This is a genomic window from Paraburkholderia fynbosensis (assembly GCF_902859935.1).
In the GTDB taxonomy this organism is placed as follows: Bacteria; Pseudomonadota; Gammaproteobacteria; order Burkholderiales; family Burkholderiaceae; genus Paraburkholderia; species Paraburkholderia fynbosensis.
Genome location: NZ_CADIKI010000012.1, coordinates 57,672 through 173,014 on the forward strand (window position 1 = coordinate 57,672; position 115,343 = coordinate 173,014).

General features: G+C 63.9%; 95 protein-coding genes and 6 tRNA genes (1 of these 101 only partly in view). 45 read left to right on the top strand and 56 right to left on the bottom strand.

The features are described from left to right. The 3 genes in view from HV770_RS20400 to HV770_RS20410 are tightly spaced (at most 13 nt apart) and all read left to right on the top strand, a layout consistent with a single transcriptional unit that may run on beyond the window. Positions 1 to 135, top strand: partial view of an FUSC family protein gene (locus HV770_RS20400; RefSeq protein WP_175162477.1) — the final stretch only. It extends 2,076 nt beyond the left edge of the window; the window shows 135 of its 2,211 coding nt (coding positions 2,077-2,211); its start codon lies beyond the left edge, outside the window; its stop codon occupies positions 133 to 135. Next, positions 125 to 325 (top strand): DUF1656 domain-containing protein, encoded by a 201-nt coding sequence (locus HV770_RS20405; RefSeq protein WP_121315222.1) that lies wholly within the window; start codon positions 125 to 127, stop codon positions 323 to 325. Before HV770_RS20400 ends, HV770_RS20405 begins: the two co-directional genes overlap by 11 nt. 13 nt (positions 326 to 338) lie before the next feature. Then, entirely contained in the window at positions 339 to 1,214 is an 876-nt protein-coding gene (locus HV770_RS20410) for an efflux RND transporter periplasmic adaptor subunit (RefSeq protein ID WP_175162479.1), read from the top strand. 116 nt (positions 1,215 to 1,330) lie between these two features. On the opposite strand, the gene HV770_RS20415 is transcribed toward HV770_RS20410, so the two are convergent. Next, complete coding sequence (locus tag HV770_RS20415; RefSeq protein WP_175162481.1) at positions 1,331 to 3,007, bottom strand: methyl-accepting chemotaxis protein; 1,677 nt, start codon at positions 3,005 to 3,007, stop codon at positions 1,331 to 1,333. 460 nt (positions 3,008 to 3,467) lie between these two features. Here HV770_RS20415 and HV770_RS20420 point away from each other — a divergent pair, with 460 nt between their 5' ends. After that, positions 3,468 to 4,727: an MFS transporter gene (locus tag HV770_RS20420; protein WP_175162483.1), complete on the top strand. Its 1,260-nt coding sequence runs from the start codon at positions 3,468 to 3,470 to the stop codon at positions 4,725 to 4,727. Between the two features lie 253 nt (positions 4,728 to 4,980). Further along, on the top strand, positions 4,981 to 6,879 hold the full coding sequence (locus HV770_RS20425) for a propionate--CoA ligase (protein ID WP_175162485.1): 1,899 nt from the start codon (positions 4,981 to 4,983) through the stop codon (positions 6,877 to 6,879). 45 nt (positions 6,880 to 6,924) lie between these two features. Here the strand turns inward: HV770_RS20425 and HV770_RS20430 are convergent, their stop codons facing one another. Together HV770_RS20430 and HV770_RS20435 are read right to left on the bottom strand one after the other, a co-directional pair. Further along, entirely contained in the window at positions 6,925 to 7,731 is an 807-nt protein-coding gene (locus HV770_RS20430; protein WP_175162487.1) for a 5'-methylthioadenosine/adenosylhomocysteine nucleosidase, read from the bottom strand. Continuing rightward, a complete protein-coding gene (locus tag HV770_RS20435) occupies positions 7,728 to 10,079 on the bottom strand; it encodes a UvrD-helicase domain-containing protein (RefSeq protein WP_121315228.1) in 2,352 nt (783 codons plus the stop codon). Before HV770_RS20435 ends, HV770_RS20430 begins: the two co-directional genes overlap by 4 nt. Before the next feature lie 823 nt (positions 10,080 to 10,902). Here HV770_RS20435 and HV770_RS20440 point away from each other — a divergent pair. Then, positions 10,903 to 13,782 (top strand): valine--tRNA ligase, encoded by a 2,880-nt coding sequence (locus tag HV770_RS20440; protein WP_175162489.1) that lies wholly within the window; start codon positions 10,903 to 10,905, stop codon positions 13,780 to 13,782. Positions 13,783 to 13,854: 72 nt separating this feature from the next. Beyond that, entirely contained in the window at positions 13,855 to 14,736 is an 882-nt protein-coding gene (galU, locus tag HV770_RS20445) for a UTP--glucose-1-phosphate uridylyltransferase GalU (protein ID WP_121315232.1), read from the top strand. Positions 14,737 to 14,871: 135 nt separating this feature from the next. On the opposite strand, the gene HV770_RS20450 is transcribed toward galU, so the two are convergent. The 4 genes from HV770_RS20450 to HV770_RS20465 all read right to left on the bottom strand — a co-directional run bounded on the left by HV770_RS20450 (position 14,872) and on the right by HV770_RS20465 (position 18,147). Next, the gene (locus tag HV770_RS20450; RefSeq protein WP_041746333.1) at positions 14,872 to 15,099 is read right to left on the bottom strand and encodes a sulfurtransferase TusA family protein; all 228 of its coding nucleotides are present in this window, start codon (positions 15,097 to 15,099) and stop codon (positions 14,872 to 14,874) included. A gap of 117 nt (positions 15,100 to 15,216) precedes the next feature. Beyond that, positions 15,217 to 16,257 (bottom strand): Gfo/Idh/MocA family oxidoreductase, encoded by a 1,041-nt coding sequence (locus HV770_RS20455; RefSeq protein ID WP_175162711.1) that lies wholly within the window; start codon positions 16,255 to 16,257, stop codon positions 15,217 to 15,219. Next, the gene (gene iolG / locus HV770_RS20460; RefSeq protein WP_175162490.1) at positions 16,257 to 17,273 is read right to left on the bottom strand and encodes an inositol 2-dehydrogenase; all 1,017 of its coding nucleotides are present in this window, start codon (positions 17,271 to 17,273) and stop codon (positions 16,257 to 16,259) included. Before iolG ends, HV770_RS20455 begins: the two co-directional genes overlap by 1 nt. Continuing rightward, complete coding sequence (locus HV770_RS20465; protein WP_175162491.1) at positions 17,266 to 18,147, bottom strand: MurR/RpiR family transcriptional regulator; 882 nt, start codon at positions 18,145 to 18,147, stop codon at positions 17,266 to 17,268. The genes iolG and HV770_RS20465 overlap by 8 nt, the downstream gene beginning before the upstream one ends. A gap of 274 nt (positions 18,148 to 18,421) precedes the next feature. Here HV770_RS20465 and HV770_RS20470 point away from each other — a divergent pair, with 274 nt between their 5' ends. The 7 genes from HV770_RS20470 (at position 18,422) to iolB (ending at position 27,462) form a co-directional block, all read left to right on the top strand. Next, a complete protein-coding gene (locus HV770_RS20470; protein ID WP_175162492.1) occupies positions 18,422 to 19,468 on the top strand; it encodes a sugar ABC transporter substrate-binding protein in 1,047 nt (348 codons plus the stop codon). A 145-nt stretch (positions 19,469 to 19,613) separates the two neighbouring features. Continuing rightward, a complete protein-coding gene (locus HV770_RS20475; RefSeq protein WP_175162493.1) occupies positions 19,614 to 20,783 on the top strand; it encodes an ABC transporter permease in 1,170 nt (389 codons plus the stop codon). Positions 20,784 to 20,796: 13 nt separating this feature from the next. Beyond that, the gene (locus HV770_RS20480; protein WP_175162494.1) at positions 20,797 to 21,633 is read left to right on the top strand and encodes an ATP-binding cassette domain-containing protein; all 837 of its coding nucleotides are present in this window, start codon (positions 20,797 to 20,799) and stop codon (positions 21,631 to 21,633) included. 67 nt (positions 21,634 to 21,700) lie between these two features. Continuing rightward, entirely contained in the window at positions 21,701 to 23,758 is a 2,058-nt protein-coding gene (locus HV770_RS20485) for a bifunctional 5-dehydro-2-deoxygluconokinase/5-dehydro-2-deoxyphosphogluconate aldolase (RefSeq protein WP_175162495.1), read from the top strand. Beyond that, a complete protein-coding gene (iolD, locus tag HV770_RS20490; RefSeq protein WP_175162497.1) occupies positions 23,755 to 25,728 on the top strand; it encodes a 3D-(3,5/4)-trihydroxycyclohexane-1,2-dione acylhydrolase (decyclizing) in 1,974 nt (657 codons plus the stop codon). Before HV770_RS20485 ends, iolD begins: the two co-directional genes overlap by 4 nt. Positions 25,729 to 25,738: 10 nt before the next feature. After that, on the top strand, positions 25,739 to 26,665 hold the full coding sequence (gene iolE, locus HV770_RS20495; protein WP_121315241.1) for a myo-inosose-2 dehydratase: 927 nt from the start codon (positions 25,739 to 25,741) through the stop codon (positions 26,663 to 26,665). Then, complete coding sequence (iolB, locus tag HV770_RS20500) at positions 26,662 to 27,462, top strand: 5-deoxy-glucuronate isomerase (protein WP_175162498.1); 801 nt, start codon at positions 26,662 to 26,664, stop codon at positions 27,460 to 27,462. The genes iolE and iolB overlap by 4 nt, the downstream gene beginning before the upstream one ends. Before the next feature lie 98 nt (positions 27,463 to 27,560). Here iolB and HV770_RS20505 read toward each other — a convergent pair whose 3' ends face one another. The 8 genes from HV770_RS20505 to HV770_RS20540 form a co-directional block, all read right to left on the bottom strand. After that, the gene (locus HV770_RS20505; RefSeq protein WP_175162499.1) at positions 27,561 to 28,274 is read right to left on the bottom strand and encodes an ABC transporter ATP-binding protein; all 714 of its coding nucleotides are present in this window, start codon (positions 28,272 to 28,274) and stop codon (positions 27,561 to 27,563) included. Beyond that, positions 28,271 to 29,131, bottom strand: coding sequence for an ABC transporter ATP-binding protein (locus tag HV770_RS20510; protein WP_246291051.1), 861 nt, complete (start codon positions 29,129 to 29,131; stop codon positions 28,271 to 28,273). The genes HV770_RS20505 and HV770_RS20510 overlap by 4 nt, the downstream gene beginning before the upstream one ends. 67 nt (positions 29,132 to 29,198) lie before the next feature. Next, entirely contained in the window at positions 29,199 to 30,515 is a 1,317-nt protein-coding gene (locus tag HV770_RS20515) for a branched-chain amino acid ABC transporter permease (RefSeq protein WP_175162501.1), read from the bottom strand. Then, positions 30,508 to 31,446: a branched-chain amino acid ABC transporter permease gene (locus HV770_RS20520; protein ID WP_175162503.1), complete on the bottom strand. Its 939-nt coding sequence runs from the start codon at positions 31,444 to 31,446 to the stop codon at positions 30,508 to 30,510. Before HV770_RS20520 ends, HV770_RS20515 begins: the two co-directional genes overlap by 8 nt. A 4-nt stretch (positions 31,447 to 31,450) precedes the next feature. After that, complete coding sequence (locus tag HV770_RS20525; RefSeq protein ID WP_175162505.1) at positions 31,451 to 31,909, bottom strand: acyl-CoA thioesterase; 459 nt, start codon at positions 31,907 to 31,909, stop codon at positions 31,451 to 31,453. Between the two features lie 176 nt (positions 31,910 to 32,085). Further along, entirely contained in the window at positions 32,086 to 32,616 is a 531-nt protein-coding gene (locus tag HV770_RS20530; RefSeq protein WP_175162507.1) for an NUDIX domain-containing protein, read from the bottom strand. Positions 32,617 to 32,725: 109 nt separating this feature from the next. Then, positions 32,726 to 33,757 carry a threonine aldolase family protein gene (locus HV770_RS20535; RefSeq protein ID WP_175162509.1) on the bottom strand — a complete coding sequence of 344 codons (1,032 nt, stop codon included), beginning with the start codon at positions 33,755 to 33,757 and terminating at the stop codon, positions 32,726 to 32,728. 112 nt (positions 33,758 to 33,869) lie between these two features. Beyond that, positions 33,870 to 35,417, bottom strand: a complete 1,548-nt coding sequence (locus HV770_RS20540; RefSeq protein ID WP_217468629.1) for a YbfB/YjiJ family MFS transporter — start codon at positions 35,415 to 35,417, stop codon at positions 33,870 to 33,872. Positions 35,418 to 35,546: 129 nt separating this feature from the next. Between HV770_RS20540 and HV770_RS20545 the strand changes: the two genes are divergently transcribed. Next, positions 35,547 to 36,521, top strand: a complete 975-nt coding sequence (locus HV770_RS20545) for a LysR family transcriptional regulator (RefSeq protein ID WP_246291052.1) — start codon at positions 35,547 to 35,549, stop codon at positions 36,519 to 36,521. A 194-nt stretch (positions 36,522 to 36,715) separates the two neighbouring features. Here HV770_RS20545 and alaS read toward each other — a convergent pair whose 3' ends face one another. After that, entirely contained in the window at positions 36,716 to 39,340 is a 2,625-nt protein-coding gene (gene alaS, locus HV770_RS20550) for an alanine--tRNA ligase (protein WP_175162715.1), read from the bottom strand. Positions 39,341 to 39,671: 331 nt separating this feature from the next. Here alaS and HV770_RS20555 point away from each other — a divergent pair, with 331 nt between their 5' ends. Then, on the top strand, positions 39,672 to 40,892 hold the full coding sequence (locus HV770_RS20555; protein WP_175162510.1) for a CaiB/BaiF CoA transferase family protein: 1,221 nt from the start codon (positions 39,672 to 39,674) through the stop codon (positions 40,890 to 40,892). Positions 40,893 to 41,057: 165 nt separating this feature from the next. On the opposite strand, the gene HV770_RS20560 is transcribed toward HV770_RS20555, so the two are convergent. Together HV770_RS20560 and ggt are read right to left on the bottom strand one after the other, a co-directional pair. Further along, a complete protein-coding gene (locus tag HV770_RS20560) occupies positions 41,058 to 41,618 on the bottom strand; it encodes an RBBP9/YdeN family alpha/beta hydrolase (protein WP_175162511.1) in 561 nt (186 codons plus the stop codon). A 300-nt stretch (positions 41,619 to 41,918) separates the two neighbouring features. Then, positions 41,919 to 43,688 carry a gamma-glutamyltransferase gene (ggt, locus tag HV770_RS20565; RefSeq protein ID WP_175162512.1) on the bottom strand — a complete coding sequence of 590 codons (1,770 nt, stop codon included), beginning with the start codon at positions 43,686 to 43,688 and terminating at the stop codon, positions 41,919 to 41,921. Between the two features lie 699 nt (positions 43,689 to 44,387). Between ggt and HV770_RS20570 the strand changes: the two genes are divergently transcribed. Together HV770_RS20570 and HV770_RS20575 are read left to right on the top strand one after the other, a co-directional pair. Beyond that, positions 44,388 to 46,097 carry a glutamine--tRNA ligase/YqeY domain fusion protein gene (locus HV770_RS20570; protein WP_175162513.1) on the top strand — a complete coding sequence of 570 codons (1,710 nt, stop codon included), beginning with the start codon at positions 44,388 to 44,390 and terminating at the stop codon, positions 46,095 to 46,097. A gap of 142 nt (positions 46,098 to 46,239) precedes the next feature. Then, positions 46,240 to 47,286: a transporter substrate-binding domain-containing protein gene (locus HV770_RS20575; protein WP_246291053.1), complete on the top strand. Its 1,047-nt coding sequence runs from the start codon at positions 46,240 to 46,242 to the stop codon at positions 47,284 to 47,286. 61 nt (positions 47,287 to 47,347) lie between these two features. Here the strand turns inward: HV770_RS20575 and HV770_RS20580 are convergent, their stop codons facing one another. The 3 genes from HV770_RS20580 to HV770_RS20590 all read right to left on the bottom strand — a co-directional run bounded on the left by HV770_RS20580 (position 47,348) and on the right by HV770_RS20590 (position 50,247). After that, positions 47,348 to 47,797 (bottom strand): NUDIX hydrolase, encoded by a 450-nt coding sequence (locus HV770_RS20580; protein WP_175162514.1) that lies wholly within the window; start codon positions 47,795 to 47,797, stop codon positions 47,348 to 47,350. Positions 47,798 to 47,879: 82 nt separating this feature from the next. After that, positions 47,880 to 48,266 (bottom strand): RT0821/Lpp0805 family surface protein, encoded by a 387-nt coding sequence (locus HV770_RS20585; protein ID WP_175162515.1) that lies wholly within the window; start codon positions 48,264 to 48,266, stop codon positions 47,880 to 47,882. Positions 48,267 to 48,756: 490 nt separating this feature from the next. Further along, positions 48,757 to 50,247 (bottom strand): cytochrome-c peroxidase, encoded by a 1,491-nt coding sequence (locus HV770_RS20590; RefSeq protein WP_425497459.1) that lies wholly within the window; start codon positions 50,245 to 50,247, stop codon positions 48,757 to 48,759. Between the two features lie 214 nt (positions 50,248 to 50,461). On the opposite strand from HV770_RS20590, the gene HV770_RS20595 reads away from it, so the two are divergent. Then, positions 50,462 to 52,039 (top strand): acid phosphatase, encoded by a 1,578-nt coding sequence (locus tag HV770_RS20595; protein WP_175162518.1) that lies wholly within the window; start codon positions 50,462 to 50,464, stop codon positions 52,037 to 52,039. 317 nt (positions 52,040 to 52,356) lie between these two features. Further along, positions 52,357 to 52,740 (top strand): DUF427 domain-containing protein, encoded by a 384-nt coding sequence (locus HV770_RS20600; protein WP_175162519.1) that lies wholly within the window; start codon positions 52,357 to 52,359, stop codon positions 52,738 to 52,740. A gap of 275 nt (positions 52,741 to 53,015) precedes the next feature. Here the strand turns inward: HV770_RS20600 and HV770_RS20605 are convergent. Further along, positions 53,016 to 53,089: transfer RNA gene (locus HV770_RS20605), tRNA-Arg, on the bottom strand. Positions 53,090 to 53,398: 309 nt separating this feature from the next. Beyond that, positions 53,399 to 54,229 (bottom strand): undecaprenyl-diphosphate phosphatase, encoded by an 831-nt coding sequence (locus HV770_RS20610; RefSeq protein WP_175162520.1) that lies wholly within the window; start codon positions 54,227 to 54,229, stop codon positions 53,399 to 53,401. Between the two features lie 627 nt (positions 54,230 to 54,856). On the opposite strand from HV770_RS20610, the gene HV770_RS20615 reads away from it, so the two are divergent. From HV770_RS20615 to HV770_RS20635, 4 genes are all read left to right on the top strand, one after another. Then, the gene (locus tag HV770_RS20615) at positions 54,857 to 55,765 is read left to right on the top strand and encodes an aldose epimerase family protein (protein WP_175162521.1); all 909 of its coding nucleotides are present in this window, start codon (positions 54,857 to 54,859) and stop codon (positions 55,763 to 55,765) included. A 281-nt stretch (positions 55,766 to 56,046) separates the two neighbouring features. Beyond that, positions 56,047 to 56,727, top strand: a complete 681-nt coding sequence (locus tag HV770_RS20620) for a peptidoglycan DD-metalloendopeptidase family protein (protein WP_425497460.1) — start codon at positions 56,047 to 56,049, stop codon at positions 56,725 to 56,727. 200 nt (positions 56,728 to 56,927) lie between these two features. Further along, entirely contained in the window at positions 56,928 to 57,254 is a 327-nt protein-coding gene (locus HV770_RS20625; RefSeq protein WP_175162523.1) for a hypothetical protein, read from the top strand. Between the two features lie 447 nt (positions 57,255 to 57,701). Further along, positions 57,702 to 57,947 (top strand): hypothetical protein, encoded by a 246-nt coding sequence (locus HV770_RS20635; protein ID WP_175162524.1) that lies wholly within the window; start codon positions 57,702 to 57,704, stop codon positions 57,945 to 57,947. A gap of 142 nt (positions 57,948 to 58,089) precedes the next feature. On the opposite strand, the gene HV770_RS20640 is transcribed toward HV770_RS20635, so the two are convergent. After that, positions 58,090 to 58,824: a pentapeptide repeat-containing protein gene (locus HV770_RS20640; protein WP_175162525.1), complete on the bottom strand. Its 735-nt coding sequence runs from the start codon at positions 58,822 to 58,824 to the stop codon at positions 58,090 to 58,092. A 109-nt stretch (positions 58,825 to 58,933) separates the two neighbouring features. Here HV770_RS20640 and HV770_RS20645 point away from each other — a divergent pair, with 109 nt between their 5' ends. Both HV770_RS20645 and HV770_RS20650 read left to right on the top strand, forming a co-directional pair. After that, on the top strand, positions 58,934 to 59,251 hold the full coding sequence (locus HV770_RS20645) for a DUF2288 domain-containing protein (RefSeq protein ID WP_168662328.1): 318 nt from the start codon (positions 58,934 to 58,936) through the stop codon (positions 59,249 to 59,251). Next, entirely contained in the window at positions 59,248 to 60,609 is a 1,362-nt protein-coding gene (locus tag HV770_RS20650) for an MATE family efflux transporter (protein WP_175162526.1), read from the top strand. Before HV770_RS20645 ends, HV770_RS20650 begins: the two co-directional genes overlap by 4 nt. A 233-nt stretch (positions 60,610 to 60,842) precedes the next feature. On the opposite strand, the gene HV770_RS20655 is transcribed toward HV770_RS20650, so the two are convergent. After that, positions 60,843 to 61,010, bottom strand: coding sequence for a hypothetical protein (locus tag HV770_RS20655; protein ID WP_175162528.1), 168 nt, complete (start codon positions 61,008 to 61,010; stop codon positions 60,843 to 60,845). Positions 61,011 to 61,181: 171 nt separating this feature from the next. Here HV770_RS20655 and HV770_RS20660 point away from each other — a divergent pair, with 171 nt between their 5' ends. From HV770_RS20660 to HV770_RS20680, 5 genes are all read left to right on the top strand, one after another. Beyond that, on the top strand, positions 61,182 to 61,361 hold the full coding sequence (locus HV770_RS20660; protein WP_121315268.1) for a hypothetical protein: 180 nt from the start codon (positions 61,182 to 61,184) through the stop codon (positions 61,359 to 61,361). 507 nt (positions 61,362 to 61,868) lie between these two features. Then, complete coding sequence (locus HV770_RS20665; RefSeq protein WP_175162530.1) at positions 61,869 to 62,027, top strand: DUF3309 family protein; 159 nt, start codon at positions 61,869 to 61,871, stop codon at positions 62,025 to 62,027. 94 nt (positions 62,028 to 62,121) lie between these two features. Beyond that, a tRNA-Pro gene (locus HV770_RS20670) sits at positions 62,122 to 62,198 on the top strand. A gap of 274 nt (positions 62,199 to 62,472) precedes the next feature. Beyond that, positions 62,473 to 62,931 (top strand): SixA phosphatase family protein, encoded by a 459-nt coding sequence (locus HV770_RS20675; protein WP_175162532.1) that lies wholly within the window; start codon positions 62,473 to 62,475, stop codon positions 62,929 to 62,931. Between the two features lie 200 nt (positions 62,932 to 63,131). Beyond that, positions 63,132 to 63,944, top strand: a complete 813-nt coding sequence (locus tag HV770_RS20680) for a GNAT family N-acetyltransferase (protein ID WP_121315271.1) — start codon at positions 63,132 to 63,134, stop codon at positions 63,942 to 63,944. 115 nt (positions 63,945 to 64,059) lie between these two features. On the opposite strand, the gene ppx is transcribed toward HV770_RS20680, so the two are convergent. Continuing rightward, positions 64,060 to 65,685: an exopolyphosphatase gene (gene ppx, locus HV770_RS20685; RefSeq protein WP_175162534.1), complete on the bottom strand. Its 1,626-nt coding sequence runs from the start codon at positions 65,683 to 65,685 to the stop codon at positions 64,060 to 64,062. Positions 65,686 to 65,886: 201 nt separating this feature from the next. Here ppx and ppk1 point away from each other — a divergent pair, with 201 nt between their 5' ends. Then, positions 65,887 to 67,950 (top strand): polyphosphate kinase 1, encoded by a 2,064-nt coding sequence (ppk1, locus tag HV770_RS20690; RefSeq protein ID WP_175162536.1) that lies wholly within the window; start codon positions 65,887 to 65,889, stop codon positions 67,948 to 67,950. A gap of 92 nt (positions 67,951 to 68,042) precedes the next feature. Here the strand turns inward: ppk1 and phoR are convergent, their stop codons facing one another. The 11 genes from phoR to HV770_RS20745 form a co-directional block, all read right to left on the bottom strand. After that, positions 68,043 to 69,356: a phosphate regulon sensor histidine kinase PhoR gene (gene phoR, locus HV770_RS20695; protein WP_175162538.1), complete on the bottom strand. Its 1,314-nt coding sequence runs from the start codon at positions 69,354 to 69,356 to the stop codon at positions 68,043 to 68,045. A gap of 108 nt (positions 69,357 to 69,464) precedes the next feature. Continuing rightward, positions 69,465 to 70,166 carry a phosphate regulon transcriptional regulator PhoB gene (gene phoB / locus HV770_RS20700; RefSeq protein WP_028199153.1) on the bottom strand — a complete coding sequence of 234 codons (702 nt, stop codon included), beginning with the start codon at positions 70,164 to 70,166 and terminating at the stop codon, positions 69,465 to 69,467. A gap of 26 nt (positions 70,167 to 70,192) precedes the next feature. Further along, positions 70,193 to 70,897, bottom strand: a complete 705-nt coding sequence (phoU, locus tag HV770_RS20705) for a phosphate signaling complex protein PhoU (RefSeq protein WP_074764835.1) — start codon at positions 70,895 to 70,897, stop codon at positions 70,193 to 70,195. Positions 70,898 to 70,925: 28 nt separating this feature from the next. Next, positions 70,926 to 71,774 carry a phosphate ABC transporter ATP-binding protein PstB gene (gene pstB, locus HV770_RS20710; protein WP_042322166.1) on the bottom strand — a complete coding sequence of 283 codons (849 nt, stop codon included), beginning with the start codon at positions 71,772 to 71,774 and terminating at the stop codon, positions 70,926 to 70,928. 17 nt (positions 71,775 to 71,791) lie between these two features. Continuing rightward, the gene (pstA, locus tag HV770_RS20715) at positions 71,792 to 72,688 is read right to left on the bottom strand and encodes a phosphate ABC transporter permease PstA (RefSeq protein ID WP_175162540.1); all 897 of its coding nucleotides are present in this window, start codon (positions 72,686 to 72,688) and stop codon (positions 71,792 to 71,794) included. Beyond that, complete coding sequence (gene pstC, locus HV770_RS20720; RefSeq protein WP_175162542.1) at positions 72,685 to 73,683, bottom strand: phosphate ABC transporter permease PstC; 999 nt, start codon at positions 73,681 to 73,683, stop codon at positions 72,685 to 72,687. Before pstC ends, pstA begins: the two co-directional genes overlap by 4 nt. A gap of 159 nt (positions 73,684 to 73,842) precedes the next feature. Beyond that, the gene (gene pstS / locus HV770_RS20725; RefSeq protein WP_175162544.1) at positions 73,843 to 74,874 is read right to left on the bottom strand and encodes a phosphate ABC transporter substrate-binding protein PstS; all 1,032 of its coding nucleotides are present in this window, start codon (positions 74,872 to 74,874) and stop codon (positions 73,843 to 73,845) included. A 358-nt stretch (positions 74,875 to 75,232) separates the two neighbouring features. Beyond that, positions 75,233 to 76,591 (bottom strand): phosphoglucosamine mutase, encoded by a 1,359-nt coding sequence (glmM, locus tag HV770_RS20730; protein WP_175162546.1) that lies wholly within the window; start codon positions 76,589 to 76,591, stop codon positions 75,233 to 75,235. A gap of 28 nt (positions 76,592 to 76,619) precedes the next feature. After that, positions 76,620 to 77,519, bottom strand: a complete 900-nt coding sequence (gene folP / locus HV770_RS20735; RefSeq protein WP_175162548.1) for a dihydropteroate synthase — start codon at positions 77,517 to 77,519, stop codon at positions 76,620 to 76,622. An 83-nt stretch (positions 77,520 to 77,602) separates the two neighbouring features. Then, a complete protein-coding gene (ftsH, locus tag HV770_RS20740) occupies positions 77,603 to 79,492 on the bottom strand; it encodes an ATP-dependent zinc metalloprotease FtsH (protein WP_168662533.1) in 1,890 nt (629 codons plus the stop codon). A 187-nt stretch (positions 79,493 to 79,679) separates the two neighbouring features. Further along, positions 79,680 to 80,342 carry an RlmE family RNA methyltransferase gene (locus HV770_RS20745; protein ID WP_121315280.1) on the bottom strand — a complete coding sequence of 221 codons (663 nt, stop codon included), beginning with the start codon at positions 80,340 to 80,342 and terminating at the stop codon, positions 79,680 to 79,682. A gap of 189 nt (positions 80,343 to 80,531) precedes the next feature. Between HV770_RS20745 and HV770_RS20750 the strand changes: the two genes are divergently transcribed. Beyond that, positions 80,532 to 81,059 (top strand): YhbY family RNA-binding protein, encoded by a 528-nt coding sequence (locus HV770_RS20750; protein WP_175162550.1) that lies wholly within the window; start codon positions 80,532 to 80,534, stop codon positions 81,057 to 81,059. 145 nt (positions 81,060 to 81,204) lie between these two features. Here HV770_RS20750 and HV770_RS20755 read toward each other — a convergent pair whose 3' ends face one another. The 7 genes from HV770_RS20755 to gloB form a co-directional block, all read right to left on the bottom strand. Next, positions 81,205 to 81,714 carry a DUF4149 domain-containing protein gene (locus HV770_RS20755; RefSeq protein WP_175162552.1) on the bottom strand — a complete coding sequence of 170 codons (510 nt, stop codon included), beginning with the start codon at positions 81,712 to 81,714 and terminating at the stop codon, positions 81,205 to 81,207. 20 nt (positions 81,715 to 81,734) lie between these two features. Continuing rightward, positions 81,735 to 82,211, bottom strand: coding sequence for a transcription elongation factor GreA (greA, locus tag HV770_RS20760; protein WP_121315283.1), 477 nt, complete (start codon positions 82,209 to 82,211; stop codon positions 81,735 to 81,737). A 155-nt stretch (positions 82,212 to 82,366) separates the two neighbouring features. Beyond that, complete coding sequence (gene carB / locus HV770_RS20765) at positions 82,367 to 85,621, bottom strand: carbamoyl-phosphate synthase large subunit (protein WP_175162554.1); 3,255 nt, start codon at positions 85,619 to 85,621, stop codon at positions 82,367 to 82,369. A gap of 183 nt (positions 85,622 to 85,804) precedes the next feature. Then, complete coding sequence (carA, locus tag HV770_RS20770) at positions 85,805 to 86,959, bottom strand: glutamine-hydrolyzing carbamoyl-phosphate synthase small subunit (protein ID WP_175162556.1); 1,155 nt, start codon at positions 86,957 to 86,959, stop codon at positions 85,805 to 85,807. A 454-nt stretch (positions 86,960 to 87,413) separates the two neighbouring features. Next, positions 87,414 to 88,655, bottom strand: a complete 1,242-nt coding sequence (locus HV770_RS20775) for an MFS transporter (RefSeq protein ID WP_175162558.1) — start codon at positions 88,653 to 88,655, stop codon at positions 87,414 to 87,416. A gap of 201 nt (positions 88,656 to 88,856) precedes the next feature. Next, positions 88,857 to 90,545, bottom strand: coding sequence for a transglycosylase SLT domain-containing protein (locus HV770_RS20780; protein WP_175162560.1), 1,689 nt, complete (start codon positions 90,543 to 90,545; stop codon positions 88,857 to 88,859). Positions 90,546 to 90,701: 156 nt separating this feature from the next. Continuing rightward, positions 90,702 to 91,493, bottom strand: coding sequence for a hydroxyacylglutathione hydrolase (gloB, locus tag HV770_RS20785; RefSeq protein ID WP_175162562.1), 792 nt, complete (start codon positions 91,491 to 91,493; stop codon positions 90,702 to 90,704). A gap of 19 nt (positions 91,494 to 91,512) precedes the next feature. Here gloB and HV770_RS20790 point away from each other — a divergent pair, with 19 nt between their 5' ends. From HV770_RS20790 to HV770_RS20810, 5 genes are all read left to right on the top strand, one after another. After that, complete coding sequence (locus HV770_RS20790; protein WP_175162564.1) at positions 91,513 to 92,370, top strand: class I SAM-dependent methyltransferase; 858 nt, start codon at positions 91,513 to 91,515, stop codon at positions 92,368 to 92,370. After that, entirely contained in the window at positions 92,367 to 92,816 is a 450-nt protein-coding gene (rnhA, locus tag HV770_RS20795; protein WP_175162566.1) for a ribonuclease HI, read from the top strand. Before HV770_RS20790 ends, rnhA begins: the two co-directional genes overlap by 4 nt. Before the next feature lie 89 nt (positions 92,817 to 92,905). Continuing rightward, positions 92,906 to 93,640, top strand: a complete 735-nt coding sequence (dnaQ, locus tag HV770_RS20800) for a DNA polymerase III subunit epsilon (RefSeq protein ID WP_175162568.1) — start codon at positions 92,906 to 92,908, stop codon at positions 93,638 to 93,640. 48 nt (positions 93,641 to 93,688) lie between these two features. Beyond that, positions 93,689 to 93,763: transfer RNA gene (locus HV770_RS20805), tRNA-Val, on the top strand. 521 nt (positions 93,764 to 94,284) lie between these two features. Further along, positions 94,285 to 96,162, top strand: a complete 1,878-nt coding sequence (locus tag HV770_RS20810) for an ABC transporter ATP-binding protein (protein ID WP_175162570.1) — start codon at positions 94,285 to 94,287, stop codon at positions 96,160 to 96,162. Between the two features lie 157 nt (positions 96,163 to 96,319). Here HV770_RS20810 and HV770_RS20815 read toward each other — a convergent pair whose 3' ends face one another. The 3 genes from HV770_RS20815 to HV770_RS20825 all read right to left on the bottom strand — a co-directional run bounded on the left by HV770_RS20815 (position 96,320) and on the right by HV770_RS20825 (position 99,086). Continuing rightward, entirely contained in the window at positions 96,320 to 96,784 is a 465-nt protein-coding gene (locus tag HV770_RS20815) for a DUF2214 family protein (protein WP_121315293.1), read from the bottom strand. A gap of 151 nt (positions 96,785 to 96,935) precedes the next feature. Then, the gene (locus HV770_RS20820) at positions 96,936 to 97,790 is read right to left on the bottom strand and encodes a hypothetical protein (RefSeq protein ID WP_175162572.1); all 855 of its coding nucleotides are present in this window, start codon (positions 97,788 to 97,790) and stop codon (positions 96,936 to 96,938) included. Positions 97,791 to 98,021: 231 nt separating this feature from the next. Next, positions 98,022 to 99,086 carry a glycosyltransferase family 4 protein gene (locus HV770_RS20825; RefSeq protein WP_175162574.1) on the bottom strand — a complete coding sequence of 355 codons (1,065 nt, stop codon included), beginning with the start codon at positions 99,084 to 99,086 and terminating at the stop codon, positions 98,022 to 98,024. Positions 99,087 to 99,788: 702 nt separating this feature from the next. Between HV770_RS20825 and HV770_RS20830 the strand changes: the two genes are divergently transcribed. Then, positions 99,789 to 101,624 carry an ABC transporter ATP-binding protein gene (locus tag HV770_RS20830; RefSeq protein ID WP_175162576.1) on the top strand — a complete coding sequence of 612 codons (1,836 nt, stop codon included), beginning with the start codon at positions 99,789 to 99,791 and terminating at the stop codon, positions 101,622 to 101,624. A 106-nt stretch (positions 101,625 to 101,730) separates the two neighbouring features. Here the strand turns inward: HV770_RS20830 and otsA are convergent, their stop codons facing one another. Both otsA and otsB read right to left on the bottom strand, forming a co-directional pair. After that, complete coding sequence (gene otsA / locus HV770_RS20835) at positions 101,731 to 103,188, bottom strand: alpha,alpha-trehalose-phosphate synthase (UDP-forming) (RefSeq protein WP_175162578.1); 1,458 nt, start codon at positions 103,186 to 103,188, stop codon at positions 101,731 to 101,733. Between the two features lie 55 nt (positions 103,189 to 103,243). After that, positions 103,244 to 103,993, bottom strand: coding sequence for a trehalose-phosphatase (gene otsB, locus HV770_RS20840; RefSeq protein ID WP_175162580.1), 750 nt, complete (start codon positions 103,991 to 103,993; stop codon positions 103,244 to 103,246). A gap of 491 nt (positions 103,994 to 104,484) precedes the next feature. On the opposite strand from otsB, the gene HV770_RS20845 reads away from it, so the two are divergent. The 3 genes from HV770_RS20845 to HV770_RS20855 are packed head-to-tail and all read left to right on the top strand — an operon-like array spanning position 104,485 to position 106,458. After that, positions 104,485 to 105,072 (top strand): SCO family protein, encoded by a 588-nt coding sequence (locus tag HV770_RS20845; protein WP_175162582.1) that lies wholly within the window; start codon positions 104,485 to 104,487, stop codon positions 105,070 to 105,072. Positions 105,073 to 105,091: 19 nt separating this feature from the next. Then, positions 105,092 to 105,553 (top strand): copper chaperone PCu(A)C, encoded by a 462-nt coding sequence (locus HV770_RS20850; RefSeq protein ID WP_175162584.1) that lies wholly within the window; start codon positions 105,092 to 105,094, stop codon positions 105,551 to 105,553. 17 nt (positions 105,554 to 105,570) lie between these two features. Beyond that, positions 105,571 to 106,458, top strand: a complete 888-nt coding sequence (locus HV770_RS20855; protein WP_175162586.1) for a cytochrome c oxidase assembly protein — start codon at positions 105,571 to 105,573, stop codon at positions 106,456 to 106,458. Positions 106,459 to 106,568: 110 nt separating this feature from the next. On the opposite strand, the gene HV770_RS20860 is transcribed toward HV770_RS20855, so the two are convergent. The 7 genes from HV770_RS20860 to uvrC form a co-directional block, all read right to left on the bottom strand. Continuing rightward, a complete protein-coding gene (locus HV770_RS20860; protein WP_175162589.1) occupies positions 106,569 to 107,069 on the bottom strand; it encodes a GNAT family N-acetyltransferase in 501 nt (166 codons plus the stop codon). Positions 107,070 to 107,501: 432 nt separating this feature from the next. Further along, a complete protein-coding gene (locus tag HV770_RS20865) occupies positions 107,502 to 108,254 on the bottom strand; it encodes a TraB/GumN family protein (RefSeq protein ID WP_175162591.1) in 753 nt (250 codons plus the stop codon). Positions 108,255 to 108,587: 333 nt separating this feature from the next. Further along, a tRNA-Cys gene (locus tag HV770_RS20870) sits at positions 108,588 to 108,661 on the bottom strand. Positions 108,662 to 108,774: 113 nt separating this feature from the next. After that, positions 108,775 to 108,850, bottom strand: a tRNA-Gly gene (locus HV770_RS20875). Between the two features lie 64 nt (positions 108,851 to 108,914). Then, positions 108,915 to 108,990 (bottom strand) — tRNA-Gly (locus HV770_RS20880). Between the two features lie 243 nt (positions 108,991 to 109,233). Beyond that, complete coding sequence (gene pgsA, locus HV770_RS20885) at positions 109,234 to 109,827, bottom strand: CDP-diacylglycerol--glycerol-3-phosphate 3-phosphatidyltransferase (protein WP_175162593.1); 594 nt, start codon at positions 109,825 to 109,827, stop codon at positions 109,234 to 109,236. Positions 109,828 to 110,114: 287 nt separating this feature from the next. After that, a complete protein-coding gene (gene uvrC, locus HV770_RS20890; protein ID WP_175162595.1) occupies positions 110,115 to 112,304 on the bottom strand; it encodes an excinuclease ABC subunit UvrC in 2,190 nt (729 codons plus the stop codon). A gap of 269 nt (positions 112,305 to 112,573) precedes the next feature. On the opposite strand from uvrC, the gene earP reads away from it, so the two are divergent. The 3 genes from earP to HV770_RS20905 all read left to right on the top strand — a co-directional run bounded on the left by earP (position 112,574) and on the right by HV770_RS20905 (position 115,210). Beyond that, on the top strand, positions 112,574 to 113,779 hold the full coding sequence (gene earP, locus HV770_RS20895) for an elongation factor P maturation arginine rhamnosyltransferase EarP (protein ID WP_175162597.1): 1,206 nt from the start codon (positions 112,574 to 112,576) through the stop codon (positions 113,777 to 113,779). Between the two features lie 382 nt (positions 113,780 to 114,161). Then, positions 114,162 to 114,719 (top strand): elongation factor P, encoded by a 558-nt coding sequence (efp, locus tag HV770_RS20900; protein ID WP_042322091.1) that lies wholly within the window; start codon positions 114,162 to 114,164, stop codon positions 114,717 to 114,719. A 284-nt stretch (positions 114,720 to 115,003) separates the two neighbouring features. Next, entirely contained in the window at positions 115,004 to 115,210 is a 207-nt protein-coding gene (locus HV770_RS20905) for a CsbD family protein (protein WP_168665164.1), read from the top strand. The last annotated feature ends 133 nt before the right edge of the window (positions 115,211 to 115,343 follow it).

Here is a 115,343-nt window from a genome sequence, read left to right on the forward strand (position 1 = left end):
GAGCGGCATCGGCTGCAACGCATCCTGAGCCAACTGCATTTCATCCGTACCGCGCTGCTCGATCCGCAATCACCGCTCGAACCGTTGACGAGCGGACGCGCCGGCGCGCCAGAAGGAGTTCTTCATGCCTCGTGATATCGCCATCCTCGATGCCTACATGCCGGCCATCGTGCTGCTGTTCATCGCGGGCGCCGCGCTAACCTGGGTGCTGGATCGCGTGATCGCCTATACGGGCCTGTATCGCGTGGTGTGGCATCCGTCCTTGTTCCGGGCCAGCCTGCTCGTGTGTGTGTGCGGCGTGCTGGGTCTCGCCGTTTATCGTTGATCAGAGTCGAAACATGACCATCCGAAATATCTTTGGCTTCGTCGCGACAGCCATTATTTTTATCGTCGCGATCCTGATTGGACGCGTGTTGTGGGTGCATTACATGGATGAACCCTGGACCCGCGACGGGCGCGTGCGCGCCGAGATCGTCAACGTCGCGCCGGACGTTTCCGGCGCGGTCGTCGATCTGCCGGTGAAGGACAACCAGCTGGTGAAAAAGGGCGACCTGCTGATGCAGATCGATCCGTCGCACTATCAGATCGCGGTCGAACAGGCGCAAGCCGCGGTCGCCGCGCGCAAGGCCGAGCTGCAGATGAAGCGCGACGACGCGAAGCGCCGCGCCGACATGGACGCGCTGGTGGTGTCGAAGGAAAGCCGCGAAAACGCGACGCATACGGCGTCGGCCGCCGAGGCTTCGTATCAGCAAGCGCTTGCCGCGCTCGACGCCGCGAAGCTCAACCTGGAGCGCACGCGTGTGGTGTCGCCGGTCGATGGCTACGTGACCAACCTGAACGTGTTCCGCGGCGACTATGCGACCGCAGGCAACGCCAAGCTCGCGATCGTCGACAGCCACTCGTTCTGGGTCTATGGCTACTTCGAGGAAACCAAGCTGCCGCACGTGCGCATCGGCGACAAGGCCGAAGTCCGGCTGATGAGCGGCGGCACGCTGCAAGGCCACGTCGAAAGCATCTCGCGCGGCATCTACGATCGCGACAATCCGCAAAGCCGCGAACTGCTCGCGGACGTGAATCCGACTTTCAACTGGGTGCGCCTCGCGCAGCGCGTGCCGGTGCGTGTGAAGATCGATTCGGTGCCGAACGACGTGATGCTGGCCGCAGGCATCACTTGCACAATCGTCGTGAAGCCGGGCGACGCGAAGGCGAGTTGACGGCGGCGGGTGTCGCACGCTGCAGGCGCTGCGAATAACCGTGCCGTTGAGCCAGCGTCTGTCCCGCACTCACGCGGGTAGACGCATTGCAAACACCGCCGGCGCCCCCCATCCGCTTACAACCTGAATTTCCCCACCATCGCCTTCAGGCCGCGCGCCTGATCGTCCAGCGAGCGGGCCGCAGCCGTGGCCTGCTCCACCAGCGCGGCGTTCTGCTGCGTGCCCGAATCCATCTGCGTGACCGCGAGGTTGATCTCCTCGATGCCGGCGCTCTGCTCGGACGACGCCGCCGAGATCTCACCCATGATGTCGGTCACGCGCTTCACCGCCTTGACCACTTCGTCCATCGTCTGCCCGGCGTCCTGAGCGAGCGTCGAACCGTTGCTCACGCGTTCGACCGACGCGTTGATCAAGCCTTTGATCTCCTTCGCGGCGGCGGCGCTGCGCTGCGCGAGGTTGCGCACCTCGGCGGCGACCACCGAAAACCCGCGGCCTTCTTCGCCCGCACGGGCCGCCTCGACCGCCGCGTTCAACGCGAGAATGTTGGTCTGAAACGCGATACCCTCGATCACGCCGATGATGTCGCCGATACTGCGCGCGCTCTCGTTGATGTCGTTCATCGTCGCGACCACCCGGCTCACCACCGCGCCGCCCTTCTCCGCGATCTCCGACGCGTTGTTCGCGAGCGTGCTCGCCTGCTTCGCGTTGTCCGCGTTCTGGCGCACCGTCGAGGTCAACTGCTCCATGCTGCTCGCGGTGCGCTCCAGCGCCATCGCCTGCTGCTCGGTGCGTTGCGACAGATCCAGATTGCCCATCGAGATTTCGCCCGACGCGGTCGCAATCGCATCCGCGCTCGACGCGATGTCGGAGACCGTCGTCGCGAGTCCGCTTTGCATGTCGTGCAGCGCGTACAGCATGCTGGATTTGTCCTTGCGGCCGAGCGCGATCCGGTTCGACAGATCGCCCGCCGCGATCCGGCTGGCGATTTCCTTCGCGTACGCCGGCTCGCCGCCGAGCTGGCCGGCCAGGCGCCGCACCACCCACTCGCTGATGCCGAACGCGAGCGCGATCAGCGCGAGCGTCATCACCGCGATCATCACGAACGACGAGTGGTAGATGAAACCCGACGCGTCGATGGTCGCCTTCGCGGCGGTGCCGCGCTGCGCGACGAGTTCGTCGACGAGTTTTTCGAGCTTGCCGGTTTCGACCAGCAGCGACACGTCCTGCGTGCCGACCTGCCAGTTCATCTGCGACAGATCGAGCGGCTGCGCCTTCACGAGCGTCACGAAGTCGCGCAGGTGGCCGCTCCATGTGGTGACGGCGGCGGCGAACGCCTTCTGCTGTCCGAGCGCCTTCGCGTCGGCGCTGTCGACGTACTGCTGGAGCGTGGCGAGTTGCGCGTTCAGACCGGCGAGACCCTTGTCGATGTCGGCGCCGAGTTCGTCACGCTCTTTCGCGGTGGTCGCGGTCAGCAGCATTTTTTGCGCGCGGCTCGCGCGCAGCATGTGGCCGCGCGCTTCTTCGGCCGCGCGGCTCGCGACGTGGCCCTGGTCGTAGATGGATTGCGCGGACGCATTCAGGCGGCCGATCTGCGCCAGCGAAAACACGCCGATCAGCAGCGTGCCGATTAGCAGCACCGCGAACGCGACGCGCAGCGTCGCTTTCACCGACAAGCCGTTGACCTTCACGGCGCGTGAGCGGCCGCCCTGTTCACGCGACGGCGCCGTGCCTGCCGCCTGTCCTTGCGCCAAGAACCCCGCACCCTGCTGCCCGCCTGGCGAAACTGCTTTCATATTCCCCGTCTCCACGTATCGTCCTGCCGGAAAGGTCGGTTCCGGCATTGCTGCCTATCTCTCCGGGTTGACGGCAGGAAGGTCTGCGATCTTTAAGCCGCTCGCGCCTGCCGACCGCCTGTCGCCCGGTCCTTGACGCGCCGCCTCGTAAGCTGCGCGCCCGCGACGGTTTTATACACGGCCAAAAATCGCCAAGCCGTTTTTATCAGACGAGCGAAGCGCCACAGGCGTATGAGCGACACGCTCGGCGAGAGACAGACGGGTAGCGCGCTCATATGGCCCCATGTCCGATTCGCGACAAAACTTGTCCTTACAATTCACTCAAGCCACACTAAACTTCAACAACGACTGAAAACACGGGAAATCGCGTCGAAATGCCGCAGCAGACGGCCTTGGAACACGCGATCCCTCGGACTCCCACTGACGCCTATTCGCCACTTTGTTCTCTCTCATCTAGCGTATGGAAACGAGCCTCGACAAAAGCGCCCTCGCCGGCGCGCCACCCGCAAGCGGCACCCCTGCCGCGTCCGCGCAACCGGCCGCCAGGGTCCAGCGCACGGTCTATTCCGTGCTTGGCGCGATCAGCTTTTCGCACCTGCTCAACGACATGATCCAGTCGTTGATCCTCGCGATCTATCCCATGCTGAAAGACAACTTTTCGTTGTCGTTCGGGCAGATCGGGCTGATTACGCTGACCTACCAGATCACGGCGTCGCTGCTGCAACCGCTCGTGGGCGCCTACACCGACAAGCATCCGAAGCCGTATTCGCTGCCCGTCGGCATGGGCTTCACGCTCGCGGGCCTGCTGCTGATGTCGGTCGCACCGAGCTTCGGCGTGCTGCTGGTGGCGGCGGCGCTGGTTGGCTGCGGGTCGTCGGTGTTCCATCCGGAATCGTCGCGGGTCGCGCGCATGGCCTCGGGCGGCCGCCACGGCCTCGCGCAGTCGCTGTTCCAGGTCGGCGGCAATGCGGGTTCGTCGCTCGGACCGCTGCTCGCCGCGCTGATCGTGATTCCGCATGGGCAGCGCAGCATCGCGTGGTTCTCGGCGGCGGCGCTCGTCGCGATCGTCGTGCTCACGCAGATCGGCCGCTGGTACAAACAGCATCCGTCGGTCAGGAAGGCGCGTAGCACGGTCGCGCACGCGACGCTGTCGCGCAACCAGGTGATGCTCGCGATGGGCGTGCTGATCCTGCTGGTGTTTTCGAAGTACTTCTACCTCGCCAGCATCAACAGCTATTTCACGTTCTATCTGATCGACAGGTTCCATCTGTCGGTGCAAGCCGCGCAGATTCATCTGTTCGTGTTCCTCGCGGCGGTCGCCGCGGGCACGGTGATCGGCGGTCCGATCGGCGACAGGATCGGCCGCAAGTACGTGATCTGGGTGTCGATCCTCGGCGTCGCGCCGTTCACGCTGCTGCTGCCGTATGCGAACCTGTTCTGGACCGGCGCGCTGACGGTGATCATCGGCGTGGTGCTGGCCTCGGCATTTTCGGCGATCCTCGTGTATGCGCAGGAGTTGATCCCCGGCAAGGTGGGGATGGTCGCGGGGATGTTCTTCGGTTTCGCGTTCGGCCTCGGCGGCATCGGCGCGGCGGTGCTCGGGCAACTGGCCGACGCCACCAGCATCGCGTTCGTCTACAAGGTCTGCTCGTTCCTGCCGCTGATCGGCGTGCTGACGGTGCTGTTGCCGGATGTCGAGGGCAAGCGCGCGAAAGCCTGACGGGTTTGATCGGGCGTTGCATCAGGGAAAAGGCGCTGCGGCGCCTTTTTCTTTTGCCTGGACGGGTGCGCCGCTCATGGTGAACCCGCGTTGTCCGCCGCACTGCGCGTACTCTATGCTTGTGCGATGCTGCTGCGGTGCCTGCGTGATGCTCGTTTGATGCCTGTGCCATTGCGCACCCTGCTGCCGCGCCGCGCAAGACGGCCGTACGGCCCGATCTCCGTTCACTGACACAGCAGAAGGATCGCCGCAGATGACCAGCTATCGCGACTTCCACCGCCGTTCGATCGAGAACCCCGAGGCTTTCTGGCGCGACGAGGCGCAGCGGATTCACTGGCATGCGCCGTTCGACACGGTGCTCGACCGCTCGAATCCGCCGTTCGCGCGCTGGTTCGTCGGCGGTCGCACGAATCTCTGTCACAACGCGGTGGACCGGCATCTCGCCGAGCGCGCGCAGCAGAATGCGCTCGTGTACGTGTCGACCGAAACCGGCATCGAGCGGCACTACACGTACGCCGAGCTGCACGCGGAGATCAACCGCATGGCCGCCGTGATGCGCTCGCTCGGCGTCAAACGCGGCGACGTCGTGCTGCTCTATCTGCCGATGATCCCCGAAGCGCTGTTCGCGATGCTCGCATGCGCACGGCTCGGCGCGATTCACTCGGTGGTGTTCGGCGGCTTCGCGGCGCCGAACCTCGCGGCCCGCATCGACGACGCGAAGCCCGTGCTGATCGTCACTGCCGACGCCGGCGCGCGCGGCGGCAAAGTGATCGACTACGCGCCGCTGATCGACGAGGCGCTCGCACGCGCGATGCACCAGACGCCGCGCGTGCTGCTGATCGACCGGCAACTCGCGCCCGAACGCCTGAACGCCCACTACCTGAGCGCGTACGAGCCACTGCGCGAACAGTTCTTCGACGCGCACGTGCAGTGCGAGTGGCTCGAATCGAACGAGCCTTCCTATGTGCTGTACACGTCGGGCACGACCGGCAAACCGAAGGGCGTGCAACGCGACGTGGGCGGCTATGCGGTGGCGCTGGCAGCGTCGATGGAACACATTTTCCAGGGCAAGCCCGGCGACACGATGTTCACCGCGTCGGACGTGGGGTGGGTGGTCGGCCATAGCTACATCGTCTACGCGCCGCTGATCGCGGGCCTGACCACCGTGATGTACGAAGGCACGCCGATTCGCCCCGACGGCGGCATCTGGTGGCGCCTCGTCGAACAGCACAAAATCAATCTGATGTTCACCGCGCCCACCGCGTTGCGTGTGCTCAAGCGCCAGGACCCGGCGCTGCTGAAGCAAGCCGATCTGTCGAGCCTGCGCACGCTGTTCCTCGCCGGCGAGCCGCTCGACGAGCCGACCGCCGCGTGGATCGCCGACGCGCTCGGCAAGCCGGTGATCGATAACTACTGGCAAACCGAGACCGGCTGGCCGATGCTGGCGATTCCGCGGGGCGTCGAAGCGCTGCCGACCAGGCTCGGCTCGCCGGGCGTGCCGTCAGCCGGGTTCGATCTCACGCTGCGCAACGAACTGACCGGCGAGCCCTGCGCGCCCGGCGAAAAAGGCGTGCTCACGCTCGGCTATCCGCTGCCGCCGGGCTGCATGTCGACGGTATGGGGCGACGACAGCCGCTTCATCGGCACATACTGGTCGAGCATTCCGAACCAGCAGGTCTATTCGACTTTCGACTGGGGCGTGCAGGACCAAGACGGCTACGTGACGATCCTCGGCCGCACCGACGACGTGATCAACGTCGCGGGACATCGGCTCGGCACGCGTGAGATCGAGGAAGCGCTGTCGAGTCACGCGGCTGTCGCGGAAGTCGCGGTGGTCGGCGTGACGGATGCACTGAAGGGTCAGGCGGCGATGGCTTTCGTGGTGCTGCGCGGCGCGCAGCCGTATGCGGATAGCAGCGAGCGCGCCCGCCTGGAAGCCGAGCTCACGGCGACGGTCGAACGCCAGCTCGGCGCGATTGCGCGGCCAGCGCGCGTGGTGGTGGTGTCGATGCTGCCGAAGACGCGCTCGGGCAAACTGCTGCGGCGCGCGATCGCGGCGCTCGCCGAAGGGCGCGAGCCCGGCGATCTGCCGACTATCGAAGATCCGGCGGCGTTGCAGCAGGTACGGGAGGCGTTGGATGGAAAAGCGTGACGGGAGCGGGCGAAGCGCGCCTGCCTGATCGCCCGCTTTCGAATCTCAGAGCGCCGCGCCCCGCGTGTCGAGAAAGCGCGTCAGGATCGCGTTCGAATACACCCCCGCGATCTCCGTCAGAAACGATACGAACGATGCCGGCGCATGATCGTCGGCGGTGTCGGAGATGGTGCGCACGACCGCACACGGCACGCCGTACTCATGGCAAACCTGCGCGATCGCCGCGCCTTCCATCTCGACGGCGAGCGCATCCGGCAACGCGGCGCGCAGCGCCTCGACGCCCGCCGCGCTGGCAACGAACTGATCGCCGCTGATGATCAGGCCGCGATGCACGCGCGGCTCGCGCGTGCCGAAGCGCGCCGCCGACGCCGCGCCCGCCTCCGCGACAAAGCGCTCGCACGCCGCCGCAAGCTGGTCGGCCAAGGCGACGTCGGCGGCAAAACGCGACACGCCCAGCAAGGGCACCTCGAAGCGCGGAAACAGCGGCGAGGCATCGAGGTCGTGCTGCAACAGCGCATCGGCCACGACGATGTCGCCGACCCGCACCTCGGCGCCGACTCCACCCGCGACACCGGTGAATACAACCGCGTCGACATCGAACGCATGAATCAGCGCGCTGACCGTAGCGGCCGCCGCGACCTTGCCCACGCGCGCCAGCGTCACGACGCACGGCGCGCCGTGGACGGTGCCGAGGTGATAGTCGCGCTGACCGTGCGTGATCGTGCGCACGCCGGACTCTGCGCGCATCGCTTCGATGAGATCGCCGAGTTCCTGCGGCAACGCCGCCAGAATCCCGAGCGGACGATGCGAATGCGGCGCGCCACCGTTGCCGTTACCCACGCCGGCGCTCATTCGACCGCCTGCAGTTTCGCGACCGCGAGCGCGAGCCACTTCTCGCCATGCCGCTTGAACTTGACTTGCGCCTTCGCGTCGGTGCCGCCGCCTTCGAGCGCGGTAATCGTGCCTTCGCCGAACTTGGTGTGGAATACCTGTTGCCCGACGCGAAAGCCCGTCTCGGCCGCGCGCTGCTCATTCGCGAAGGCCGGCAACGGCGCCGGCGTCGACGACGCGGGCCCCGTATAACCGGGCCGCGCAAACCAGTCGCGCCCATAACCCGCGTTATCCGAGCGGCCGCCCCAACGCGCGCCCGCCTCGACCTTCGGTGTGAGCCACTTGAGCGTTTCCTGCGGCAGTTCGTCGAAAAAGCGTGAGCGGATGTTGTAGCGCGTCTGGCCGTGCAGCATCCGGCTCTGCGCGAACGACAGATACAAACGCTCCTTCGCGCGCGTGATCGCCACGTACATCAGGCGCCGCTCTTCTTCCAGACCGTCCGATTCCATTGCGCTGTTCTCGTGCGGGAACAACCCCTCTTCGAGACCGGTGATGAACACCGCCGTGAATTCGAGCCCCTTGGCCGCGTGTACTGTCATCAGTTGCACCGCTTCCTGGCCGGCCTGCGCCTGGTTATCGCCCGCTTCGAGCGATGCGTGCGACAGGAACCCGGCGAGCGGCGTCATCGTGTCCGGGTTTTGCGCGGGGTCGGCGATGCCGGGTGCGTCGAGCACGACGGTATTCGGATCGTCGGTGGCGACCGCCAGTTCGGGCGCCGCGCTCGCGCCGGGGCGCAGCGGAATCGAGCGCGCCGGCGTGTCCATCCCGTAGCCCTCTTCGCTGACGAACGCGGCGGCCGCGTTGACCAGTTCCTGCAAGTTCTCCAGCCGGTCCTGACCTTCGCGCTCATTCTGGTAGAAGTCCGCGAGGCCGCTTGCGCGGACCACGTATTCGACCGTTTCGGGCAGGCTCATGCGTTCCGTTTCCGCGCGCATCTTGCCGACCAGATTCGCGAAGGCCGCGAGACTCGACCCCGCCTTGCCCGCGACGTAGGGAATCGCCGCCGCCATCGAGCAGTTGTACAGACGCGCCGCGTCGGCCAGTTGTTCGATCGAGCGCGCGCCGATGCCGCGCGTCGGGAAATTGACGACGCGTGCGAAGGCGGTGTCGTCGTTCGGATTGTCGATCAGACGCAGGTACGCGAGCGCATGCTTGACTTCCTGACGCTCGAAAAAGCGCAAGCCCCCATACACGCGGTACGCGATGCCCGCATTGACGAGCGTATGTTCGATCGTGCGCGACTGTGCGTTGCTGCGGTAAAGAATCGCGATTTCGCTGCGCGACGTGCCCGTGCTGATCAGCGCCTTGATTTCCTCGACGATCCAGCCGGCTTCCTGCGAATCGGTCGCGGATTCGTAGACGCGCACCGGTTCGCCGTGGCCGGCGTCCGTGCGCAGATTCTTGCCGAGGCGCCGCGAGTTGTTGGCGATCAACTGATTGGCGGCGTCGAGAATGTGGCCGTGCGAACGGTAATTCTGTTCGAGCTTGATCAGATGACGCACGCTGAACTCGTGTTCGAAGTCGCGCATATTGCCGACGTTCGCGCCGCGGAACGCATAGATCGACTGGTCGTCGTCGCCGACCGCGAAGATCGAGTTGGTCTGGCCCGCCAGCAGCTTGAGCCACGCGTACTGCAGCTTGTTGGTGTCCTGAAACTCGTCGACGAGGATGTGCCTGAAACGCGCCTGATAATGCGCGCGCAACGGCGGATTGTGCGCGAGCAGCTCGTAGCAGCGCAGCAGCAGCTCCGGAAAGTCGACCACGCCTTCGCGCTGGCATTGCTGATCGTAGGCTTCGTACAGCTCGACGAACTTGCGATTGAAATTGTCGGTGGCGTCGACGTCTTTCGGCCTCAGGCCTTGTTCCTTCGCATTGTTGATGAAGTACTGGAGGTTTTTCGCGGGGTACTTTTCGTCGTCGATGTTGAGGCCCTTCATCAGACGCTTGAGCGCGGACAACTGATCGGCGGTGTCGAGAATCTGGAAGGTGGCCGGCAGCCCCGCGTCGCGATGATGCGCGCGCAGCATGCGATTGCACAGGCCGTGGAAGGTGCCGATCCACATGCCGCGCGTGTCGATCGGCAGAAGCGCCGACAGACGCGACATCATTTCGCGGGCGGCCTTGTTGGTGAAGGTCACCGCGAGAATGGTGGCGGGCGACGCGAGACCGTGCTGGATGAGCCACGCGATACGCGTGATCAGAACGCGGGTTTTGCCACTGCCCGCACCGGCGAGAATCAGCGCGGGCTCGTTGGGGAGCGTGACGGCGGCGTGTTGTTCGGGGTTGAGATTGGCTAGCAGATCGGGCATTTTTTTGAAGGGCGGCAGTTCGTGCGTCATTATATGCCCCGGCGGGGGGTGGGCTTTTTTGGGTTTGGTGTGCTTCTTTTGGTTGTGGTTCTGGGTTTTTGGCCTTTCCTTGATGACGCGGTGGTCTATTAGCGTTGCCCCTGTGCGGGGCGGCACCTACTTTCTTTGCCGCCGCAAAGAAAGTAGGCAAAGAAAGCGGCTTCACACCGCTAATTCTTAAGCGGGTCCCCTGGCTTGGAGGGGGCAGTGGTGCATCTGGAATCAGTACCCCCGCACATTCAGCCTTAGTGACAAGGCAGTCATTCTTCCGGCGACGCTTCGCGCGCCGATGCGGTCGTTCTCAAAACCGCTGGCTCTTTTCTCGGCTGGCCACCCCACACCAAACAAGTCCCATTTTCGGCGCCTCGCCGAGGCGAAGCCGGCGGCCCCACCGCGCATGAACAAAAAGGGTGGTTCCCCTCGCAGACCCGTCCGCGACGCACGCAGTGCGCAGTGGGAGCGGATGACGGCTTTGTCACTAGCTCGGAATGTGCGGGCGCACCGATTCCAGATGTTCCACTACCTCCTCCAAGCCAAGGGACCCGCTTATGAGCTGGCGGTGTGAAGCCGCTTTCTTTGCCTACTTTCTTTGCGGCGGCAAAGAAAGTAGGTGCCGCCCCGCACAGGGGCAACGCTAATAGACCACCGCGACATCAAGGAAAGGCCAACCAAGAAAAGGCGAACACCCCAAAAGCCCACCCCCACCGCGCCGCGAGCAAAAATCCCCCACGGCCTTGCGCCGCTTATAATCGAGCATTCTTTGCATCCACCAGCCGATCGACACATGAGCGAGACCCCGAGCGACACCACCTCAACGCTTGCCAAAAGCTTCGAGCCCCACACCATCGAAGCCCACTGGGGCCCTGAATGGGAAAAGCGCGCCTACGCCGCGCCCTCCTTCGACGAAAACCGCAAGGATTTCTCGATCCAACTGCCGCCGCCGAACGTCACGGGCACCCTGCACATGGGCCATGCGTTCAACCAGACCATCATGGACGGCCTCACCCGCTATCACCGCATGCTCGGCGAAAACACGCTGTGGGTGCCGGGCACTGACCACGCGGGGATCGCCACGCAGATCGTCGTCGAGCGTCAACTGGACGCCACGGGCGTGTCGCGCCATGACCTCGGCCGCGAGAAGTTCGTCGAACGCGTGTGGGAGTGGAAGCAGCAGTCCGGCTCGACCATCACGAATCAGGTGCGCCGTCTGGGCGCGTCGATCGACTGGTCGCGCGAATACTTCACGATGGACGACAAGATGTCGGCCGCCGTGCGCGATGTGTTCGTGCGCCTCTATGAACAGGGCCTGATCTATCGCGGCAAGCGTCTCGTCAACTGGGACCCGGTGCTGCTCACCGCCGTGTCCGATCTCGAAGTGGTCAGCGAGGAAGAAAACGGCCACCTGTGGCACATCCAGTACCCGCTCACCGACGGCTCGGGCCATCTGACGGTCGCCACCACGCGTCCGGAAACCATGCTCGGCGACACCGCCGTGATGGTGCATCCGGAAGACGAACGCTACGCGCAGCTGATCGGCAAGACAGTCACGCTGCCGCTGTCGGGCCGCGAAGTGCCGATCATCGCCGACGACTACGTCGACCGCGAGTTCGGCACGGGCGTCGTGAAGGTCACGCCTGCGCACGACTTCAACGACTATCAGGTCGGCCTGCGCCACAAGCTGCCGATGATCGAGATCCTCACGCTCGACGCGAAGATCAACGACAACGCACCGGAAAAATACCGCGGCCTCGACCGATTCGAGGCCCGCAAGCAGGTGGTCGCCGACCTCGAAGCGCTCGGCGCGCTCGAATCGGTCAAGCCGCACAAGCTGATGGTGCCGCGCGGCGACCGCACCGGCGTCGTGATCGAGCCGATGCTGACGGACCAGTGGTTCGTCGCGATGAGCAAGCCGGCGCCGGAAGGCACTTTCAATCCGGGCAAATCGATCGCCGAGACGGCGCTCGACGTGGTCCGCAGCGGCGAGATCAGGTTCGTGCCGGAAAACTGGACCACCACGTACTACCAGTGGCTCGAAAACATCCAGGACTGGTGTATCTCGCGCCAGCTCTGGTGGGGTCATCAGATTCCGGCCTGGTACGGCGAAAACGGCGAAATCTTCGTCGCGAAGACCGAGGAAGGCGCCCGCGAAAAGGCCGCCGAGGCCGGCTACATGGGTCCGCTCAAGCGCGACGACGACGTGCTCGACACGTGGTTCTCGTCGGCGCTGGTGCCGTTCTCGTCGCTCGGCTGGCCGAACGAAACACCGGAACTGCAACACTTCATGCCGTCGTCGGTGCTGGTTACCGGCTTCGACATCATCTTCTTCTGGGTCGCGCGCATGGTCATGATGACCACGCACTTCACCGGCAAGGTGCCGTTCGACACGGTCTACGTGCACGGTCTCGTGCGCGACGCCGAAGGCCAGAAGATGTCGAAGAGCAAGGGCAATACGCTCGACCCGATCGATATCGTCGACGGTATCGACCTCGACGCGCTGGTCGCCAAGCGCACCACCGGCCTGATGAATCCGAAGCAGGCCGCGTCGATCGAAAAGAAAACCCGCAAGGAATTCCCCGACGGCATTCCGGCGTTCGGCACCGACGCGCTGCGCTTCACGATGGCGTCGATGGCCACGCTCGGGCGCAACGTCAACTTCGATCTGGCGCGCTGCGAAGGCTATCGCAACTTCTGCAACAAGCTGTGGAACGCCACGCGTTTCGTGCTGATGAACTGCGAAGGCCACGATTGCGGCTTCGGCAAGCCGGAACAATGCGGCGAATGCGGCCCTGAGGGCCATCTGAATTTCTCGTCGGCGGACCGCTGGATCGTCTCGCGCCTGCAACGTGTCGAAGCGGAAATTGCCAAGGGCTTTTCAGACTATCGTTTCGACAATGTGGCCAACGCCCTGTACAAGTTCGTGTGGGACGAATACTGTGACTGGTATCTCGAACTCGCGAAAGTGCAGATCCAGACGGGTCAGCCGAATCAGCAGCGCGCCACTCGCCGCACGCTGCTGCGCGTACTCGAGACGGTGCTGCGCCTCGCGCATCCGGTGATTCCTTTCATCACCGAAGCGTTGTGGCAGAAAGTGGCGCCGTTGGCCGGACGTTATCCCGAGGGTGCAGCCGAGGGCGACGCGTCCATCATGGTGCAGCCTTACCCCATCGCGGAGCCGTCGAAGATCGACGAGGATGCAGAGCAATGGGCAGCCGACCTGAAAGCGGTGATCGATGCGTGCCGGAATCTGCGCGGCGAAATGAATTTGTCGCCCGCGCTCAAGGTGCCGTTGCTCGCCACCGGCAACGCGGAGCGCCTGCGCACTTTTGCTCCGTATGCCCAGGCATTGGCGCGTTTGTCGGAAGTGCAGATCATCGCCGACGAGGCCGCGCTCGACGCTCAGGCGGATGGCGCGCCGATTGCTATCGTTGGCAATGATAAGCTCGTGCTGAAGGTCGAAATCGACGTTGCGGTCGAGCGCGAGCGTTTGTCGAAGGAGATTGCGCGGTTGAGCACCGAAGTCGGCAAATGCAATGCCAAATTGCAGAATGAAAGCTTCGTTGCGAAGGCGCCGCCGGCAGTCGTTGAGCAGGAGCAGAAAAGACTCACCGAATTCGAAGCCACCGTGGGCAAGCTGAAAGCCCAGCTGGCGCGCTTGCCGGTCTGATTAACGCTCCATGCCCGCCCCTGAGAGGGCGGGCATGGACTGATAGCTAACCAGAGGATGCAGGGTATTCACATGCTAAAAGTTACAAAAGCGGTCTTTCCGGTAGCAGGTCTCGGCACCCGCTTCCTGCCCGCCACGAAGGCGAGCCCGAAAGAAATGCTGCCGATCGTCGACAAGCCGCTGATTCAGTATGCGGTCGAAGAGGCAATGGCGGCAGGCATCACCGAAATGATCTTCGTCACGGGCCGCAGCAAGCGCGCAATCGAAGATCACTTCGACAAGTCCTACGAGATCGAAGCCGAACTGGAAGCGCGCGGCAAGGACAAACTGCTGGAGCTGGTGCGCAGCATCAAGCCGAGCCATGTCGACTGCTTCTACGTGCGTCAGGCGGAAGCGCTGGGCCTCGGCCATGCGGTGATGTGCGCGGAAAAGCTGGTGGGCGACAATCCGTTCGCCGTGATTCTCGCGGACGACCTGCTGTACGGCACGCCGCCCGTCATGACGCAGATGATCGAGGTGTTCGACCATTATCACAGCTCGGTGATCGGCGTCGAAGAAATCCCGCCGCAGGAAACCAAGTCGTACGGCATCGTCGACGGTAAGGAGTGGGAAGATTCGATCATCAAGATGTCGGGCATCGTCGAAAAGCCGGAGCCGGATGTGGCGCCGTCGAACCTCGGCGTGGTGGGGCGCTACGTGCTCAAGCCGCGTATCTTCGACCACCTTCGCTCGATCAAGCCGGGCGCGGGCGGTGAATTGCAGCTGACCGACGCGATCCAGTCGCTGCTCGCCGACGAACAGGTGCTCGCGTACAAGTACCACGGCACGCGTTTCGATTGCGGCAGCAAGCTCGGTTACCTGAAGGCGACGGTTGAGTTCGCGCTGCGTCACCCGGAAGTGGCCGCTGATTTCGCCGAATACCTGCGTACCCGTTCGCCGGTTCTGGAGGGTTGAACGGCGCTTGCGCGCGCGTCTTCCGGTTTCCTCGAACTGAAATGAAAAAGGCGCTGTGTCCCGCATTCGCGGGCACAGCGCCTTTTGCTTGAGGCGTGCGTGTTCGAGCGCCGTGAGCGCCGTGGCTTGCGCGGCCTAGCGCCGTTTCATCAGGAACGTGAACACCTTGTCTTGCGCCGAGCTTTCGACGATTTCATTGCCGGTTTGCTTGGCAAACGCGGCGAAATCGCGCTGCGAGCCCGGATCGGTGGCCAGCACCTTGAGAATCTGGCCGCTTTCCATGTCGGCGAGCGCCTTCTTGGCGCGCAAAATGGGCAGCGGGCACATCAGCCCGCGCGCATCGACTTCCTTGTGAATCTGAATTTGCATCGACGATGACCTTCGGGACGAGGCGTCGTGAACGACGCCGGACAGAGGGTCAAATTCTACAGCAGGCCGCGCGTCGCCGCCCGAGGCGACACCGGCGCGCTGATGGCCGTGCTATAGCGTCACCGCCTCGCCGCTTTCCAGCGACCGTCGTAACGCGATGCCGATGCGCGTCGCTTCCAGCGCGTCGGCCAGACTCGCTCCCGCCTGCGCGTGTGCCGCGGCCCCGCCCTGCGCCGCCGCGACGAACGCACGCGCCTCGTGCAAAAACGCTTCTTCGAAGCGATCGAAGAAGTTCGGCGTGCATTCGTTGCGAATCCCCGTCGCGTCGTATATCTCGACGCGATTCGCGCGCGGATTGTGACCGATCGCGAGCGCACCAGCCGTGCCGATTACTTCGCTGTGCGTGTCGTTGCCGTGCGCCTGCGTGCGCGACGCGTAGAACATCGCGAGCTTGCCGTCTTCGAACTCGCAGATCGCCACGCCGTTGTCGACGTCGCCGAATTGACGCAGGCCATCGTGCAGCGCGAGCGCGCCCGCCGCGAACACGCGTTTCGCGCGCGGCTTGCCGAGCAGCCAGCGGGCGACGTCGATATCGTGCACGGTGCAGTCGAGGAAGATCCCGCCCGAGCTTGCCGCGAAGCGCACGAAGAAGCCGTCGGTGTCGTTCCTGTCGGTGGTCTGCGAGCGCACGAGGAACGGTCGGCCGATCCGGCCCGCCGCGATTCTGTCGAACGCATTCTGGTAGCTCGGATCGAAACGGCGCATGAAGCCGATGGTCGCCTGCAGATGCGGATGCCGTGCGGCTTCGGCGAGCACGCGCTCGCATTCGGCGAGATCGAGCGACAACGGTTTTTCGCAGAACACATGCTTGCCGGCGCGCAACGCGTCGATGATCTGCTGCGCGTGCAACGACGACGGCGTCACGAGCCACACCGCGTCCACACCGGGATCGGCGAGCAGGTCCGCGTAATCGGCGTAAAGACGCGGCTCGGGCAGCGTCTCGCGCGCCCACGCCCGCTCGTCTTCCAGCGGACTGCACGCGGCGGCGAGCGTCGCGCCCGGCACACGATACGCGAGGTTCTCCGCATGCCGCTTGCCGAGCCGCCCCAGCCCGACTACGCCGACGCGAAGCCGCTGCGTGGCCGGCTTCATCACGAGGCCTCGCCGAGTGTGACCGCTCGGCCCTCGCGCCACGAGCGGGTCGCGGCGTCCGCGAGTTCGAGTGCTTTCAGGCCGTCGGCGACGGTCGTGCGCACCGGCTTGCCGTGCGTGACCGCGTCGACGAAATGCGCGATTTCGAGCGCGTAGGCCGCGCGATAACGTTCGAGAAAAAACGCCTCGGGCACGTCGCTCGACACTTCAGTCTTCGAGTACGCGGTGACTTCGGTCGGCCGCACGTTGCCCGCTTGCAGCATGCCGTTACTGCCGAGCACTTCGAAACGCTGGTCGTAGCCGTACGCGGCGCGGCGCGCGGTGTTGATCTGGCAAAGGCGCCCGCGCTTCGTGCGGATCGTCACCGCGGTCGAATCGATGTCGCCCGCGTCGGCGATCGCCGGGTCGCTCAGACAACTGCCGGTGGCGTGCAGCGTGTCGGCCTCATCGTCGAGAATCCAGCGGAAGATGTCAAAGTCGTGGATCAGCATGTCCTTGAAGATGCCGCCCGAGTGCCTGATGTAGTCGACGGGCGGCGCGCCCGGATCGCGGCTCGTCACGACAAGCATTTCCGGCGTGCCGATCTCGCCCGCGTCGACGCGCGCTTTCAACGCGGAGAAGGTCGGATCGAAGCGGCGCTGAAAACCGATCATGCACACGATGCCCGCGCGCTCCACTGCGTCCGCGCAAACCCGCGCGCGCTCCAGCGTCAGGTCGACCGGCTTCTCGCAAAACACATGCTTTTTCTGCGCGGCCGATTGGACGATCAGGTCCGCATGCGTGTCCGTGCTCGAACAGATCACGGTCGCACCCACCGCGGCGTCGCCCATCGCGCCGTCGATATCCGCGACCTGCGCGCCATGCTCGGCGGCGAGCGCCGCGGCGGCCTCGCGATTCACGTCGACCACGTACTTGAGGCGCACGCCCGGATGCCGCGCGAGATTGGCCGCATGAATCTTGCCGATGCGCCCCGCGCCGAATACCGCCACATCGATTCTGTTTGCCGCGTCAGTCATCGTATCCTCCAGTGTCTTTGGATTCTTCAACATTCAATTCGAGCTTGTACGCGAGCGCGATGAACAACGCCTGGCACAGGCAGATCGTGCTGGTCAGCGAGCGAAACGCGAACGCGCTGCCCTCTTTCACATACAGTTGGGTGCTCGCGTAGCGCGACAGCGGCGATAGTTGGCTGTCCGTAATAACCAGCGTCTTCGCCTGATGATGATGCGCGACGCGCAGGCAGTACTGCGTTTCCTTGCCATACGGCGCAAAGCTGATGGCGATTACTACGTCGCCCTTCTTCACGCTGCGAATCTGTTCGCGGTACATGCCGCCGAAGCCGGACACGAGATGCACGCGCTTGGGCGTGTGCTGCAACGCGTAGACGATGTAGCTCGCCACCGGAAACGAGCGCCGCACGCCGACCACATAGATGTTGTCGGCCTGCTGGAGCATCTTCACCGCGGCGTCGAACTGCCTGTCGTCGAGTCCTGCTTCGAGTTCTTCGAGCCCGCCGCGCGACGCCGCGATGAATTCGCGCGCCACCGCGCCGCCGGACAACGCGCCCGGCTTCTCGTCGATCAGCTTGCGAATGCGCTGCTGATAGCTCGGCGAGGACATGCCCTGCCCCGTGTACGCCTGACGAAATACCGCCTGCAGATCGGAGAAGCCGGAAAAGCCGAAGCGCTGCGCAAACCGCACCACCGCCGACGGATGCACGCCGCAACTCGCGGCGATGTCGCTCGTGCGGTCCACCATCACGCTCGAGCGGTTCTGTTCGATATAGCTCGCGACGTTCTTCAATTGCCGCGGCAACGCCTCGTAGTTTTCCGCGATGCGCTGCATCAATTCGTCGACGCTCGGCAATTCCTCGGTGCTCTCTTCCGCCATGACTCTCTCTCAAGTGCTTTATTGCAGTGCGGCAGCCGCTTGCGAAGGTCGCCGCACGGCCTCCGACGCTGCCGATTATAGGCAGGCTCCCCACCAAATGGAACGTATTTTCCATTTTTATTTGTCATGAAATTTTCATTGCAACGCCACGGCAGATGACCTACTCTTGGTCGTGAGCGATGGTGCTCGGTGGACCTGCCGCGGTCAGTATGCGGATGGAAAGCCGCCCGCCAGACGCTCCCTCAATAACGACAGACCGAGAAAGGTGGAGACAATGAGACTTTGCAAGGGCAAGGCTACGCTCAGGGTTCTGGTGACGGCGTTGACGTTGGCGACGGGATTCGGCGCGGCCTCGGCCGCCCGCGCGGCGGACGCTCACTTCGTGCTGATCAGCCACGCGCCGGATTCGGACTCGTGGTGGAACACCATCAAGAACGCGATTAAACAGGCCGACGAGGATTTCAACGTCGAGACCGACTATCGCAATCCGCCGAACGGCGACATCGCCGATATGGCGCGTCTGGTCGAGCAGGCTGCCGCGCGCAATTACGACGGCGTGATCGTCACCATCGCCGATTTCGACGTGCTGAAAAGCTCGATCGGCAAAGTGACCGCGAAAAAGATTCCGCTCGTCACGATCAACTCCGGCACCGAAGAGCAAAGCGCGCAGCTCGGCGCGATCATGCACGTGGGCCAACCCGAATACGTGGCCGGCAAAGCGGCCGGCGAAAAGGCCAAGGCCGCGGGCGTGAAGTCGTTCGTGTGCGTGAATCACCTCGCCACCAACACCGTGTCGTTCGACCGTTGCCGTGGTTTTGCCGAGGCGATCGGCGTCGACTACAAGACCTCGACGATCGACTCGGGCCAGGACCCGACCGAGATTCAATCGAAGGTCAGCGCATTTTTGCGCAACCATCCGAACACCGGCGCGATCCTGACGCTCGGACCGACCCCGGCGTCGGCCACATTGAAAGCGGTGCAGCAGATGGGTCTGGCCGGCAAGATCTACTTCGCCACTTTCGACTTCTCCGACGACATCGCGAAGGCCATCCAGAACGGCACGATCCAGTTCGCGATCGACCAGCAGCCGTACCTGCAGGGCTATATCCCGGTGGCCGTGCTGGCGATCGTGAAGAAGGAGCACACCACCGACCCCGTGAAGATCCGCCAGATTCTCGAAGCGAATCCGAAGTTCAAGGCGCGCCTCGCCATCTATGGCCTCGCGCCGTCGTATGGGCCGAAGAACATCCGCTCGGGGCCGGGCTTCATCACGAAGGAAAACCTCGACAAGGTCATCAAATACGCAGGGCAGTATCGCTGATTTTTTTCCCTAGCCAGTCACGCGCGAGGCGGGTCACGCTCGACGTCGGAGCGGGTCGCCCGCCGCCCGCGCGCATTTCACCGGCTGTCGTCCTCTCAGTGCATCCCCGCCTGCCAGAGACGCAACCGGGCACCAAGGAGACATCATGGGTGTAGCCGGCAAACACTTCCCACCGCACGTCAAGACCACTGCCGCCGCGCCGCGCGAGAACGCCGCGCCGTCGGTGCCGGATGCGGATGAACGCGTGCGCAAGGAATCGAAGTTCGGTCACTTGCTGAATCGCCCGGAATTCGCCGCGATTTCCGGCGCAGTGCTGGTGTTTCTCGTATTCGCGTTGAGCGCCGGCAACTCCGGCATGTTCAATCTCGACGGCGTGATGAACTGGTCGCAGGTGTCGGCGTATTTGGGCATCCTGTCGGTGGGCGCGTGCCTGCTGATGATCGCCGGTGAATTCGATCTGTCGATCGGCTCGATGATCGGCTTCGCCGGCATGATGGTCGCGATTCCGTCGGTCTATTTTCATTGGCCGATTTCGCTCGCGATCCTGTTCGCGTTCGCCGGCTCGATGCTGCTCGGCGCGCTGAACGGCTATCTGGTAATGCGCACGCGCCTGCCGTCGTTCATCGTCACGCTCGCGTTCCTGTTCATCCTGCGTGGCCTCACGCTCGCGCTGTCGATCATGTTCGCCGACCGCACCATCGTCTCGGGCGTCGGCGATCTCGCGCAACAGGACTGGCTCGCGAACACGCTGTTTCACGGCGTCGCCTTTCACGGCCTGTTCCTGATGCTCGCGCATCACGGCATCGGCACGCTGCTCGACAACGGCCATGCGCTCGTGCCGGGCATTCCAAAAGTGATTCTGTGGTGGCTCGCGCTCGCCGCGATCTGCGCGTTCGTGCTCGCCAAAACGCGTGCCGGCAACTGGATTCTCGCCGTGGGCGGCGACGCGAACGCGGCGAAGAACGTCGGCGTGCCGGTGCGCCGCGTGAAGATTTCGCTGTTCGTGCTGACTGCGTTCTGCTCGTGCCTGTTCGCGGTGCTGCAAGTGTGCGACATCGGCTCGGCCGCCGCCGATCGTGGCTTGCAGAAGGAGTTCGAAGCGATCATCGCCGCGGTGATCGGCGGCACGCTGCTGACGGGCGGCTACGGTTCGGTGATCGGCGCATGTTTCGGCGCGCTGATCTTCGGCGTGGTGCAAATCGGCATCACGTACACCAACGTCAGTTCGGACTGGTTCCGCGTGTTCCTCGGCGTGATGCTGCTGATCGCCGTGCTGTTCAATCACTACGTGCGCCGTCGCGTCGCGCAGTCGTAACGAGGAGACGATCATGTCCGACACGAATACCGTGACCCCGCCGCAGGATGCCAACGAAGCGCCCAGCGACGACGTGATCCTCGCGCTGGAAAACGTCAGCAAGTACTTCGGCAAGGTGATCGCGTTAAGCGGCGTAACCTTGCGTCTGAAACGCGGCGAAGTGCACTGCCTGCTCGGCGACAACGGCGCGGGCAAATCGACGCTGATCAAGACCCTGGCCGGTGTGCATCAGCCCTCCTCCGGTCAGTATTTGGTGGACGGCCAGCCGGTGCTGTTCGACTCGCCGAAAGACGCGCTCGATCTCGGCATTGCCACCGTCTATCAGGATCTCGCGCTGGTGCCGCTACTCTCGGTGGCACGCAATTTCTTCATGGGACGCGAGCCGCAGAAGAAATTGTTCGGCTTCCTGAAGGTGATGGACCTCGACACCAGCGCCGCGACCGCGCGCGACAAACTAGCGGAAATGGGCATCAACGTGCGCGACCCGCATCAGCCGATCGGCACGATGTCCGGCGGCGAGCGGCAGTGCCTCGCGATTGCGCGGGCGATTCATTTTGGCGCGCGCGTGCTGATTCTCGACGAGCCGACCGCCGCGCTCGGCGTGAAGCAGAGCTTCAACGTGCTGAAGCTGATTCACAAGGCGCGCGCCAAAGGCATCTCGGTGATTTTCATCACGCACAACGTGCACCACGCGTATCCGATCGGCGATTCGTTCACGCTGCTCAATCGCGGCAGATCGCTCGGCACGTTCACCAAGGACACGATCAGCAAGGACCAGGTGCTCGACATGATGGCCGGCGGCGCCGAAATGCAGAAGATGATCGGCGAACTGGAAGGCGCGACGATCTGACCGATTCGCGCGTGTCGTGCGGCGCCTCGCCCGCCGGTGACACGCGCCCAGCTATTCAGGGATACTCATGGATCACTCCAGCACATCCAGCGGGACCACGCCGGCTTCGGCGGACAGCGGACGGTTCGCGCCGGAGCGCAGCCGCGACATCGTGTGCCTCGGCCGCCTCGCTGTCGACCTCTATGCCCAGCAGGTCGGCGCGCGGCTCGAAGACGTGTCGAGCTTCGCAAAGTATCTCGGCGGGTCGTCGGCGAATATTGCGTTCGGCTGCGCGCGGCTCGGGCTCGCCTCGGCGATGCTCGCGCGCGTCGGCAACGATCACATGGGGCGTTTTCTCACCGAAACGCTCGCCAAGGAAGGTTGCGACGTCAGCCACGTGCGGATCGATCACGAGCGCCTGACCGCGCTAGTGCTGCTCGGCCTTAAAGATCGCGACACGTTCCCGCTGATTTTCTACCGCGAGAACTGCGCGGACATGGCCGTCGACGAAGCCGATTTCGACGAAGCATTCATCGCGTCGTCGAAGGCGCTGCTGATTACCGGCACGCACTTCTCGACCGAACAGGTGAACCGCACGAGCCGCCGCGCGCTCGACTACGCGCGCCGCAATCGGGTGCGCACGGTGCTCGATATCGACTATCGGCCGGTGTTGTGGGGGCTTACCGGCAAGGCGGACGGCGAGACCCGTTTCATCGCGAGCGAAGGCGTCTCCGCGCATTTGCAAAGCATGCTGCCGCTGTTCGATCTGGTGATCGGCACCGAGGAAGAGTTTCGCATCGCCGGCGGCAAAACCGAACTTGCCGACGCGCTCGCGGCGGTGCGCGCCGTCACGCCCGCGACGCTGGTGTTAAAGCGCGGGCCGCTCGGCTGCCAGATCATCGACGGCGCGGTGCCCGCTTCGCTCGACGCCGCACCGCTTCACGGTGGCGTCGAAGTCGAAGTGCTGAACGTTCTCGGCGCGGGTGACGCCTTCGCGTCCGGCTTTCTCTCCGGATGGCTGCGCGATGAGCCGCTCGAAGCCTGCGCGCGCGCGGCGAATGCGAGCGGTGCGCTGGTCGTGTCGCGACATGGATGCGCACCGGCCATGCCGACGCCGGCCGAACTCGACTACTTCCTGCGCGAAGCGAAAGCCGATCCGCAACGGATGCGCCGCCCCGATCTCGACGCGACGCTCGCGCGTCTGCATCGCGTGTCGCCCGCTCGCAAGCCGTGGCGCGAAGTGCTCGGATTCGCATTCGATCATCGCAACCAGTTCTTCGAACTCGCGCAGCAAACCGGCGCCGACGAAGCACGTATCGCGCGGCTGAAGGGGCTGTTCGTCGAAGCCGTCGCACAGACCGAAAGCGCGTTGAGCTTGCAGGATCGCATCGGCGTACTGATCGACGACCGCTACGGCCAGGACGCGCTGAACGCCGCCACTGGCCGTGGCTGGTGGATCGGCCGCCCGGTCGAATTGCCGGGTTCGGTGCCGCTGGTGTTCGATCATGGCCGCTCGATCGGCACGTCGCTGATCGCGTGGCCCCAGGAACACGTCGTCAAATGCCTCGTGCAGTTCCATCCCGACGAGCCCATCGAACAGCGGCTCGAACAGGAAGCGCAACTGCGCGCGCTCTACGACGCGGCGCAGGCGAGCGGCCATGAACTGCTGCTCGAAGTGATTCCGCCGAAGCACGCGCATCTGCCTCAGGCGCCGGATATCGTGTACCGCGCGTTGAAGCGGCTGTACAACATCGGCATCTATCCGGAGTGGTGGAAGCTCGAACCGATGGACGCCGCGCAATGGCAGGCCGTCGACGCGCTGATCGCCGAGCGTGATCCGTATTGCCGGGGCGTGGTGCTGCTGGGCTTGTCGGCGGGCGTCGAGCAATTGAACGAGGGCTTTCGCGCGGCCGCCCGATCGGCCACGTGCCGAGGCTTCACGGTGGGCCGCACTATCTTCCACGAACCGAGCCATGCATGGCTCGCCGGCGACATCGGCGATGACGAATTGATCGCGCGCGTGCGCCATACTTTCGAAACGCTGATCGCGTCATGGCGCGCGGCGCGTGACGCGAGCGCCGGCAACGGCGGCAACCCACCGGCGGCAGGCGCATCGAATCACGTTCATCAGGAGCAGGCGGCATGAACCAGCGCGCAATGCACAATGAGCATCACGACGCGGCGTCCGCAGGCGCCGCCACGCCAGCGCGCACGTCCTCGAGCGGCACCGTCCGTCTGACGACGGCCCAGGCGCTCGTGCGCTATCTCGCCGCGCAGCGCGTGACGACCGAAGACGGCAACGGCACCGAGCCGCTGTTCGGCGGCGTGTTCGCGATCTTCGGCCACGGCAATGTCGCGGGCATGGGCGAGGCGCTCTACCAGCATCGCGAGGAACTGCCCACGCTGCGCGCCCACAACGAACAGGCGATGGCGCACAGCGCGATTGCCTATGCGAAGGCGCATTTCCGCCGCCGCATGATGGCAGTCACCACGTCGATCGGACCCGGTGCAACCAATCTGCTGACGGCTGCGGCGCTCGCGCACGTGAACCGTCTGCCGGTACTGTTGCTGCCGGGCGATATCTTCGTCTCGCGCGCACCCGACCCTGTGTTGCAGCAGGTCGAGGATTTCAACGACGGCGGCGTCTCCGCGAACGACGCCTTCAAACCGGTATCGCGTTACTTCGACCGTATCGTGCATCCCGCGCAATTGCTCAGCGCGCTGCCGCGTGCGCTGCGCGTACTGACCGACGCGGCGTTGTGCGGCCCCGTCACGCTCGCGTTGCCGCAAGACGTGCAGGCGCAAGCGTGGGATTTCCCGGCGGATTTCTTTGCTGCGCGCGTCGTGCGCTTTCATGCGCCGGCGCCGCGCGTCGACGAACTCGACGCCGCGTGTGCGCGCCTGCGGCACGCGAAACGTCCGTTGATCGTCGCGGGCGGCGGTGTGCTCTACAGCGGCGCGGCCGATGCATTGCACCGCTTCGCGACCACGCACGGCATCCCGGTCGCGGAGACGCAGGCCGGTAAGAGTTCGCTCGCGTGGAACGATCCGCTGAACGCGGGCGCCTTGGGCGTGACCGGCTCGCCGGCCGCGAACGCACTCGCGCATGATGCGGACTGCGTGCTCGCGATCGGCACCCGCTTGCAGGACTTCACCACCGGCTCGAACACGCTGTTCACGCAGGCCGACGTAATCGCCATCAATGCGAACGCGTTCGACGGCCTCAAGCATCGCGCGCTGGTGGTCGAAGCGGACGCGCGGCTCGCGCTCGACGCCGTCGCCGAGGCGCTGCAAGGCTGGCATGCGGAGCGCACGTGGACCGCGCGCGCACACAAGCTCGCGTCCGGCTGGCGCGAGACGGTCGGCACGCTCACGCATGCGCCGCAGCGCGACACCGTGCTGCCTTACGAGGGCGATGTGATCGGCGCGGTGCAGCGTTCGAGTCCGCACTCCGCGACGCACGACATCGTGGTATGCGCGGCCGGCACCCTGCCCGCCGAATTGCACAAACTGTGGCGCGCCGGCAAGCCGGGCGCGTACCACGTCGAGTATGGCTATTCGTGCATGGGCTACGAGATCGCCGGCGGCCTCGGCGTGAAACTCGCGCGGCCGGAGCGCGACGTGATCGTCATACTCGGCGACGGCAGCTATCTGATGATGAACAGCGAGATCGCGACCTCGGTGATGCTCGGCGCGAAACTGATTATCGTGGTGCTCGACAATCGCGGCTTCGGCTGCATCAACCGCTTGCAACAGGCATGCGGCGGCGCACCGTTCAACAATCTGCTCGAGAACTGCGTGCAAGGGCCGCTCGGCGCGCCGCCCATCGACTTCGCCGCGCATGCGCGCTCGCTCGGCGCGCAGGCCGAACATGCCGCCAATATCGCCGAACTCGAAGCCGCGCTGCAACGCGCGCGCGCCGCGGATCGCACCTACGTGATCAGCATCGACACCGACCCGGCCCGCACCACCGACGACGGCGGCTGGTGGTGGGAAGTCGCCGTGCCCGAAGTGTCGTCGCGCGACACCGTGCGCGACGCACGCGCGCAATACGACGCACAGCTCGCCGCGCGCGCCGACCCGCCCGGCTCCGACGAACCCGCCGACCACGAATGAGGACACGCGCATGACTGCTTTCGAGGTACGCATCGGCATCAACCCGTTGTCGTGGATGAACGACGATCTGCCGTCGCTCGGCGGCGAGACGCCGCTCGACGTTGCGCTCACGGAAGGCCGCCGGATCGGCTATCAGGGTTTCGAACTCGGCAACAAGTTTCCGCGCGAGCCGCAGGCGCTGAAAACGCTGCTCGCGCAGTACGATCTCGCGCTGGTCTCCGGCTGGTACTCGGGACGCCTCGCGCGACGCAGCGTCGAAGAAGAAATCGCCGCGGTCGGCCCGCATCTCGAGCTGCTCGCGCAAAACGGCGCGACGGTGATGGTGTACGGCGAAGTCGCCGATTCGATACAGGGCGCGCCGCAGCCGCTCTATCAACGGCCGCGCTTTTTCAGCGACGCGCAGTGGGCCGCCTATGCAGCGCGCGTCGACGAATTCGCGCGTTATACGTTAAGCCGCGGCGTGCGGCTCGCTTACCATCATCATATGGGCGCGTATGTCGAGACACCCGCCGACGTCGATCAACTGATGGCGCGCACCGGCGATGCCGTGGGCCTGCTGTTCGACGCCGGGCATATCACGTTTGCCGGCGGTGATCCGCTCGCGGTGCTCGACAAACATATCGCACGGGTGTGCCACGTGCACTGCAAGGATGTGCGCCCTGCCGTGATGAAGCTCGCGCGCAATCGCAACTGGAGTTTTCTCGACGCGGTGATTGCCGGCGCGTTCACCGTGCCAGGCGACGGTGCGGTGAATTTCGCGGCGATCATCGAGCGTCTGAAGCGGCACGGTTATTGCGGCTGGCTGGTGGTCGAGGCAGAACAGGACCCGGTGGTGGCGCCGTCGTTCGACTACGCGCAAAAGGGCTACCTGAGCTTGCGTGCGTTGGTGGATGCGCCGCTCGACACCGCAAACACAACGACGAAGGAGGCAGCATGAGCTTATTGGTCAAAGCACAGAGCGAAGGCCAGACGATCGCGCGAGTGACGCCGCAGTCCGCATGCTGGCGCTACGTGGGCTTCGCTGCGTATCGCCTGGAGACGAACGAAGTCGTGCACGTGCTCGAAGCGTCGCGCGAAGTGTGCATCGTCGTGCTCACCGGTGCGGTGGATATCGAAACCGCCGACGCCACGTGGAGCTCGCTCGGCTCACGCGACAGCGTGTTCGAAGATGCCGCGCCATATGCGGTGTATCTGCCGCCCAACGTGCGCGCGACGGTACGCGCGTGCCGCGATGCGGAGATCGGCGTGGCGAGCGCGCCGGCCAAAGGCGAGTTTCCGGCTCGCCTGATCGAACCGGCCACCATGAAGCGCTCCACGCGCGGCAAAGGCCTGAATACGCGCTACGTCTGCGATATTCTTCCGCAGAGCGAGCCCGCCGAGTCGCTGCTCGTGGTGGAAGTCCGAACACCGGGCGGCCACGCGTCGAGCTATCCGCCGCATAAGCACGACACCGACAACGTCCCTCAGGAAAGCTCGCTCGAAGAGACTTACTATCACCGGCTAGATCCGCCGCAAGGGTTCGCGTTCCAGCGCGTGTACACCGACATGCGCGACATCGACGAATCGATGGCGGTGGAGAATCACGACGTCGTGATGGTGCCGCGCGGCTATCACCCGGTGGTCGTGCCGTATGGCTACGACTCGTACTATCTGAACGTGATGGCCGGCGCGCAACGGGTCTGGCATTTTCGCAACGACCCCGCCCACGAGTGGATCATTAATAAGGAGGCTTGATCGTTTCGTCCGCATTGCGCGGGAGAAACATGCCCCCTACTTTTGCGCTGCCAGATCGGCACTCGAGCCGCCGGAAGCCGCTGCAAAGCGTGCTCCGTTCAACCGACGCCAAGCCACTCCTGCATCACGTCGGCGCGCTTCAGAAACGACGTCATCTCGCCGTCGAACACGATCTCGCCGTGCCCCATCACGGCGACACGGCCAGCAATTTCCCGCGCGATCACGAGGCGCTGTTCGATCAGCAACATCGCGACGCCGCGTTCGCGCAGCATCCGCAGACAGTTTGCGACCTGCTCCACCACGAGACTCGCAAGACCCTCGCCGGGCTCGTCGATCACCAGCAAATCGGGATCGCCGAGCAGCGCCCGCGCGAGCGTCAACATCTGCTGCTCACCGCCCGATAGCGCACCGGCCCGCGTGCGTCTGCGTTCGGCGAGCACGGGGAACAGTGCGTAGGCATCGTCGAAAGTGAAGCGCGGTGTGCGGCCGCGAGCGCGCGGCGCGACGCCGAGTTGCAGATTCTCGTGGACGCTCAGCGCCGCAAACACGTCGCGATGCTCAGGCACATAGCCCAGCCCGAGGCGCGCTCGCTCGAAAGTGCGCAGACCGCCGAGCAAGCGGCCCGCGAAACGCAGTTCGCCCTCGCTGCGCACGAGGCCCATGATCGCGCGCGCCAGCGTCGAGCGGCCGGAGCCGTTGCGCCCGACCAGCGCGAGCACTTCGCCTTGCCCGATGCGCAGCGTGACGCCATGCAAGGCCTGGCTCGCGCCATACCATGCGTTCAGTGCGCGAATGTCGAGCAGTGTGCTCATGCGTCGCCTCGCGCGTCGCGACGATTGACGGGTTTGGCGGTGGCCTTCTCGCCGGACGCTGTGCCGGAGCCTTTGCCAATCGGTTCACGAGCCGGTTCGCTGGCCTTCCCACCGAACCCTTCACCCAGATACGCCGCGCGCACCGCCGCATCCGCGCGAATTGCCGCCGGCGTGCCGCTCGCGATGATGCGCCCTTGCACCAGCACGGAAATCCGGTCGGCGAGCGCGAAGACCGCGTCCATGTCGTGCTCGACCATCAGCAGCGTGCGGCCTGCGGTGGCCTCGCGAATCAGTTCGATCGTGCGCGCCGCTTCCGCGCGGTTCATGCCGGCAGTCGGCTCGTCGAGCAGCAACGTATGCGCGCCGCCCGCGAGCGCGATACCGAGATCGAGCGCGCGCTGCTCGGCGTAGCTGAGCGTGCCGGCCTGCACGTCGCGGCGCGCGCTCAGGCCGACCGCGTCGAGCACCTGGGCGGCGTGCGCATCGACCGTACGCGAACCGCTAAAACGCTGCCACCAGCGCAGGCGGCCGCGCTCGGCCAGCATTGCCGCGCAGCGCAGGTTGTCGAACACGGTGAGGCGCGCAAACACACTGGTGCTCTGGAAGCTGCGCGCGAGCCCGCGCCGCGCAATCGCGGCCGGCGCGAGACGCGTGATCTCCGCGCCGAACAGATCGATGCGCCCGGCGTTCGGCCGCACGCCGCCGGCGATCAGATTGAAGAGCGTCGACTTGCCCGCGCCGTTAGGGCCGATCAGCGCATGACGTTCGCCGGGTTCAATCGCGAGATCGACGCCGCGCAGAATCTGCGTGGACCCGAAGCGCTTCTGGATGCCGTAAAGGGCGAGTGCGGGGATCATCGCGAAGCTCCGCGCGGTGACGTCGGGCCTGGGTGAACGGCGAGATCTGCTTGCGTGGGAAATCGGGTCATCGCGGATCTCCAGCCGTCTGCGCCGAGTCCGGCCGACCCACGAGTCGCGCTCGCGCGCGACTCGCATAACGCGTGGCAAGCGCACCCGACACGGCAAGCATGAAGACAATGACGCCGTGCCAAAGCGGCGACGCGGCCAGCGGCCACGGGGCACCGGCATCGCCGAAAGCCGCGCCGTCATCCCCGCCAAATTGCACCGCATACGCCCATTGCACCGCGAGCACGAGAGCCGCACCCCACAACAACGCGCCAGCCGTGCCCCACAGATAAACCGCGCGGCATTGGCGCCAGCCATGCATCGCGAGCCGCGCCGCCTGCCGTTCGACGAAACCCGCCAGCCCATCCGGGGACGCCACCACGACGACGACAAAGAAAAGCCCGAGATAGAACAACCACGCGCGCGTCACGCTCGCCACCACGACGCTGAAAAACGTCAGCACGAGCGCACCCGCGACCGGCCCGAAAAACGCTGACGTACCGCCGATCACCGTCGCAATGAGCACCGCCCCCGAGCGCATCATGCCGACGCTTTCCGTCGACACCAGTTCGATATTGATCAGCCCCAGCGTCCCCGCGATGCCCGCGAAAAACGCCGCCACCACCACTACGCCGTAACGAACGCGCCGCGGATAGCAGCCGATCGCCGCGGCCCGCGCCGGGTTGTCGCGCACCGCGTTCGCCAGCCTCATGAACGGCGTGCGCGACAGCGCGAACATCGCCGCACTTGCCAGCATGCACCACAGTGCGATCAGCGCATAGGCTTCGCGCGCCGGGCCGAAACTCCACGCGCCCAGCGGTGTTCCGCTCGCACGATCGATCGCCACGCCCGCCTCGCCACCGAACCAGTCGGGCAGCGCCCACGCGGCCGCCACCACGAGTTCGCCGAGGCCGAGTGTGATCATTGCGAACGCGGTGCCTGAGCGCCGCGTCGCGATGAAGCCGAACAGCACGCCGCACAGCGCGCCGCCGAATCCGCCGATCAGCGGCAGCAGCGCGAGCGGCGCGCCGATCCGGTTGAACACCTGCGCGGCGGCGAGCGCCCCGAGCCCGGCATACGCGGCATGCCCGAACGACAGCAGCCCGGTTTCGCCGAGCAGCAGGTTGTACGAGAGCGCGAAGACGATCATCGCCGCGCTCTGCGCCAGATAGGCGAGCAGCCAGCTTTGCGGCCAGACGAACGGCGGCACCGCGAGGAACGCGACGAGCGCAAGCCACGGCGCGACGGTACGCCACAGCGCGCGGACGGGCGGCGCGGGCGCTGCCGGAAGCGCCGGCGCCCGGGACGGTTCTGCTGCCCCGCCGCGCTTACGCATGATCGCCGTGCCGTCCGAACAGCCCGCGCGGACGCAGCGCCAGCATCGCGACGAGCAGCAGATACGGAATCAGCGGCGCGAGTTGCGCGAGCGTCAGCGCGTCCCATTCGGCCGGGGCCGATGCACCGATGATCGACAGCACCTCGCCCAGCGACACAGTGCTCGCAACCGCCAGCGTCTGCACACAGCCGACCAGCAGCGACGCCACGAGCGCGCCGCTCAAGGAGCCGAGCCCGCCGATCACGACCACCACGAAGACGATCGAACCGAGCGACTCCGCCATCGCCGGTTCGATCACGAAGAGCGGCGCGCCGATCACGCCGGCTAGCGCGGCGAGCGCCGTGCCGGCGGCGAACACGCCGGTGAATACGCGCGGGACGTTGTGCCCGAGCGCTTCGACGGCGCTCGCGTGAGTGAGCGCCGCGCGCACGATCAGCCCCGCCTTCGAGACGCGCGATACCGCGTACAGCACCGCCAGCATCGCCAGCGAGACCGCCATCATGAATGCCCGGTAACGCGCGAAGGCCGCGCCATAGAGGATGAAGAGCGGGCCGTCGAGCGCGGGCGGCACCGTCGCGGAAAGCGGGTTGAGGCCCCAGCCGAGCTTGACCAGTTCGCCGAGCAGATACGCGGCGCCGAACGTCAGCAGCAGTTCGGGCAGATGGCCGTGCACGCGCACGCGTCGCAACAGCCAGCGCTCCAGCGCCGCGCCGACGAGGCCCACCACGAGCGGCGCGATCACGAGCGCGCTCCAGAACCCGGCGCGCGCCGCCACCGAGAAACCGATGTACGCACCGAGCATGTAAAAGCTCGCATGCGCGAAGTTCAGCACGCCGAGCATGCTGAAGATCAGCGTCAGGCCGGCCGACAGCATGAACAGCAGCAGGCCGTAGCTGACGCCGTTGAGCAGATTGATGACGAACGACTGCACGCGGCTATTCCGTCTGGTTCGTCCGCGCGGCGGCGCAAAGCGGTTCGAGCGCCGCGCGCAGATCGGCGGGCAGGTTCACGGGACGCCGCGTGACGCGGTCCACGTAGACGTGCACGAAATGGCCTTGCGCGGCGGGTTGCGCGTCGCCTTCCCTGAAGAGCCCCACTTCGTAGCGCACGCTCGATGTGCCAAGGCGCGTCACCCGCAAGCCCGCCTCGACGCGCTCGGGAAACACCAGCGGCGCGAAGTAGCTGCAATGCGTTTCGACCACGAGTCCGATCGTCGCGCCATGTTCGAAGTCGAGCACGCCCGCGCGGATCAGATACTCGTTCACTACGGTGTCGAAGTAACTGTAGTAGACGACGTTGTTCACGTGGCCGTAGACGTCGTTGTCCATCCAGCGGGTGGTGATCGGCAGGAAATGCGGGTACGCGGTGCGGGCGGCGGGAGCGGGTTTGTTCATTGGACGTGTGACGTGGCCGTGATGCGGTTGGGTGATGGCGCCGACGCGGCTCGGGCAGCATGCGGCGGTGGTCGTCGGCGGTGGCCTCGTGGATGACTGCGTCATGCGCGTGGTCGGTTGCCGGCGGGTTCGCTGCGTGCCCGCGTCGGCGTGGATGGCGCCGCTTATTGCATCGCCTATTGCCCCGGCCTCTCGACGAACTCGAACGGCAAGCCACGCCGTCGCATCCATTCGCCGAGCGCCTGCCCGGTGCCCGCGCGCCATGGCCGCAATTTCGCCGGCTCGACCAGCCGGTATTCGAGCAACTCGGGCGACAGCGCGATGGTTCCATACGCCGTCACGTGATACGCGATGATCAGTTCGTTCTTGCGGATGAACTCATAAACGCCGATCAGCTCGACAGTTTCCGTATGCAGCGACGTCTCTTCGAACACCTCGCGGGCGATGCCCTGTTCCGGCGTCTCGCCGTTTTCGAGGAAGCCGGTGATCAGCGCGAACACGCCCTCGGCCCACGCGGCATTGCGCGCGAGCAGAATCTTGCCTTCGTATTCGACGATCGCCGCCACCACCGGCAGCGGATTGTCCCAGTGGACGTAGCCGCACGTGGTATCGGGACAGCTCTGACGGATGCGGCCGCCTTCGTGCGAGGGATCGGCGCGCTCGGCCAACGGAGTTGCGCAGCGAGGACAAAATCGGTATTCGGTCATGGCGTGAGGTGTCTCTTCTGACTTGTGTCTGTTTTGTCTGGACGTGTCTGGCTGGGTCTTGTGCGCGGTGTCATGCACGGCCCTGGCCACTCACCGCGTCACCACCCGTTCACGCCGCGCACAGTTCGCGCATTTCGGCGGCGAAACGCTCGACCGTCTCCGGCTGCGTGTCCCACGCGCACATCAACCGGCAACCGCCCGCGCCGATGAACTCGTAGAACTTCCAGCCGCGCGCGCGCATCGCCTTGGCGGCCTGCGCGGGCAGTTGCGAGAAGACCGCGTTCGATTCACGCTCGAACATGATGCTCACGCCCGGAATTTCCCGCAACCGCGTCTGCAGCAATTCCGCCATCGCATTCGCGTGGCGCGCATTGCGCAACCAGACGTCGTTGTCGAGCAGGCCGAGCCACGGCGCGGAGATGAAGCGCATCTTCGACGCCAGTTGGCCCGCCTGCTTCAGGCGGTAGGCGAAATCGTCGGCGAGCGCGCGGTCGAAGAACACCACCGCCTCGCCGACCGGCAAACCGTTCTTGGTGCCGCCGAAACACAGCACGTCGACGCCCGCGCGCCACGTGATCTCCGACGGATGCACGTCGAGCGCCGCGACCGCGTTGGCGAAACGCGCGCCGTCCATATGCACTTTCAGATGACGCCGTTTGGCGATCGCCGCGATCGCCCGCACTTCCTCGACGCTGTAGACGGTGCCGACTTCCGTCGATTGCGTGAGCGTGACGACCTTCGGCTTCGGGTAATGGATATCGGCGCGGCGCGTCACGACCGTCTCGATCGCATCCGGCGTGAGCTTGCCGCCGATGCCCGGCGCGGTCAGCAGCTTCGAGCCGCCCGAGAAGAATTCCGGACCGCCGCATTCGTCGGTTTCGATATGCGCGAGTTCATGACAGATCACCGAATGATACGACTGACACAGCGACGCGAGCGCCAGCGAATTGGCCGCCGTGCCGTTGAACACGAAGAAAACTTCGCAATCGGTCTGAAACAGCTCACGCAGACGGTCGCAGACCTGGTTGGTCCAGGAGTCGTCGCCGTACGCCGGCTCGTGACCGCTGTTGTTGGCGGCGATCAGCGCGTCAAGCGCTTCGGGACAGATGCCGGCGTAGTTGTCCGACGCGAAATGTTGCATGGGAGGCGGGGCGCCTGGCGACGGGCGCGGCAATGACGGAAAGCGGTCATTTTAGTGCGGCGGCGCGTTATTTGTTTCCCATTGCGCGTTGGGCCGGGCAACTCCGCGACCGCTAATTGCAACCGCAGTCCGGCATACGCCCCCGGCGTCGGCCACGCGGCACGCGCGCCACCGCGACCAGACCCGCCGCGCCGAGCAGCAGCGCGCCCGCCGCCAGCCAGAGCGCCGGCGAGAACGATCCCGTGTGCCCGGCGATCGGCGCGGCAACAAGCGGGCCGACGATCTGACCGATACCGTAGGCCGCCGTCGCGTAGCCCATCAGCCCGGCTGCGTCGTCGCCGCGCAGACGCCGCGCCTCGCGCATGGCGAACAGCGTGATCGCGGTGAACGGCAGGCCGATCAGGATGCTGCCCAGAGAAAAGCCACCCGCCGTCGGCCAGACGATCCCGAGTGCGATGCCGAAGGCTTGCAGCACATAACTACCGGCGAGCAGCGTGCGGTTATCCCAGTGCGTCGGCAGACGCGCGGCCAACAGCGCGCCGACCATCAGCGCCACGCCGAACATCGGCCAGAACAGGTCGGGCCACGACGATCCTGGCAGCGCGTGGCGCGCGATCACAGGCAGGAAAGTCGCGGTGATGATGTAGCCGAAACCGGGGACGCCGTAGAGCAGGATCAGCCAGAGGGCGTCGGCGCGGTGCGTGGCGGGGGTTGGGTGGGCTTGGTCGAGGTTTGGCTGGCTAGCGGTATGTCCGCTGGAGAGCGCTGTGTGGGCGGGATGGTTGGGGGTTCCCTCTCTCTCGGTGGATTCGCGGCTCACGGCTCGTAGGTCCGCTGCGGGTTGCCCAAACGCGCGCTCGTCCGCTGTGGATTGCCCAGCGGCCCGTTCATTCGCTGCGGGCTGAGCCACGGCGTGCTCGCCGGAAGCAGGGCTCGCGGTGAATCGGCTCTCGGCGCGCGCTCTCACGACTGAATGTCCGGCCACACGCTGCGCCGCATTCCCGCTGTCCGCCGGAACACCCTTGCGAGCCGCCGCCGACTTCCCACTGACGCCGGACGCAGCGCCAAAGACCGGCCAAACCACAATCGATAGAACCGCGCCGATCAGCCCAAAGCCGATCCACCCCGCCGCCGCGCCATAGCCGCCTGCGGCGCTCACCAGCAACCCGGTCCCGGCGATCCCGATCCCCGGTCCGGTATAAATCACGCCACTCCACGCCTGCGCGCCCAGTTCGGCGAGCCGCCGCAGGCCCCACTGCGACGCGAAGACGAACGTCCACGCGCTGACCGCGCCGGCGATAAAGCGCACCGCTGCCCACACCCAGAACTGGCTTGTGACGCCCATCGCCAGCGTCAGCAGAACCGTCACGACCAGCCCTATGCGCACCATGCGCGCCGGTTCGACCCGCAACGCGGCGCAACTTAGCGCGCCGATGAAATAACCCGCGTAATTGAACGACGCCAGCCAGCCGCCCTGCTGGATGTCGAGCTGCGGCTGACCGAGCGCGCCGCCATGCAGCATCAACGGCAGCAGCGGCGTGAACGCGAATCGCCCGATGCCAAGCGTGACGGCCAGCGTCACCATGCAGGCGAGCGCCGCACGGCGCGCGGCATGGGGCTCGAAAAAGCGGTCGTAGGTGCGGGAAGCGAGGTCGGTCATGATCAGGAGGCAATGACGGTGAGGCGGGCCGGCGCAGCGGCCGGGTCGATGGGTCAAATGCATATTAGCTTGACCTTTCAATCACTAAAAATGAATAATTCGAATATGAACCATCGCCTGGAGAGAATCATGGATCTGGCCGCCTTGACCATTTTCCGCGCGGTCGTGCGGGAAAACGGCGTGACGCGCGCCGCTGCCAAGCTCAATCGCGTGCAATCGAACGTGACCACGCGCATCAAGCAGCTCGAGGAGCAGCTCGGCACCGACCTGTTCATCCGCGACGGCCGCCGGCTCGTCCTGACGCCGGCGGGCGAAACGCTGCTCCCCTATGCCGAGCGCCTGCTCGCACTCGCCGACGAGGCGCGCCACGCGGTGCGCGAGGATCGGCCGAGCGGACGCTTGCGGTTGGGCACGATGGAGAGCGTCGCGGCGACGCGCCTGCCCGCCCTGCTCGCGCAATATCACCAGCAATGGCCCGCCGTCGCGCTGGAACTGGAGACCGGCACCACCGGCAAGCTGATCGAACGGGTGCGCGAGTTCGAAGTGGATGCGGCGCTCGTGGCGACGCCGCTGGATCCGGCTTCGCTCGGCGACCTGTTCGAAACGGTGCCGGTGTTCAGGGAAGAGCTGGTGATGCTCACGCCGCGCGGACATCGGCCGATACACGAAGTGCGCGACGTCGCGCTATCGACGCTGATCGCGTTCGAGCGTGGCTGTGCGTACCGGGCTTATATCGAGAAGTGGTATCTGGAGCACGGCGTGAGGCCCGCGCGCGTGCTGGAACTCGGCTCGTATCACGCGATCGTCGCGTGCGTGGCAGCCGGTGCGGGCGTGGCGGTGGCGCCGCGCTCAGTACTGGATCTGCAAACCGACGCCAGCAATATCGCGGTTCACGAACTGCCCGATATCGGGATGATCGAGACGCTGCTCGTGTGGCGGCACGGGCATTTTTCGTCCGCGCTCAATGCGCTGCGGCGCACGCTCGTGACGGCTGAGGATGCAGATGTGGCCGCGCCGATGGACGCAGTGGGGGAAAACGGACACGACGCTTGCGACCGCGCAAGGCAACGGCCGCGAATGCGGGCGCCGCCCGAGGGTGGCTAGCGGCACCGCAAAAAACGCCAAAGCCGAATCCGCATAAACGTCGGGAACCGACTGCAGGCCCGCCGCGGGCGAAACCGTGAATCGCGCCGCGTCAGCACATGCCCGGAGCGACGACGGCAGTAAAAAATTTGGGCCACGCGGCACGCCCAATTTCTGGCGCCCCGCGTGGCCCGCACGGTTCAATCAGACTCGAATCAGAGCTGGCCTTCGACCCAGGCCTTCACGCCAGCCAGCGCAGCAGGCAGATTCGCCGGCTCGGTACCGCCAGCCTGCGCCATGTCCGGCCGGCCGCCGCCCTTGCCGCCAACTTGCTGCGCGACGAAGTTGACCAGCTCACCCGCCTTCACCTTCTTGCTTGCATCGGCGGTTACACCGGCGATCAGGCTTACCTTGCCGCCTTCGACCGCAGCCAGCACGATCGCCGCGCTCTTGAGCTTGTCCTTGAGCTTGTCGACCGTCTCGCGCAGCGTCTTGACGTCTGCTCCGTCGAGCGTGGCCGCCAGCACGTGCACGCCGGCGACTTCGATCGCCTGACCGGCCAGTTCATCGCCCTGGCTCGACGCGAGCTTCGACTTCAACGCGCTCAGTTCCTTCTCCAGCGACCTCACCTGATCCTGCACCTGGCTGATCCGCTGAGTCAGTTCGGACGGCTGCGCCTTCAACACCGCCGCGGCCGCATTGATGCGCGCGTCGAGATCCTGCACGTAGCGCACCGCGTTGTCGCCCGTAATCGCTTCCACGCGACGAATACCCGCCGCCACGCCGCCTTCCATCACGATCTTGAAGAGCCCGATGTCGCCGGTGCGATGCACGTGCGTGCCGCCGCACAACTCACGCGAGAAACCGAGGTCGAGCACGCGCACTTCGTCGCCGTACTTTTCGCCGAACAGCGCCATCGCGCCGCCCTTCACCGCTTCGTCGTAAGGCATCAGACGCACGATGCCCGGCGCGTTCGCGAGCACTTCGGCGTTGACGATCTCTTCGACGCGGCGAATCTGCTCGTCCGTCATCGGCGCGTTGTGCGCGAAGTCGAAACGGGTCTTGTCGGCGTCGACGAGCGAGCCCTTCTGCTGCACGTGCGAACCGAGCACTTCGCGCAGCGCCTTGTGCATCAGATGCGTGGCCGAGTGATTGCGCTCCGTGCGGGCGCGGCGCACCGCGTCGATTTCCGCCTTCACGACGTCGCCCACTTTCAGCGTGCCCTGTTCGAGCATGCCGTGATGGCCGACCACGTCAGCCTGCACCTTCAATGTGTCCGCGACGGCAAAGCGCACGCTGGCGTTCGCGAGCAAGCCCTGGTCGCCGACCTGACCGCCCGACTCCGCGTAGAACGGCGTGTGATCGAGCACGACGACAGCCTGCTGGCCGTGCGCCACTTGCTGCACCGATGCGCCGTCCACGTACAGCGCGATCACTTTGGCGTCGTCGAAGACGATTTCTTCGTAGCCGTGGAACGTGGTCTTCGCGCCCGAATATTCGAGGCCTTGCGCCATCTTGAACTTGCCCGCCGCGCGCGCCTGTTCGCGCTGGCGCGCCATCGCTTCGTCGAAGGCCGGTTCGTCGACCGTCACTGCGCGCTCGCGGCATACGTCCGCGGTCAGATCCAGCGGGAAACCGTAGGTGTCATGCAGTTTGAACGCGAGTTCGCCGTCGAGCGTCTTGCCGCCCTTCGCTTCGAGGTCGGCCAGCGCGGCGTCGAGAATCGACATGCCGTGCTCGATGGTTTCGAAGAAGCGTTCTTCTTCCTGACGCAGGACATCGGTAACGCGCTGCTCGGCTTCTTTCAGTTCCGGATAGGCGCCGCCCATCTGCGCGACGAGGTCCGCGACCATGCGATGGAAGAACGAACCCTTCTTGCCCAGCTTGTAGCCGTGGCGGATCGCGCGGCGCACGATCCGGCGCAGCACGTAGCCACGGCCTTCATTGCCTGGGATCACGCCGTCGACGATCAGGAACGAGCACGCGCGGATGTGATCGGCGATCACCTTCAGCGAGTTGTTGCTCAGGTCGCTCACGCCGGTTTCGCGCCCCGCCGCCTTGATGAGCGCCTGGAACAGATCGATCTCATAGTTGCTGTGCACGTGCTGCAGCACCGCGGCGATCCGCTCCAGACCCATGCCAGTGTCGACGCACTGCTTGGGCAGCGGCGTCATGTTGCCCTGTGCGTCGCGGTTGAACTGCATGAACACGAGATTCCAGATCTCGATGTAGCGGTCGCCGTCTTCTTCAGGCGAACCCGGGGGGCCGCCCCAGACGTCCGGGCCATGGTCGTAGAAAATTTCCGAGCACGGACCGCACGGGCCGGTGTCGGCCATCTGCCAGAAGTTGTCTGACGCGTAGCGCGCGCCCTTGTTGTCGCCGATGCGGATGATGCGCTCGACCGGCACGCCCACTTCCTTCGCCCAGATGTCGTGCGCTTCGTCGTCTTCGTGATAGACGGTGACCCAGAGCTTTTCCTTCGGCAACTGGTAGACGCCCGTCAGCAATTCCCACGCGTAGTGGATCGCGTCGCGCTTGAAGTAGTCGCCGAACGAGAAGTTGCCGAGCATTTCGAAGAACGTATGGTGACGCGCGGTGTAGCCGACGTTTTCCAGATCGTTGTGCTTGCCGCCCGCGCGCACGCTGCGCTGCGCGGTGGTGGCACGCGAATACGGACGCGATTCCGCGCCGAGGAACACATCTTTGAACTGCACCATTCCCGAATTGGTGAAGAGCAGTGTCGGGTCGTTGCCGGGCACAAGGCTCGACGAGCGAACGATCGTATGGCCCTTCGATTCGAAGAACTTGAGGAATTTCTCGCGGATTTCGGCGGCTTTCATAGCGTGCGGGGGACGGTCCTGGCTGTTACCGGGCGGCATCATGGGATGCGCCAACTGTTTGTTTCTTAAACGACTGATTATACGGGATCGGCGCGGCTGCGCGGCAGGCCGCCCGGCACGGTTGGCCGTTTGGCCAGGTTTGGCTGGGTAGCCGTGATATCGGGGAGATGCGCGGGATACGCGCCGGGCCAAGTGCGGGCTACGTGCGAGCTACGTGCGATTCGTCCTATGACGTTCGGCCGACTGCGCCGGCATGCGGGAATCGCTTAAGATTGCCCCCATCCGCGGCGCCTTGCGCGCCGCTTGGGCCACCTAGGAGACATTCGACAAGATGGGCGCTCTCAGTCATATCCGCGTGCTGGACCTCACTCGCGTGCTCGCCGGGCCCTGGTGCGCGCAGACGCTCGCCGATTTCGGCGCCGACGTCATCAAGATCGAACGTCCCGAAGTCGGCGACGACACTCGCCACTGGGGGCCTCCGTATCTCAAGACACCGGAAGGCGCGGATACGCGCGAGGCCGCGTACTACCTCGCGGCGAATCGCAACAAGCGCTCGGTTACGGTCGATATCGCATCGCCCGAAGGCCAGCGGATCATCCGCGAACTGGCTGCGCAAAGCGACGTAGTTCTCGAGAACTACAAGGTTGGCCAGTTGAAGAAGTACGGGCTCGACTACGCGTCGCTCAAGGAAGTGAAGCCCGACCTGATCTACTGCTCGGTGACAGGCTTCGGACAGACAGGCCCATATGCACAGCGCGCCGGCTACGACTTCATCGTGCAGGGAATCGGCGGCTTCATGAGCATTACGGGCGAGCGCGACGGCCAGCCTGGCGGCGGCCCGCAAAAGGCCGGCGTCGCGATTGCCGACCTGATGACCGGCATGTATTCGACCATCGCCGTGCTCACCGCGCTCACGCACCGCGACCGCACCGGCGAAGGGCAGTACATCGACATGGCGCTGCTCGACGTGCAGGTCGCGATGCTCGCCAACATGAATTCGAACTACCTGGCGAGCGGCCAGCCGCCAGTGCGCTGGGGCAACGCGCATCCGAACATCGTGCCCTACCAGACCTTCCAGACGAGCGACGGCTGGATCATCGTCGCGGTCGGCAACGATGGGCAATTTCGCAAGTTCGTCGAAGCGGGCGGCCGCCCCGAACTCGCCGACGACGAGCGTTTCGCGACCAATCCGGCGCGCGTGCGTCATCGCGACATCCTCGTGCCGATCCTCGCCGACATGGTTCGACTCCAGGGCAAGCAGCAATGGATCGCCGCGCTCGAGGCAGCCGGTGTGCCGTGTGGGCCGATCAACGATCTCGGCGAGGTGTTCGAGAACGAGCAGGTGGTGGCGCGCGGGATGCGAGTTGATCTGCCGCATCCCTCGGGCGGCACGGTCAAGCTGGTGCGCAATCCGATCAACATGAGCGGCACACCGCCCGAAGCGCTGGCGCACCCGCCTATGCTCGGCGAGCACACCGCGGACATTCTGCGCGACGTGCTCGGCTATGACGACGCGAAGGTTGCGCAGCTGCGGGCGAAGTCCGTGATCTGAGTTGAGCGGCGTGCCGTGGTGGCAGAGGTAGGAGCGGTGAGGGGTGGCGGTTTGATGGCTCGATCGCGAAGCGAGCGCGGCATCCTGCACCTTACAGCGATCACGCCCTCGCGCCGGCCCCGCTGTCGGCGCATGGCGGCGCACGCCGTCGCGCCAACACCCGGCTCAACCCCGCGCGACCACCGAGGCCAGCCAGCGCCGCCCCTCGTCCCAATCGCCGAGTCCGCTATCCGCGTTGATGTGGCCGCGCGCGCCGATATCGATCCAGCGGCTGCCCCACGCGTTCGCACACGTCTGCGAAAACGGCACGCCGCCATAGGGATCGTCGCTGCTCGCCACGACAATGGTCGCGAATGGCAAGCGCGTGAGCGGCATCGGCGCGAAGCCGCTGGCGTCCCGTGGAAAGTGAGGTTCAGAGGGATCGGGCACCGCGACCAGCAATGCGCCCGCCACCTTCGCAAGCTGCGCCGCGCTCGCGTAGTGCGACGCCCAGAAGGCTGCGGTCAGGCAGCCGAGGCTATGGGCGGCGAACGCCACCGGCGCATCGGCAGTGGCCACTGCGGCGTCGAGCGTGCGGCACCACGCGTCGCGCACGGGATGGTCCCAATCCGGCATCTGCACACGCGCGAACGCGGGGTCGAGTGCCTCCCAGAGGGTTTGCCAGTGGCCGACGCCAGAGTTCTGGTAACCCGGCAGCACGAGTATGTTCAGTTTCTGTTCGCTCATTGCGTTCCCCGTCTGTAGTTGTTTTTTGCCGTTTGCCGTTTGCCGTTTGCCGTTTGCCGTTTGCCGTTTGCCGTTTGCCGTTTGCCGTTTGCCGTTTGCCGTTTGCCGTTTGCCGTTTGCCTCGTGCCGCGCCTGCTTATGCCCCTGCTTATAACAACTACCCTAGCATCCGCTGCATTGCGGACCCGCCTCCTACAGCCCCAGCTACGCGCAGCCGCTTGTTTCGAGAACCCCGCCTCTAGGAACCCACCGCCATATCCCGCTCCCCAGCAAACTTCCCGCGCTCGCGCCGGCCCCACATCACCGCATCACCCGCCCTACCCCCACGCCTCGCGGATCGGCCGCCGGCTCAGGCGTCGTGCCCTCGACGCGAATCATCTGCACATCGCCATTGAACGACTGTTCCTCCAGCGTGTAGCCCATCGCCTTCAATTGCTCGGCCAACTCGCCGCTCACCGGATGGAACGGCTCGAAGTAGATCGTCTTCTGCGGCAGCAACTGATGATGAAAGCGCATCGCGGCCAGCGCGTCGGTCGGCGTCATGTTGAAGTCGTACAGGTTGGTCATCACCTGGAAAATCGACGTCAGAATCCGCGAGCCGCCAGGCGTGCCGATCACCAGCGCCACCCTGTCGTCCTTTAACAAGAGCGTCGGCGTCATCGAAGAAAGCGGCCGGCGTCCAGGCGCTATCGTGTTGAGCTCGACGCCGCTCGTGTCGGCCGCGCTCCCGCTGCCAGGCCTGGTCACGAAGTCATCCATCGCATCGTTGAGCAGGAAGCCGCCGCCGTCCACCACCACGCCCGCACCGAAATCGCCGTTCAGCGTATAGGTGTTCGATACCGCGTTGCCCCACTTGTCGACCACCGAGAAATGCGTGGTTTGCGCCTTCTCCGGCATCGTGTCGCCGAGGCCGGGCTTCACCGGCGCCGCGCCCGGCATTTCGTCGGGCTTGACTTCGTCGGCGCGCTGCGCAAGGTAGGCGTCGTCGATCAGCTTGTCGGTGGGCACCTTGTACGAGTCCGGATCGGCGAGGTATTGCTGCCGGTCGGCGAATACGCGGTCCTCGATCTGCGCGATCAGATGAATGTACGGCGCGCTGTTCAGCTCGAGACCGTCGAACGCCTGCTTCAGATCCGCTCTCATCTTTAGCATCTGGATCAGCCCGATGCCGCCCGAGCTCGGCGGCGGCGCGGTGATCACGCGGTAGCCGTTCCAGTCGGCCGACAGCGGCTGGCGCCACACCGCCTTGTACTGAACGAGGTCCTGCTTCGTGATCAGGCCGTGGCCGTACATCTGCTGGGCGATCAGGTCCGCGGTGCGGCCTTCGTAGAATTCACGGCCGCCGTCCCCGGCGATCCGCGACAAGGTCTGCGCGAGTTCGGGCTGGCGGAACGTCGCGCCCGCCTTCAGGCTGGAGAAATAGGCATCGAAATTGGTCTTGCCGGCGAAATTTTTCGCTGCCGCATCGCGACGCTGCTGCAGCGACGGATCGACCGTGAAACCGTCGGTCGCGTAGCGGATCGCGGGTGCGAGCACCTGCTTCCACTTCAGCTTGCCGAAACGCCGCTGCGCCTCCCACATGCCGTCGACGGTTCCCGGCACGCCCACCGCGCGATGACCGACCGCGCTCATGCCGGGCACCAGGTTGCCTTTGTCGTCGACGTACATGCCGCGGGTCGCCTGTTGCGGCGCGCGCTCACGGTAATCGAGGAAATACGGCTTGCCATCCATGAACACCGTCATGAACCCACCCCCGCCGATGTTGCCCGCGTCCGGCCGGGTCACGGCCAGCGTGAAGGCGATCGCCACGGCGGCATCCACCGCGTTGCCGCCCGCGGCGAAGATCTGCTGCGCCGCGTCGGCGCTATAGCGATCCGGTACGGCCACCGCCGACGCATCGAGCACCGCTTTGGGCGGCGGCGTTTTCGCCAGCGCGGGGGCCGGCGAAAACGCGCCGCCGGATAACACGGCCAACAGGGCCGAAGCCATTACGATCCGGGAGCGGAAAAAAGAGAAGCGGCAAGCAGAAGCGAAAGGCGCGCGAAGCGCGCCGTGCGTCGGGACAGACATCCGAGAACTCCGGCAACTAAGGGCGCCATGGTGCACGAACGGCGGCCATTCATGCAAGGCGACAACGGGCGGTGCGGCCCGTGCGGACGGCTGCGGCAGGTGCAGGCACTGCGCGCCGACGCGCGGGCCGCACGGCCTAGGGAATTGGGTCGGCGGGTAAGGCGGGCCGCGGAGAACGGGCTTCGCGCCGCGTGAGGCGGCTGGCCGACCGCCGGCGCGCTCACGCAATCATGGGCGGCACGCAGGCGACATGTATCCGGCCAATACGCGACCCGATGCGCTCCGATGCACATCGAGATGAATCAAAACAAATCCAGACCTTGCGTTCGCCGAACTCGACATGCGTTCAACGTGAACGCGACACGGATGCGATGGGAATACGGCCAACAGCTCGCCGGCAGGTCTCATCACGCCTCCATGGCTTCGAAAGCCCCAATAAAACCCAAAGGCAAGGAAGCCTGCAACACCCTCCGCCGCGCGCTGCGGACGAACCCGCGCCGCTGGCATCCTAAGTCGCTCGCGGGCACGCGACCAAAGCGTTTTACCTCCTGTTACAGCGTCCCGGCGCCCCAAATCCACGCCGGAAGCGCTTAAACGTTGGCTGCGCGCCGTATTCGCCTGCCGCCGCCGGACTGCTCAGGTAGAATTGTCGGATAAGTGGGCGCACCGCGCGTCCCCGACAGACTTTCACCTTCTCGCATGAATACCGAACGCAACGACGCGCCAGCGGCATCTAATTTCATCCGCAACATCATTGACGACGACAACCGTACCGGCAAGTGGGGCCAGCGCGTCGAAACACGCTTTCCGCCCGAACCGAACGGCTATCTGCACATCGGTCACGCAAAGAGCATCTGCCTGAACTTCGGCGTCGCGCGCAGCTACGGCGGCGTATGCCATCTGCGCTTTGACGACACCAATCCGGAAAAGGAAAGCGTCGAATACGTCGACTCGATCATCGATTCGGTGCGCTGGCTCGGCTTCGAGTGGGAAAAAGACGGCAAGGAGCAGCTCTACTACGCGAGCGACTACTACGACAAACTGTACGAATTCGCCGAGCTGCTGATCGAGCGCGGCAAGGCGTACGTGGACAGCCAGTCGGCCGACGAAATGCGCGCGAACCGCGGCTCGGCCACGGAAGTCGGCACGCCGTCGCGCTTTCGCGAGCGCTCGGTGCAGGAGAATCTCGCCCTGTTTCGCCGCATGAAGGCCGGCGAGTTCAAGGAAGGCGAGCACGTGCTGCGCGCGAAGATCGACATGTCGTCGCCGAACTTCAACATGCGCGACCCGGTGATCTACCGCATCCGCTTCGCGCATCACTACCGTACCGGCGATCAATGGTGCGTGTACCCGATGTACGACTACACGCACTGCATCTCGGACGCGCTGGAAAACATCACGCATTCGCTGTGCACGCTCGAGTTCGAAGACCATCGGCCGCTCTACGACTGGATTCTGAACGAGCTCGCCGACGCGGGCACCTTCACGCGCCCGCTGCCGCAACAAATCGAGTTCTCGCGCCTGAACCTGACCTACGCGATCACCAGCAAGCGCAAGCTGCTGCAACTCGTGACCGAAGGCCACGTGGACGGCTGGGACGACCCACGCTTGCCGACCATCGTCGGTGTGCGCCGGCGCGGCTTCACGCCTGAATCGATCCAGCTGTTCTGCGAGCGCATCGGCATCACCAAGGTCGATTCGTGGATCGACATGAGCGTGTTCGAAGGCGCACTGCGCGACGATCTCGACGAGAAGGCGCCGCGTATCGCCGCGGTGCTCGATCCGCTCAAGCTGATCATCGACAACTTTCCCGAAGGCGTCACCGAGCCGTGCAGCGCGCCGGTCCACCCGCATCATCCGGAACAGGGCGTGCGCGAGTTTCCGATTTCGCGCGAACTGTGGATCGAGCGCGAGGATTACAACGAAGCGCCGCCGAAGGGCTACTTCCGCCTGTTCCCGGGCAACAAGGTGCGGCTGCGCTACGGCTACGTGATCGAATGCACGGGCGCGGACAAGGACGAGAACGGCAACGTCGTCGCGGTGCATTGCAACTACTTCCCGGACAGCAAGTCGGGCACCGAAGGCGCGAACACCTACAAGGTCAAGGGCAACATCCACTGGGTCAGCGCGGACGCCGCGTGCCCGGCCGAAGTGCGCATCTATGACCGGCTGTTCAAGGAGCCGCAACCGGATGCCGGCGGCCGCGACTTCCTCGAAGCGCTGAATCCGGATTCGAAGCGCGTGGTCAACGCCTACCTTGAGCCAGGCGCGCGCGACGCGCTGCCGGAGCAGCGCTATCAGTTCGAGCGCCACGGCTATTTCGTCGCCGACCGCGTCGATTCGAAGCCGGGCAAACCCGTGTTCAATCGCATCGTCAGCCTGCGCGATAGCTGGGGCAAGCCGGCGTAAGCCGGAGTGCCCGCCGTGCTCCGCGCGTCTGAAGTTGCAGACGGCGTGCATCCCGCTTCACGGGTTGCACGCCGTTTTGTCGCATGATGGTCTATCGATAGTCACAGCGCGGCCTGGTGAGCGCGCCGGTCCGGGAGGCCCGATGAAAGTTGCAGCCCGCCGCCGCGGGGCGAGTGCCGGAGCAGACACCGGGACGATGACGACGCCGGGCGCGGCTCACGACGCATGCCACGCACATCGCACACGCGCCGTTCGTGCCGCGCGCACCGCCTTCCTGGCACGTTTGGCGTACCGCACGCGTTGCGCGTTCGTGGCGCTGGTCGCACTCGGCGCGGCCTCGCTCGCCGACCGCGCTCACGCGGACGAACTCACCGGCACGCTGAAAAAAATCCACGATGACGGCGTAATTGTGCTCGGCGTGCGTGAAGCGTCGATCCCGTTCTCGTATTTCGACGGCAAACAGACGGTCGGCTATTCGCAATCCATCGCGCTGCAGATCGTCGATGAAATCAGGAAAACGCTCCGCATGCCGCAGCTGAAGGTTCACGAGCTCACCGTGACCTCGTCCAACCGCACGCCGATGCTGCTGAACAACCAGATCGATCTGGAATGCGGTTCGACCACGCACACGCTGGAGCGCGAAAACGTGGCCGCGTTCTCGAACAGCTTCTTCCAGTACGCGGTGCGCATGATCACGCGCAAGAACAGCGGCATTACGGATTTTCCGGATCTGGCCGGCAAGACGGTCGTGACGACCGCGGGCACGTCCGACGAACGCCTGTTGCGCCGCCTGAATACCGACAAGCATCTGAACATGCGCATCACCAGCGCGCGCGATCATCCAGAAGCCTTTACCGCGGTCAAAGAGGACCGGGCCGTGGCCTTCGTGATGGACGAGCCGATCGTGTACGGCTTCAAGTCGACCGATCCACGCCCCGACGACTTCATCGTGACCGGCACGCCGCTCGGCTACGAAGTCTACGCGTGCATGTTCCGCAAGGGCGACGAACCTTTCCGCACGCTCGTGAACCGGGTGATTTCGCGCTCGCAGACGTCCGGCGACGCGGAACGTCTGTACAGGCAGTGGTTCACCCAGCCGATTCCACCGCATGGCATCAATCTGAATTTTCCGCTGTCGGAGGCGAACCGCGCGCTGTTCGCGCATCCGAACGACCGCGCGCTCGATTGAGCGTGGCGCATCGGCGCCAGCGCGTTGGAGGGCGAGCGGTAAATGGCCGCCGTCTATGCCTCTATAACGACCGATGCAACTCCGCCAGCGAGAGCGTCGTCTGAAAGAGCCGCGTGAGACTGCGGCTCGCGTACTTCGGGATTTCATCGATCGCGGCCCAGCGGTACGCGTCCATCTCGGGAATCAGCGTGCCATCGGAGCGCCGCGGGAACAGCGAGGTGCAGGTGCATGCGCTCAGATCGAGTTCGTCGGCGCTGGCGCGCGCGGCGAACAGATGCAGATCCTTGTCGCGCCGGTAGATGTACAGTCCCAGATCCTTCAGACGCCCGGGCGCGATCGCGATGCCGGTCTCCTCGACCATCTCGCGCAACGCCGTGACATGCGGCGCTTCAGCCTCTTCGCCGTGCCCTTTCGGAATGTCCCAGTGCGACGTTTCGGTGGCGTGTGCAAGCAGCAGCCGGCCATCCGGATCGAGCAGAACGATCCCGCAGGAAACGATCCGCGGGCTCATCGACGCTGCGCGCCGCCGCAGCGAGCGGCTTCGAGCGGCGCCGGCAGCAGGCCGGCGCGCGCCGTGATCACGGCCTGCATCGTCAGTTTTTCTTCTGCAATTGCCAGGCGCCGCCTTGCTTGCAGAACTGCGGGCGCAGATGCATCGATTGGCCCTTCGCGTTCAGTTCGACGGCGAGATTGCGGCAGGTACGCCCGTCATTGTGGGTGGTGTCCACGGCGGCGATCGTTGCGTCGATCTTCACGCTGTTGCCGGTGCCTTCGTTGACCCAGTGGGCGCTTTCGCCGTCCTTCGTGTCGTTGAGCGCGGCGATGACGGCCTTCTTCACCGACGCCACGTCGCGCTGCTTCATGTAGGACATCGGCGTGTCGTTCAGAAAGCCGAGATTCGCCGCCTGCGCGCCGATTGCACTGCCGAGCAGCAGGCTCGCGCCGGTCAGGTGAAGCAGCACACGGGTTCGCATCGACATGAAAGATTCTCCTCGAAAGTGTTCCGGGGCGGTCTCGAGCGCGCGGGCCGCGGCTCTTGATCTGGACCTCAAAAGCATAGCATGCCCCCTCGAAACGGCCGGCGACGTGGACGCTGTCAATTTTAGGATGCGTGCAAGAGCATCTTATGAAACGCCTTCATAAGATTAGCGTTTCCCTTCCCGCAATCGTCAGCTGCCGACAGCTCGTCATGAACTTCTTTCTTGCCCTGGAAATTTCGCCGGCACGCTCGCGCTGCCGTGCGTCGCGCTCGGGCCGGCGATCGGCCACGATCCCGGATTGAGGCAACGTATCGTACGGATGTGCCGGCCCGCTTTGCCCATGCGCGTCCGCGTCGCTTGGGTGCGGGTGGCTTTCGCGCTGCTGATTGGCGCGTGCCATTACATCCTCGCCGGCTCGCTCGACTGAGCGCAGCCGGGTCGTCAACCGGAAACAGGCCACGGAAAAGCCCAGGCCGGCCCGCTCCCACCGTCAGTTTGCGGCAGCGCCCGTGGTCGCCACATGGACCAGTGCGCCGGGTGCCTGGTACCCGTCGGTCAGCGTCTTCAGAAACGCCACCACGTCCTTGATTTCGGCTTCGTCGAATACCGGTTTGTCGCCCGGTTTGCGGTCGAACGGCGCGTCGGTATTCAGGTTGCTCCAGTAGCGCTGCGGCAGATCGTCGAACTTCTGCACCTTGCCCTTCGAGACCGGATAGAACCTTGCCGGGTTCGTGTCGCGTTCGGCGTAAAAGCGCACCGCCTGCTCGAGCGAATGATAGATGCCGTTGTGGAAGAAGCTCTTCTTCAACGCGACGTTGCGTAGCGTCGGCGTGCGGAAAAGGCCGCAGAATTCGTCGCGTCCCTTCAGGTCGGTACGCTCCGGGCCGCACGCGCCAAGGTCGTAGAAGCGCGGATCGCGGTTCACTGGCAGCGCGCGGTTGCGCGGCACGCCGATCGCGATCAGACCGAAGTCGCTGAACTGCGGCGGCGCGCCGTCCCGGGTGCGCTGGCTGATGTGGCAGCTTGCGCAATTGCCTTTCTGTTCGTCGTTGAAGAGTTGCAGGCCGTGCAGTTCGGCTGGCGTCAGCTGCGCCTTGCCCGCGAGATACGCGTCGTACTTGCTGGTGTACGGATAGAAGACCTCGGGCGTTTGCTCGAACGTTTCTAGCGCCTGCAGCACGGCCTTGAAGGTAGCGTCGTCGTTGTCGAAAATATGCTCGCCGAAGGCCGCGCGGAACGCGTCGGCGTATGACGCGGCTTTGACCGCCGCCGTGACCTTGGCCGGCGTGCTGCCCATCTCGAACGACGACAGCAGCGGAATGCGCGCCTGTTCGCCACCGCGGTCGACCCGCCCGTCCCATGTGAGGCCGCCGGTGGGTCCGGCATCCACGCTTTCGTCGCCTTCGTCGTCGGACTCGTGGTAGTGCTCGGCGAACGCCGGCACGGCTTGCAGATACTTCAGCGTCGGCGCGGCGCGCATGCCGGTGCGGTGCATGTCGCTGCCGCCCAGTTGCACCGACAACGCATTAGCCGGCGCAAAGCCGTGCTCCGGACTGTGGCACGACGCACAAGCGAGCTTGCCCGAACCGGAGAGCGACGCGTCGAAAAAGAGCTGCTTGCCGAGCGCCGTCATTTGCCGCACGGATTCGTAGACCTGCGCGCGCGACTGGCCGGCGTCATGGCCCGCGACCTTCACGGCGGAGGCCGCCTCGGGCGCGGCGGAGACGGACGCACTGATATGGTTCGCCGCGGAAGTTGCGCTTGCGCCAGCGGCGGCTTTCGCGCCGCCCTGCGCATTCGCTGCGGCGACCGCATCCGCGTTAGCACCGCCTGCATCGCAAGCTGCCAGCATCACGGTCACCGTCATAGCGCTGAGCGCGACGAGCACCGCCTGCCGCACGCCCGCTCTCGCCTGCCCGGCGCCCCGCCATTCTCCTCGCCACATCATTATTTCCCCCATCCCCGTGAGACCAAGCCGCATATGAACGATTTGAATGTGCGCTATCGAAGTCGGCGAGCATATTTCATTTTCATGTCTGTTAAATGACGTCAAGCCGACGAAAATTTATCTCAAAAAGCCTTTCGTAATTAATTACATCTCTCTGTCAAATTCCCTCGTCAAACTTTCCCCGGCGGTCGTTCGTGCAAGGAACGCGCGCGGCCCGTCCCCAACGCGAGAGAGAGAAATCATTCAAATGAACAAGAAACTGATCTGCGCGACGCCCATCGCGATCGCAGCGGCACTGAGTCTGTACGCGTGCGGCGGCAGCGAAATCACGCAGCCTGACATCACGTCGATCAAGACGGTCGTGGTGATCTACGCGGAAAACCGCAGCTTCGACAATCTGTACGGCAACTTCCCGGGCGCGAACGGTCTGCAGAACGTGAGTGCGGCGAACTCCACCCAGGTGGACCGCGACGGCACGCCGCTCGCGACGCTGCCGCAGGTATGGAACGGCCTCACGCAAACCGGCGTGACGCCGGTGGTCACGCAGGCAATGACGGCCAACCTGCCGAACACCCCGTTCGCGATCGACGACCCGAAGGGTTTCAACACGCCGATCACCGCGACGACGCGCGACCTGTATCACCGCTTCTACGAGAACCAGATGCAGATCAACGGCGGCAAGAACGACAAGTTCGCCGCCTGGGCGGATTCGGGCGGCCTCGTGATGGGCCACTACTCGCTCAACGCCGACAAGCTGCCGCTCTGGAAGATCGCGCAGCAATACACGCTCGCCGACAACTTCTTCATGGGCGCATTCGGCGGCTCGTTCCTGAATCACCAGTGGCTCGTCTGCGCGTGTACGCCGATCTATCCGAACGCGGACAAGAGCCCGGCAGCCGCCTCGATCTCGGCGGTGGAAAGCGACGGCGTGACGCTCAAGGTCGCGTCGAACTCGCCGGCCTCGGCGCAAAGCGGTCCGCCAAAGTACGTGCTGTCGGGCAACCTGACGCCGGACTTCTACGCGATCAACACGATGCAGCCGCCGTATCAGCCGAGCGGCAACAAGGCGGCCTCCGGCGGCGACGCGAAACTCGCCGATCCGAGCCTGGCGACCACGCTGCCGCCGCAGACGCAGAAGCACATCGGCGATCTGCTGAACGACGCAAAGGTGTCGTGGGCCTGGTACGGCGGCGCATGGGGCGCGGCAACCGCGGCGGCGCAGGACGGCACACCGAACGTGATCTACGGCGCGAACCTGACGGCACCGAACTTCCAGCCGCACCATCAGCCGTTCAACTACTTCGCCGACCTCGCACCGGGCACCGCAAACCGCGCACAGCATCTGCTCGACGGCGGCATGGGTGGCTCCGAGTTCATCAAGGCAATCGACGCCGGTACGCTGCCGCAGGTATCGTTCTACAAGCCGCAGGGCAACCTGAACGAGCACCCGGGCTACACCGACGTCGCGAGCGGCGACCAGCACATCGCCGACGTGATCTCGCATCTGCAGAAGAGCCCGCAGTGGAACAACATGCTGGTGGTCGTGACCTACGACGAAAACGGCGGTTTCTGGGATCACGTCGCGCCGCCGAAGGCCGACCGCTGGGGCCCGGGCACGCGCATTCCGGCGCTGATCATCTCGCCGTACGCGAAGAAGGGCTATGTCGATCACACGCAGTACGACACGACGTCGATCCTGCGCTTCATCACGCATCGTTACTCGCTGCCGACGCTGCCGGGTATCGCGGCGCGCGACGCGGCGCTGACCAGCAACGGCGGCAAGCCGCTGGGCGATCTGACCGCCGCGTTGAATATCAAGCATTAAGGACTGGCAGCCGGGCGCGGCGCGTTGGTTTCGGCCCGGCTATCCATGCCGGCCCTCGCGGGTCGGCAACACGCAATCGACAAGCAACAGTCCGCCTGACGGCGAGACTTCGACGGGCAGCTTCGGCTGCCCTTTTTTTCGTCCTGCGCATGGCCGGCGTGGCCTGTGCGCTTCTCCACCGTCGAGGCGCGCGTCGGCCGCACGCGTTTTCGTGAGCGGCGTATGCTTCGACCGAAGGCGCGAGCGTTCCCATCGATGCCGCTCGCCATCCTTCCTCACGCGCGGCAGCACTGCCCGCTCATCAGGAGTTCGACAAGATGACTGAAAGAACCATCAAGGTCCCCGGTCCCGCTCATCCCATCACGGTCGAGCCAGCGCGGGCGCGCGTGGTCGTGACCGTAGCCGGACGGGTGATCGCCGATACGCACAAGGCGCTGGTGCTGCGCGAAGCGGCGTATCCGCCGGTGTATTACGTGCCGCGCACCGATGCGGACATGACGTTGCTTGAGCGCACCGATCATTCGACTTACTGCCCGTATAAGGGCGACTGCGCGTACTACAGCGTACCGATCGGCGGCGAGCGGACGGTGAATGCGGTGTGGACGTATGAGGCGCCGTACGCGTCGGTGAAGGAGATCGCGCAGCATCTGGCGTTTTATCCCGACCGCGTTGATTCGATCGACGTGCAGGCGGACAACTAGAAACTGCCTGTGCACGTGAGGGCATGCGATCTCTTCACTGACGCTCACATCGACCACGAACCCGGCAGCCCATTGGATACCACGAGGAGCGGCGTAGTGAGTGGACTGAGAACGTGCGTGGAACGGTGCGCCGAACTGCTAGCTGCGATGAGCAACCGCGAAACGCAAACGAAGCGCGTTCAATCTGCCTGGATACGACAATCCCACATCGCGCAAGCGAAATGCGCTGCGCCGCGAACGGCGGCGCAGCGCATTGGAACCACACTGATCTGAAGTACGGCAGGAGGGACTCGAACCCCCCACCCTCGGCTTAGAAGGCCGATGCTCTATCCAGCTGAGCTACTGCCGTAATGGAGTGAGGCGATGCAACAACCGCGCACTACATGCATCGCCCGCAATGAAAACCCGCGTACGGGAATGTTGGAACCTGGGCTCGCAAGCCACCGGTTCGCGCATACCGAAATTGTAACTGACCGGGCCGGCGAGCGGACACCCGGCGCCACGCGCTATGGGCCGCTTCGATCCGGCGACCCTCGCCAAGGCACGTCAGGAAACTCATCCACACGCATAAACAAACGGGCCCGGCAACTTGAGCCGGGCCCGGATTATAACCGATCGCTCCCTGCGCGCGAGTACGCGAAGGCCATGCCGAACACCCTCAGGCCGGTTGCGGATGCAGCGCAAACCAGCCGAGGAACACGATCCCCGCGATCACGCAGTACACGCCGAACGAAGCCAGGCGTCCACGGCCTTCGAAATAGCGCATCAGAAAACGCACGCTGAGATACGCGGCGATCGCAGTCAGCACGCCACCCAGCAGCGCGTCCGCGAGTTGGCCCGGCGCATGGAACAGCTTCGGCAATTCCAGCACGCCGGCCGCGAAGATGATCGGCGTGCCGAGCAGGAACGAGAACTCCGCCGCCTTCTCCGCGGTCAGGCCGGCCCCATTGCCGGCGATCATCGTCAGGCCGCTGCGCGAGAAACCCGGAATCAGCGCGCCGATCTGCGCGAGGCCGACAAAGAACGCCTGGCGGAACGTCAGCTTTTCCGGCGACTGATGCGCGCGCGAACGTTGCAGGCGATCCCCGAACCACAGCAGCACGCCGTTCACGATCAGCGCGATCGCGACGATTCGCAGGTCGTGAAAAATCCGCTCGAGGCGCTTTTCGAGCAGCAACCCGACCAGTCCCGCCGGAATCGTGCCGATGATCAGCGCCCACATCATGTGCGCGTCGTCGTTACGACGTCCCCCGAACGAAGCGAAGAAGCCGCGCACCAGCGCGCACCAGCGCTTGCGGAAATACCACAGCAGGGCGAACGCGGTGCCGAGGTGCAGGGCGACGAGGAACGGCAGCAACTGCGGCGCATGTTTGTCGATATGCATGCCGAACAGGGCGGGCACGAGCAGCGTATGACCGAGGCTACTCACCGGGAACAATTCGGTGACGCCCTGCAGCACGCTCAGAAAAATCAGAAACGACAGATTCACGCGGCGGTCCTTGTAAGGAAAATGTGAGATAAATGCACGCCGCCAAACGGAAATCGGGCGAGCAAAAACGCACCGATTATGCCTGGCCGCAATGTCAGCGCCAAGCGTCGAAGTCACATTCGGGGAAATATTGATGCGCTGCGTCACAGCTGGAAACCGTTGTTACGCCGCGGCAAAGAAACGGGGCTGCCGGAAGCGGCCCTGGTTTGATTGCAGAGAGTGAGGCGGGTAAGACGAGGCTTGAACTAGATCCCGCGCGAGGTCCGCCCTGACCCAGCGGCTACGCGCAAAAAAAATGCCGCAATCAGCGTTCGAGCTTGTGAAAGAAGTAGAAGGTGCTTGCCGCGAACATGCCGAACAAAGCCAAACCCATTGCCATTGCGAGATCCATAACGCCTCCTGAGCCGGTCTCGCCCGGTAGCCGCAGTACCGGGCAGTCAGACGAATTATCGTTAGGGATCGCCTTTTTGCGACACCCCGCAATTTCCCCAGAAGGGTTTCCCCGTAGCGCAAAGCAGCGCAAAATCCTTTTCTCGCATAGCGCCGGACAGCCGCTGCGCGGGCCGCAGCAAAACACGCCCGCGCCGCCGTTGCCACTTTCAACCCTCACTGACCAGCTAATCGACCATGCCGCTTTCCCCGCAACAGGACATTCTCGAGATCGCCCAGGACGCCTCCGTGCTCCGCTTTTCGCCGCAAGCCGGCGGTCGTCTGCTGTCGTGGACGATCGACGGCGAAGAGGTGATCCATTGGCCCGAACACGCCGATTGGAGCCAGCCGGCGCGGATTCGCGGCGGCAATCCGCTGCTCTTTCCGTTTCTCGGCCGGCATCGCGTCGATGGCGAGATCGGCTTCTGGCGCGACGCCAGCGGCACCGTGCGCGAGCTGCCGATGCACGGCTTCGCCCGCGACCTGCCGTTCGAAGCGCACGCCGACGTTCACGGGGCCGGTCTGCGCATGGTCCTGAGCGACAGCGCAGCGACTCGCGCCGGCTATCCGTTCGGTTTCCGTTTCGAGGCGGCGTATAGCCTCGTCGATGCGCGAACGTTGGACGTCACGTTCACCACCACCAATACCGGCGACGCGCGCCTGCCCTACTACGCCGGCCATCACTTCTATTTCACGCTGCCGCACACACAGCGGGGTGAAACCACGATCGAACTGCCGCGCACCGAGCGGCGCTACCAGCAGGCCGATGGCTCGATCAGCGCCGCCGAGCCGGGCGAAGCTCGCTATACGCTCGACGAAGCGCGCATCCTCGACCGCTTCCATTGCCTTGCCGGTACGCCGGATCAGCCGGTGCGGCTCGTCGCGCCGGGCCTCGAACGGGTCGTCACGATCGATCTGCAACGGCCGGGCTCAGTGCCCTGGTACGCGGTCACGACATGGACCGAAGCCGCCGAGTCGGACTTCTACTGCGTCGAACCCTGGCTCGGTCTGCCGGACGCGATCCACAACGGCATGGGATTGCGCTGGCTCGAACCGGGACAAACCGAGACGGCGGCGCTGCGCATCGGCGTCGAAAAGACGGCTTGAGAGCTGGGGCGCTTGAGGCTTTGGCAGCCGCCTTTGCAGCGGCTTTCCGCCCCGGCCTTGACGACGTTGTCACGGACTTCAGTCGCCGGTTTTCACCGATCCGCACGGCCGCCCCGCATCACATGCCGCGCCGCGTCGCGCACCTCGCAGGTCCGCCCTGCCGCGCCCTTTTTGGATGCTGCAGTGCAAAACCGTTAGAATCGGACGCTTTGCATCTACCTGCCACGTGATCGGGATCGGCGCGCGGCAGCGCTTTGCGAGGTCCAATGCTGGGAACAACAATGATGAAACGACTCGCCTGCGCGTCGTTGCTGGCAGTGCTCGCCGCGTGCGGGTCGGCGCCGGTGGGGCCAGGCTTCTATCGGGTCGAACGGGGCGATACGCTGTCGAAGATCGCACGCAGTAACCGGCAATCGGTGCAAAGCATCGTTCGCTGGAACAACCTGACCAATCCGGACAGCATCGAGGTCGGCCAGGTGCTGCGCGTCGCGCCGCCGGGCGGCACGGCATCGACGAGCGGTGCGGTGCGCAGCCGCGGCAATGGCAGCGCGTCGGCGGCGCCGCGCCCCGCACCGGCGGAAAGCGCGCCGGCGTCGACGATCTCGCTGGTGTGGCCGGCCGACGGCACGGTGATACGGCGCTTTAACGGCGCCAATTCGAAGGGCATCGACATCTCGGCGGCAGCGGGTACGCCTGTGGTCGCCGCGGCGTCCGGTACGGTGGTGTATGCGGGCAACGGCTTGCGCGGTTACGGCAATCTGCTGATCCTCAAACACGATTCTGAGTATCTGACCGCCTACGCGCACAACCGCGTGCTGCTCGTGAAGGAAGGCGAATCGGTCAAGCGCGGTCAGAAAATCGCCGAGATGGGCGACACCGATACCGACCGCGTGATGCTGCATTTCGAGCTGCGCTATCAGGGCCGGTCGATCGACCCGTCCCAGGCGTTGCCCCCGCGCTGAACCCATGCGAAGCGCCACGCGTCGTCAGCGTATCCGCCGGGTGCTTCGACGTTTTTGTGGGCCGCCGTTCCGCACGCCTTGGCGCGCCGGGCATGCGCCCTGCAAGCGGAGCGCGGGAACCTGGCGTGCTATAAAGCGCTCAATTCAGAAAGACCCGGCCTCGCGCCGCGTCTTTCTCTGTTATCTGTAAGGAATCTGCAATGAAGAGCGCATTGGCGGCCGTCGCGACGGCCGCAGCGGTCGGTCTCGGCCTGTTGACGTTGGGCAGCCTCGGCGGCTGCTCCAGCACCACCACCATGACTTACCTGCCGAGCGGCGACACCGGCTTCGCGATCAACTGTAGCGGCAGCGACGCGAGCGCCAGCTGGGCGCAGTGCTACAAGCAGGCGGGCGAAGTCTGCGGCAACTACGGCTACGACGTCGTGTCGAAAGACGTCGACAACGGGGCGACCTCGGGCGGCTCGGTCGGCGGCATTTTCGGTGCGAATGTGAAAAACCGATCGATGGTGGTTCGCTGCAAGCAATAAAAGCGGCTGCGGCATACGTGCTCTCGCGCCGCGCGAGTTAGCGGCCGCGCCAGCGTCCGGAGCGCGGATCGATGCGCGCGGCAAAGCGGAACAGCACGCTGAGCGCGATCGGCCAGACGCCGAGAAAAATGGTTAACCAAGTCATGGCCGGCGCGATGAAAGATAGTCTTTCATGATCCATTGCACATATGAATCCCCGGTGACTCATGCGGCTAACGGATAAAAAAAAGCCCGGCACGAGGCCGGGCTAACGGGGGTTCGGCGCATATCGGCAAAGGACCGGTTCACCATGCGCCAGAACGAAATGTAACAACCCCTATTTACATGCGCAATCGATTAATTTCGCAGTCAATGTGACGCGGCGTACGGAATCGGCGCGCCGGGAACAAAAATTGTCGGGATTAAGCCGGTTAAAACCGCCGCGCGCTTCGACCGCCGACATAATCGATGTGCCAAGTCGAAAACCCGAATGCCGCGGCGAACCGCACGAAACAAGGCTCTGGAAAAACTCGCGCCAATGGCCTGACGAAAGGCCTCTGGCCGATTTTAACTAACCGGTACAGCCTTAAACCGACGCTTAACGCTTTGCGTATCTGCGTGCGCCAACGCACCAAACAAATGGATTTAACCGATAATCAAGCCCGGACTACCGACATTATTTGTTCACAAGAAAATTCGCTGACAGCGGAATAACAATAGTATCAAATCAACCGACCAATTTTGATCTCGAATCCAAACGACCTTCTGAGCCCGACATTCAAATGACAAATACCGGCGCAATCGTTTGGCTTGTCCGGATTAACGAATCCGGCTGGCCAGAAACTAAAAGCAGAATTCACATCACTCGCAAGCCGAGTTCGGTGACGAGCACCGCGGCCTGCTGATGCGAAATCGTCGCGCCTTTGAAAAGCGCGGCATCGACGAGCCGCACGCCACTCAGATCCGCCTCGCGCAGGTCCGCGCCGTCGAAACGTGCGCCCTTCAGATGCGCATCCTTAAGGCTGCCGCCATCGAAAACCGCCTCGCGGAAATCGACTCCGGCGAGGTCGGCGTCGGAGAAATCGAGCTGCTCCAGTGTGGCCTTGCGAAACGACAGGCCGCGCAGATGCGCGCCCACGAGCAGGGTTTCGGCAAAGCTCAATCCCAACGCCGCGCAAGCCTCGAAATTCGCGCCGGTCAGCTTGCAGCCGCGAAACGACGCCGACGCGAGCTTCGCGCGCCGCCAGCTGGTGTTGTTCAGATCGCTCGACTCAAACGTGGCGTCGACCAGATCGGCCGAGCCGAAATCCGCCTCACGCCCACGGCAACGGACCCAGCGGGTATGCGAGAGCGCCGCGCCGAAAAAGGAAGTCTCCGCGATCGTGCAGCGATGAAATTGCGCACCGCGCAGATCGAGTCGCGACAGATCGGTGCCCTCGAAATCGCAGTCGGTGAAATGAAGCGGCACGGGGTGGCCGGCATCGGCGTGGCGCGTAGCGAGCAGGCGCTCCACCTCGGCGCGTGTGAGCGTGGCTTCGCTCATGGCGCCGCTTGGCGTGCCCGCGGCGGGCGTCGTTGAATCCAGTGACATGAAGGTTCAGAATCGATTTTCGAAAGACCTCAAGCGTACCGGAACGCGCGCCGCCCTGGCGGCCCGCGCCGATGGTTTATAGTAACGGCCCCGTCAGAACCCGCTTACGATGACTTCCAACGACGCCACCCACAGCACCCACAGCCCGCTGTACGCCAAGCTGCTCGCCGAGACCGCGAAGATCGGCTGGACCGAACTCGAACGCTTTTTCGCGCGCGGCATGCTGCTGCGCGTCGCACGCGATCTCGATCTCGTGAGCGTCGCCGAAGCGATCGCCGGCGACGACACCACCCAGGTCACGCAATGGCTGTCCGCCGGCCTCGTCGAGCGCGTGCAGGCGGAGACCGCCGCCGATTTCGCGGCGCGCGACCCCGACCTGTGGGCGGTCGTGGTGTCGCCGTGGGTGTGCGTGCAGGAACGCACTTGAGCGAAGCCGCACGCGGCGCCGATGCGCCCGCGCCCGCTGTTCCAGTGCGCTGGCATCGCCGGGTGTTGGCGCTCGCGTTTCCGATCGTCCTCGCCAACCTGACGCAGCCGATTCTCGGCGCGGTGGACACCGCCGTCGCCGGTCATCTGGACGGCGCCTCGTATCTCGGCGGCGTCGCGCTCGGCGGGCTGTTCTTCAACTTCGTGTTCTGGGGCTTCGGCTTCCTGCGCATGGGCACCACCGGGCTCGTCGCGCAAGCGCACGGCGCGGGCGATGACGCCGAGTTGCGCAACACCGTCATTCGCGCGCTGCTGATGGCGCTCGCCATCGGCACGGCGGTGCTGGCGCTGCAACTCCCATTGATCGATTACGCCTTGCGCGCGCTTGGCGGCAGCGACGCGGTGCAGCGGCACGCGCGCATCTACTGCCACGCGCGAATCTGGGCCGCCCCGCTTGCGCTCGGCAACTACGTGGTGCTCGGCTGGCTGCTCGGCACGCAGCGGGTGCGGCTCGCGCTGCTCTCGCAGGTGTTCATCAACAGTGTGAACATCGTCGCGGTGCTGCTCTACGTGTACGGCTTCGACTGGGGCGTGGCCGGCATCGGCGCGGCCACCGCCACCGCCGACGCGCTCGGCTTCGTGCTCGGCGCGGCGCTGCTCTGGCACGGCCGACCGCGCGGCCTGCCCGCGCTGAGCCGCGCCGCGTTGTTCGACACGGCGGCGCTCAAGCGTCTGGTCGTGCTCAATCGCGACATCTTCGTGCGCACGCTGTGCCTGCTGTCGTCGTTCGGCTGGTTTGCACATCTCGGCGCGCGGCAAGGCGACGCGACGCTCGCCGCGAATGCTCTGCTGCTCAATTTCCAGACCTTCATGGCATATGGACTCGACGGCTTCGCGCATGCCGCCGAGGCGCTCGTCGGCGCGGCGATCGGCGCGCGCGACCGGCACGCGTTCGCGCAGGCGGTCAAGGTCACCGCACTGTGGTCCGCGCTCGGCGCGCTGTGTTTTGCACTGGTGTACTGGGGGGCGGGCGCGTGGATCGTCGAACGTCTGACCGATCAGGCCGCAGTGCGCGTTGCCGCCGAAACCTACCTGCCGTGGGCTGCGCTTTCGCCGCTGGTGTCGGTGTGGGGTTTTCTGCTCGACGGCGTGTTCATCGGCGCGACCCGCACGCGCGAACTGATGATCTCGATGCTCGTGTCGCTCGCCGTGTTCGTGGCGGTGTCGTCGGCATTGCTGGCGCTGCACGGCAATCACGGTCTATGGGCCGCGATGATGATCTTCATGGCCGCACGCGGCATCACGCTTGCGCGGTACTTGCCGGGTGTCTTGCGCGGCGCCGGGAGCGCTGCGGCGTGAACGTCGTCGCCCGGGCAAAACGGGATCGCGCACGCTTCACGTGGCGCATTATTCATTTCGCATTGCGGTAGCCCGTTACGGCTTGAAACAAGCGCATACATATCGCCGGCGACGCTCGTCCTAGAATCATCTCAGCCCGCGCTCTCCGCGCGAACAGTCTGCGCGGGTCAGAAGCACCGGCGTGCCCGCGCCGGTTGCTTCGCCTCCTTAGTCTCTCCTGCGCCCTCGCTTTCTCAAGGCGCAGCAGAGGCAGGCACCATCGACGGCGGACGTGTATCGGTGGGCACGCCGTGATAATCGGCGGGATCTTGCGGCGGGCCCTGATGGTGGCCGGACGGCTTGTCCGCGCAACCGGCAAGACCGGCGAGTAGCAGCAAGGCAATCATCGGAACGCGGAACATCGTAGTCGTTTCTCCCAACGTAGGCGGATATCGGCGGCCATGCGGCCACCGGAGCGCCATGAGTCTACCCGCAAAGCACGATACGCGACGCCGCGGCACGCTTAGCGCCCCTGTCATTTCGCGATGCGTGATCTACTATGAAATTGTGGCCGCTTGTGAGAGGAGACTGTCATGGACGCTGAATCGATCGCGGGTCTGGTCGGGCTTGCCATAGGCCTGAGCGTGCTGCTCGCCTTGTCGATTTTCGAATCGAGAACGTACAGGCGCGAACACGACGGCGAAGGGATGCTGCACCACTGGCTGACTCACCAGCACCTGCATATGCCGCATTGGAGACGCCCGCGGCACTGAGCGTGGCGTGGGGGCTCGCGCGGTGCGCGACTGAATGGTTGATGCGTCATGTTGGCGTGGGCGGATCGATGTCGCCCATGTCTGTCGTTTTAAGGTGACGCAGGCAGCCTGAAAAATCGGCTGATGCCGCGGGTTGCGCCGCAGGGAGCGCGCGTCGCATGTCAATCGCATGCTCGGTTCCTGCGCGCGTTAATTGACCTAACAGTGCATCACGCGCTTGCCGCTGCGCGCGCCCACACTCTCCTCACGCAGTCACGCTAGGAATACGCGCCACGTGCGTGGCTTTTCTGCGTCGTCACAAAACCTCCCGCTTCGTCGCGCCCAGCGTCGCCTTCGCACACACGCCTCGCCGATTGTCCGGTTCATTGCCACTTCTCAGGCACATGCCTTGCTGAGCATGAGCTTGCCAAGCACGCGCAGAATGCGCGTCAACGTCCCGGCGCGCACGCGCCGAACCAATCGACGATGGGGCCCAGTCATTCCAAGGGCCGCACAGGGAGAACTCAAATGACCATTGGAACCATCCTGCTGATCGTGCTCATCGTGCTGCTCATCGGCGCGTTGCCAAGCTGGCCGTACAGCAGCGGCTGGGGCTACCGCCCGACCGGCCTGATCGGTGTCGTGCTGATCATCGTGATCGTATTGCTGCTGATGGGACGCATATAACGCATGTAAAAGGCGCCCTTGAACGCCCCTTTTCAGTCCGACGCAATTCGTGGTTGACTCTGGCACCCAATGCCACGTAGAATCTCGGATTCGTCGGAGCGTAGCGCAGCCTGGTAGCGCATCTGATTTGGGATCAGAGGGTCGAAGGTTCGAATCCTTTCGCTCCGACCACGAAAAGCAATACGAAACCCGCGTAGCCTTCGGCTTCGCGGGTTTTTGCTTTTGGGCTCCCGCTTTGTGTTTTCACTTTTGGCTCTCGCCCGTCCGATATGCGTCGCGTGAGTGGAAGCATAAAAAACGCGACGCCCCTCGGCTTGCGAACCACCAGCTTCGCATGCGACAGTGGTTGACGATTGAATAAAAAGCCAACGCTGCTTATCGCCGCAACTATGGCCGCAACTACGGCCGCAAATAGCGCACCGCAACCAGCGTCAAGGAGACACGCATGGATCTGATTCTCTGGCGTCACGCCGAAGCCGAAGATTTCGCCGCCGGCGATCTTGCCCGCGCCCTCACCACGCGCGGCCGCAAGCAGGCGCAAATCGTCGCCAAATGGCTGCGTACCCGCCTGCCCGCCGACGCCGTCGTGCTCGCGAGCCCCGCAGTGCGCACCATTCAGACCGCCGAGACGCTCAGCGACCAGTATCGCGTGGTGCGCGAGCTCGCACCGAACGCCAGCGCGGCCGACGTGCTCAGCGCCGCCGGCTGGCCCAAGGGCATCGCGCAGACCGTAGTGATCGTCGGGCATCAGCCGACGCTCGGCCATGTTGCCGCACGGTTGCTCGGCGACAGCAGCGCAAGCTGGCCGTTGAAAAAAGCCGGCGTGTGGTGGATCGCGAGCCGCGAGCGCGACGGCGGCGAACAGGCCGTGTTGCGCGCCGCCATCACCCCTGACCTGGTGTGAGCCGGCAGGGATAAAGGGCCTTCGGCGGCACCCAGTTCGCAGGCATCCGTCATGCGCGCGAACGGCGCCCGACATTACAACCCGCGCGCACGCGGCTTACGGGCAGTCATCCAATCGTCATGGCTTTGCCATGCGAGCGTCACCGGGCGTTACTACATTGGCGAAAAAAGAAATCTTCCTTTTTTCGACCAGGACCCCCAATGCGAGAACTGCCGACGCCCACCCTGCCCCTCGCTTCGATCTTCGAAACGCGCCGTCTGCCGCGCGCCGAGGAAACGGTCACCGCGCAGCATCGGCTGCAAGTCACATGGGCGCGCACCGACGAAGAGTTGCGCGAAGCGCAGCGGCTGCGCTACCGCGTATTCGCCGACGAAATGGGCGCGCGTTTGACGGGCCCCGCGGGTCTCGACGTCGATGCGTTCGACGCTTACTGCGATCACCTGCTGGTGCGCGACCTCGACACGCTGAAAGTGGTCGGCACCTATCGCGCATTGCCGCCGCATCAAGCCGCGCGCATCGGCCGCCTGTATGCGGAGAGCGAATTCGACGTGTCGCGCCTCACGCACCTGCGCGCGAAGATGGTCGAAGTGGGCCGCTCGTGCGTGCATCCCGACTATCGCAGCGGCTCGGTGATCATGTCGCTGTGGGCCGGGCTCGCCGCGTACATGAAGCACAACGGCTACGAGACGATGCTCGGCTGCGCGAGCGTCGCGATGGTCGACGGCGGCCACTACGCGGCGAATCTGTATTGCTCGCTGCGCGAGAGCGCGCTGACGGCACCTGAATACCGCGCATTCGCGCATACGCCGCTGCCGGTCGATGAATTGCAGACGGGCGTCGATGTGGCGCCGCCGCCACTCGTGAAGGGTTATCTGCGTCTCGGCGCGAAGATTTGCGGTGCGCCCGCCTGGGACCCCGACTTCAATACCGCGGACTTTCTGACGCTGTTCCGTCTGTCCGACATCAATGCGCGCTATGCACGTCACTTCCTCGGCGATGCGTTACCGCGCTAGGTGCGCATGGCGTGATTGACGCAAAAAGAAAAAAGCCCGGCGGTGGTCGCCGGGCTTTTTCATTCTGTCATCCGTTCATCCGTTCACGCCGCGCATCGCGAACGGCAAACGCCTGTCACTCGTCCGTATAGACGACGCGATACGGAATCCCGACCTTCTCCCACTCCGCCGCTTCCTGGGTCAGGCTGTAGTCGGTCAGCGGATTGTTGGCCACCCATTCGTTCGGCAAGCGCACCTCGTAGCCGCCATTGGCTTGCGCGACCGTGATGCCCGGCAAACCGACATCCGCACGCCGGCGGCACAGCAAAGCCGCGAGCCGCAGACAGAACAGCAGCGGCCATTCCACCTCGCGCGTTTGCGACAGCTTGCCGAGTTTGCCCGCGTGACCGAGCACGAGCGCTGCGAGCCGCGCCTGGTCGGTGCGCGAGAAACCCGGCATGTCCGCATTGCTGGCGATGTAGGCCGAATGCTTGTGATAGGCGCTGTGCGAAATCGACAATCCGATTTCATGCAGCGCCGCCGCCCAGCCAATGAACATGCGGTTTTCCAGGCGACGCTCTTCGTCGGGCTCCGCGAACTGGTCGTAAAAGCTCGCCGACAGGTCGGCGATGCGCCCCGCCTGCGCACGATCCACGCCATAGCGGCGCATGAAGCCTTCCACCGTCACCGTGCGCATGTCTTCGTGCTGCGAGCGGCCCAGCAGGTCATACATCACGCCGAGGCGCAGCGCGCCGTCGGTGGTGTCGACGTAATCGACGCCCAGTTCGTCAAACACCGCAATCATGATCGACAGACCACCGGCCAGCACGGGAATGCGGTCGCTCTTCAACGCGACCAGCTTCAGCCGGTTGACGTTCTCGGCCTTGATCAGCGCACGCTTGAGCCGTTCGAGCCCGCCGCGCGAGATGCCGTGAGTGACGCCCGGATCGTTGAAATTATTCGCTTCGACCAGTTCCGCCAACGCGCGCGCGGTGCCCGACGAACCGATCGCCTGCTCCCAGCCAGTCTTCTTGTACTCGGCGGAGATGATCTGGATTTCGCGGCCGGCGGCGAGTTCGGCCTGGCGCATCGTGTATTCATCGACGTTACCGGCCGGGAAAAACGCGCGGCTATGGCTCACGCAACCGATATACAGACTCTCCATCTTGATCGGCGTGTAGTGCGAGCCGATGATGAATTCCGTCGATCCGCCGCCGATATCGACCACCAGCCGCTTACCCGGACTAGCGGGCACGGAGTGTGCGGCGCCCGCGTAGATCAGACGCGCTTCTTCGCGCCCCGCGATCACTTCGATCGGAAAGCCCAGTGCGGCCTGCGCCTCGCCGAGAAATTCGCCGGCGTTCTTGGCGATGCGCAATGTATTGGTGGCGACCGCGCGCACATGATCGGGATGAAAGTCGCGCAGCCGTTCGCCGAAACGCTTGAGCGCATCCCAGCCGCGCACCTGCGAGGCGCGATCGAGCATCTTGTCGCGCGACAGACCGGCGGCGAGGCGCACAGGCTCGCGCAACGCATCGACTTGATAAATCTGGCTGCCCGCGTCGGTTTCCTCGACCCGGCCGACGATCAACCGGAAGCTGTTCGAACCGAGATCGACTGCGGCGAGAAGTTGTGGCGTATTGACCATCGGGTATGCAGACTCCATGCGCGCGAGCGCGGCGGCAGTGAGCGCAGAGGACGTTGCGTGACCGTCCGCTGCTCTGGACGCCTTGTGTCCGGCCGCGCTGTTCAAAGACGCCATTCTAAGCGTACGGGGCCTCACGGTGTCACCTCACGGAGATGCGGGTATCCCATGGTCCCATACGGACTGCGTCATATTGACGACACGCAACGAATCGGGCGTAGAATAAAAAATCCGAGAATGTCATAACAAAGTCATCTTACTGTGAGAATTTCCGAGCGTCTTTTCGCCTCTCTCCCTGACATTCCATTCTCGCTGCCGATGTCCATCCGCTATCCCTTATTGAATCGCGAACTGGGCATTCTGGGTTTCAACGAGCGTGTGTTGGCACAAGCTGCCGACCCAGCCGTCCCTTTGCTCGAACGCCTGCGCTTCATCTGCATCACCAGCAGCAATCTCGACGAATTCTTCGAAGTCCGCATGGCCGGACTGCAGGAACAGATGCGCGACAACCCCGGCGCACTGTCGCCGGACGGCATGTCGTTGCAGCATGTCTACGACCTCGTGGTCGAGCGCGCGCAGAAGCTCGTGCATCGTCAGTACACGATGCTGCACGACACGGTGCTCACCGCGCTCGAAGCGGAAGGCATCTATTTCCACGGCACCGAAGCGTGGAATGAAGCGCAGACCGAATGGGCGCGCAACTACTTCTTCGACGAACTGCTGCCGGTGCTCACGCCGATTGGTCTCGATCCCGCGCATCCGTTTCCGCGCGTGCTCAACAAGAGCCTGAACTTCGTCGTCGAACTCGAGGGCAAGGACGCGTTCGGCCGCCAGGCGATGATGGGCATCGTGCAGGCGCCGCGCGCGCTGCCGCGGCTCGTGCGCATGCCGCAGGATCTGTCGGGCTATCCGCACGGCTTCGTGCTGTTGAGCTCGCTGCTGCAGCGCTTTGTCGGCGAGTTGTTTCCGAATCTGGTGGTGCGCAGTTGCAATCAGTTTCGCATCACGCGCAATAGCGAATTGTTCGTCGACGAAGACGAAATCACCAATCTGCGCGTCGCGTTGCAGGGCGAATTGCCGGCGCGCCATCTGGGCAATGCGGTGCGGCTCGAAGTGTCGGCGGAGACGCCCTCGCACGTCGTGCGGCGGCTGCTCGACGAAAGCGGCCTCTCCACCAAGGACTGCTACTTCGCGAACGGCCCTGTCAATCTCGTGCGGCTAATGCAGTTACCGGAAATGGTGGACCGGCCCGATCTGAAGTTCGTGCCGCATATCCCCGCGACGCCGTCGCAAGTCGCCAACAGCACCAACATGTTCGATGTGATCGACCAGGGCGACGTGCTGCTGCATCATCCGTACGAGAGCTTCCAGCCGGTGCTCGAACTGCTTTTGCAGGCGGCCAAAGATCCGAACGTGATGGCGATCAAGCAGACCATCTACCGCACCGGCACCGACTCGCCGCTGATGGACGCGTTGATGCAGGCCGCGCGCAACGGCAAGGAAGTCACGGTAGTGGTCGAGCTGCTCGCGCGCTTCGACGAGGAAACCAACATCAATTGGGCCTCGCAACTCGAAGCGGTCGGCGCGCACGTCGTGTACGGCGTGGTGGGTCACAAGTGCCACGCGAAGATGATGCTGATCGTGCGGCGCTCGTCGGTGGGCGGCAAGACGACGCTCAAGCGCTATGTGCACCTGGGCACCGGCAACTATCATCCGCGCACCGCTCGGCTCTATACCGACTTCGGCCTGCTGACCGCCGATCAGAGAATCTGCGAAGACGTGCACCACGTGTTCCAGCAATTGACCGGCATCGGCGGTGAACTGAAGCTGCACGAACTGTGGCAGTCGCCGTTCACGCTACATCCGAAACTGGTCGAGGCGATTCGCGCCGAAGCCGAGCATGCGCGCGCCGGCAACAAGGCGCGCATCGTTGCCAAGATGAACGCGCTGCTCGAACCCACGGTGATCGCCGAGTTGTACGAAGCATCGCAGGCGGGCGTGAAGATCGATCTGATCGTGCGCGGTGTGTGCTCGTTGCAGCCCGGCGTGCCGGGGCTATCGGAGAACATCACGGTGCGCTCGATCGTCGGGCGCTTTCTCGAACACCACCGGATCTTCTACTTCTACGACGGCGGCAAGGAACAGGTGTATCTGTCGAGTGCCGACTGGATGGATCGCAACTTCTTCCGGCGCGTGGAAGTCGCGTTCCCGGTCAACAACCGGCGCCTGAAGCGGCGGGTGATCGCCGAAGGGCTGTCGGCATTTCTCGGCGACAATCAGACCGCGTGGCTGATGCAAAGCGATGGTCACTATCGCCGGCGGCGGCCGGGCAAGTCGTCGCGCAATGCGCAGATGAGTCTGCTCGGGAAGTTCTGTCCGTAACGAAGGCTACGGTGCTCGCCGTCCTCGCGAGCCGCCGAAGCGAACAAAAAAACCGCCTTTTCAGGCGGTTTTTTTTATGCCGATGCCTTCCGTCAAACCGGTGCCGGCTGCCGGCGCGCGGTGCGATACACCGGAAAGCGCACGGTGAAGGTACTGCCGCGCCCCTCCTCGCTCTTGACGTCGAGCTGCGCATCGTGCCGCTGGAGCACGTGCTTGACGATCGCGAGGCCGAGTCCCGTGCCGCCCGTATCACGCGAGCGGCTGCGGTCGACGCGATAGAACCGCTCGGTCAAACGCGGAATGTCCGCAGCCGGAATGCCCAACCCGCTGTCTGTGACGGAGAACACCGCATGCCCGCCTTGCGCGTGCCAGTTCACTTTGATCGCGCCGCCGTCCGGCGTATAGCGAATCGCGTTCGTCACCAGATTGCCGAAAGCGCTGAGAATCTCGGTTTCAACGCCGGTCACGGTCAATCCTTCGTCTGCGTCGAACATGATCCGGTGATGATCGCTCGACAGGCTCTGCGCGTCGTCCCGCAGATGGCGCAGCACCGCGCGCATGTCGATCATCTGATCGCTCGGCGGCTTGTTGTCGCCCTCGAGTTTCGCGAGCACCAGCAAGTCGCTGACGATATGGCGCATGCGCGACGCCTGCTGTTCCATCAGTTCGAGATAGCGCGAGCGCTCGGGCTCGCTTAACGGCAACTCGCGCAACGTCTCCAGAAAACCGGAGAGCACGGTCAGCGGCGTCTTCAGTTCATGCGAGACATTCGCGACGAAGTCGCGCCGCATCGCGTCGGTGCGCTCTAATTCGGTAATGTCCTGCGACAACACCAGCTTGCGATTCTCGCCATACGGAAACACCTGCACCGACAGCACGTTCTGGCGCTTGTCGCCCATGCCGCGCATGATCAGCATTTCCTCGTACCGGTGCGAGTTCAGGTAGCGGACGAAATCGGGGTGACGCACCAGATGCGTGATGTGCTGGCGCAGATCGCGTTTCGCATCAAGGCCGAAGTGACTCTCGGAGATCGCGTTGCACCACTCGATCTGATCGTGATCGTCGAGCATCGCAACGCCGTTCGGCGAGGCCTGAATGGCCTGGATGAAACGCGAGTGCTGCTGCTCGACCTGGCGCACCTGGGCGTGCCAGCGCTTCGCGAGCTTGTGCAGGCGGTAGTAGATTTCGCCCCAGATGCCCGGCGCGCTCGGCACTTCGCCGTACACCGGTGCATCGAGCAGGCGCCACAGGCGCTGTTTGTGAAAGGTGCTGAAGGTGCTCTGCGCAAGCAGCATGACGATCGCGAGAACGAGTCCTGTCTTGACGTTCACGAGCGCGCCGACCACCACGCACAGAACAGCCAGCAGCACGACCGACACGATGGAGCGCGCCCAGATGATGTTCATGGTCTAGCGATCGAAGAGAAAAACACGCGCCCGGCAATGAAGGGGCGGCGCCTGGTGTTGCGAAAGTGATGTATGCGGCCTTCACGGCGCGAGCGCCGCCCGCCGATCTCAGGCGCTCTTCGCCAGCCGGTAGCCGCTCCCGCGTACCGTTTCAATCATAGCATCGCATCCGGCCGGCTTGAGCGCCGCGCGCAGGCGCTTGATGTGCACGTCCACCGTGCGCTCTTCGACGAACACGTGATCGCCCCACACCTGATCGAGCAGTTGCGTGCGGCTATGCACGCGCTCCGGGTGCGTCATGAAAAAGTGCAGCAGACGGAATTCCGTCGGGCCAAGATCGAGCTTGATCTCGCTGCCTTCGGCATGCGCGGCCACGCGATGCGTCGCCGGGTCGAGCTTGAGGCCATTGATCGCGACGAGGTCTTCGGTCAGCTGCGGCGCACGGCGGCGCAGTACCGCCTTGATGCGCGCCATCAGTTCCTTCGGCGAGAACGGCTTCGTGACGTAGTCGTCGGCGCCGATTTCGAGGCCGAGCACCTTGTCCTGCTCGTCGCCGCGGGCGGTCAGCATGATGATCGGGATGTGCTTCGTGCGCTCGTTGTTGCGCAGATCGCGGGCGAATGCAATACCCGATTTTCCCGGCAACATCCAGTCGAGCAGGACGAGGTCGGGCAGCACGTCGCTGATCAGGTTCTGCGCCTGCTCCGCGTTGTACGCGCGAATCGGGCAGTGTCCGGCGTGTTGAAGATTGACCGAAATCAGTTCGGAAATAGCGGGCTCATCTTCAATGACGAGAATGCTGCTGGGCATCGGCACCTCTGGTCCTTATCTCTGGATTAACTGAGTGCTTCGCGTTCGAGCGCGTCGCGCGATTTGTGCCGCACGTCGGTGCCCTTGACGATGTAGATGATGAATTCGGCGATGTTCTTCGCGTGGTCGCCGATGCGTTCGATCGCCTTCGCGATGAACAGAAAATCGAGGCCCACGGAAATGGAGCGCGGATCTTCGGTCATGTACGAAATCAGCTTGCGCACGAACGCACGGAATTCCTCGTCGATCGCTTTGTCGTCGCGCACGATTTGCGCGGCGGCGACCGTGTCGAGGCGCGCGAACGCGTCGAGCGCGCGGCGCAGGATCGACACCGCCATTTCGCCCGACAGCTTGATCTCGGCGATATTGATGGTGCGCGACGCGCCGTCTTCCATCAGACGCTTGGTGCGCTTGGCGATTTTTTCGGCTTCGTCGCCGGCGCGTTCGAGATTCGTGATGGTCTTCGAAATCGCGATTAACAGGCGCAGGTCACGCGCGGCCGGCTGACGGCGCGCGATGATGTTGCTGCACTCTTCGTCGATGTCGACTTCCATCTTGTTCAGGCGATCTTCGGCGGCGATCACCTGTTCCGCGATATCGAGGTCGAACTCGTTGAGCGCCTGCATCGCGTTGACGATCTGCGACTCGACGAGGCCGCCCATTTCGAGCACCTTCGAGGAAACCAGGTTCAGATCGGCATCGAACTGGCTGGACAGATGTTTATCGGACATGTCGTACTCCGTTGTTTTGTTCGGCGGATCAGCCGAAGCGGCCCGTGATGTAGTCTTCCGTTTCCTTGCGGACCGGCTTGATGAAGATCTTTTCCGTGTCGCCGAATTCGATCAGTTCACCGAGGTACATATAGGCAGTGTAGTCCGAACAGCGCGCCGCCTGTTGCATGTTGTGGGTGACGATGACCACCGTGTAATCGCTCTTCAGTTCAGCGATCAGTTCTTCGATGCGGCCCGTCGAAATCGGGTCCAGCGCCGAGCACGGCTCGTCGAGCAGCAGCACTTCCGGACGGATCGCGATGCCGCGCGCGATGCACAGACGCTGCTGCTGCCCGCCGGACAAACCGTAGCCGCTCTGGCCGAGCTTGTCCTTCACTTCGTTCCACAACGCGGCCTTGGTGAGCGCCCATTCGACGCGGTCGTCCATCTCCGAGCGCGGCAGCGTTTCGAACATCTTCACGCCGAACGCGATGTTGTCGTAGATCGACATGGGAAACGGCGTGGGCTTCTGGAACACCATGCCGATGCGCGCGCGCAAGAGCGAGATATCGCGCTTGGAGGTCAGCAGGTTTTCGCCGTCCATCAGGATTTCGCCTTCGGCGCGTTGTTCCGGATAGAGCGCGTACATCTTGTTGAAGGTGCGCAACAAGGTGGACTTGCCGCAGCCCGACGGGCCGATGAACGCGGTCACCTTGCCTTCGGGAATCTGCAGGTTGATGTTCTTCAGTGCGTGATACTTGCCGTAGAAGAAGTTCAGGTCGTTGACTTCGATCTTGGGGCGCGACGGCGACGACGCCTGGCCGCTCTGGGCGGGGTCGAAACCGGCGGGTGCAGTGGGACGCGCGATCGGATTGAGTTGGGTTTCTGCCATATTCATCGGATTACACTCCGCCCTTACTTATTCGAGAAGATCGTGCGCGCGAGGATGTTCAGTCCCAGCACCGCGAGCGTGATCAGGAAGACGCCGGCCCACGCGAGCGATTGCCATTGCGCGAACGGGCTCATCGCAAACTTGTAGATCGTGACCGGCAGATTCGCGACCGGCTGGCCCATGTCCAACGAGAAGAACTGATTCGACAGCGCCGTGAACAGCAGCGGCGCAGTTTCGCCCGCAATACGGGCAACCCCGAGCAGCACGCCCGTGACGATGCCCGCAATCGACGCTTTCAGCGTGATCGACAGCACCATCTTCCACTTCGGCGTACCGAGTGCGAAGGCCGCTTCACGCAGCGCGTTCGGCACCAGTTTCAGCATGTTTTCGGTCGTGCGGATCACGATCGGAATCTGCAGCAGCGCGAGCGCGAACACGCCCGCCCAGCCGCTGAAGTGGCCCAACTTCGCCACCACCAGCGCATACACGAACAGACCGATCACGATCGACGGCGCGGACAACAGAATGTCGTTGATGAAGCGCGTCACGTTGGCAAGCCAGCCCTTCTGACCGTATTCGGCGAGATACACGCCCGCCAGAATGCCGATCGGCGTACCGACGAAAGTGGCGAGACCGACCAGCAGCACGCTGCCGACGATCGCATTGGCGAGACCGCCGCCGTCGGTGTTCGGCGGCGGCGTCGATTGCGTGAACAACTCGATCGACAAGCCGCCGATGCCCAGGCGCAGCGTCGTATAGAGAATCCACACGAGCCACAACAGACCGAATGCCATCGCCGCGAGCGACATGGTCAGCGCGAGTGCGTTCTTCATGCGGCGGCGTCCTTGCAGACGCACGCGCATCGCTTCGAGCGCAGCCGCGTCGTTCGAACCCGGCATATTCAAGGTGGACTGGCTCATTTGGCGCCCTCCCCTTTTTCGAGGCGAAGCAGCATGATCTTCGAAATCGACAGCACGACGAACGTAATCACGAACAGGATCAGGCCGAGCTCCATGAGCGCCGACGTGTGCAGGCCGGGATCCGCTTCCGCGAATTCATTGGCGAGCGCCGACGTAATGCTGTTGCCCGGCGAAAACAGCGAGATATTGTCGAGCAGATTGGTATTGCCGATCACGAACGTGACCGCCATCGTCTCGCCGAGCGCGCGGCCGAGGCCCAGCATGACGCCGCCGATCACGCCGCTCTTGGTGAAGGGCAGCACGATCTTCCACATGACTTCCCAGGTCGTGCAGCCGATGCCGTATGCCGATTCCTTCAGCAGCACCGGCGTGACTTCGAACACGTCGCGCATCACCGATGCGATGTACGGGATGATCATGATCGCGAGAATCACGCCCGCGCACAGGATGCCGATGCCGATCGGCGGCCCGCGAAACAGCGCGCCGACGAACGGAATGCCGCCGAGCACCGCGCCGAGCGGCTTCTGGAACCACGTCGCGAAAATCGGCGCGAACACCAGCAGACCCCACATGCCGTACACGATCGACGGGATCGCGGCGAGCAGTTCAATGGCGATGCCGAGCGGGCGGCGCAGCCACGCGGGCGCGAGTTCGGTCAGGAAAAGCGCGATGCCGAAGCTCACCGGCACCGCGATGATGAGCGCAATGATCGACGTGGCGATCGTGCCGTAGATCGGCACCAACGCGCCGAACTGCTTGCTGGGTGGATCCCATTCGGCGGTCCACAGGAAGCTCAAGCCGAACTCCCTGATCGACGGCATGGAAGCGATGATCAGTGAAACGATGATGCCGCCGAGCAGCAGCAGTGTGATGATGGCGGCGAGGCGCGCCAGGCCGCCGAAGATCACGTCGCCGGCGCGGCTGGGCGCCTTCTGCGACGTGCTGCCGGGCGGGGTGGCCCTGCTTGCGCCAGACGCTAAATGGATATCGGACATGAGAGCCTGATGGACCTGTTTCCAGTTGCCGTATGACACGTGTCGTGCGGCCGGTAAAGCTCGGGTGAATGCCGGGATGAGGCCCCGGGGTAATGCCATTGGCCGTCCCCACATGGGGACGGCCAACGTGTTACGCGATGCTGTTGCCTACCGCAAAGCTTACTCGGCGATCGCCTTGCCTGCCGAATCCTTCACCTTCGCCTTCCACTGCGTGCGGATTTCCGACACGACCGAATCCGGCAGCGAGATGTAGTCCAGATCGTTCGCGGCTTGCGTGCCGTTCTTGAACGCCCAGTCGAAGAATTTCAGCGTTTCGGTGCCTTGCGCCGGCTTGTCCTGCGCCGTGTGCAGCAGTACAAACGTCGCGCCGACGATCGGCCATGCGTTCTTGCCCGGCTCGTTCGTCAGGATCTGGTAGAAAGACTTCGACCAGTCCGCGCCCGCTGCCGCTGCCTTGAAAGTATCCGTCTTCGGCTCGACCACCGTGCCCGACGAGTTCTTCAGCGCGACGTACGTCATGTGGTTCTGCTTCGCGTACGCCCATTCCACGTAGCCGATTGCGCCCGGCAAACGCTGCACGAAGGCTGCGACGCCGTCGTTGCCCTTGCCGCCCGTACCGGTCGGCCAGTTGACCGTCGAACCTTCACCGACCTTCGACTTCCAGTCCGCGTTGACCTTCGACAGATAGTTCGTCCAGATGAAGCTGGTGCCCGAACCGTCGGCGCGGCGGACCACGGCGATGTCGGTATCCGGCAGCTTGAGCTTCGGGTTCAGCGCAACGATCTCCGGATCGTTCCACTTCTTGATCTTGCCCAGGTAGATGTCGCCGAGCACTTCACCCGACAGCACCAGTTCCGACGGCTTCACGCCCGGCACATTGACGACCGGCACCACGCCGCCGACCACCGTCGGGAACTGGAACAGGCCATCCTTGGCCAGTTCGTCGTCCTTGAGCGGAGCGTCCGAACCGGCGAAGTCGACCGTCTTCGCGACGATCTGCTTCACGCCGCCCGACGAACCGATACCCTGGTAGTTCACTTTGCCGCCGCCCGACTTCTGATAGGCGTCGGCCCACTTCGTGTAGATCGGTGCTGCGAAGGTGCTGCCCGCGCCGGTGATGTCTGCGGCTTGCGCTGCGATCGCGAAAAGCGCGCCAGCGACGCCAGCGAACACGGTTTGCATCAATTTCATGAGACCTCCAAGGTGTGAGCGGTGTGAGCGAGTAACACGAACACCGCGAAGCTTAGAGTCTCAATATGACAAAAACGTGACTAATCGTGAAGAACGCGTGACAGTGAGATTACTCGAATGAAAGGCTTTGGACGGATGAACCGACGGCTTGGCGGCATTGCCGTGCGTCCTTAGGAAGAGTAGGTGAAAAAGATGGGGCGCGAACGTTTGCGCGGGGTGAGGCGGTAAATGAGATGGAGGGGGTTGGGGAATGAAGGGCTAAGGCTCTTCTCGGTTGGATGCTCGACTGGCCGCGGCTAGCGGCAAGCGACAAGCGACATCCTGTCGCCCCGCCGCTTGCTCGCCAAAAAAACGTCGCTTACGTGGTGGCCTGCTTGACCGCGTCGGCGATCGCTTCCGAATGAAGCACCGCGTCGTCGACATTCTCGGCCTCGACCATCACGCGCAACACCGGCTCGGTGCCAGACGCGCGGATCAGCACGCGGCCGCGGCCATTCAGCGCGCTCTCGGCGTGGCCAATCGCGCGACGGATCGCGTCACTGCCCTTCCAGTCCGCGTCCGGCTTCATGCGCACATTGATCAGCTTCTGCGGGAACAGCGTGACGCCATCGAGCAGATCTGCGAGCGATTTCCCGCTACGCTGCATCGCCGCGAGCACCAGCAACGCGGAAACGATGCCGTCGCCGGTCGAATGGCGGTCGAGGGAGAGGATATGGCCTGAGCCTTCCGCGCCGAGTTGCCAGCCGTGCTCGCGCAGTTGCTCGAGCACGTAGCGATCGCCCACCGCCGCGCGGACGAACTTTACACCCGCCTCCTGCAGCGCCACCTCGACGGCCATATTGGTCATCAGGGTGCCCACTGCGCCGTCCACGTTGCCGTCGGTCGCGATGCGGTCCTTGACCAGTACGTACAGCAGCTCGTCGCCGTTATAAAGGCGGCCGGCGGCGTCCACTACCTGCAGACGGTCCGCGTCGCCGTCGAGTGCAATGCCGAGGTCCGCGTGATTCGCGCGCACCGCGCGCACCAGCGCATCCGGCGCCGTCGCGCCGACGCCGTCGTTGATGTTGAAGCCGTTGGGCGAAACACCGATGGGAATCACCTCGGCACCGAGTTCATGGAAGACGTGCGGCGCGACGTCGTACGCGGCGCCGTGCGCGCAATCGACGACCAGCTTCATGCCGCGCAGGTCGAACGCGGCCGGAAACGTACTCTTGCAGAACTCGATGTAGCGGCCGGCCGCGTCGTCGAGGCGCCGCGCCTTGCCGAGCTGCTCGGAGGCCGCGCAGGCGAGCGGCAGATTGAGCTGCTCTTCGATCTGCGCCTCGACTTCGTCCGGCAGCTTGTTGCCGTCGGCCGAAAAGAATTTGATGCCGTTGTCGTAGTACGGATTGTGCGAAGCGCTGATAACCACGCCCGCGGCAAGCCGCAGCGCGCGCGTCAAATAGGCGATGCCGGGTGTCGGCATCGGGCCCGCCAGCATCACGTCGACGCCGGCCGCCGAAAAGCCCGACTCGAGCGCGGCTTCGAGCATGTAGCCCGAGACGCGCGTGTCTTTGCCGATCAGCACAGTTGGCCGAGTGCTCGATCTGGCCCGGCGATCCGCTCCCGCCAGCACCTTGCCGGCTGCATAGCCCAGCCGCAGCACAAATTCCGGCGTAATGGGCCCTTCGCCGACCTTGCCTCGAATCCCGTCCGTTCCGAAGTAACGACGCGCCATATTATTTCTCCCTCGTTTTGCTGTGGGTTCAACCACGCGCACGGCCGTGATTCGCCGCATCGCGCATGGCTGCCCATACTTTCAATGCGTCTGCTGTTTGCGCAACATCATGCACGCGCAGAATCGCAGCACCCCGTTCGGCCGCGCACACGGCAGCAGCAACACTACCAGCGATACGCTCGGTAGCCGCGCGCCCGACCACTGCGCCGATCATCGACTTGCGTGACATGCCCGCAAGAATCGGATAAGGCGGCACGGCCTGCGGCGCGGTGTCCGGCAAATGCGCGAGCAACGCGTAGTTATGTTCGATCACCGCCTTGCCGAAGCCGAAACCCGGGTCGACGCTGATGCGCGCACGCGCGACCCCCGCTTGCTGCAACGTCGCCACCCGCTCCTCGAGGAAACGCCGAACCTCGCTCACGACATCCTCGTAGGCGGGCTCGCCGAGCTGCATGGTCTGCGGCTCACCGAGCATATGCATCACACATAACCCACATGCACTATCGCGAACCGCGTCGATCGCACCGGCCATCCGGAAACCCCAGATGTCGTTGATCAGATCGGCGCCCGCGCTCAATGCCTCGCGCATCACTTCCGGTTTGTACGTATCGATCGACAACGGCACGTTGGCCCCCCGCAATTGCTCGATGAGCGGAATCACGCGCTCTAGCTCTTCATCGAGCGGCACTGGCGGCGCACCGGGGCGGGTCGATTCGCCACCGATGTCGATGATGTCCGCGCCCTCGAGCATCATGCGTTCGGCCTGACGCAACGCGTCGCCGCGCATCGCGTACTGGCCACCGTCGGAGAAGGAATCGGGCGTGACGTTCAGAATACCCATGACCAACGGGCGTTCAAAGGTCAGCTTGAAGCGGCCGCATTGCAGCGGCTCTGGAATGGGAGGAGAAGATAGATCGGCTTTCGACACGTAGCAATGCTTCACGTAAAACGGATAAATGCAAAACGGGCCGGTGTGAAACACACCGGCCCGCACTTTCGACTGATCGCCTATCAGGCCGGCGCGGTTGCGCTACCCGGCTTGACCTCGGTGCCCGGGCTACCGCCCGACGAGGCGTCGCTTGCCGACGGGGGCGAACTCTTCGGCGAACGCGGCGGACGTCCGGCCATGATGTCGTTAATCTGATCGGCGTCGATCGTCTCCCACTCCATCAGTGCGGCGGTCATCGCTTCTACCTTGTCGCGATTTTCATCCAGCAGGCGCTTCGCGAGGTTGTACTGCTCGTCCAACACGCGGCGGATTTCCGCATCGACCTTCTGCTGCGTCGCTTCCGAAATGGTCCGCGTGAAACCGCGGCCAAACGGCGTTGCATCGTTTTCGTCGTCGACGTAGACCATCGGTCCGAGCGCATCCGTCATGCCAAAGCGAGCCACCATGGCGCGAGCCGTCTGCGTCGCCTTGTTGAAGTCGTCCGAAGCACCGGTGCTGATGAGGTTCAGGAACAACTCTTCCGCCACCCGGCCACCGAACAGGATCGCAAGACGATCGAGCAGATAATCTTTTGAGTACGTTTCGTTGTCATGCTCCGGCAGCTGCCACGTCACACCCAGCGCACGGCCGCGCGGAATGATCGTGACCTTGTGCACCGGATCGGCCTTCGGCAACAGCTTGGCGATCACCGCATGACCCGACTCGTGGTAAGCCGTCGCGCGCTTCGACTCTTCGCGAATCACGGCAGACTTGCGCTCCGGACCCATGAAGATCTTGTCCTTGGCGTCTTCGAAGTCCGTCATTTCGACGATACGCTTGCCGCGACGAGCCGCGAACAGTGCCGCTTCGTTCACGAGGTTCGCCAGATCGGCGCCCGAGAAGCCCGGCGTGCCGCGCGCAATCACTGCCGCGTCGACGTCGTTCGAAATCGGCACCTTGCGCAGATGCACCTTCATGATGTGTTCGCGGCCGCGGATATCCGGCAGACCGACATACACCTGACGGTCGAAACGGCCCGGACGCAACAGCGCCTTGTCGAGCACGTCCGAGCGGTTCGTTGCAGCGATCACGATCACGCCCGAGTTCGCCTCGAAGCCGTCCATCTCGACGAGCATCTGATTCAAGGTCTGCTCGCGTTCGTCGTTACCGCCGCCCATGCCGGCGCCACGATGACGACCGACCGCGTCGATTTCGTCGATGAACACGATGCATGGTGCGTGCTTCTTGGCCTGCTCGAACATGTCGCGCACACGAGCCGCGCCGACACCGACGAACATTTCAACGAAGTCCGAACCCGAAATGCTGAAGAACGGCACCTTCGCCTCGCCAGCGATAGCACGTGCCAACAGCGTCTTACCCGTTCCCGGAGGGCCGACCAGCAGCACACCACGTGGAATGCGCCCGCCCAGCTTCTGAAATTTCTGCGGGTCGCGCAGGAAGTCGACCAGTTCGGAGACTTCTTCCTTCGCTTCGTCGCAACCGGCGACGTCGGTGAAATTAATTGCGTTGTTGTTCTCGTCGATCAGCCGCGCACGGGATTTGCCGAACGAGAATGCTCCGCCTTTCCCGCCCCCTTGCATCTGTCGCATCATATAGAACCAGAAACCGATGATCAGGATCGTCGGCCCGAGGTAATACAGCGCGGACACCAGCGCATTGGGTTCGTCGTCAGCCTTGCCGCTCACCTGAACGCCATACTTCATCAGATCGCCGACCATCCAGATGTCGCCGGGCGACACGATCTGGTACTTCTGGCCGTCTGCTGGAGTGACCGTGAGGTTCCGCCCCTGGACAATGACGTTCTTGACTTTGCCGGCCTTCGCGTCGTCCATGAACTGCGAATAGGAAACGCCTTCCTGGACACGGGGCTTGTCGAACTGCTTGAACACCGTAAACAGCACCAGTGCGATAACCAGCCACACTGCTGCCTTCGAAAACATATTGTTGTTCAAAGCACCACTCCTTCACTTAGACGGGCGCCTACATTTGCCTTGCGGCACCACGAAAGCATTCTAATCCAGTCCGCAGACCCCTGCCATAAGGTTTCGCTACCACAGAAATAGCGCAGCGTGCCAATCAAGCGCCAATTCGAGCGCTGGAGGCATTTTATCGGCAGATGCGGAACCGTCCTGCAGCGCCCTATGCGGGCCGCTTGAGATGCTTACCCAAAATAAACGTTTCTGACGATTTATCCCGCGACGCTTTCGGCTTGCGGGCCGCCACCACCTTGAACTGGCGCTTGAACTTTTCGACAATCTGGCTATAACCGCTGCCGTGGAAGCATTTGACTAAAAGGGCGCCATCCGGTTTCAGGTGATTTTGTGAGAATTCCAGCGCGAGATCGCATAAATGCTCGATTCGCGCAGCATCCGCCACTGCCACTCCCGACAGGTTGGGCGCCATATCCGAAATTACAAGGTCAACTTGGCGTTCGCCGACCAATTCTTCCAGTTGGCCCAGTACCGAGTCTTCACGGAAGTCGCCCTGGATGAAGTGAACGTCGGCCACAGGCTCCATCGGCAACAAATCGAGCGCGATGATCGTGCCGTCGATACCGCCTTCGCGCTCCGCATCGCGCTGCGAGCCTTTGGCGAGCTTGTTGCGCGCGTACTGGCTCCAGCTGCCGGGCGTGGAGCCGAGGTCGACGATTACCTGCCCCGGACGGATCAGCTTGTCCTGCTCGTCGATTTCCTTGAGCTTGTAGGCTGCGCGGGCGCGATAGCCCTCCCGCTGCGCCATTTTCACGTACGGATCGTTGATGTGGTCATGCAGCCACGCGGTATTGAACTTGTTTTTTGCCATTAAAGATTGAACTCTTGCTGCGTGGTGACGCGCTTTAGGGGATAATACGCGGTTAATTCGCGCGGCGACCGCCAAACCGGCGGCATCCGCGATTCTGTTGTTCTGACGCGCCGCCCTGTTGAATCGACCGATCGAGCAAGTCGATCGGGAACGCAGGTGCCGCCATTTTAGTCGAGTCTCCCACTTTCCATGCCCGCCCTCAAAGTCTCTTCCGACCAACGCGCCGAGTTGCGCTCCCAGGCACATGCGCTCAAACCGGTCGTGCTCGTCGGCGCCGAAGGCTTGACCGACGCTGTGCTCTCCGAGATCAAGGTGCACCTTGACGCTCATCAGCTCATCAAAATCCGCGTGTTCGGCGACGAGCGCGAGGAACGCATCGCGATCTATGAAGAAATTTGCGACAAGCTGAACGCTGCGCCGATCCAGCACATCGGCAAACTGTTGGTGATCTGGAAGCCGGAATCGGCTCAACCAGCGGTGAAGCCGAAGCGCGGTGCCCTGCCGAGCGCCCGCGAAGCGGCCGTCGAGGCCAAGCCTGGCAAGGGTCGCGCGCCACGCGTTGTCACGGTCGTCAAACCCAGTGAAATTCCGATGCGCAAGCCGAAGGCAAAAGCTGTCGTGGTGCGCGGCAATGAACGCGTCACGCAAGGCGGCAACATCAAGCGTGCCAAGAAGCGTCAGACCAGCGCGAAGCGCTCGCATCAATCCTCGAAGTAAGCAGGTGGCAAAGAGGTGCGGGAAGGTCCGCACCTTGAGCAACGCTGGTCCGAAACGCGGCGGGATGCCCGCGCACGAGGCTTCGGCAAAGTCCTAGATCGGAAAGAGCGACTAGCAAGCGTAAGCAGTACCTGCCTAACCAGCCTCAGCCCGCCACTTTCCCCGCAGCATCACGAGCGCCCTGCTCCGTCGTCGCCGCACCGGTGCTGGCCGGTAGCTTCCACACGAGCGCCACGCCAAGCAGGCTTTCGATCAGATAGAACACGCTCGACACGCCGTGCAGAATGCCGAAGCGCGCTGCATAAACCGAATGCCCGACGTCGGTGCCCGCTTCGAGCGCGGCCTCGCGCATCGCATTCATGAACGGCTGCAGCGCGAAGTAACCCAGCAGCACGCACACCAGCATGCCGGCGATCAGCCAGCGCAACCGCCGATAAGCCTCGCTGCCGCGGCGAACGAGCACATTCGCGAGACCCAGCAGCAAAATACCGCACACCACACCCACGAAGCCCTGAATACGGAATAGTTGTGCCGCCACCGCGCCTGCCGAAATCCGGTCGAGCGACGTGAACAGCACTGGCGCGACGGCATAGCCGATAGTCAGCAGACTACCGAGCCACACCACCGTCAGAAGACGGAAAAACCGATGTGGCATCTGGGACTCCCGGGCCACCCTCAAACGTAGCTGACCGCGATGATTTCGTATTCGCGCACGCCGCCCGGCGCCTGCACCGACGCAACGTCGCCCTCCGATTTGCCGATCAAGGCGCGCGCGATCGGCGAGCTGATCGAAATCAGGCCGTGGTCGATGTCCGCTTCGTCGTCGCCGACGATCTGATATTTGACCGACGCACCCGACTCCAGGTCTTCCAGTTCCAGCGTCGCACCGAACACCACACGGCCGTCCGCGTCCACCTTCGACGGATCGATCACCTGCGCGCCGGCCAGCTTCGATTCGATCTCGGCAATCCGGCCTTCGATAAAGCCCTGTTTTTCCTTCGCAGCGTCATATTCCGCGTTTTCCGACAGATCGCCCTGGGCACGCGCTTCCGCGATCGAGTTGATCACTGCCGGACGTTCGACCGATTTCAGCCGCTGCAATTCGTCGCGCAACATGTCCGCGCCGCGCTTAGTCAATGGAATAGTGCTCATAAACAACTCTAGAGGCAAAAAACAGCCGTAAAAAAAATCACCGCGGTTAAGTGCATTCCGCAGGGACCAGTGCCATGGAGCATAAATCCGGCCCCAGCACCTGCGGAACGCCGCTTAACCGCGGCACGTACATCCTGAGACAGAAACTCGAAGCCTTAGTTTAGGCGAGCGTGGAGTCCTTGTAAATCATAGACTTCCAGGTTCTTCAGATAGCGCAAACCTTCCACCGCAGCCCGTGCGCCGGACATCGTCGTGTAGTACGTGACCTTGTTCGCCTGCGCGCTCATGCGAATCGAACGCGAATCGGCGATCGCGGCGCGCGTTTCGTCGACGGTCGTGAAGACCAGCGCGATTTCGCCGTTCTTGATCATGTCGACAATGTGCGGACGGCCGTCCTTCACCTTGTTGACGACCTTTACCGGCACGCCGGCCGCTTCGATCGCGGCAGCCGTACCCTTGGTCGCGACGATCGGATAACCGAGTTCGTGCAGCATACGCGCGACTTCGACGGCCTTCGGCTTGTCGGCGTCCATCACGGTCAACAGCACCGTGCCCGATTCCGGCAAACGCGAACCCGCCGCGAGCTGCGACTTGAAGAGCGCCTCGCCGAACGTCTGGCCCACGCCCATCACTTCACCGGTCGAACGCATTTCCGGTCCGAGCACCGGGTCGACGGCCGGGAACTTGACGAAGGGAAACACAGCTTCCTTCACGCTGAAGTACGGCGGGTCGATTTCCTTCGTCACGCCTTGATCGGCGAGCTTCTGGCCGACCATCGCGCGCGCCGCGATCTTCGCGAGCGGCAGGCTGGTCGCCTTCGACACGTACGGCACCGTGCGCGACGCACGCGGGTTCACTTCGAGCACGTAGATGACGTCTTCCTTCGAGCCGTCCGCCTGCGGGACTTGCTGGATCGCGAACTGCACGTTCATCAGCCCGACCACGTTCAGCGCCTTCGCCATCGCGCCGGTCTGGCGCTTCAGTTCAGCGACGGTTTCCTGCGACAGCGAATACGGCGGCAGCGAGCAAGCCGAGTCGCCCGAGTGCACGCCCGCCTGTTCGATGTGCTCCATCACGCCGCCGATGAACACCGCTTCGCCATCCGAGATGCAATCCACGTCGCATTCGATCGCGTCGTTCAGGAAGCGATCGAGCAGCACCGGCGAATCGTTCGACACCTTCACGGCCTCGCGCATATAGCGCTCGAGATCGCGCGGCTCGTGGACGATTTCCATCGCGCGGCCACCCAGCACATACGACGGACGCACCACCAGCGGATAGCCGATTTGGTCGGCGAGCTTGAGCGCTTCGTCTTCTGCGCGCGCGGTGCGGTTCGGCGGCTGACGCAGGCCGAGGTCCTGCAGCAGCTTCTGGAAACGCTCGCGGTCTTCGGCCGCGTCGATCATGTCCGGCGACGTACCGACGATCGGCACACCGTTCGCTTCGAGATCGAGCGCGAGCTTCAGCGGCGTCTGCCCGCCGTATTGCACGATCACGCCGACGGGCTTTTCCTTGTCGACGATTTCGAGCACGTCTTCGAGTGTCAGCGATTCGAAGTACAGACGATCCGACGTGTCGTAGTCGGTCGAAACGGTTTCAGGGTTGCAGTTGACCATGATCGTTTCGTAGCCGTCCTCGCGCATCGCGAGCGCAGCGTGCACGCAGCAGTAGTCGAATTCGATGCCCTGGCCGATCCGGTTCGGGCCGCCGCCCAACACCATGATCTTCTTGTTGTTGGTCGGATTCGCTTCGCACTCTTCCTCGTACGTGGAGTACATGTACGCGGTTTTCGTCGCGAATTCGGCCGCGCAGGTGTCGACACGCTTGTACACCGGGCGCACGTTCAGCTCGATACGGCGCTGACGCACGTCCGCCGGCTTCGCGCCGAGCAGTTTGGCCAGACGGCGATCCGAGAAGCCGCTCTGCTTCAGATACTTCAGTTCTTCCTTCGAGAGGCTCGCGAGCGTGCGACCGGCCAGCGCCTTTTCCTTCAGGACGATCTGTTCGATCTGCGCGAGGAACCACGGGTCGATCGCGGTTTCCTCGAAAATCTCCGCGGCCGTCATGCCGACGCGGAACGCGTCGCCGACATACCAGATGCGGTCCGGACCGGCTTCGCCGATCTCGCGGATGATCTCGTCGCGGTTATCGGTCTTTTCGTCCAGACCGTCGACGCCGACTTCAAGACCGCGCAGCGCCTTCTGGAACGACTCCTGGAAGGTGCGTCCGATCGCCATCACTTCGCCGACCGACTTCATCTGCGTGGTCAGGCGCGAATCGGCTTCGCGGAATTTCTCGAATGCGAAACGCGGAATCTTTGTGACGACGTAGTCGATCGTCGGCTCGAAGGAGGCTGGGGTCTGGCCGCCGGTGATTTCGTTCTTCAGTTCGTCGAGCGTATAGCCTACTGCCAGCTTGGCCGCGACCTTGGCGATCGGGAAGCCGGTCGCTTTCGATGCCAGCGCCGAGGAGCGCGACACACGCGGGTTCATTTCGATCACGATCATCCGGCCGTCTTTCGGATTGATCGAGAACTGCACGTTCGAGCCGCCCGTATCGACGCCGATCTCGCGCAGCACGGCGAGCGAGGCGTTACGCAGGATCTGATATTCCTTGTCGGTCAGCGTTTGCGCCGGCGCGACGGTGATCGAGTCGCCGGTGTGGATGCCCATCGGGTCCAGGTTTTCGATCGAGCAGACGATGATGCAGTTGTCCTTGGTGTCGCGGACCACTTCCATCTCATACTCTTTCCAGCCGAGCAGCGATTCTTCGATCAGCAGCTCGCGGGTCGGCGACAGGTCGAGACCACGCTTGCAGATCTCTTCGAATTCGTCGCGGTTGTACGCGATGCCGCCGCCCGAGCCGCCCAGCGTGAACGACGGTCGGATCACGACCGGATAGCCGCCGCTGCCGGTTTGCGCAGCGATATCAGCCTGCACCTGCAGCGCTTCTTCCATCGAATGCGCGGTGCCCGACTTGGCCGAACCGAGACCGATCTTGGTCATCGCGTCCTTGAACTTCTGGCGGTCTTCTGCCTTGTCGATAGCTTCCGGCGATGCGCCGATCAGCTCGACCTTGTACTTCTCCAGCACGCCGTGCGCGTGCAGATCGAGCGCGCAGTTCAGCGCCGTCTGGCCGCCCATCGTCGGCAGGATCGCATCCGGGCGCTCCTTCGCGATGATGCGCTCGACCACTTCCCACGTGATCGGCTCGATGTAGGTCACGTCGGCCGTGTTCGGGTCGGTCATGATCGTCGCCGGATTGCTGTTGACGAGAATGACCTTGTAGCCTTCCTCACGCAGCGCCTTGCATGCCTGCGCGCCCGAGTAATCGAACTCGCACGCCTGGCCGATGATGATCGGACCTGCGCCGATGATGAGGATGCTCTTGATGTCTGTCCGCTTGGGCATAACGCTCTCGCTAATGTATTCCTGAATTCTTTCCGTCGGCGCGCGGCGCTGTTACGTTGCGCGCGCTCTGCTTTGCTCTGTTCTTTGCGGCTCGCTGCCTATACGCGCGTATGCGCGCGAGGCGCCTCGCGAGCCACGCTACCGCTGAAGCGGGCTCGCGGCGCGAGGCCGCTGCGCTGCGTCTTATGCCGCTGCGCTGTTGTTGCCCTTCTGTGCGTCCATCAACGCGGTGAAGCGGTCGAACAGATAAGCGATGTCGTGCGGACCGGGCGATGCTTCCGGGTGACCCTGGAAGCAGAACGCCGGCTTGTCGGTCAGCGCGAAGCCTTGCAGCGTGCCGTCGAACAGCGACACGTGCGTGGCGCGCGCGTTGGCCGGCAGCGTGTCGGCGTCGACCGCGAAACCATGGTTCTGCGACGTGATGACCACGCGGCCGTCGTCCAGATCCTTCACCGGATGGTTCGCGCCGTGGTGGCCGGTCTTCATCTTCATGGTCTTTGCGCCGACCGCGAGGCCCATGATCTGATGACCGAGGCAGATGCCGAAAGTCGGAATGCCGCGCTCGATCAGTTCTTTCGTAGCCGCGATCGCGTAGTCGCACGGCTGCGGATCGCCGGGACCGTTCGACAGGAACACGCCGTCCGGGTTGAGCGCCAGCGCGTCGGCCGCGCTCGCCTGCGCCGGCAGCACAGTGACGTGGCAGCCGCGTTCGGCCAGCATGCGCAGGATGTTGTACTTGACGCCGTAGTCGAACGCCACCACGCGGTACTTCGGCGCATTCTGCTTGCCGTAGCCGGTGCCCAGACGCCATTCGGTCTGGGTCCACTCGTAGGTTTCCTTTGTCGACACGACCTTCGCGAGGTCCATGCCCGAAAGGCCGGGGAACGAGCGGGCGAGTTCGATGGCCTTGACCTCGTCGTCCGAGCCGGCGAGGATTGCGCCATTCTGCGCGCCCTTGTCGCGCAAAACGCGGGTCAGCATGCGGGTGTCGAGCCCGGCGATGGCGACCACGCCTTCGTCCTGCAGGTATTGCGGGAGCGTGCGCTCCATGCGGAAGTTCGACGCGAGGACCGGCAGATCGCGAATGATCAGGCCGGCGGCATGGACTTTCGTAGCTTCGACGTCTTCGGCGTTCACACCGACATTGCCGATATGCGGATACGTGAGGGTCACGATCTGGCGCGCGTAGCTCGGGTCAGTCAGGATTTCCTGATAGCCGGTGATAGCGGTGTTGAACACGACTTCGCCGATGGTATGCCCGGGGGCGCCGATCGAGTAACCACGAAAGACCGTGCCGTCGGCGAGCGCGAGCAGAGCGGGAGAAAATGACGGCAACACGGGAGACTCCTTGGGGGAACACCCTGTTGCCGACCTGCCTATCCGACTGCGAGCCGCAGCGAAACACATCCACGGGATGCACGCGCAGACTCGCTCGCGACCTGCTGTTGAACGTTGCAAGGGGTGTGCGATGGGTCCAATGCATCCATTGAGTGGACGGATCGGCCAGACACGGGGGCCCTTCTTGCTACGCCAATGGCGCGCGGCGGATGAACGGTATGGGAGAGGTAGGCGCTAGGGTGCGGGTTGATAAGCTCAAACCTTGGAATTATAGCCTGAAAACGCCCTTCCTTCCAAATCCGAGATGGCAGGCCGCCATGGGAAAAGGTTGGGGCAACGCACCCAAAGCCTTGCGGGACAAGGCTGCCCGGCATCAAACAAAAATTTGCGCGATGCGAATTGCGATAGCGCAGTGGAATTTGCGCTCGCCAGGCAAGTTGTTGTACTTCCCGCCTCACGCCTGCTGTTCGGCGCTCACTTCGGACGGCCGAACTGACTTCCGGCCAGGTAACGTGTACCAGATCGCGCTCAGCACCTGCAGCGCCACCAGAATCCCCCACACGGTCATGTGTGCGGCCTGCGGATAGTGCCCGCCGCTCGCCGGCCAATACGACAAAACCGCGCCGACGCCAATCTGGAAGCCGAAAATCAGCAGGAAAATGATCAGCGTCAGCGTGGTGTTCACCCGGCCGATCATCTGCGCCGGGAAATGCCGGGCCATCACCGCGTAGCTCAGAATGCCGGTGCCGCCGAAAATCCCATATGCCGCCCACAACAGACCCGCCGGCAGCGGCGCCTTGAACATGATCAGCAACTGCGTCAGCACATACAGCGCCATGCCGATGCCGCAAAACGCATGCAGCGAGATGCCGCGCCGTTCGAGACTGCGCGCCGCCGCGCCGAAACCGAGGCAGCCGGCCATCATCGCGAAGCCCAGAATCGACACCAGCGCGGCGGCTTGTTGCGGCTCGAAACCCTGCACGTCGCGCAGCCACGCGCCGACCCACAGCGACTGCATCGCATAGAAGACGCCTTGCGTGACGACCGAGAACGACGCGATCTTCCAGAAAGCCCCGCTGCGCAGAATATGCAAGGTGCCCTTGAACTGTGCGCCGAGGCTCGCCTGGTGGTGGGTTTCCTTCTTGTCCGGCGCGAGCGTCCATTGCGCGAGAGCGACCATCACGGTCAGCAGCCCCAGTCCGATACAGACCGCGCGCCAGCTGGCGAAACCCAGTACCCACGTCAGCGGCGAGCCCACCATCACGCCGCCGAAACCGCCGATCGCCATCACCAGCCCATTCATCAGCGGCAGGCGGGCGGTCGCGAAATGGTGCGCCAAGGCCTTGAAGGCCGCGCCAAGACACACAGACACGCCGACTCCGATCAGCAGCCGCCCGGCCATCATCACGCCGACGCTCTGCGCGGCGCCGAACACCCAGATGCCCAATGCGGCGAACAGCAACGTGGCAGCCGTCACCCGGCGCGCGCCGAAGTGATCGAGCAGCACGCCAGCCGGAATCTGCGCGCCCGCGAAGCCGAGGAAATAAAGGCTCGTCAGCAAGCCCAAATCGGTCGCCGACAAGCCGAGGTCGTGCGTAATGAACGGCGCGAAGCCGAGGTTGACGCCGCGAAACACATAGGAGACGAAGTAGCCCGCGGAAAACAGAAGAAAGACGCGCAGTTGGGTCGACGACATAAGCTTCGCTCGGAACGACCGACGTGGCCAAAGCACGAAAGATAAAGGAAATAGGCGAGATTCGCCTTGAATTGCTCGGCAAATTGAAAAACGCCGTCACCACGGGTGACGGCGTTGGAATAAACACGGTGCGTGATCGGAGCGCAATTCATGCGCTACCCCGCAGCCCATGCGGTCACTACCGTGGCAGCCGCTATGGGCCTACTTACCCTTCTTCGCGCTGGCCACGGTCTTCGGGCGGCTCTCTGCCGCGGCCTTCGACGCCTTGCTGGACGTGGAGGCCGACACTTTGGTCGCCTTGACCTTGCCGGCACTGGATGCCGTCGGCTTGCTGAGCTTCCCTGCCGGCTCGGAGACCTTCACGACGTACCGGCCACGACCCTTCTTTTTCTCGTAGCGCGATTCGCCACGGGTGTCTGCGACGCGGGTGCCGATCTTCTCGACGCCGCCGCCCTGAACGTCGGTTGCGATACGCTCCGGACCCGGCTCGCTCGGCATGGCCTTGCCTACCGGCACGTGCAGCACGATCAGCTGACCACGCGACACCTGATCGCGACGCGTACGGTTCCACGCCTTCAACTGACCGACCGACACACCGTAACGCACCGCGATCGCCGCCATCGACTGGTTGCGGCGCACGCGGATCAGCATCTTGCGAGTATCGGGAACGTCGGGCTCCATCGCTAGCACCGCGCTTTCGGCGACGTCGGCGCTGATGTCTTCGTCGTCGTCCGAACCGCGCGGCACGACGATCGTGGAGCCGGGCTTCAGGCGCATGCCGGCCGGAATCTTGTTCACTTCCATCAGCGTGTCGGCGTCGACGCCGATCTTCTGCGCGATCGCCGCAGGCGTCGCGCGGTGGTCTACCGTGTACGTGGTCCACGACGACAGCGAACCGGAATACGCCTTCAGATTGCGCTCGAACGCGCTGGCGTTGTCGAACGGCAGCAGGATCTGCGGCTGCGTTGCACCGAGAATCACCGGCTTTTTGAACGACGGGTTCAGCGAGCGGAATTCATCCGTCGACAGATTCGCGAGCTTCGCGGCCATTTCCACGTCGATATCGTGCGACGTGGTCACCGTGACGAAATACGGGTGATTCGGAATCGACGGGAGCGTGAGTCCGTATACCTGCGGGTTCATCACGATGTTCTTCACCGCCTGCAGCTTCGGCACGTAGTTGCGCGTTTCGTTCGGCATGCGCAGGCTGAGGTAGTCGGTGGGCAGACCCGCCGCCTCGTTGCGCGCGATCGCGCGCTGCACGTTGCCCTCGCCCCAGTTGTACGCGGCGAGCGCGAGCTGCCAGTCGCCGAACATGTCATGCAGACGCGACAGATAGTCGAGCGCGGCGCTGGTCGACGCCAGCACGTCGCGGCGCTCGTCCTGCCACATGTTCTGCTTGAGGTTGTAGGTGCGCCCGGTGCCCGGCATGAACTGCCACATGCCGGCAGCTTTCGCGACCGACAACGCCTGCGGGCTATACGCGGATTCGATGAACGGCAGCAGCGCGAGTTCGGTCGGCATATGCCGCGCTTCGAGCTCTTCGACGATGTGATAGAGGTACTTCTGCGAGCGCTCGGTCATGCGCTGCACGTAATCGGGACGCTGCGCATACCAGTTGGCCTGCATGTCGACGAGGTCGGTCTGCAGGTCCGGCATCTGGAAACCACGGCGAATACGGCTCCACAGATCGGCGTCCGAGCTGGTCAACTGGCTGACCGAACCCTGATCGACGTTGATCGTTTCTTTAGCGGTGGCTGTCTTGCGAAGTGCGTCGGCTACGGCTTGCTGGCTGGCGGGATTGGTTGCGGTGGAACTGCTCGTTGTCGGTCCTTGACTCGCGCAGGCGGCGAGTGTCAGGACCAATAACGCACTGAAGATAAATCGCATGAACGTCTCGGCTTCCACAAGGGCTGGAATTTGCAGCCGATAGTACGAAACGGCAACGTTTACGTCAATCGGAAACTTAGTAAAAAAATCAAGGAAATCTTGGGCTTGGCGAATTTTTCCGATTTTTAGCGTGAAGATCGGCTAATGCGGTGCGGATCAGCGGAAACGGTTCTTCCATTCGCGCATCAATGTGAAGGCCGTCAGTCGGTCGGACACCTTTTCGTGCAGCTGCTCCTGCAGGCTCGCCTGCACCGCCGGCTGGTCCGCACGCAGGAACGGATTCACCGCACGCTCGTGAGCGATCGTGGTCGGCAGCGTCGGCACGTGGCGCGCCCGAAGCTCGCTCGCCTTGTCGCGCCAGGCCTGGAGCTCGGCATTGTCCGGCTCGCAGGCGAGCGCGAAACGGATGTTCGACAGCGTGTACTCGTGCGCGCAGTGGACTTCGGTCGCGCCGGGCAGCGCGGCGAGCGCATCCAGCGAAGCGAGCATCTGCTTCGGCGTGCCTTCGAACAACCGGCCGCAGCCGCATGCGAACAGCGTGTCGCCGCAAAAGACGTGCGGCGTGCCGCGCGAATCGGCGGCCTGAAAATACGCGATGTGGCCGCTCGTGTGGCCGGGCACGTCGAGCACGCTGAATTCGAGCGCGGGCGTCGCGATCGACACGCGATCGCCATTTTCGAGACGGTGCGTGAGATGCTGGATCGCTTCACCAGCGGGGCCGTAGACCGGCACGGCCTGGCCATTCAGCAGATCGGCCACCCCACCGACGTGGTCTTGATGATGGTGCGTGAGTAAAATAGCGCTCAGCCGCCATCCGCGTTTCGCCAGATAGGCACGCACGGGGGCCGCCTCACCGGGATCGACGACAACCGCATGGTGTCCGTCGGAAACGACCCAGATGTAATTGTCTTCAAACGCCGGGACCGGTACGTACTCGAGCGCATTCATAGGCGACGCATTCTTTGATATGACTGACCGAGCAATTATAGACTGGCCCGCCTGGACCGATTCACCGCCCGGCCGCTACGTGCTCGACTGGGAGCAGACCCAGCTCGACCGCGTGGTGTCAGACGTGTTCGGCTATCATGCGCTGCAACTCGGCCTGCCGCAGCTCGACGCATTGCGCGAGAACCGCATGCCGTGCCGCGGCCTCGTGCTCGACGCTGCGAGCGGAGCCAGCGCGCCCTACGCTTTTCCGCGCGGCCTGACGCATGCCGGCACTCGCCCTGGATCGAACCTCGGCGCGGCGTCGGCCGGGTCGGCGGGCCTGCCCGCGCCGGCCGGCCGCAGCGCGGTGTGGTGCGACCTGCTGGATCTGCCCTTCGAAGCACAGAGCGTCGATCTGATCGTGATGCCGCACACGCTTGAATTCACGAGCGACCCGCACCGGCTGCTGCGCGAAGCCGAGCGGGTGCTGATGCCCGAAGGTCAGCTCATCATTCTCGGTTTCAACTCGCTGTCGCTATGGGGCGCGCGGCAATCGGTCGGCAAGATGACCGGCCGGCCGTTCGTGCCCGCTGCGGTCGATCTGATCGCCTTCACGCGTCTGAAAGACTGGATCAAGCTGCTGGGCTTCGACCTTGAACGCGGGCGCTTCGGCTGCTATCGTCCGCCGCTCGGCAGCGAGCAATGGCTCGCCCGCTATGGCTTCATGGAAGCCGCCGGCGACCGCTGGTGGCCGATCTTCGGCGCCACCTACATGATCAAGGCGATCAAGCGCGTGCGCGGCATGCGCCTCGTCGGCCCGCTGAAAGTGAAGAAACCCGTGCTCGCGCCAGGCCTCGCGCCCGCCGTCACTCCGAATACACGCAACCATACTCAATGACTCCCGATTTCATCGACATTTATACCGACGGCGCCTGCAAGGGCAATCCCGGCCCCGGCGGCTGGGGCGCGTTGCTGCGCTTCGGCGAGCAGGAAAAAGAACTATTCGGCGGCGAAGCCAACACGACCAACAATCGCATGGAACTGATGGGCGTGATCGCCGCGCTCGAAGCGCTGAAGCGCCCCTGCAAGGCAGTCGTGCACACCGACTCGCAGTATGTGCAGAAAGGCATCAGCGAATGGATTCACGGCTGGAAAAAGAAAGGCTGGATTACTGCGGCAAAGCAGCCGGTGAAGAACGCCGACCTGTGGAAGCGGCTCGACGCGCTCGTCGCGCAGCACGAAGTCGAATGGCGCTGGGTGCGCGGACATAGCGGACACCCGGAAAACGAACGCGCCGATCAACTAGCCAATCGCGGCGTCGCGTCGCTTGCGCAAATCGGATGAGCGTCGCGCGCACCGCCTTGCAATTCCTGGCGCCGTTTCTTCGCCGCTCTTTTTCTTCGCTGCAATTTCCCGAGGTAGGCTAATCCGATATGCGTCAACTCATCCTCGATACCGAAACCACCGGCCTGAATGCCCGCACCGGCGACCGGATCCTCGAACTCGGTTGCGTCGAACTGGTGAACCGCCGCCTCACCGGCAACAACCTGCACTTCTACATCAATCCGGAACGCGATAGCGATCCGGGCGCGCTGGCCGTGCACGGCTTGACCACGGAATTCCTCAGCGACAAGCCGAGGTTCGGCGAGATCGCCGATCAGTTTCGCGACTTCATCCAGGGCGCGGACCTGATCATTCACAACGCGCCGTTCGACATCGGCTTTCTCGATGCCGAATTCGCGTTGCTCGGCTTGCCGAAGGTGAGCACCTACTGCGGCGAGATCATCGATACGCTCGCTCGCGCCAAGCAGATGTTCCCCGGCAAGCGCAACTCGCTCGATGCGCTGTGCGACCGCTTCGGCATCAGCAACGCGCACCGTACGCTGCACGGCGCATTGCTCGACTCGGAGCTGCTCGCGGAAGTCTATCTGGCGATGACGCGCGGCCAGGAGAGCCTCGTCATCGACATGCTCGGCGAATCGCATGCGGGTGGCGACGCGCATGCGCCGCGTGTCGCGCTCGAGGCGCTGGAACTCGTCGTCATCGCCGCCAGCGACGACGAAGTTGCCGCGCACCAGACGGTGCTCGATGGTCTCGACAAAGCAGTCAAAGGCACGAGCGTTTGGCGCCTCGAACCCGCTGCCGCAGAAAATGAGCAGGTTGCTTAAAAAAGACTAGACGGATGCGAAGATCACTGACATAATCTCGATCTCTTCGGGTGGTTAGCTCAGCGGTAGAGCACTGCCTTCACACGGCAGGGGTCACTGGTTCGATCCCAGTACTACCCACCAGAATTTTGGTGTGTCGATCACCGAAGACTAAAGGGCTTATGCAGAAATGCATAAGCCCTTTTCTATTTTTCGCTCGAGTTTTGATGTGGCGTTTTCGATCCTCGATTAGGTCGAGTGGGGTTCGGCGCGCAGGATACGATTACCCTTTCTCGCGACGGGATTACGTCATCGGGTTTCCCTGTCGGCACCGGAACTTCGTAGGTTTGCGGCAGCCGGATACTGCTGATATAGTTGCCCTTCGGCGCAGTCGCGCCGCCCATCTTCTCCATCTCATTCGACCCAAAGGGAGGCGTCACATGTTCGCAGTGCATATCGCTCTCCCTCGCATGGTCTCGCGATCGCCCTCACGACCTTAACCGTCGTCAGCCCGTCGCATATGCGAGTCCGCCTGAAAAGGTGTGACGAGCAAATCCCAGACAGCCCTGAGTCGCATTGCCGGTGCATGCCGGCCCGCCTGACTGTCTCGTCCCTTCGCTTCTGACTGGAACCTCGGTGCGTTCATGCGCGCCGGGTCGTGGCAAATGGCTAACAAAAAACTCGACTTTCGCGGACAAGCCTTTAAGGATGTCCTCGGTTTCACCTTCAATCACTGGGCGCAACAGCCGTGGCGCGTCGTCGTCATCGCGGCGCTGGTGCTGTGCTCGGCATTGGCTGATGTGCTCACGCCGGTGTTCGCCGGACGCCTGGTCGACGCAATCGCCTCCGGACCGGCCGGCAACGAGAGCGCCTGGGGCGCGGCGGTCACGGCCTTCTGCGTGCTGGCCGCGCTCGGCCTCGGCGCGACGCTGCTTCGCCAAGGCGTGTACTTCAACATCATCCGGCTCACGCTGAAGATGATGAGCGAGATCGCCGCGAACGCGTTTCATCGCGTGCAACGCTTTTCGACCGACTGGCACGCCAACAGCTTTGCCGGCTCCACCGTGCGCAAGATCACGCGCGGCATGTGGGCGCTCGACCTGCTCAACGACACGCTCCTGATCGCGCTGCTGCCGTCGCTGGCCATGCTGATCGGCGCCACCGTGCTGCTCGGCTGGCGCTGGCCGATGATGGGCGCGGTCGTCGGGATCGGCTCGCTGCTGTATATCGCCGTGACCGTGGCCATGTCGCTCGGCTTCGTCGCGCCGGCCGCGCGCCTCGCGAACGCATGGGACACGCGCATGGGCGGCGCGCTCGCGGATGCAGTCAGCTGCAACGGCGTCGTAAAGGCTTTCGGCGCGGAAGAACGCGAGGAAATGCTGCTTCAACGCGTGATCGGCAAGTGGCGTCACCGCACGCGCCGCACATGGGTGCGCGGCACGATCAACGGCGGTGTGCAGGGCGGCATGCTGGTGGCGATCCAGGCAGCCATTCTCGGTGTGGCGCTGTTGCTGTGGGCGCGCGGCCAGGCGAGCGTCGGTGACATCACCTTCGCGCTGACGATGTTCTTCATGCTGCAAGGCTATCTGCGCGATGTCGGCATGCACATCCGCAACCTGCAACGTTCGGTCAACGATATGGAAGAACTGGTCGCGCTGGAGAGTCAGCCACTCGGCATCGAAGACCGCCCCAGCGCGGGTCCGATCGCGATCAGCCAAGGCGAGATCCGCTTTGAGCAGGTCAGTTTCCATTACGACGCGCACGACCAGCCGCTGTACGAGAACTTTTCCCTGCGCATCGCGCCGGGGGAACGCATCGGGCTGGTCGGGCATTCGGGCTCGGGCAAGACGACCTTCATCAAGCTGATTCAGCGCCTCTACGATATTTCCGGCGGCCGGATCACAATCGATGGTCAGGATATCGCTCAGGTGCGGCAGGCGTCGCTACGTAGCCAGATCGCGATCGTTCAGCAGGAGCCGGTGCTGTTTCACCGCTCGCTCGCCGAGAACATCGCCTATGCGCGGCCCGGCGCGAGCCGCGCCGAGATCGAGCGGGCCGCGCAACTCGCCAGTGCACATGGCTTCATCAGCGCGCTACCCAATGGCTATGACACGCTGGTCGGCGAACGCGGCATCAAGCTTTCGGGCGGCGAACGTCAGCGCGTCGCGATCGCGCGCGCTTTCCTCGCCGACGCCCCGATCCTCATTCTGGACGAAGCGACGTCGAGCCTCGACAGCGAAAGCGAAGTGCTGATTCAGCAGGCGATGGAGCGGCTGATGATCGGCCGCACGACGCTGGTGGTCGCGCACCGCCTGTCCACCGTGCGTGCGCTGGACAGACTGCTGGTGCTGGACAAGGGCAAGGTGATCGAGGAAGGCAGCCACGACGCGTTGATCAGGCGCGAGAACGGCTTGTACCGGCGCCTGTTCGAACGCCAGGCACTGGAACTCGTCAAGGGTCTCGGCGAATCGGAGTTCATGCGTGAGACCGCCGGGTCCAACGCAGATCGGATGGATGATGCGGGCCTGCTGGTGGGAAAGTAAATTGCAGCGGGCGTATGTGGCGCCACGCCCGGCACCTTGGAACATGGACCATGTGAAGCCGCGTTCTGCCGATGCTGCGCGTCCACGGCCTTCACATAGCTGCGCACGCGAGCGCGCCCACCCTGCCCCGCTTCGGCTTGCCGCCGCTAGAGTTCGGCTACACCACGCCGGCCGGCAAGCCGACGCCGCGCGCCATCCCGGTTGCCGCAAACACCATGAGCACCAGCAACACGGTCTGGATCACGCTGTAACGCGCATACGACCGCGCATTTTTCAGATCCGGCGGAGTGCCTTTGCGGATTGACGCGCGCCAGCGCATCAGCGCGAGCATGGATGGCACTTCGAGGATCAGAATCAGCACGAGCAGCGTCATCTTGACGTGAAAGAGCGGCTGGTGAAGATAGTAGTCCGCGCCCTTCTCGTAGCTGCCGAAAACGCGCATCAAGCCGGTGATGATCAACACCAGGGCGGACAGGCCCCACCGCGTATCCGCGCGAAATACGGAGCGCAACGCGGCCGGCACGGACGCGCGGCGCAGCGCCCAGGTGCGCCGCAGAATCGAGGCGAGCGCAAAACCGTAAGCGAGCAGATGAAGGGCGGCAAGCAACCAGCGAACCAGCATAGCGACTCCTGCAAAAGACGCGACACGATCGATGTATGTCCACTCACCCGCACTGAACGGCCGGGCACCGTGACTTCATTATCGGCCAAGGCCCGATTGACGACGTGCTGATCGGCCACGCGGTGTGATCCACTGCACAAAGCATGCAGCTTCAGACTTGCCGCAGAGTTGTGTCAAGCGCCCGAGCGGCGACCCGATCGCCCTCGGTCGTCAGCGTGGCGCGAAATACGGTTTGCCGATTGTGGCCCGCGGCGGCCGGCGAATCCCACAACAATTCGACTCCTGGACGGCGCCCGAACACGCCGCGCACGAGTGCCGGGGCCGCGACCGAACCCAGCGGCGCAGCCGTGGAGCCCGGCTCGCCCATCGCACCGAACGCGACCGCGGGGGCCGGCGCCGGCGTGGGCCGCGGGTCTTGTCCGGCGGCCCAGCGCACGGACAGCTCGCGCGCGTCGTACTGTCCTACCTTGCGGCGCTCGGCCCACACGATCACCGTACGCGTGGCGGGATCGAGCGCGACCGCATAACGGCCGATCGCAAAACGCCGCGCGGCGATGTTGGTCCGCCACAGCGGGCGCGGCCGGCAGATCCACAGCACGGCCGCGTACAGCAGCGGCGCGACCAGCAGCCAGCCGTTGGTCGCCGCCACGGCCTGCGCGGCACGCCGCCAGCCAGCGCTCGCCACGAATACGCCAACCGACCAGAGCGCGAATACAAACCCAAGGAAAGCGAACAGACGCAGCGCCTGCCGCAGCCATTGCGGCAGCGGATGAAACGGACGCTCGGCCACGGCGCGCGCGCCCGGCAGGAAAATCAGCAGGAACAGGAAAACCAGGTTGATGCATGCCCACGGCGACGACACCATCGCCGACAGCGCAGCGGCGAGATCCATCTGCGCCATCGAAAAAAGCCAGCGAGCGACAAGCACGAGACCGATGGCGCGTAACGCGAAAATCGTTCCGGCGCCAGGCGCGGCATTCGCTCGCGTCTCTTTCGTTCTCGCCAAGGCATCCTCCTGTCGTCGGCGGCGCCGCAGCCAAATTTGCGGCACGGCCATTATAGGGATATTACCGAGAGTGGCTCAGTCTTACCGGCGCGAAGAGCCTACTTTCGTCCACACACTGCAAAAAACGCGGCGCGCATGCAACAACGCCCCGTGAGCGCTGGCTCACGGGGCGTTGCAGGTGGCCTGAGGAGCGCCCTGAAGCGCTCTTTCAGTCGGCTGAGCGACTAAAGATCAGTTCGCGTTGACTTCGCGAAGCACCGTGCGCTGTTTCTGACGCAGCAGTTCTTCGTAGGTAGCGACGTAGTTCCTCGCCATGACCTTCGACGAGAAGCGCGCTTCGAACGCGTTGCGCACCCCGGCGCGCGGCAGCGTGTGCAGGCGCTTGACGGCCGCGACTGCGCTGATTTCATCTTCGACGACGAAGCCCGACACGCCGTTCTCGATCACTTCCGGCACCGAACCGCGATTGAACGCGATCACCGGCGTACCGCAAGCCATCGCTTCGATCATCACCAGACCGAAGGGCTCCGGCCAGTCGATGGGGAACACCAGTGCATGCGCGTTGCCGAGAAACTCACGCTTTTCGGCTTCGCCGATTTCGCCGATGTATTCGACGTGCGGGAGCGCCATCAGCGGCTTGATCACTTCTTCGTAATAGGCACGATCGGCCTTGTCGATCTTCGCGGCAACCTTGAGCTTCATGCCTGCCTGGCCGGCGATACGGATCGCACGGTCGAGACCCTTCTCCGGCGAGACACGGCCAAGGAATGCGAGGTAGCCCGGCTCGACGTCCTTGATCGGCGTGAGCACGTTTTCCGGCAGACCGTGATAAACGGTTTGCAGCCAGTTCGCTTGCGGCAGCGGAATGCGCTGGTTGTCCGAGATCGACACCACCGGCACGTCGCTGAACGTATTGAAGATCGGCTGCAGTTCCGGCAGATCGAGACGGCCGTGCAGCGTCGTCACGAACGGCACCGGCTGGCGCGCGAACAGCGAGAACGGGTAGTAGTCGATGTGAAAATGCAGCACGTCGAACTCGTCCGCGCGGCGGCGCACTTCTTCGAGCAGCAGCATGTGCGGCGCCATCACGTCGCGGATCGTCGGGTCGAGGCGCAGCGCCTGCGGCCAGAAGGCTTCGAGTTTCGCCGAAGTTTGCGAATCGCCGCTCGCGAAGAGCGTGACGTCGTGGCCTTGCTCGACCAGTGCTTCGGTCAGATAGGACACCACGCGTTCCGTACCACCATACAGCTTGGGAGGAACCGCCTCGTGCAGCGGAGCGATTTGAGCGATTCGCATAATGGAGAACTCCTAGTAAAAAATCAGGCAAAAGTACTGCGTTTGATAAAAGCGACTCGCTTGCTCGCCAGGGCCGTCTGGCCGGACATGCCGGGGCGGGCCTGATTCTTTCGAGAAATCCTGCGATGGATCGCTTGGGAATGAGCCCAGACTGGCCGATCACCGTCTGCGCATGCGAGTAAACGCACACGTGAGACCTGCGTTGACAAATTGTCAGATATTTCCAAGCTTGCCGGGCTCTACGGAGCATGCATTATCGGTGCCGGGCTTCTCGCTGCACCACAACATTTCAAAGTCTTTACGTTGTTACAAACGCGAAACACTTTGCAAACCCTTGTTTTATAAGAGAGTTCTACAGTGGCAACTGGCTTCCGGCGGGGACCGCGAATGCGGCGTCTGCAAGCGCTGCATCAACTTTGCCGGTACGCGTTGAAGAAATGCCGCAGCGCGGCTGAATGCAATCTGTAATTATATCTCGAATTTGTCCGTCACCCTGCGTGAACCACCCCGCCCATCAGCGGGTCCAGCAACTGCAGGGCGCGGAGGTCTATCGCGAAATCAATCGCGCCAATGCCCGGATACACAGGGCGCAATCGCTTTTGCATGTTTACAATGCGAAGCATCGGCTTCGCGGCGAATCCATCTTTTCCCGTGGCCCGCGCTTTGCATGCACAACCCGAAACACCTCGACCTCACGATCAATTGGAACAATTAACCCTCGCCCAGCGTAACGCCCAGAACGCAAAGCTCGCGAGCTATGCGCACCGGCCGCTTGCGTTTCTCTTCCGCTTTATCCGCCGCCATCCGCTCGCGCATGCGATCGTGCTGTGCAGCGTGTTTGCGGCCGTGGGCTGTGCGCTCGCTTCGCAATACGCGATCAAACATCTGATCGACGTGCTCGGCGAAGGCCGGCATCATCCCGGTCCGTTGTGGGGGGCGTTCGCGATCCTCGTCGGCCTGATTGCCGCGGACAACCTGCTATGGCGCGTCGGCGGCTGGGTCGCCGCGCATACGTTCGTCGCCGTGACCGGCGACCTGCGGCGCGACCTTTTCCAGTATCTGAGCGGGCACTCGCCGACCTACTACTCCGAGAAGCAGCCCGGCATGCTGGCGAGCCGGATCACGGCGACCTCGAACGCCGTCTACACCGCCGAGAACACCACCGCCTGGAACGTGCTGCCGCCGTGCATCGCGGTGCTCGGCGCAATCGTCATGATCATCGCCGTGAATCCGCTGATGGCCGTCGGCCTGATGCTGTGCTCGGCGATTCTGTCGGTCGTGCTGTACAAGCTCGCGGGGCGCGGCTCGGCGCGCCATCACCATTTCGCCACCAAGGCGGCGTCGGTGGACGGCGAACTGGTCGACGTGATCAGCAACATGGGTCTCGTGCGCGCGTTTGGCATGACGTTTCGCGAGCAGCAGCGCTTCGGTGCAACGGTCAAGGCCGAGATGGACGCGCGCCAGCAAAGCCTGCTGTATCTGGAGAAGCTGCGCTTGCTGCATGCGGTGATTACCGCGCTGCTGTCGGCGGGTCTGCTGGGCTGGGCGCTCTGGCTGTGGGATCAAGGCAAGGCGACCTCGGGCGACATCGTGCTCGTCAGCTCGCTCGGCTTCACGATTCTGCACGGCACGCGCGACTTGGCCGTCGCGCTCGTCGACGTCACGCAACACGTAGCGCGGCTCGCGGAAGCCGTGCGCACGCTGCTCGAACCGCACGGCATGCCGGATCGCGACGACTCGACCGAACTCGTGCCGCAAGGCGGCCGGGTCGATTTCGAAGGCGTGACGTTCGCTTACCCGCGCCGCCGTCCCATTCTCGATCACTTCGACCTGCGTATCGAACCCGGCCAGCGGGTCGGCTTGATCGGCAAGTCAGGCGCGGGCAAATCCACCGTGCTGGCGCTGCTGCAGCGCTTCTACGAAACCCAAGGCGGTGCGATCAGGATCGACGGCCAGGACATCGCGACGGTCACGCAGGACAGCCTGCGCCATACGATCGCGCTCGTGCCGCAGGACATCTCGCTGTTCCATCGCACGGTGTACGAGAACATCGCTTACGGACGCCCTGAAGCGAGCCGTGAGGAAGTGCTCACGGCCGCGCGCGAAGCGCGTTGCTCGGACTTCATCGAAGCGATGCCGGAAGGCTACGACACGATCGTCGGCGACCGTGGCGTGAAGCTGTCGGGCGGCCAGCGCCAGCGGATCGCGATTGCGCGGGCGATTCTGAAAAACGCGCCGATCCTGCTGCTCGACGAAGCCACCTCGGCGCTCGACAGCGCCTCGGAAGAAGCGATCCAGAAGGCGCTCGACCGGCTGATGGTCGGCCGCACGGTGATCGCGATCGCGCACCGGCTGTCGACGCTGAACAACTTCGACCGCATCATCGTGATGAGCGCCGGCAAGGTAATCGACGACGGCAGCCCGGAAGAGTTGCGCCAACGTCCGGGCCTGTATCGCGATCTGCTCACGAAACAGTACGGCAAGGGTACGACGCTGCACATCGGCGGCAAGAAGGTCGACGAACAGCACGTGGTCTGAACGGCGCGCCGCGCGAAGTTATCAGCCAAAGAAAAAGCCGCTCACGTGAGCGGCTTTTCCGTTTTTCAGGCTGTGCGATCAGGAGGCGCGGCAGCCAACCCTGCCGCTATTGCTCCACGCTATCACGCACTGTCTGCCTGGAGCCTGCCCTCACCTTCCTGCTTCTGCCGGACTTCGTACTCTCTACGCTCTGCAAATCGCACATGAAGTTATCGCGCCACACGGACACATTGTTCTCGCGCAACTGCACCATCATGTCGCGATAGCGCGCCTGACGTTCCGCGAGCGGCATCGCGAGCGCATTGGCGAGCGCCTCGGCCATGCCGTCGATGTCGACCGGATTGACGATCAGCGCGCCCTCCAGCTCCTGCGCCGCGCCGGCAAAGCGTGACAGCACCAGCACCCCGGGATTCTCCGGGTCCTGCGCCGACACATATTCCTTGGCGACGAGGTTCATCCCATCGCGCAACGGCGTGACGTAGCCGACATGCGCGGTGCGAAACAGCGCGGCCAGCACCGAGCGCTCGTACTGCTTGTGAATGTAGAGAATCGGCGTCCAGTCCAGTTCGGCGAAGCGTCCGTTGATGCGCCCCGACTCGCCTTCGAGCTGCAAGCGGATGTCCTGGTAAGCGTGCATGTCGGCGCGCGTCGGCGGCGCAATCTGCAGGAACGACACCTTGTTGCGTTGCGCGGCCACCTGCTCGAGCAGACGCTCGAAAGCGCGAAAACGTTCGACCAGCCCCTTCGAATAATCGAGACGGTCCACGCTCATGATCAGCTTGCGCGAATGCAGCGTCGCCTTCATCGTGCGCACCGGCTTGCCGCGCTCGCCCGCTTTCGCGAGTTCGGCAATCTCGTCCGGATATACGCCGATCGGATAAGCCGCGGCGCGCAACGTGCGCCCGAACGCGTGGATGCTCTGCGGGCCGCGAGCCGACACGTCGACCGTGCCCTGCGCTTCGTTGACGATGTAGTCGCCGAACGCACGCAGATCCGGCTCGGTCTGGAAGCCGAGCAGATCGAACGAACACAAGGCTTCGACCAACTCGCGATGCGGCGGCACCGCCAGCAGCACCTGCGAAGCCGGAAACGGAATATGCAGAAAGAAGCCGATGCGGTTCTTCACACCGGCCGCACGCAATGCCTGCGCGAACGGGATCAGGTGATAGTCGTGGACCCAGATCACATCGTCTTCACGCAGCAGCGGCACCAGTTGCTGCGCGAGCCAGCCATTGACGCGGCAGTAGCCTTCGAAGTCGTGCCGGTCGTATTGCAGCAGGTCGGCACGATAGTGGAACGCCGGCCACAGCGTCGCGTTCGAGAAGCCGCGATAGTACTGGTCGTAGTCGCGGCGCATCAACGGGACGGTCGCGAAGGTCACGGGACCGCGCTCCTCCACCTTGATCTGCGGCTGGCCTGAGCTGAGCACGTCCCCGCTCCAGCCAAACCACATGCCGCCGGTTTCCTTCAGCGCGTCATACACGCCGACCGCCAGACCGCCTGCCGCCGGGCCACCCTCCGAGATCGGGGCCACCCGGTTCGATACGATGATCAGTCGGCTCATGAAGCGCGATTCCCGATGCGGTGCGTTGGGTGCGGCAAGCGATGCGGCGCCGGCATCATGCTGCGCGCGCCGCTGCGACAATCGATTCGAGCCAGTCGAGCAGCGCCGGAACCGACTCGATGCGCGTATGCGCCATCGTCTCGCCCGCGCCGACCTTGATCGACAGCCCGCCGCGCTCGTTGATGACGGCGAAGCCTTTCTCGTCGGTCAGATCGTCGCCGGCGAACACCGGCTGGCGGCCGACGAACGGCGGTTCGTCGAGGAACGCGCGCATGGCGCGGCCCTTGTCGACGTCTTTCGGCTTGATTTCGTAGACCATCTTGCCCGGCTGCAATACGTAAGCGCCGGGGTAATCGGCGACCAGCCGCTGTGTCGCCTCGCGCGCGACCGGCTCACGGTCCGGCGCATTGCGGTAATGCAGCGCAAGCGCCGCGCCCTTGATCTCGAGCAGCATGCCCGGATGTTCGTTGACGACCTGCGCCAGCACCTGCTCCATGCGCAGGAGCCGCTCGTCATGGAAGCCGATGCGCTGCGTATCGCCATTCGCGTCGCGCCGCTCGGCGCCGTGCAAACCGGCAATCGGCAAATCGGGCATACCGAGGAAAGCGTCGATGCTGTCGATGCCGCGGCCCGACACGATCGCGACCGCGCCGTTCGTCAGACTACGCAGTTCGGCCAGTAGCACGGGCACGCGCGGGTCCACCAGCACGCCATCCGGCGTGGGTGCGAGTTCGACGAGGGTGCCGTCGAAGTCGAAGAAAAATGCCGTCTCACTCGGAGACAGAACAGCCGGAAGTGCTTGCATCGCTTAGGTTCGCCTTTCAGCCTTCTGCGGCCGGAAAAGTGTGCGCATCTTACCGCGCATCCGTCAATTTTTCGAGAAAGTAAGCCGGAAGTCCGAGACCTCGGCCAACCGGCCGCTGTGCGCGCCGGCTTACGGTGAGGGCATTCAAAAAGAGAACGGTCCGGCTTCAACCGGCTTTCATCCGACTGCGTCAAATTGTCCGGCGAACCGCGCGCCGGGCGCGTGGGGCGACGCCGCCGGCGATTTTGCGCTACAGTCGCAGCCACGCAGACAATCACCGTCGAAGCCATCTTTGCATACTAGGACGGCCTACGCGCCGCAGGAAGATCAGGTGGAATCCGACGGCGCGGTGGATCGGCGTCGTCATGTGCCGCTCTTCAATCGAGTCATTGAGCCCTGCTTTGTTCCCGATCATTGCATCCCGACACCCGCATCCGCCTCTGGCCGCATCGCGCCGGCGGCAGTCCACGCGCCGGTTCGCGCTGACCGTCATGATAGGCGCACTGACCGCCCTTACCGCCGTGATCACCCTGAGCGGCTGTACGCCTCGTACCCAACCCTGGCAGCTGACCAACGTGACCGGCCATCTGCCGGATCTCGACTTCAAGCTGACCGGCGACGACGGCCGGCCAGTCACCGGCGATTCGTTCAAGGGTCGCGCGTCGCTCGTCTACTTCGGCTACACGCATTGCCCGGACGTCTGCCCCGAGACGATGGGCCGGCTCATGCAGGTGCTCGGCAAGCTCGGCCCGGACGCGCAGAAGGTGCGCATCCTGTTCATCACCGTCGATCCCGCGCGCGACACGCCGCAAGCGTTGCGCGATTACGTCGGCGCGTTCGACTCGCAGCATGCCGAAGGGCTGACCGGCACCGACTGGCAGATCGAGTCGCTCGCCAAGCGCTACCGCGTCGCCTATCAGATGGAGAAGCGCGACCCTCGCGGCAATTACGAAGTTACGCACAGTTCCGCTGTTTATGTGTTCGACAGCCAGGGCCACGCGCGCCTGCTGGCCACCGATCACGACACGCCCGATACGATCGCGCAAGACCTGCGCCGTATCATCGATGACCGTTCCTGACCTATCTCCGAGTTCATTCATGTCGATCAAGATCAAAACGTTCGCTTCACTGAGCTGCGCGCTCGCCCTCTCGTTCGGTGTCGTGTCGGCTGCGCAAGCCGCCGGCGCCGACGCGATCAGCGTCAAGGACGCATGGGTCCGCTGGCTGCCGAACAACCTGCCCGCCGCCGGCTACGCGACGCTGGTCAATGCGAGCGACAAGCCCATCGACCTCGTCGATATTTCGAGCAAGGACTATGGCGACGCGATGCTGCATCAGACCGTCTCGAACGGTTCGTCGCAGAAGATGGTGATGGTCGACAAGCTGACCGTGCCCGCGCATGGCCAGGTCTCGATCGCGCCCGGCGGCTACCACGTGATGCTCGAAGACGCCAAGCACAAGATCGCACCAGGCGACACCGTGCGTCTGACGCTGAAGTTCTCCGACGGCGAAACAATCGACACGCCGTTCGCCGTCAAGTCGCCGGCGCAGACCAAGTAACCGGGTAACGTGCAGCGATGAATCTGCTCTACTGGCTCGATCCGTGGGAATTTTCGCCGACCGTCGTGATCGCGCTGCTGGTGCCGGCGGTCCTGTTCGTGCGCGGCGCGCGCCGTGCGAAGCTGTCGTTGGCGCGGCAACTTTCCTTCTGGTTCGGGCTGGTAGCGCTGTATGTCGTGCTGCATACGCGGCTCGATTATTTCTTCGAGCATGAGTTCTTCATGCATCGCTTGCAGCATCTGGTGCTGCATCACCTCGGGCCGTTCTTCATCGCGCTGTCGTATCCGGGCGCGGCGTTGCGCGCGGGCATTCCGTTCAGCTGGCGGCAGCGCTTCGTGCGGCCCGCGCTAGCGACGCCCCTCGTGCGCAAGCTGCTCGACGTGGTGATGCATCCGGTCGTCGCGGTCACGTTGTTCGTGGGGCTGATCTACTTCTGGCTGATATCGCCGATCCATTTCGTCGCGATGCTCGACTGGCGGCTCTATCGCGTGATGAACTGGAGCATGGTGATCGACGGGCTGCTGTTCTGGTGGCTCGTGCTCGATCCACGGCCGGCGCCGCCGGCGCGTTTGTCGCCCGGCAAGCGCGTGCTGGTGGTGATCGCCGCGATTCCGCCGCAGATTATCCTCGGCGCGTTCATCTTTTTCACGCCGCATGAGCTGTATCCGATCTACTCGATTTGCGGGCGCGCGTTCACGTGGCTCAGCCCGATGCGCGACCAGCAGATCGGTGGGCTGTTGCTGTGGATTCCGGGTTCGATGATGAGCGTGATCGGCGCATTGATCGCGCTGCGTCACTGGATGCGGCTGTCGGCACGCGGACGCCTGCGCGCCGAACGGCGTGCGAAGACGGCGCGGGATGTGTCCCATGCCGCGTCCGCACCGGCCGGCGGCCAGCGCGGATAGCGAGTCTGACGGCCAGTCGCATCCGAATGATCGGAGCGCAGCGAATAAGGCCGGACGATGAAGCGCGCCAGTTAACCTGCACTGGCGCTTCGCCCTTCATCGCGCCCCGCTCAGGCCGAGCGCATCCACACATGCGGAATGCCGTCGTCGTCGTGAACGTCCGAGACCGGTGCGAAGCCGAATGCGCCATAGAAACCTTGCAGATGCGCTTGCGCATGCAGACGGATCGGCGTGGTGGGCCATTGCGCGCGAATGTGCGTGAGCGAGCGTTCGAGCATCGCGTTGCCCAGACCGATACCGCGGAATGCCGCCGTGGTCAGCACACGGCCGATGCGCACGTCGGTGTCCGTGGCGTCCGGCAGCAGCACACGCAGATATCCGGCCAGTTGCGGCGCCGCTCCATCGACGCCAGGGCCGTAGGCCGACAGATGCCAGGCTTGCGCGTCGAGCCCGTCGATATCGCCATACACGCAGTTCTGTTCGACGACGAACACCGCGCTACGCGCGGCCAGCATCTCATAGACTTCGACACTCGTGAGGTCCGCGAAGGTTTTCCAACGCCATTCGAGTTGGGCGAGCCGCGTGGCGGCGGTGTGCTGCGATTCAGTCATCGGATGCTTTCAGAAAGGAGGCGCCGCTGCGCGGGCATTAATCCGCAATTATGCCGCGCTGGCCGGCCGTCAGCCACGCAACCGCGCAGCCGTGCGGCCACAGCGCGCATCAACCGCGCGGCATAGCACGCGCCTTCGACGCCTGCTTATGGCTGTACATCGCCGCGTCGGCCGCAGCGAGCAATTCGGCAATCGATACGTGGTGAGCCCGAATCGTAGGCCGTCTGCCCCGCGCTATAGCGGATCTGATAACCGCGTCGCGCTTTAGCATTGCGCGCGTCGAGCAACTGCGTGAGACGCTGCGTCACTTGCTCTTGCGTGGCCAGTGTATAGCGGCATTCTTCAGGTGGGATTGAGCGAGGCCGTCAGAGTGCCGGTCTGAGGTGCCATTGCGGCGGCGCACCGGCAAGCCGCAGCCGAGTCTTCACGCGCTCAGAAGACCGCTTCGACAGGCTGCGCGAGACACTCGATCAGATTGCCGGGGCCGCACAGATGCAGCGCGCCGACCACCACCAGGGTGCGCTCGCGCTGTGGCAGGATGATGTTCTTCAACCGCTGCGCCCATGCGCGATTGCGCGCGTCGAGAATGGCGTGACGGATGCCCGGCAGATTGAACATCGGCGATTCGACGGCAATCTGCTGCACCGCTTGCAGATCGCCCTCCAGCCACGCCGCGTGCATCCGTTCGAGCGTGCGTTGCGGTTCATCGCGATCGGCCACGAGCAAGTCGAGCGCCGCGCCGATGGCATCCAGCGGAATCGATTCGAGCAATGCTGCCACTTCCCCCGCGGTCTCGAGATAGCGATACGGCTTGGCTTGCGCAATCGCGGAGCGCAGCATGCGCGGCTCGACACCTTCGACGACCTGTTGGAACAGTGTCGGCGCGACCACCAGCGCGGCCCACGGACGCAGTTCGACTAACGGCGCCACAGGGCCATCGACGGGCCACAGCGCTTGCAGTTGCGCCCAGGCGTCCACGGACATCAAGGGCTGCAATCGAGCGGCGCCGCTTTGTGGCTCGGTCTTCAGGAACGGCAGGATGGTCGGCGGGTCGGATTCGAAGACCAGCGCTTCGGCCCAGTCATAGCCTTCAGCGACCCAGGGCGGTGTTCTACGGCTCGTCGTGGGAAACAGATGCATCGAGCCGAGCAGGCGCACGTTGGTGCCGATGAGTCGTAGGTACATGCGGCCTCGGAGTGAACGGGCAATGACGCAGCAATGCGCGCGGTTCTGCGATTCAGTTGGTTACGTGCGGCGTGCTGAGCAGGTGCGGAGCGAACTGCTGATGCAGTTGTTGCCACGCGAATGACGAATTGTGCGTCATAACCGTCGCGATGAGGGACACGCAGCGTATCGGCTTTGCTTGCGGGCATCTGCGGACAGCAGATGCTTCGTGAACAGCGCGGCACGGCAATCGATCGGGCCGGTTATCTTTTTGGAATTGACAACGAGCGCGTGAAATTCGCCGCAGAAAAAGAAAAGCCCCGACGAGTCGGGGCTTTTCTTTACATCAACTACTGGAGGCGCGAGCCGGAGTCGAACCGGCCTAAACGGCTTTGCAGGCCGCTGCATAACCGCTTTGCTATCGCGCCGCAAGCGGACTGGAACCTAGCTGCAGGCTCGCAGATTTGTCTGTTGGACGATCAGAACCTTCAGAACGATCAGCCCATCAAACAAAAAGGGAAGCGTTGCTTCCCCTTATGTATGGAGCGGGAGACGAGGCTCGAACTCGCGACCTCAACCTTGGCAAGGTTGCGCTCTACCAACTGAGCTACTCCCGCATTGCGCTGCTTCACAACGCGCTGGATTTTTTACTACGCCAAACAGCGCGGTGCTTCAAAAAATTGGAGCGGGAGACGAGGCTCGAACTCGCGACCTCAACCTTGGCAAGGTTGCGCTCTACCAACTGAGCTACTCCCGCGTTGTACTTCTACTACTTGCTGCTAAATACTGCCTTATTGACTGCAACTACTCTCTTATTTCGTCCGTCGCTTCAAACTGCGTGCATCGGAGAAACGAGATTATGGAGAAACGACCGATGGGTGTCAACCCCTTTTGCGAATGTCTTTAATAAAAGTTGTCGCTCATGCGCAGGCCATGTTCGCGGCGAGGTTTTAACGCGCTTTCGCGTGCCTCACGCGCGCCGTCGACACGCGCATCACCATCAAGCAATACCGCCTCTTTCACGAATCTGCGGCCACGCGAGCTTCATGTAGTAGAGCATCGACCAGATCGTCAGGAACGCGGCCAGATAGATCAGCCATAGGCCCCACACACGCGTGTCGACCGTCACGCCGGCACCGAACGGCAACGGGCCGTAGAACAGCAGCATGGGAATCGCGATCATCTGACAGGCGGTCTTGAACTTGCCGAGCGAATTCACCGCGACGCTCTTCGACGCGCCGATCTGCGCCATCCACTCGCGCAACGCCGAGATCGCGATTTCGCGTCCGACGATTACGAGCGCAATCGCCGAATCGATCCGCGCGAGTTGCACGAGCACCAGCAGTGCGGCCGTCACCATCAGTTTGTCGGCGACCGGATCGAGAAACGCGCCGAACGCCGAAGTCTGATTCCACTTGCGGGCCAGATAGCCGTCGAACCAGTCGGTGAGCGCCGCCAGAATGAAGATGGTCGCGGCGGCCAGATTGCGGTGCGCGGGACTCATCATCATGTCGGGCAAATAGAACACGCCGACGACGAGCGGAATCAGGACGATCCGCAGCCAGGTCAGGAATATCGGGAAATTAAACGGCATGGGCAGGCGCAGCGTCTGACGAGTGAGATGCAATTGTGCCGTGTCACAGGGCCTGCCACAAGCAAAGCGGCGCGCGGGCGTGGGCACGCGGGCCGGTGGGTGGCGCTGCCCGGGCGCGAATTGGGGATTGACTGATCGCGGACCGGGCGCGGACTCGCGGCTAACGGGTCGCAGCCCCGTCGCTCGTTGGTCGCTCGCTGGTCGCTCGTTGGTCGCGCGTTGACCCGCTCATCGGCCACAGGCCGACCGCGCCTTGCCCAACAAGCGGGCCGCCCGCCGCGCCAGCTTCAATGCAATTGCCGGTAAATCTGCTCGGCCAACGCCTGCGAAATGCCTTCGACGCTCGCCAGATCCTCGACGCTCGCAGCCACCACGCCGCGCAAGCCGCCGAACCGCGCGAGCAGCCGTTGACGCCGTTTCGCGCCCACCCCTTCGAGTTCTTCGAGCCGCGAAGTCTGGCGCGTCTTGGCGCGCTTCGCGCGCATGCCGGTGATCGCGAAGCGGTGCGCTTCGTCGCGAATCTGCGCGACCAGCATCAGCGCGGCGCTTTCCTTGCCGAGTTCGAGCGGCGCGCGGTCATCGGCGAAGATCAGGGTTTCGAGGCCGACCTTGCGGCCCTCGCCCTTCGCGACGCCGACCAGCATGCCGGTATCGAGGCCCAGTTCGGTGAACACCTGGCGCGCGATCTCGACCTGCCCCTTGCCGCCGTCGATCAGCACGAGGGTCGGCAGAATGCCGCCGGCCGCCGCCGGTTCCGCGGCATCCGTCGCGAGCGATGAATCGGCCGGCGCTTCGCCTTGCAATTCAGCGGCTTCGTCGGCGGCATTCGCGGCGGCTTGCGCGACCATCTTCTCGTAGCGGCGCGTGAGCACCTGGCGCATCGCCGCGTAGTCGTCGCCGGGCGTGATGCCGGTGATGTTGTAGCGGCGGTATTCGGACGACTGCATCTTGTGATGGTGATACACCACGCACGACGCCTGGGTCGCCTCGCCCATCGTATGGCTGATGTCGAAGCACTCGATGCGCAAATGCGCGAGGTCGTCGCATTCCATGCCGAGTGTGTCGGTCAGCGCGCGCGTGCGGGCCTGTTGCGAGCCCTGCTCGGACAGCAGACGGGCGAGCGCGAGCCGCGCATTCTGCTCGGCCATCGCGAGCCATGCGCGCCGCTGACCTTGCGGTTGACGCAGCACGGTCACCTTGTGACCGGCTTGCTCGATCAGCACGTCGACCAGTTCGCGCGTGGCCGGCGCGTGGCTGACCACGAGCACGGGCGGCACGCGATTGCCCAGGTAGTGCTGCGCGATGAACGCTTCGAGCACTTCGGATTCGATCCCGCCGGACGCGCGGCCTTTGCGCGGTTTCGACGCTTCGGAGACGGTGGCGTTGGCGTTGGCGTCTTCTTCTTCAGCCTCTTCGTCTTCCGGGGGCATGTCCTGCGCAATCGCGAGGGCATCGGCATCGACATCGGCCATATCGGCGGATTCGGCGTCGCCGTTCGCGCTCTGTTGCGCTGTCAGGGGCGCTGTCAGGGCAACGCCGCCCAGCGCCTCATGCTCGCCGCCCTCTTCGAGCCCGCCCTCGTCCGCCGTCAGCGCACTTTCCACGTGTGCGGGGAAATACGCCTTGTCGCCCAGGTGCCGTCCTCCGCGCACCATCGCGAGATTCACGCAGACCCGCCCGCCCAGCGCGACCACCGCGAGAATGTCGACGTCACTATCGCTGCCGACTTCGATCGCCTGCTGATGCAGCACCGTCGACAGCGAACTCATCTGATTACGCACCGCCGCGGCCTGCTCGAACTTCAGCTCGCTCGCGAACGCGTGCATCTTCTGCTCGAGCTCTTTCATCACTTCGCCCTGACGGCCGAGCAGGAAGCGCGACGCATTGGCGACGTCGCGCGCGTAATCCTCTTCGCTGATATTCGCGACACACGGCGCCGTGCAGCGGCCGATCTGATGCAGCAGGCAAGGGCGCGTGCGGTTGTTGAACACGGAGTCTTCGCAGGTGCGCAACTGGAACACCCGCTGCAGGATCTGGATGCTCTCGCGCACCGCCCACGCGCTCGGAAACGGCCCGAAGTACTGATTCTTGCGATCCACCGAACCTCGGTAATACGCCATGCGCGGAAACTTGTGGCCGGTCAGCTTGAGGTACGGGTACGACTTGTCGTCGCGAAACAGAATGTTGTAGCGCGGCGCGAGCGCCTTGATCAGATTGTTTTCGAGCAGTAGCGCTTCAGCCTCGGAGCGCGTGACGGTCGTCTCGATGCGCACGATGCGCGTGACCATCATCGCGATACGCGGCGACAGTTGCGTCTTCGTGAAGTAGCTCGACACGCGCTTCTTGAGATCGCGCGCCTTGCCCACGTACAGCACGGCGCCGTGCGTATCGTAATAACGATAGACGCCCGGCAGATGCGGCAGTTGGGCGAGCACTTTTTTCGGCTCGAAAGCGTCGGTTGCTTCGGGTTCGGTCATGCGGGATCGATTGGGTGGGACTGTCTCGCGGGGCCTTGCATCGTGTGGCGCGCGCTCGCCTGAAACGGGCGCGCGCAATCGTGGCCAAGGCTTTAGAATCGCCAGTTTAGAACATTCCGCGTACGTTCGAGCCCTGCCATGCGCCGACCGCGGCAGCGCTCCGGCGCAAGCCGGGGGCGGTGCGACGCAGTGTGCGGCGTTCGCGGGATCGTCCTTCGCGCCCTTCGCGTCAGCCGCGCCCATCGTTCGAATCCGCCACCCAGGCCGCCATGTCCTCCGTTCCGCCCGCCTCCGAACAGACCACCGCCGCCTCCTCTGGCTCCTCCACCGCGATCGCCTGTGACATTTTTTGCGCGGTAATCGACAATTTCGGCGACATCGGCGTGTGCTGGCGCCTCGCGCGCCAACTCGCGAGCGAGCACGGCTGGCAGGTGCGCGTGTTCGTCGACGATCTGCACGCGTTCCAGAAGCTGTGCCCGTCGCTGGCGCTGGACCGCGCGCGGCAGACAGTCGGCGGGATCGTCGTCGAACATTGGCACGAGCCGGCCCATGCGGGCGACACGCTCGAAGTGGCCGATGTGGTGATCGAGGCCTTCGGTTGCGAACTGCCGCCGATTTACGTCGCCGCGATGACCGAACGCGCGCGCGCGCCAGTCTGGTTCAACCTCGAATATCTAAGCGCGGAAGACTGGGTCGCGGATTTTCATCTGCGCCTCTCACCCCATCCGCGCCATGCGCTGACCAAAACGTTCTTCTTCCCGGGGCTCGGCCCCGGCACGGGCGGCGTGCTGAAAGAACGCCATCTCGACGCCGCGCGCGCGGCCTTCGAGGTATCGCCCGCAGCGCGCGAAGCATGGTGGCGGCAAACCACCGGCCACGCGCCGCCGCCCGCCACGGCGACCGTCGTCTCGCTATTCGCATACGAAAACCCCGCCGTCGACGGTCTGCTCGAACAATGGCGCGACAACCCCGCGCCGATCGTGCTGCTAGTGCCGGAAGGCCGTATTTCCGGCGCGATCGCGCGCTTTTTCGATTTGCCCTCGTTCACCGGCGGCTCGCACGCAAGCCGTGGCAACCTCACCGCGCATGCGCTGGCCTTCACCGCGCAAGCCGGCTACGACGCGCTGCTGTGGGCGAGCGACATTAATTTCGTGCGCGGCGAAGACTCGTTCGTGCGCGCCCAGTGGGCGGCGAAACCGTTCGTCTGGCACATCTATCCGCAAGCCGACGCGGCCCATCTGCCGAAGCTCGACGCCGCGCTCGCGCACTACGCGCGCACGCTGCCCGCCGATGCCCGCGACGCCCTCGCGCGCTTCTGGCACGCATGGAACGGCGCAGGCCGCCCGGACTGGGCGGAATTCCAGCGTCACGGCCCGGCACTGCAACGGCGCGCGGCGCAATGGGCCGGCGAACTCGCCCAAGTGGGCGACCTTGCCGGAAATCTGGCCTTGTTCGCAAAAACTCAGTTAAAATAAGCGGTTATCCAACGGCCGACGACGCAAGCGCGGCCCGATCGCAACGACGAACCCCGCATCGAAAGGTGTCAGACGCGCTCCAACCTTCGGGTCAATGGCGCAAAAGTCAAAAAAGGGCCGTATGTTGTCGTTCGGCGCCACTCGTGTGCACGCCCGCACCGGGTAAAAAAGCAGGTAACGGATTGTTGGGGATGGCCGGAATCAACGGGCTGCGCGATGCGGCTTGGCCTCCGGTTCCCATGGCAAGCCGGCCACGCTTCCCACATTGGCTTCCGGCCGCCGCTTTCATGCGGTGCGGCGCGCAATGAGTGAAGCGCCGAAGCCGCTTGCGCCGTATGCCGTTGAGCAAAGTTGAGCTACTTATTTCGTACAGGACAGTTTTATGAAGACCGCACAGGAACTCCGCACCGGCAACGTCGTGATGATCGGCGCAGACGCAATGGTCGTGCAAAAGGCCGAATACAACAAATCGGGCCGTAACTCCGCCGTCGTCAAGATGAAGTTCAAGAACCTGCTGACCGGCGCAGGCATGGAAAGCGTATACAAGGCAGACGACAAGTTCGACGTCGTCGTGCTGGAACGCAAGGAAGTGACGTACTCGTACTTCGCCGACCCGATGTACGTGTTCATGGACGCCGACTACAACCAGTTCGAAGTCGAAAGCGAAATGATGGGCGACGCCCTTCATTACCTTGAAGACGGCATGGCTTGCGAAGTCGTGTTCTACAACGAGAAGGCCATCTCGGTCGAACTGCCGACCACGCTGGTCCGCGAAATCATCTATACGGAACCGGCTGTCAAGGGCGATACGTCGTCGGGCAAGGTGCTGAAGAACGCGAAGCTGACCACCGGCTTCGAACTGCAAGTGCCGCTCTTCTGCAACATCGGCGACAAGATCGAAATCGACACGCGCACGCACGAGTACCGCAGCCGCGCTTAAAGCGCCTGCGCGCCTGAATCCAGCGCCGGCGCAACGCCCGCGCTGCGAAAAAAAATGGAAAGAAAAAGCGCCCGATTTGGGCGCTTTTTCTTTTCTGCAACGCCGTGTATGGTTGAGGAAAACTTTACCGGCAAGCTTCTCCAAATTGCCGCCCCACCTTCCCCGATCCCTCCGCCCATCGGCGGACAAATCATTGATAAATTTAAGTAAATGTTCGTGGCACAGTCCCTGCTTATCGTGACGTATGCCAAGACGGCTTATTTTTCTTCACCCGGGAGAGCGCCATGAATAACGACATTGCTGAAGGCAAGTGGAAACAGATGGTCGGCAAGGCGAAGACGGCATGGGGCGAATTGACAGACGACGAATTGACCAAGGCCGAAGGCCGCGCCGACAAGCTCGCCGGTCTGATCCAGGAACGCTACGGTAAAACCCGCGAAGAGGCGGAACTCGAGGTGCGGCGGTTTTTCGATAGCAACCGGGATTTCTGACAGAACGGATGAAAGAACTACAGACGAACGCCTCGCCTGCGCCAGTCGGCGCGGGACGGGCGTCGCCGTGATAAGTCAAAGGACCAGAACTTCGTGAGTCGAATCGTTGCCTGTCGCGCCCGGCCGGTTGCAG

Coding starts and splice junctions, on each gene's coding strand:
- HV770_RS20405 (WP_121315222.1), top strand. CDS start 125: ATGCCTCGTGATATCGCCATCCTCGATGCCTACATGCCGGCCATCGTG.
- HV770_RS20410 (WP_175162479.1), top strand. CDS start 339: ATGACCATCCGAAATATCTTTGGCTTCGTCGCGACAGCCATTATTTTT.
- HV770_RS20415 (WP_175162481.1), bottom strand. CDS start 3,007: ATGAAAGCAGTTTCGCCAGGCGGGCAGCAGGGTGCGGGGTTCTTGGCG.
- HV770_RS20420 (WP_175162483.1), top strand. CDS start 3,468: ATGGAAACGAGCCTCGACAAAAGCGCCCTCGCCGGCGCGCCACCCGCA.
- HV770_RS20425 (WP_175162485.1), top strand. CDS start 4,981: ATGACCAGCTATCGCGACTTCCACCGCCGTTCGATCGAGAACCCCGAG.
- HV770_RS20430 (WP_175162487.1), bottom strand. CDS start 7,731: ATGAGCGCCGGCGTGGGTAACGGCAACGGTGGCGCGCCGCATTCGCAT.
- HV770_RS20435 (WP_121315228.1), bottom strand. CDS start 10,079: ATGCCCGATCTGCTAGCCAATCTCAACCCCGAACAACACGCCGCCGTC.
- HV770_RS20440 (WP_175162489.1), top strand. CDS start 10,903: ATGAGCGAGACCCCGAGCGACACCACCTCAACGCTTGCCAAAAGCTTC.
- galU (WP_121315232.1), top strand. CDS start 13,855: ATGCTAAAAGTTACAAAAGCGGTCTTTCCGGTAGCAGGTCTCGGCACC.
- HV770_RS20455 (WP_175162711.1), bottom strand. CDS start 16,257: ATGAAGCCGGCCACGCAGCGGCTTCGCGTCGGCGTAGTCGGGCTGGGG.
- iolG (WP_175162490.1), bottom strand. CDS start 17,273: ATGACTGACGCGGCAAACAGAATCGATGTGGCGGTATTCGGCGCGGGG.
- HV770_RS20465 (WP_175162491.1), bottom strand. CDS start 18,147: ATGGCGGAAGAGAGCACCGAGGAATTGCCGAGCGTCGACGAATTGATG.
- HV770_RS20470 (WP_175162492.1), top strand. CDS start 18,422: ATGAGACTTTGCAAGGGCAAGGCTACGCTCAGGGTTCTGGTGACGGCG.
- HV770_RS20475 (WP_175162493.1), top strand. CDS start 19,614: ATGGGTGTAGCCGGCAAACACTTCCCACCGCACGTCAAGACCACTGCC.
- HV770_RS20480 (WP_175162494.1), top strand. CDS start 20,797: ATGTCCGACACGAATACCGTGACCCCGCCGCAGGATGCCAACGAAGCG.
- HV770_RS20485 (WP_175162495.1), top strand. CDS start 21,701: ATGGATCACTCCAGCACATCCAGCGGGACCACGCCGGCTTCGGCGGAC.
- iolD (WP_175162497.1), top strand. CDS start 23,755: ATGAACCAGCGCGCAATGCACAATGAGCATCACGACGCGGCGTCCGCA.
- iolE (WP_121315241.1), top strand. CDS start 25,739: ATGACTGCTTTCGAGGTACGCATCGGCATCAACCCGTTGTCGTGGATG.
- iolB (WP_175162498.1), top strand. CDS start 26,662: ATGAGCTTATTGGTCAAAGCACAGAGCGAAGGCCAGACGATCGCGCGA.
- HV770_RS20505 (WP_175162499.1), bottom strand. CDS start 28,274: ATGAGCACACTGCTCGACATTCGCGCACTGAACGCATGGTATGGCGCG.
- HV770_RS20510 (WP_246291051.1), bottom strand. CDS start 29,131: ATGATCCCCGCACTCGCCCTTTACGGCATCCAGAAGCGCTTCGGGTCC.
- HV770_RS20515 (WP_175162501.1), bottom strand. CDS start 30,515: ATGCGTAAGCGCGGCGGGGCAGCAGAACCGTCCCGGGCGCCGGCGCTT.
- HV770_RS20525 (WP_175162505.1), bottom strand. CDS start 31,909: ATGAACAAACCCGCTCCCGCCGCCCGCACCGCGTACCCGCATTTCCTG.
- HV770_RS20530 (WP_175162507.1), bottom strand. CDS start 32,616: ATGACCGAATACCGATTTTGTCCTCGCTGCGCAACTCCGTTGGCCGAG.
- HV770_RS20535 (WP_175162509.1), bottom strand. CDS start 33,757: ATGCAACATTTCGCGTCGGACAACTACGCCGGCATCTGTCCCGAAGCG.
- HV770_RS20540 (WP_217468629.1), bottom strand. CDS start 35,417: ATGACCGACCTCGCTTCCCGCACCTACGACCGCTTTTTCGAGCCCCAT.
- HV770_RS20545 (WP_246291052.1), top strand. CDS start 35,547: ATGGATCTGGCCGCCTTGACCATTTTCCGCGCGGTCGTGCGGGAAAAC.
- alaS (WP_175162715.1), bottom strand. CDS start 39,340: ATGAAAGCCGCCGAAATCCGCGAGAAATTCCTCAAGTTCTTCGAATCG.
- HV770_RS20555 (WP_175162510.1), top strand. CDS start 39,672: ATGGGCGCTCTCAGTCATATCCGCGTGCTGGACCTCACTCGCGTGCTC.
- HV770_RS20560 (WP_175162511.1), bottom strand. CDS start 41,618: ATGAGCGAACAGAAACTGAACATACTCGTGCTGCCGGGTTACCAGAAC.
- ggt (WP_175162512.1), bottom strand. CDS start 43,688: ATGTCTGTCCCGACGCACGGCGCGCTTCGCGCGCCTTTCGCTTCTGCT.
- HV770_RS20570 (WP_175162513.1), top strand. CDS start 44,388: ATGAATACCGAACGCAACGACGCGCCAGCGGCATCTAATTTCATCCGC.
- HV770_RS20575 (WP_246291053.1), top strand. CDS start 46,240: ATGAAAGTTGCAGCCCGCCGCCGCGGGGCGAGTGCCGGAGCAGACACC.
- HV770_RS20580 (WP_175162514.1), bottom strand. CDS start 47,797: ATGAGCCCGCGGATCGTTTCCTGCGGGATCGTTCTGCTCGATCCGGAT.
- HV770_RS20585 (WP_175162515.1), bottom strand. CDS start 48,266: ATGTCGATGCGAACCCGTGTGCTGCTTCACCTGACCGGCGCGAGCCTG.
- HV770_RS20590 (WP_425497459.1), bottom strand. CDS start 50,247: ATGCGGCTTGGTCTCACGGGGATGGGGGAAATAATGATGTGGCGAGGA.
- HV770_RS20595 (WP_175162518.1), top strand. CDS start 50,462: ATGAACAAGAAACTGATCTGCGCGACGCCCATCGCGATCGCAGCGGCA.
- HV770_RS20600 (WP_175162519.1), top strand. CDS start 52,357: ATGACTGAAAGAACCATCAAGGTCCCCGGTCCCGCTCATCCCATCACG.
- HV770_RS20615 (WP_175162521.1), top strand. CDS start 54,857: ATGCCGCTTTCCCCGCAACAGGACATTCTCGAGATCGCCCAGGACGCC.
- HV770_RS20620 (WP_425497460.1), top strand. CDS start 56,047: ATGATGAAACGACTCGCCTGCGCGTCGTTGCTGGCAGTGCTCGCCGCG.
- HV770_RS20625 (WP_175162523.1), top strand. CDS start 56,928: ATGAAGAGCGCATTGGCGGCCGTCGCGACGGCCGCAGCGGTCGGTCTC.
- HV770_RS20635 (WP_175162524.1), top strand. CDS start 57,702: ATGTGCCAAGTCGAAAACCCGAATGCCGCGGCGAACCGCACGAAACAA.
- HV770_RS20640 (WP_175162525.1), bottom strand. CDS start 58,824: ATGTCACTGGATTCAACGACGCCCGCCGCGGGCACGCCAAGCGGCGCC.
- HV770_RS20645 (WP_168662328.1), top strand. CDS start 58,934: ATGACTTCCAACGACGCCACCCACAGCACCCACAGCCCGCTGTACGCC.
- HV770_RS20655 (WP_175162528.1), bottom strand. CDS start 61,010: ATGTTCCGCGTTCCGATGATTGCCTTGCTGCTACTCGCCGGTCTTGCC.
- HV770_RS20660 (WP_121315268.1), top strand. CDS start 61,182: ATGGACGCTGAATCGATCGCGGGTCTGGTCGGGCTTGCCATAGGCCTG.
- HV770_RS20665 (WP_175162530.1), top strand. CDS start 61,869: ATGACCATTGGAACCATCCTGCTGATCGTGCTCATCGTGCTGCTCATC.
- HV770_RS20675 (WP_175162532.1), top strand. CDS start 62,473: ATGGATCTGATTCTCTGGCGTCACGCCGAAGCCGAAGATTTCGCCGCC.
- HV770_RS20680 (WP_121315271.1), top strand. CDS start 63,132: ATGCGAGAACTGCCGACGCCCACCCTGCCCCTCGCTTCGATCTTCGAA.
- ppx (WP_175162534.1), bottom strand. CDS start 65,685: ATGGCGTCTTTGAACAGCGCGGCCGGACACAAGGCGTCCAGAGCAGCG.
- ppk1 (WP_175162536.1), top strand. CDS start 65,887: ATGTCCATCCGCTATCCCTTATTGAATCGCGAACTGGGCATTCTGGGT.
- phoR (WP_175162538.1), bottom strand. CDS start 69,356: ATGAACATCATCTGGGCGCGCTCCATCGTGTCGGTCGTGCTGCTGGCT.
- phoB (WP_028199153.1), bottom strand. CDS start 70,166: ATGCCCAGCAGCATTCTCGTCATTGAAGATGAGCCCGCTATTTCCGAA.
- phoU (WP_074764835.1), bottom strand. CDS start 70,897: ATGTCCGATAAACATCTGTCCAGCCAGTTCGATGCCGATCTGAACCTG.
- pstB (WP_042322166.1), bottom strand. CDS start 71,774: ATGAATATGGCAGAAACCCAACTCAATCCGATCGCGCGTCCCACTGCA.
- pstA (WP_175162540.1), bottom strand. CDS start 72,688: ATGAGCCAGTCCACCTTGAATATGCCGGGTTCGAACGACGCGGCTGCG.
- pstC (WP_175162542.1), bottom strand. CDS start 73,683: ATGTCCGATATCCATTTAGCGTCTGGCGCAAGCAGGGCCACCCCGCCC.
- pstS (WP_175162544.1), bottom strand. CDS start 74,874: ATGAAATTGATGCAAACCGTGTTCGCTGGCGTCGCTGGCGCGCTTTTC.
- glmM (WP_175162546.1), bottom strand. CDS start 76,591: ATGGCGCGTCGTTACTTCGGAACGGACGGGATTCGAGGCAAGGTCGGC.
- HV770_RS20745 (WP_121315280.1), bottom strand. CDS start 80,342: ATGGCAAAAAACAAGTTCAATACCGCGTGGCTGCATGACCACATCAAC.
- HV770_RS20750 (WP_175162550.1), top strand. CDS start 80,532: ATGCCCGCCCTCAAAGTCTCTTCCGACCAACGCGCCGAGTTGCGCTCC.
- HV770_RS20755 (WP_175162552.1), bottom strand. CDS start 81,714: ATGCCACATCGGTTTTTCCGTCTTCTGACGGTGGTGTGGCTCGGTAGT.
- greA (WP_121315283.1), bottom strand. CDS start 82,211: ATGAGCACTATTCCATTGACTAAGCGCGGCGCGGACATGTTGCGCGAC.
- carB (WP_175162554.1), bottom strand. CDS start 85,621: ATGCCCAAGCGGACAGACATCAAGAGCATCCTCATCATCGGCGCAGGT.
- HV770_RS20775 (WP_175162558.1), bottom strand. CDS start 88,655: ATGTCGTCGACCCAACTGCGCGTCTTTCTTCTGTTTTCCGCGGGCTAC.
- HV770_RS20780 (WP_175162560.1), bottom strand. CDS start 90,545: ATGCGATTTATCTTCAGTGCGTTATTGGTCCTGACACTCGCCGCCTGC.
- gloB (WP_175162562.1), bottom strand. CDS start 91,493: ATGAATGCGCTCGAGTACGTACCGGTCCCGGCGTTTGAAGACAATTAC.
- HV770_RS20790 (WP_175162564.1), top strand. CDS start 91,513: ATGACTGACCGAGCAATTATAGACTGGCCCGCCTGGACCGATTCACCG.
- rnhA (WP_175162566.1), top strand. CDS start 92,367: ATGACTCCCGATTTCATCGACATTTATACCGACGGCGCCTGCAAGGGC.
- dnaQ (WP_175162568.1), top strand. CDS start 92,906: ATGCGTCAACTCATCCTCGATACCGAAACCACCGGCCTGAATGCCCGC.
- HV770_RS20810 (WP_175162570.1), top strand. CDS start 94,285: ATGGCTAACAAAAAACTCGACTTTCGCGGACAAGCCTTTAAGGATGTC.
- HV770_RS20815 (WP_121315293.1), bottom strand. CDS start 96,784: ATGCTGGTTCGCTGGTTGCTTGCCGCCCTTCATCTGCTCGCTTACGGT.
- HV770_RS20825 (WP_175162574.1), bottom strand. CDS start 99,086: ATGCGAATCGCTCAAATCGCTCCGCTGCACGAGGCGGTTCCTCCCAAG.
- otsA (WP_175162578.1), bottom strand. CDS start 103,188: ATGAGCCGACTGATCATCGTATCGAACCGGGTGGCCCCGATCTCGGAG.
- otsB (WP_175162580.1), bottom strand. CDS start 103,993: ATGCAAGCACTTCCGGCTGTTCTGTCTCCGAGTGAGACGGCATTTTTC.
- HV770_RS20845 (WP_175162582.1), top strand. CDS start 104,485: ATGATAGGCGCACTGACCGCCCTTACCGCCGTGATCACCCTGAGCGGC.
- HV770_RS20850 (WP_175162584.1), top strand. CDS start 105,092: ATGTCGATCAAGATCAAAACGTTCGCTTCACTGAGCTGCGCGCTCGCC.
- HV770_RS20855 (WP_175162586.1), top strand. CDS start 105,571: ATGAATCTGCTCTACTGGCTCGATCCGTGGGAATTTTCGCCGACCGTC.
- HV770_RS20860 (WP_175162589.1), bottom strand. CDS start 107,069: ATGACTGAATCGCAGCACACCGCCGCCACGCGGCTCGCCCAACTCGAA.
- HV770_RS20865 (WP_175162591.1), bottom strand. CDS start 108,254: ATGTACCTACGACTCATCGGCACCAACGTGCGCCTGCTCGGCTCGATG.
- pgsA (WP_175162593.1), bottom strand. CDS start 109,827: ATGCCGTTTAATTTCCCGATATTCCTGACCTGGCTGCGGATCGTCCTG.
- uvrC (WP_175162595.1), bottom strand. CDS start 112,304: ATGACCGAACCCGAAGCAACCGACGCTTTCGAGCCGAAAAAAGTGCTC.
- earP (WP_175162597.1), top strand. CDS start 112,574: ATGTCCTCCGTTCCGCCCGCCTCCGAACAGACCACCGCCGCCTCCTCT.
- efp (WP_042322091.1), top strand. CDS start 114,162: ATGAAGACCGCACAGGAACTCCGCACCGGCAACGTCGTGATGATCGGC.
- HV770_RS20905 (WP_168665164.1), top strand. CDS start 115,004: ATGAATAACGACATTGCTGAAGGCAAGTGGAAACAGATGGTCGGCAAG.